This window comes from Aliidiomarina shirensis (assembly GCF_003987345.1).
Taxonomy (GTDB): Bacteria; Pseudomonadota; Gammaproteobacteria; order Enterobacterales; family Alteromonadaceae; genus Aliidiomarina; species Aliidiomarina shirensis.
Window position 1 is genome coordinate 115,343 of the sequence record NZ_PIPP01000004.1, and the last position, 81,707, is coordinate 197,049.

General features: G+C 46.6%; 73 protein-coding genes, 1 tRNA gene, 1 rRNA gene and 1 pseudogene (1 of these 76 cut by a window edge). 37 read left to right on the plus strand and 39 right to left on the minus strand.

The window, feature by feature from the left end:
• Positions 1 to 1,248, minus strand: partial view of a dipeptidyl-peptidase 3 family protein gene (locus tag CWE13_RS09735; protein ID WP_126808186.1) — the 5' portion only. The gene continues 417 nt to the left of window position 1, outside the view; 1,248 of the gene's 1,665 nt are visible here — the first part of the coding sequence; its start codon is at positions 1,246 to 1,248; the stop codon falls past the left edge of the window.
• Positions 1,249 to 1,338: 90 nt separating this feature from the next.
• On the opposite strand from CWE13_RS09735, the gene CWE13_RS09740 reads away from it, so the two are divergent.
• The 3 genes from CWE13_RS09740 to CWE13_RS09750 are packed head-to-tail and all read left to right on the plus strand — an operon-like array spanning position 1,339 to position 3,695.
• Positions 1,339 to 1,755 (plus strand): gamma-glutamylcyclotransferase family protein, encoded by a 417-nt coding sequence (locus CWE13_RS09740; RefSeq protein ID WP_126808187.1) that lies wholly within the window; start codon positions 1,339 to 1,341, stop codon positions 1,753 to 1,755.
• A gap of 37 nt (positions 1,756 to 1,792) precedes the next feature.
• Positions 1,793 to 2,815 (plus strand): amidoligase family protein, encoded by a 1,023-nt coding sequence (locus tag CWE13_RS09745; protein ID WP_126808189.1) that lies wholly within the window; start codon positions 1,793 to 1,795, stop codon positions 2,813 to 2,815.
• Positions 2,793 to 3,695, plus strand: a complete 903-nt coding sequence (locus CWE13_RS09750; protein ID WP_126808191.1) for a prenyltransferase — start codon at positions 2,793 to 2,795, stop codon at positions 3,693 to 3,695. The genes CWE13_RS09745 and CWE13_RS09750 overlap by 23 nt, the downstream gene beginning before the upstream one ends.
• A gap of 9 nt (positions 3,696 to 3,704) precedes the next feature.
• Here CWE13_RS09750 and CWE13_RS09755 read toward each other — a convergent pair whose 3' ends face one another.
• The gene (locus tag CWE13_RS09755; RefSeq protein ID WP_126808192.1) at positions 3,705 to 4,967 is read right to left on the minus strand and encodes an Nramp family divalent metal transporter; all 1,263 of its coding nucleotides are present in this window, start codon (positions 4,965 to 4,967) and stop codon (positions 3,705 to 3,707) included.
• A 33-nt stretch (positions 4,968 to 5,000) separates the two neighbouring features.
• Positions 5,001 to 6,404, minus strand: coding sequence for a M28 family metallopeptidase (locus tag CWE13_RS09760; protein ID WP_126808194.1), 1,404 nt, complete (start codon positions 6,402 to 6,404; stop codon positions 5,001 to 5,003).
• Between the two features lie 337 nt (positions 6,405 to 6,741).
• On the opposite strand from CWE13_RS09760, the gene CWE13_RS09765 reads away from it, so the two are divergent.
• Entirely contained in the window at positions 6,742 to 8,307 is a 1,566-nt protein-coding gene (locus tag CWE13_RS09765; RefSeq protein WP_198677943.1) for an amidase family protein, read from the plus strand.
• A gap of 181 nt (positions 8,308 to 8,488) precedes the next feature.
• On the plus strand, positions 8,489 to 9,436 hold the full coding sequence (locus tag CWE13_RS09770) for a tetratricopeptide repeat protein (protein ID WP_126808197.1): 948 nt from the start codon (positions 8,489 to 8,491) through the stop codon (positions 9,434 to 9,436).
• A gap of 44 nt (positions 9,437 to 9,480) precedes the next feature.
• On the opposite strand, the gene CWE13_RS09775 is transcribed toward CWE13_RS09770, so the two are convergent.
• Both CWE13_RS09775 and CWE13_RS09780 read right to left on the minus strand, forming a co-directional pair.
• Complete coding sequence (locus CWE13_RS09775) at positions 9,481 to 10,239, minus strand: ion transporter (RefSeq protein ID WP_126808198.1); 759 nt, start codon at positions 10,237 to 10,239, stop codon at positions 9,481 to 9,483.
• Between the two features lie 120 nt (positions 10,240 to 10,359).
• A tRNA-Ile gene (locus CWE13_RS09780) sits at positions 10,360 to 10,435 on the minus strand.
• A 191-nt stretch (positions 10,436 to 10,626) separates the two neighbouring features.
• Between CWE13_RS09780 and CWE13_RS09785 the strand changes: the two genes are divergently transcribed.
• The gene (locus tag CWE13_RS09785; RefSeq protein WP_126808199.1) at positions 10,627 to 11,112 is read left to right on the plus strand and encodes a hypothetical protein; all 486 of its coding nucleotides are present in this window, start codon (positions 10,627 to 10,629) and stop codon (positions 11,110 to 11,112) included.
• A gap of 14 nt (positions 11,113 to 11,126) precedes the next feature.
• Positions 11,127 to 11,345: a helix-turn-helix transcriptional regulator gene (locus CWE13_RS09790; protein ID WP_126808200.1), complete on the plus strand. Its 219-nt coding sequence runs from the start codon at positions 11,127 to 11,129 to the stop codon at positions 11,343 to 11,345.
• Positions 11,346 to 11,408: 63 nt separating this feature from the next.
• On the opposite strand, the gene rpoD is transcribed toward CWE13_RS09790, so the two are convergent.
• The 10 genes from rpoD to tkt form a co-directional block, all read right to left on the minus strand.
• Complete coding sequence (gene rpoD, locus CWE13_RS09795) at positions 11,409 to 13,241, minus strand: RNA polymerase sigma factor RpoD (RefSeq protein ID WP_126808201.1); 1,833 nt, start codon at positions 13,239 to 13,241, stop codon at positions 11,409 to 11,411.
• Positions 13,242 to 13,331: 90 nt separating this feature from the next.
• Positions 13,332 to 15,080 carry a DNA primase gene (gene dnaG / locus CWE13_RS09800; protein ID WP_126808202.1) on the minus strand — a complete coding sequence of 583 codons (1,749 nt, stop codon included), beginning with the start codon at positions 15,078 to 15,080 and terminating at the stop codon, positions 13,332 to 13,334.
• A 191-nt stretch (positions 15,081 to 15,271) separates the two neighbouring features.
• The gene (rpsU, locus tag CWE13_RS09805; protein WP_007420235.1) at positions 15,272 to 15,487 is read right to left on the minus strand and encodes a 30S ribosomal protein S21; all 216 of its coding nucleotides are present in this window, start codon (positions 15,485 to 15,487) and stop codon (positions 15,272 to 15,274) included.
• A gap of 118 nt (positions 15,488 to 15,605) precedes the next feature.
• The gene (tgt, locus tag CWE13_RS09810) at positions 15,606 to 16,721 is read right to left on the minus strand and encodes a tRNA guanosine(34) transglycosylase Tgt (protein ID WP_126808203.1); all 1,116 of its coding nucleotides are present in this window, start codon (positions 16,719 to 16,721) and stop codon (positions 15,606 to 15,608) included.
• Positions 16,722 to 16,731: 10 nt separating this feature from the next.
• Positions 16,732 to 17,769 (minus strand): tRNA preQ1(34) S-adenosylmethionine ribosyltransferase-isomerase QueA, encoded by a 1,038-nt coding sequence (queA, locus tag CWE13_RS09815; RefSeq protein ID WP_126808204.1) that lies wholly within the window; start codon positions 17,767 to 17,769, stop codon positions 16,732 to 16,734.
• Positions 17,770 to 17,942: 173 nt separating this feature from the next.
• A complete protein-coding gene (locus tag CWE13_RS09820) occupies positions 17,943 to 18,728 on the minus strand; it encodes a DUF481 domain-containing protein (RefSeq protein WP_241973673.1) in 786 nt (261 codons plus the stop codon).
• Positions 18,729 to 18,906: 178 nt separating this feature from the next.
• The gene (gene fba, locus CWE13_RS09825; RefSeq protein ID WP_126808205.1) at positions 18,907 to 19,971 is read right to left on the minus strand and encodes a class II fructose-bisphosphate aldolase; all 1,065 of its coding nucleotides are present in this window, start codon (positions 19,969 to 19,971) and stop codon (positions 18,907 to 18,909) included.
• Between the two features lie 35 nt (positions 19,972 to 20,006).
• Complete coding sequence (locus CWE13_RS09830) at positions 20,007 to 21,185, minus strand: phosphoglycerate kinase (protein WP_126808206.1); 1,179 nt, start codon at positions 21,183 to 21,185, stop codon at positions 20,007 to 20,009.
• A 28-nt stretch (positions 21,186 to 21,213) separates the two neighbouring features.
• A complete protein-coding gene (epd, locus tag CWE13_RS09835) occupies positions 21,214 to 22,275 on the minus strand; it encodes an erythrose-4-phosphate dehydrogenase (protein WP_126808207.1) in 1,062 nt (353 codons plus the stop codon).
• Between the two features lie 47 nt (positions 22,276 to 22,322).
• Positions 22,323 to 24,314 (minus strand): transketolase, encoded by a 1,992-nt coding sequence (gene tkt, locus CWE13_RS09840; RefSeq protein ID WP_126808208.1) that lies wholly within the window; start codon positions 24,312 to 24,314, stop codon positions 22,323 to 22,325.
• Between the two features lie 231 nt (positions 24,315 to 24,545).
• On the opposite strand from tkt, the gene metK reads away from it, so the two are divergent.
• Entirely contained in the window at positions 24,546 to 25,688 is a 1,143-nt protein-coding gene (gene metK, locus CWE13_RS09845) for a methionine adenosyltransferase (protein WP_126808210.1), read from the plus strand.
• Positions 25,689 to 25,746: 58 nt separating this feature from the next.
• On the opposite strand, the gene CWE13_RS09850 is transcribed toward metK, so the two are convergent.
• Together CWE13_RS09850 and CWE13_RS09855 are read right to left on the minus strand one after the other, a co-directional pair.
• Positions 25,747 to 26,787 carry an ABC transporter permease gene (locus tag CWE13_RS09850; RefSeq protein WP_241973674.1) on the minus strand — a complete coding sequence of 347 codons (1,041 nt, stop codon included), beginning with the start codon at positions 26,785 to 26,787 and terminating at the stop codon, positions 25,747 to 25,749.
• Complete coding sequence (locus CWE13_RS09855; protein WP_126808212.1) at positions 26,784 to 27,689, minus strand: ABC transporter ATP-binding protein; 906 nt, start codon at positions 27,687 to 27,689, stop codon at positions 26,784 to 26,786. Before CWE13_RS09855 ends, CWE13_RS09850 begins: the two co-directional genes overlap by 4 nt.
• 136 nt (positions 27,690 to 27,825) lie before the next feature.
• On the opposite strand from CWE13_RS09855, the gene CWE13_RS09860 reads away from it, so the two are divergent.
• The 4 genes from CWE13_RS09860 to ruvX are packed head-to-tail and all read left to right on the plus strand — an operon-like array spanning position 27,826 to position 30,592.
• Positions 27,826 to 28,554 carry a 16S rRNA (uracil(1498)-N(3))-methyltransferase gene (locus tag CWE13_RS09860; protein WP_126808213.1) on the plus strand — a complete coding sequence of 243 codons (729 nt, stop codon included), beginning with the start codon at positions 27,826 to 27,828 and terminating at the stop codon, positions 28,552 to 28,554.
• A 37-nt stretch (positions 28,555 to 28,591) separates the two neighbouring features.
• Positions 28,592 to 29,536, plus strand: a complete 945-nt coding sequence (gene gshB, locus CWE13_RS09865) for a glutathione synthase (protein WP_126808215.1) — start codon at positions 28,592 to 28,594, stop codon at positions 29,534 to 29,536.
• 9 nt (positions 29,537 to 29,545) lie between these two features.
• Complete coding sequence (locus CWE13_RS09870; protein ID WP_126808217.1) at positions 29,546 to 30,139, plus strand: YqgE/AlgH family protein; 594 nt, start codon at positions 29,546 to 29,548, stop codon at positions 30,137 to 30,139.
• 39 nt (positions 30,140 to 30,178) lie between these two features.
• Entirely contained in the window at positions 30,179 to 30,592 is a 414-nt protein-coding gene (gene ruvX / locus CWE13_RS09875; protein WP_126808219.1) for a Holliday junction resolvase RuvX, read from the plus strand.
• Between the two features lie 79 nt (positions 30,593 to 30,671).
• On the opposite strand, the gene CWE13_RS09880 is transcribed toward ruvX, so the two are convergent.
• A complete protein-coding gene (locus CWE13_RS09880; protein ID WP_126808220.1) occupies positions 30,672 to 32,057 on the minus strand; it encodes a PhoH family protein in 1,386 nt (461 codons plus the stop codon).
• A 158-nt stretch (positions 32,058 to 32,215) separates the two neighbouring features.
• On the opposite strand from CWE13_RS09880, the gene CWE13_RS09885 reads away from it, so the two are divergent.
• On the plus strand, positions 32,216 to 32,884 hold the full coding sequence (locus tag CWE13_RS09885; protein WP_126808222.1) for an RluA family pseudouridine synthase: 669 nt from the start codon (positions 32,216 to 32,218) through the stop codon (positions 32,882 to 32,884).
• Here the strand turns inward: CWE13_RS09885 and murU are convergent.
• Complete coding sequence (gene murU / locus CWE13_RS09890) at positions 32,876 to 33,544, minus strand: N-acetylmuramate alpha-1-phosphate uridylyltransferase MurU (RefSeq protein ID WP_126808224.1); 669 nt, start codon at positions 33,542 to 33,544, stop codon at positions 32,876 to 32,878. The two genes, CWE13_RS09885 and murU, sit on opposite strands and share 9 nt — an antisense overlap.
• Positions 33,541 to 34,626 (minus strand): aminoglycoside phosphotransferase family protein, encoded by a 1,086-nt coding sequence (locus CWE13_RS09895; RefSeq protein WP_126808225.1) that lies wholly within the window; start codon positions 34,624 to 34,626, stop codon positions 33,541 to 33,543. The genes murU and CWE13_RS09895 overlap by 4 nt, the downstream gene beginning before the upstream one ends.
• A 130-nt stretch (positions 34,627 to 34,756) precedes the next feature.
• Between CWE13_RS09895 and CWE13_RS09900 the strand changes: the two genes are divergently transcribed.
• From CWE13_RS09900 to CWE13_RS09925, 6 genes are all read left to right on the plus strand, one after another.
• On the plus strand, positions 34,757 to 37,126 hold the full coding sequence (locus CWE13_RS09900) for an LPS-assembly protein LptD (protein WP_198677944.1): 2,370 nt from the start codon (positions 34,757 to 34,759) through the stop codon (positions 37,124 to 37,126).
• Between the two features lie 11 nt (positions 37,127 to 37,137).
• Positions 37,138 to 38,421 (plus strand): peptidylprolyl isomerase SurA, encoded by a 1,284-nt coding sequence (surA, locus tag CWE13_RS09905; RefSeq protein ID WP_126808229.1) that lies wholly within the window; start codon positions 37,138 to 37,140, stop codon positions 38,419 to 38,421.
• A complete protein-coding gene (pdxA, locus tag CWE13_RS09910) occupies positions 38,422 to 39,420 on the plus strand; it encodes a 4-hydroxythreonine-4-phosphate dehydrogenase PdxA (protein WP_126808231.1) in 999 nt (332 codons plus the stop codon).
• A 91-nt stretch (positions 39,421 to 39,511) separates the two neighbouring features.
• Positions 39,512 to 40,324: a 16S rRNA (adenine(1518)-N(6)/adenine(1519)-N(6))-dimethyltransferase RsmA gene (gene rsmA, locus CWE13_RS09915; protein ID WP_126808233.1), complete on the plus strand. Its 813-nt coding sequence runs from the start codon at positions 39,512 to 39,514 to the stop codon at positions 40,322 to 40,324.
• Positions 40,321 to 40,695, plus strand: coding sequence for a Co2+/Mg2+ efflux protein ApaG (apaG, locus tag CWE13_RS09920; protein WP_126808235.1), 375 nt, complete (start codon positions 40,321 to 40,323; stop codon positions 40,693 to 40,695). Before rsmA ends, apaG begins: the two co-directional genes overlap by 4 nt.
• A gap of 9 nt (positions 40,696 to 40,704) precedes the next feature.
• Positions 40,705 to 41,520 (plus strand): symmetrical bis(5'-nucleosyl)-tetraphosphatase, encoded by an 816-nt coding sequence (locus CWE13_RS09925; protein WP_126808236.1) that lies wholly within the window; start codon positions 40,705 to 40,707, stop codon positions 41,518 to 41,520.
• Positions 41,521 to 41,575: 55 nt separating this feature from the next.
• Here the strand turns inward: CWE13_RS09925 and tyrS are convergent, their stop codons facing one another.
• Positions 41,576 to 42,775, minus strand: a complete 1,200-nt coding sequence (gene tyrS, locus CWE13_RS09930; protein ID WP_126808238.1) for a tyrosine--tRNA ligase — start codon at positions 42,773 to 42,775, stop codon at positions 41,576 to 41,578.
• Positions 42,776 to 42,978: 203 nt separating this feature from the next.
• Between tyrS and CWE13_RS09935 the strand changes: the two genes are divergently transcribed.
• Both CWE13_RS09935 and CWE13_RS09940 read left to right on the plus strand, forming a co-directional pair.
• Positions 42,979 to 44,283, plus strand: coding sequence for a peptidoglycan DD-metalloendopeptidase family protein (locus CWE13_RS09935; RefSeq protein WP_126808240.1), 1,305 nt, complete (start codon positions 42,979 to 42,981; stop codon positions 44,281 to 44,283).
• Positions 44,283 to 45,434: an anhydro-N-acetylmuramic acid kinase gene (locus CWE13_RS09940; RefSeq protein WP_126808242.1), complete on the plus strand. Its 1,152-nt coding sequence runs from the start codon at positions 44,283 to 44,285 to the stop codon at positions 45,432 to 45,434. The genes CWE13_RS09935 and CWE13_RS09940 overlap by 1 nt, the downstream gene beginning before the upstream one ends.
• 92 nt (positions 45,435 to 45,526) lie before the next feature.
• Here CWE13_RS09940 and pepQ read toward each other — a convergent pair whose 3' ends face one another.
• The 4 genes from pepQ to CWE13_RS09960 form a co-directional block, all read right to left on the minus strand.
• Positions 45,527 to 46,831 (minus strand): Xaa-Pro dipeptidase, encoded by a 1,305-nt coding sequence (gene pepQ / locus CWE13_RS09945; RefSeq protein WP_126808244.1) that lies wholly within the window; start codon positions 46,829 to 46,831, stop codon positions 45,527 to 45,529.
• Positions 46,832 to 47,069: 238 nt separating this feature from the next.
• A complete protein-coding gene (locus CWE13_RS09950) occupies positions 47,070 to 47,525 on the minus strand; it encodes a DUF3718 domain-containing protein (protein WP_126808246.1) in 456 nt (151 codons plus the stop codon).
• A 266-nt stretch (positions 47,526 to 47,791) separates the two neighbouring features.
• Complete coding sequence (erpA, locus tag CWE13_RS09955) at positions 47,792 to 48,139, minus strand: iron-sulfur cluster insertion protein ErpA (RefSeq protein WP_007420270.1); 348 nt, start codon at positions 48,137 to 48,139, stop codon at positions 47,792 to 47,794.
• Between the two features lie 105 nt (positions 48,140 to 48,244).
• Entirely contained in the window at positions 48,245 to 48,991 is a 747-nt protein-coding gene (locus CWE13_RS09960; protein WP_126808248.1) for a DUF6776 family protein, read from the minus strand.
• A gap of 119 nt (positions 48,992 to 49,110) precedes the next feature.
• On the opposite strand from CWE13_RS09960, the gene hemJ reads away from it, so the two are divergent.
• The 4 genes from hemJ (at position 49,111) to CWE13_RS09980 (ending at position 53,790) form a co-directional block, all read left to right on the plus strand.
• The gene (hemJ, locus tag CWE13_RS09965) at positions 49,111 to 49,548 is read left to right on the plus strand and encodes a protoporphyrinogen oxidase HemJ (RefSeq protein WP_126808250.1); all 438 of its coding nucleotides are present in this window, start codon (positions 49,111 to 49,113) and stop codon (positions 49,546 to 49,548) included.
• 86 nt (positions 49,549 to 49,634) lie between these two features.
• A complete protein-coding gene (locus tag CWE13_RS09970; protein ID WP_126808315.1) occupies positions 49,635 to 50,648 on the plus strand; it encodes an aspartate carbamoyltransferase in 1,014 nt (337 codons plus the stop codon).
• 11 nt (positions 50,649 to 50,659) lie between these two features.
• Positions 50,660 to 51,940 (plus strand): glutamate-1-semialdehyde 2,1-aminomutase, encoded by a 1,281-nt coding sequence (gene hemL, locus CWE13_RS09975; RefSeq protein ID WP_126808252.1) that lies wholly within the window; start codon positions 50,660 to 50,662, stop codon positions 51,938 to 51,940.
• A 155-nt stretch (positions 51,941 to 52,095) separates the two neighbouring features.
• Complete coding sequence (locus tag CWE13_RS09980) at positions 52,096 to 53,790, plus strand: NAD-dependent malic enzyme (RefSeq protein WP_126808253.1); 1,695 nt, start codon at positions 52,096 to 52,098, stop codon at positions 53,788 to 53,790.
• Here CWE13_RS09980 and mrcB read toward each other — a convergent pair.
• The 3 genes from mrcB to pepB form a co-directional block, all read right to left on the minus strand.
• Entirely contained in the window at positions 53,787 to 56,120 is a 2,334-nt protein-coding gene (gene mrcB, locus CWE13_RS09985; protein WP_126808255.1) for a penicillin-binding protein 1B, read from the minus strand. The genes CWE13_RS09980 and mrcB overlap by 4 nt on opposite strands.
• A gap of 38 nt (positions 56,121 to 56,158) precedes the next feature.
• Complete coding sequence (gene hrpB, locus CWE13_RS09990) at positions 56,159 to 58,768, minus strand: ATP-dependent helicase HrpB (RefSeq protein WP_126808257.1); 2,610 nt, start codon at positions 58,766 to 58,768, stop codon at positions 56,159 to 56,161.
• Positions 58,769 to 58,859: 91 nt separating this feature from the next.
• Positions 58,860 to 60,152, minus strand: a complete 1,293-nt coding sequence (pepB, locus tag CWE13_RS09995) for an aminopeptidase PepB (RefSeq protein WP_126808259.1) — start codon at positions 60,150 to 60,152, stop codon at positions 58,860 to 58,862.
• 142 nt (positions 60,153 to 60,294) lie between these two features.
• Here pepB and sfsA point away from each other — a divergent pair, with 142 nt between their 5' ends.
• From sfsA to panC, 7 genes are all read left to right on the plus strand, one after another.
• Positions 60,295 to 60,993 (plus strand): DNA/RNA nuclease SfsA, encoded by a 699-nt coding sequence (gene sfsA, locus CWE13_RS10000; RefSeq protein WP_126808260.1) that lies wholly within the window; start codon positions 60,295 to 60,297, stop codon positions 60,991 to 60,993.
• Positions 60,994 to 61,135: 142 nt separating this feature from the next.
• Positions 61,136 to 61,591, plus strand: coding sequence for an RNA polymerase-binding protein DksA (gene dksA, locus CWE13_RS10005; protein ID WP_126808262.1), 456 nt, complete (start codon positions 61,136 to 61,138; stop codon positions 61,589 to 61,591).
• 30 nt (positions 61,592 to 61,621) lie between these two features.
• Positions 61,622 to 62,572 carry a tRNA glutamyl-Q(34) synthetase GluQRS gene (gluQRS, locus tag CWE13_RS10010; protein ID WP_126808264.1) on the plus strand — a complete coding sequence of 317 codons (951 nt, stop codon included), beginning with the start codon at positions 61,622 to 61,624 and terminating at the stop codon, positions 62,570 to 62,572.
• A gap of 81 nt (positions 62,573 to 62,653) precedes the next feature.
• A complete protein-coding gene (gene pcnB / locus CWE13_RS10015) occupies positions 62,654 to 64,057 on the plus strand; it encodes a polynucleotide adenylyltransferase PcnB (protein WP_126808266.1) in 1,404 nt (467 codons plus the stop codon).
• Entirely contained in the window at positions 64,050 to 64,550 is a 501-nt protein-coding gene (folK, locus tag CWE13_RS10020) for a 2-amino-4-hydroxy-6-hydroxymethyldihydropteridine diphosphokinase (RefSeq protein WP_126808268.1), read from the plus strand. Before pcnB ends, folK begins: the two co-directional genes overlap by 8 nt.
• Before the next feature lie 9 nt (positions 64,551 to 64,559).
• Positions 64,560 to 65,357, plus strand: a complete 798-nt coding sequence (gene panB, locus CWE13_RS10025; RefSeq protein ID WP_126808269.1) for a 3-methyl-2-oxobutanoate hydroxymethyltransferase — start codon at positions 64,560 to 64,562, stop codon at positions 65,355 to 65,357.
• A gap of 35 nt (positions 65,358 to 65,392) precedes the next feature.
• Entirely contained in the window at positions 65,393 to 66,256 is an 864-nt protein-coding gene (gene panC, locus CWE13_RS10030) for a pantoate--beta-alanine ligase (RefSeq protein WP_126808271.1), read from the plus strand.
• A gap of 28 nt (positions 66,257 to 66,284) precedes the next feature.
• Here panC and panP read toward each other — a convergent pair whose 3' ends face one another.
• From panP to mpl, 6 genes and pseudogenes are all read right to left on the minus strand, one after another.
• The gene (panP, locus tag CWE13_RS10035) at positions 66,285 to 67,934 is read right to left on the minus strand and encodes a pyridoxal-dependent aspartate 1-decarboxylase PanP (RefSeq protein ID WP_126808273.1); all 1,650 of its coding nucleotides are present in this window, start codon (positions 67,932 to 67,934) and stop codon (positions 66,285 to 66,287) included.
• Positions 67,935 to 68,046: 112 nt separating this feature from the next.
• Positions 68,047 to 68,709 (minus strand): annotated as a pseudogene (gene trmB, locus CWE13_RS10040) (tRNA (guanine(46)-N(7))-methyltransferase TrmB); the annotation flags it as partial.
• Between the two features lie 6 nt (positions 68,710 to 68,715).
• On the minus strand, positions 68,716 to 69,489 hold the full coding sequence (locus CWE13_RS10045; RefSeq protein ID WP_126808277.1) for an ABC transporter permease: 774 nt from the start codon (positions 69,487 to 69,489) through the stop codon (positions 68,716 to 68,718).
• A gap of 1 nt (position 69,490) precedes the next feature.
• The gene (locus tag CWE13_RS10050) at positions 69,491 to 70,423 is read right to left on the minus strand and encodes an ABC transporter ATP-binding protein (protein WP_126808279.1); all 933 of its coding nucleotides are present in this window, start codon (positions 70,421 to 70,423) and stop codon (positions 69,491 to 69,493) included.
• A gap of 26 nt (positions 70,424 to 70,449) precedes the next feature.
• The gene (locus CWE13_RS10055; RefSeq protein ID WP_126808281.1) at positions 70,450 to 71,124 is read right to left on the minus strand and encodes a flavin prenyltransferase UbiX; all 675 of its coding nucleotides are present in this window, start codon (positions 71,122 to 71,124) and stop codon (positions 70,450 to 70,452) included.
• Positions 71,121 to 72,584 carry a UDP-N-acetylmuramate:L-alanyl-gamma-D-glutamyl-meso-diaminopimelate ligase gene (gene mpl / locus CWE13_RS10060; RefSeq protein ID WP_126808283.1) on the minus strand — a complete coding sequence of 488 codons (1,464 nt, stop codon included), beginning with the start codon at positions 72,582 to 72,584 and terminating at the stop codon, positions 71,121 to 71,123. The genes CWE13_RS10055 and mpl overlap by 4 nt, the downstream gene beginning before the upstream one ends.
• Before the next feature lie 180 nt (positions 72,585 to 72,764).
• Between mpl and CWE13_RS10065 the strand changes: the two genes are divergently transcribed.
• From CWE13_RS10065 to CWE13_RS10085, 5 genes are all read left to right on the plus strand, one after another.
• Positions 72,765 to 73,766 (plus strand): class 1 fructose-bisphosphatase, encoded by a 1,002-nt coding sequence (locus CWE13_RS10065; protein WP_126808285.1) that lies wholly within the window; start codon positions 72,765 to 72,767, stop codon positions 73,764 to 73,766.
• A gap of 113 nt (positions 73,767 to 73,879) precedes the next feature.
• On the plus strand, positions 73,880 to 74,413 hold the full coding sequence (gene ppa, locus CWE13_RS10070) for an inorganic diphosphatase (RefSeq protein WP_126808286.1): 534 nt from the start codon (positions 73,880 to 73,882) through the stop codon (positions 74,411 to 74,413).
• Between the two features lie 8 nt (positions 74,414 to 74,421).
• Entirely contained in the window at positions 74,422 to 75,138 is a 717-nt protein-coding gene (locus CWE13_RS10075) for an ABC transporter ATP-binding protein (RefSeq protein ID WP_126808287.1), read from the plus strand.
• The gene (locus CWE13_RS10080) at positions 75,138 to 76,490 is read left to right on the plus strand and encodes an ABC transporter permease (RefSeq protein ID WP_126808289.1); all 1,353 of its coding nucleotides are present in this window, start codon (positions 75,138 to 75,140) and stop codon (positions 76,488 to 76,490) included. The genes CWE13_RS10075 and CWE13_RS10080 overlap by 1 nt, the downstream gene beginning before the upstream one ends.
• Positions 76,491 to 76,982: a DUF3299 domain-containing protein gene (locus tag CWE13_RS10085; protein WP_126808291.1), complete on the plus strand. Its 492-nt coding sequence runs from the start codon at positions 76,491 to 76,493 to the stop codon at positions 76,980 to 76,982.
• A 65-nt stretch (positions 76,983 to 77,047) separates the two neighbouring features.
• Here the strand turns inward: CWE13_RS10085 and CWE13_RS10090 are convergent, their stop codons facing one another.
• The 5 genes from CWE13_RS10090 to rrf form a co-directional block, all read right to left on the minus strand.
• A complete protein-coding gene (locus tag CWE13_RS10090) occupies positions 77,048 to 77,770 on the minus strand; it encodes a TIGR04219 family outer membrane beta-barrel protein (RefSeq protein WP_157980957.1) in 723 nt (240 codons plus the stop codon).
• A gap of 135 nt (positions 77,771 to 77,905) precedes the next feature.
• Positions 77,906 to 78,364 (minus strand): copper chaperone PCu(A)C, encoded by a 459-nt coding sequence (locus CWE13_RS10095; protein WP_126808295.1) that lies wholly within the window; start codon positions 78,362 to 78,364, stop codon positions 77,906 to 77,908.
• Between the two features lie 45 nt (positions 78,365 to 78,409).
• Positions 78,410 to 78,703 carry a hypothetical protein gene (locus CWE13_RS10100; RefSeq protein WP_126808297.1) on the minus strand — a complete coding sequence of 98 codons (294 nt, stop codon included), beginning with the start codon at positions 78,701 to 78,703 and terminating at the stop codon, positions 78,410 to 78,412.
• 272 nt (positions 78,704 to 78,975) lie between these two features.
• Positions 78,976 to 81,378 carry a TonB-dependent receptor plug domain-containing protein gene (locus CWE13_RS10105; protein WP_126808299.1) on the minus strand — a complete coding sequence of 801 codons (2,403 nt, stop codon included), beginning with the start codon at positions 81,376 to 81,378 and terminating at the stop codon, positions 78,976 to 78,978.
• Positions 81,379 to 81,588: 210 nt separating this feature from the next.
• Positions 81,589 to 81,704 (minus strand): 5S ribosomal RNA (rrf, locus tag CWE13_RS10110).
• Positions 81,705 to 81,707: the final 3 nt, after the last annotated feature.

The following is an 81,707-nucleotide window of genomic DNA, read 5'->3' on the forward strand; positions in this document are numbered from 1 at the left end:
AAGAATATCCGCTTTCCCTTCCTCGATAGGCGATGCATATTCACGCAACGCTGCGCGCACCGTACCCTCACCGTTTACCAAGTTCTTAATACCCAAACCATGAGCTACTTCGTGGAACATGGTGTTCGCAAAGAAAGCATCAAACGTGATGTGTTGGCGTTGTTCTGGCACAATCAAAAGATCAGCAATCGGCACTAAAATCTTATCGAATTTAGCCTGCATTGCGTTTTTCAACTGCGAGCGCCGCGTGCCCTTCGCTAATTGCACTTCTTCATCGTTTGGCAAATTCACAGCAATCGTTTTGCTACCGGCATTTGAATGACCCGCATAGTAAACAATATCGTAAGCGTTCAATTGCGCGTCGGTACCCGGCGCTTCCGCTTTATATTCATCCGCTACTGGCAAACCACGTTGTAAACTCGGTAAATGCTGAGCATACACCTCAAGGCGTTGGCTCCATTCGGTATCTTTCACTAATACATAAGCTTCAAAACCCGCCTTGTAACCAAACAAACGATCTTCGTAGGTTTCAATAGGGCCAATAATCACATCAACATCACTTTCCGTGATATCCATCCACACGTAATCAGAAGCTTGGTATTCATTGGAAAGAAACGCATCCGCCCGCATTTCTAAATAACGTGCCATTGTTTCATCGTCAGCTACCGTTGCTGCCGCGCGTAATATCGCCGCAGCTTGGTTCAGTTCTTCCCGATACGCTTCAGAATAAGGAATAGTGTAAAGCTCACCGGCTTCGTTGCGGCGTACAAGTGTGTATAAGTCATCTTTACCTGGTAAATCGGCAGCATCAAATTCATCACGGGTCATGTCCGCCGGATAGTAATTAGCGCCTAAAGGTTTGGGCTCAACACCTTGTAAAATAGGCTGCATATTATTCAAGCGATCCCATGGGCCGTAATTTACATCTACAAATTCGCGCAACCGAGGATCCGCAATGCTGCTCAACAAGGTTTCTTTGTCACCTGCATAAGCTTGCTGCCAGAATAAATCGTCCATAATTTCGGCAGCATCAATAAGCAGCGAAATTAATTCTTTCTGGTCGTCGGATAAATGCGATAAATCAACGTTTAAACGAACCGGGACATATATATCTAAACGTTCCTCAGCACTGGCACTCGCCTGATACTCTGGCATACTGGTACTCTCGGGAGCCGGTGAACAGGCACCTAACAAAAATGCACCGGTAACCGCTGCGGCTGTAATTTTTAATTTTGTTGTGAAAGCCATGGCAAAATTCTCTATGTGATTGTGTTCAAGATGCTAGCATGATACACAAAAATATAACCTTTCGCTTGTAACAGGTGCAACGTGCGTTTTATGTATGGATTCATTTTTTTATTAATTTTGTTTGTTGGCTTTTGGTGGATTTGGTTAAACCCCTATAGCTTTACGTTTTCAGAAACCACATTGAATATAGATCAAGAGGCTGAACACCGAGTATTTGCATTCGGCACCCTCACCAATCCTGTGGTGCGCACCTTGGTGATTTTCGGATATGTGCCTACAGAGCCGGGAGCTTTGGAAGGTTATGAGCGGCATCGTTTAGATCTATTACCAAAAGAGGGCGCCGTAACCCATGGCCGAGTTTTTTATGTGAATGCTGTGCAACTTCGTCGGTTAGATCGGTACGAACGTGTAGGTGTTAAATATGAGCGCTATTTATACACCTTGAGCGATGGCCAACCTGCTTGGGTGTATCGGCGAATTAGCGAAATTAACCCGGCACACGATTAATAGAATTCTAGTCAATACAATTGAGGAATAGTTAACGATGAGTGACGTAAATTCGTTAGTGAAACCACCGGCAGCGCAAACGAGCAACAACGAAGAGCGCCGCGTTGGCATCGAGATAGAGTTTAGTGGTTTAAAGCTACAAGAAGCCACCAATGTATTGTTGAAGTACCTAGAAAAGAACTGCGATAAATGTGAGCAAAGCGAGAAAGGCCGTTATGAGCATGTTATTAGTGGTGATAGTGCCGGCGATTGGATTATCGAATTTGATTATGATTATCTGAAAAAGATTGGTCGCGAATCTGAGTACAATGATTGGCGCGATAGTGCCGAGAAAGGCCTCGCTTGGATTGCAGAGAGCGTAGTTCCTATCGAAGTTGTTAGCCCTCCATTGCCTCTGCATCGTTTGCCAGAAGTCGAATCGCTAATTGATGAGCTGCGCGAAGCTGGGGCGAAAGGCTCATCGGATAGCATTGCCTATGCCTTCGGTATGCAACTTAACCCTGAATTACCCGATCTAGAAGCGGATACCATATGTGCGCATATCAAAAGTTTTTTATGCCTTTACGATTGGCTATTGAAAAAAATCGATCCGGATATTTCACGGCGCATAAGTAATTATATCGATCCCTTTCCGAAGGCATACCTAGAACTCGTTTTAAAAAGTAATTATTGGCCATCACGTGAACAATTAATCGATGATTACCTACAGCACAACCCCACACGTAATCGCGCGCTCGATATGCTGCCCCTGTTTCGGCACATTGATGAAGAACGCGTGCTAAACACGGTGAATGATAAATTAATAAAATCAAGGCCTACCTTTCACTATCGCCTACCCGGCTCGGAAATTCATCGGCCCAATTGGGGGCTGTTTAGTGTTTGGAACGATTGGGTTCGAGTTGAACAGTTGGCCGATAACCGAGAGCTTTTGAACAAAGTTTCGGAAGAATACCTATCCGAGATCAAAAAACTATTTAGCGGTTTCAATGATGATTGGCAACACTATATCGCCAACACTATCATTCCGGGGTTAACTGATGGGGAAGAGCAAATTAACTAACTTATTGGCTATCGCGAGGGTTAACTTCTTAACCCTCACGTTGGCCTGTTTAGTGCTAGCAGCAACGTTTAGCTGGATAACAACAAAAGCATTCAGTTGGCCGCTATTTATTGGCGTTGCGATTGCCGCGATTTCTGCACATATCAGTGTGAATGCGTTTAATGAATATTTTGATTTCCGTTCCGGCCTTGATTTTCTTACTCCGAAAACGCCTTTTAGCGGCGGTAGCGGCACCTTAATTAAAGAACCGAGCGCGGCAAAGTTGGCGTTTGCGCTAGCTGTCATTAGTTTGCTCGTGGTGATCGTGTTGGGTGCATGGATTGTTAGCGATAATCGCTTACAACTGCTCTGGCTTGGTATTCCCGGAATTGTATTAATTTACACCTACACCCACTATATCAATCGCTTGCCTTTTCTATGCCTTATTGCACCCGGTATTGGCTTCGGCTTAATTATGACCATGGGAGCAATTTGGGTATTTACCGGCGGTTTAACAATTAGTGCATGGGTAATTTCCATGGCTGTAATGCTTCTTGTAAACAATCTTTTGTTACTCAACCAATTCCCTGATTGTGAGGCTGATGCTCAAGTGGGCAGGCGGCATTATCCAATATTAATTGGCCGAGAAAAAAGCGCTTGGATATTTATAGCGCAATGGCTAGCCGCCTACCTGTTGGTGGTGCTCGCCACAGTGTTCAATTGGCTGCCCGTATTTAGCTTACTGGTGTTATTACTTTTACCGTTATTGCTGAAGCTTATGGTTGGTGTGCGCCAACGCGCGAATGATATTGATAGGCTAGTACCGTTATTAGGGCTTAACGTTGCACTCATTCATGGTTTTATCTTGTTGCTTGCTATGGGTATCGGGCTCGCTAATTAGGGCGCAATTTTACGTTAGCGCCAACCAAATGCTACGAGCACCGAGGCCAAGCGCAATAATAAATACCAACGCCGCCACTACGTTTTGCCGCTTAGTATTTGCAAATGCACCCATACGTTTTTGGTTTACCACCAATAACAAAAAGTACGTAATTAATGGCAACAAAATGCCGTTTGCCACCTGTGCAAAAACAATGAGCGCAAAAGGCTGAATACCCAACGATGAAACCACAACACCAATTAAAATAATACATAGCCAAGTGGCGCGAAAGCGCCAGCCGCGCATATTTGTACTCCAACCGAGCACACCGGTGAGTGCATAAGCGGAAGCTAACGGCGCCGTGATCGCCGAAGAAAGCCCGGCCGCAAGCAAGCCAAACGCCGTGAGATAAGTAGCCGCATTGCCAAAAACAGGCTGTAATGAAACCGCCAAATCAGCAGCGCCGGTAATTTGCTCACTGCTGCCAAAATACGCGGAAGCCGCGGTAGAAATGATTGCCAGCGTAATTAAACCACCCAAAGGTATCGACGTGTAAATATCGGCCTTCGCTTCTAATAACGCGCTTTTTATTTGCTTATCGTTCACTTCATCGCTCAGTTGGCCTTCCCGGCCCCATCGTTCCCGAGCGCTAGCTGCATGCAAAAATAACGCATACGGCACAACCGTAGTTCCCACTAATGCAATAGTTGTGAGCAAGGCACCTGCAGGAATAGAAGGGAGGAAAAGGCCTTTGAGTATAGCGATTACATCGGGCCTACTGAGTGCAAATGTAAGTAGAAAAGCAATACTCATAAGCACAACCAGAACAATGAGTACTTTTTCTATACGCTTATAATGCCCCTGCCAGAGAATTAAGGTGGCAAGGGCCCCGAGTATTACCGCCCATGGGTTTATGCCAATATCTTCTCGGAAAAACTCAACCCAAGTAATATCGCCCCACAATGAACGCGCACCTAAACTTGCTCCGGTTAAGTTGCCACCTTGGTAGGCACTATTCCCAATCACCACAGCGGCAACAACTAACAATATAAAAAGCTGCTTTAGCAACGGTTGTTGCACTGCAACCCTTAAATTCTCGCCCAAGCCTTGCTGGGTAACCACGCCAATGCGTGCTGCCATCTCTTGCAATACCGTAGTTGCCGCGATTGCAAATAGTAAGGCCCACAGCAACGCATAACCGTAGTTAGCACCCGCTAACGAGGCGGTAACTACGGTTCCTGGGCCAATAAAAGCAGCCGCAACTAAGGTGGCAGGGCCAAATTTAAGTTTCATGGTGTAAATACCAAAAGCGCTTGCTCGTTAAAATTACTGGCGTAAATCAAAGGTACCGGCCGCGCCAGGGAATACTACTGGGCTTTCAAAACCATCTTTACTTACACTCGAAACACCAAAGAAATAGTTATCAATCACCACATTTTCTAGTGTGAACTCAGTTACATTGCCCACATCGCGGCTAAATTGCCAATTTGGTGCGTCGGTATAGCGCCAATAAATACGGTAGCCTGCAATAGTATCTTTCTCTTGTTCACTCGCCTCTGCCCAGCTTAACGTAGTATGTGGCTGTACCGCACCGCGGATTTCTACATCACTGGGTGGTGCAGGTGCCCACGCCATGCTGGCAAGCGTTACTGCATTGAGCGCGGTAAGTTTGGCGGCATAGTCGAAATCCATAAACTCGATAGTATCACCGAAATGGCGGCCATCTTCATTGCGCAAATCTTGATGCTGGCGATCATAATGTTCGTTGGTTTCCATAATCCGTACACCTGGATAACCTACATCATTAAATGGGCGGTGATGACCACCGCGGCCAAAGCGATCAAGGCGGTAAACCAGCATTACATCAAGGTTTTGAATATACCGATCGGCCATCCAAGAAATATAGCGGCCTAAATTTCGGCTTGGCGAATCCACTTCACCGCCCGTAAAACGACGCGCACGCGCATCGGCTGCTGTTTCGTTTTGTCGTGTACCTTCAGCAAACACCCGCGCAGTAGTGTTATCAATCACACCATTAATGCCGGCAATATTAGCGATCATATCGTTGTTCAAAACTGCGTGAAGGCGCCAATTTTCTTCCTGCGCTTGTTTAGCTAATATCTGGCCACCAAATAAACCCTGCTCTTCGCCAGCTAAAGCCGCATACACAATAGAGCCGTTGAATTCATACTGACTAAGCACACGTGCCGCTTCTATTGTTCCGGCTAAGCCCGATGCGTTATCGTTCGCGCCCGGAGAAGTAGAAGTAGAATCCATCACATCGGTTACTCGCGAATCAATATCACCTGCCATAAGCACATAACGATCTGGGTCAGTTTTCCCGCGCTGAATCGCCACCACACTCACAACTTCGGTAGCTTCAGGAATACGCGCTTCACCTTCGATCACGCCGGTGCTGTAATAAACTTCTAAACAACCTCCACAAGCCGCCGAAATACGTTCAAATTCTGCAAAAATCCAGCGCCGAGCCGCACCAATACCTTGAGTATCTGATTCGGTTTCTGAAAGTGTATGGCGGGTACCGAAATCAACTAACGTTTGCACATCCTTGCGTAAATTCTCTGCACTTGTAGCTGCGGCGATATCGTGCAGTTTAGGCTGATCTTTATAGCTTACCGATCGCTCTTGGCTAGCCGCTGGCCCTGCTATACTGGCGGCCACAAGCAACGCCGAAGCGCTTAGTGTTAGTTTCGTAATCAAGTTATTCATGCATTCATCCTATTTGTTGTTTGAGATTTTGATATCGGCGCAAGAGATTTCGTTCGTTTGCCGGTACCCACTCTATTTTTCTGTTATATTTTCCTTAGCTTACCTGAGAGCACGCCGAAGGTTAACTAAACACGCAAACAACTTCGGTAAGTTGTATGTTTTACTAGCCAAAAGGCGCCGTTCTTGGCATGCTCACCGGGGTTGGGTTTCCACAAAAACTCACCTAGCGAATATTCACAGCGCCCATTCAGCACACGGAAGGCTGCGCGCACGGAAAGAATTTTCCAATACTAATTCTCGAATGCCCATTATCGAAAAAGAAGAAGAGGAATACACCGTGAAATCAGCCATTCAGCTCCTTATTGGTGCCAGTATACTTTCGCTCACCGCGCTACTTAGCGGATGCAGCCAAGAACCCGAAGGAATCGAACCCGCCGATCCGGCCTGGACCAGCGCCGCGAATGTTCAACAGCAATTCGAAGATGGCAGCCTTACCAGCGTTGCGCTAGTAGAGCATTATCTCGAGGAAATTGAACGTAATAATCATCAAGGTCACGATATCCGCGCCATCATAGAAGTTAACCCAAAGGCTCTAGAGATTGCTGCCGAGCTGGATCGTGAGCGTGAACTCGGTGTTATTCGAGGCCCTTTACATGGCATGCCCGTGGTATTAAAAGCAAACATTGCTACTGCCGATGATATGGCCACAACCGCTGGTGCATCAGTGATGGCAGGGTTCATCACTGCAGAAGATGCATTTCATGTACAACAGTTGCGGAACGCAGGTGCGGTTATTCTCGGTAAAGCTAACTTGTCGGAATGGGCAAATTTTCGTGGCGCCAACTCTATCAGTGGCTGGTCGGGTATTGGTGGGCAAACACGTAACCCGCATGTATTAACACACAACCCATGTGGCTCAAGTGCTGGCTCTGGTGCCGCAGTTGCAGCGGATTTCAGTTTACTCGCCGTAGGTACGGAAACCGATGGTTCAATTATGTGCCCAGCATCGGTTAACGGTGTGGTGGGCGTGAAGCCAACCCGCAGCTCAGTGTCTGGCCACGGCATTATTCCTATTGCTGCAGCGCAAGATATTGCCGGCCCAATGGCACGCCACGTGTATGATACCGCGTTACTTCTCGATGCGATGGCAACGCCAGAAGCCAAAACGCGCTTTGGTACTTCGTTAGCCAGTGCTGCGCAAAGCGAATTTCAAGGCGAAACCATTGTATTAGTGCGCGCTTATGATGAGCGCTTCACCGGCGTACAAGAAATGACAGACCGCGTTGCCGACGCCATACGCGAACAAGGCATTAACGTTATTGAAGTCATGGAGTGGAACCTGCCGAATCAACTTTACGCCGATGAACTGGAAGTTTTGGTGTATGAATTTCAACGTGATCTGAATAATTGGTTAGCCGATTTTGACGCCCCCGCCGCCGATATGCAGGCTGTAATTGATTATAACCTTGCCAATGAAGATACCGAATTAGCACTTTTCGGCCAAGAATACTTCGAGCAAGCGATTGCCATTGATCTAGATACCGATAGCGAAAGCTATCAGAATGCGCTTGCCAATAGCCGCCAGTTAGCAGAACAGCATTTAAATCGCTACTTGGTAGATTTAGGTGCTTCCGCAATTGTTATGCCTTCTTATGGCCCAGCATGGCCAACGCCTCCGCTTGAAGGCCCGGGATATAGCTTTGGCACGTCAACTGCCGCAGCCGTTTCTGGCTATCCTTCAATCACCTTGCCTGCGGGTGCCGAAGGTCCGCTCCCCCTTGGTTTAAGTATCGTGGGTATGCCGTGGAGTGAAGCGCAACTGTTTAGCTTGGCAAGTTTGTTAGAAGCCGAAGTTGGTGGCTTCAAACAGCCAGCGTTTCTATCTAGCCTAGAAGAGAACTAAACGAACAGTATAGTTTTCGCAAGCCTGTAGTTTTTCTAGTTTGTTTGGAAATTACACGGCAAAGTAGCGCTAAAATGCGTGAGTTAGAAACATTTCGTTGCAATTTTGTAACACGAATTGCATTGACTCTAACTCACGCAACATTCACATTAGGCGTGTTTTTAATCGCACAGAGGTTTACATGAAACTAGCAACATTTAAAACTGCCCTTCTTACCACCAGCATTACCCTAGCACTGGTAGGATTCTCGGCAGTTAGCCACGCTCAGCCGAATATTACTACGAATGCATTTTTAGCGGCTGCCGCTACCCAAGCTAGTTCACCTGTTTGCGATAGTTCCGAATGCGAAGCTGAAATGCGCCGCCTTATTCGCCTTGCTCGCAATGGTAGTGGCGATGCTGCTGCACTAGTTGCCATGGCATTTGCCAGTGGTGATGGCCTAGAACAAGACGACAAAGAAGCAGAGCGCTTTATTCGCATCGGCGTACGATATCGCAGTGCGATTGCTACCTTCTTGATGTCCGATTGGTATCGCAATGGTTTTATCTTGGAGCAAAACGAAGAAGAAGCCGATAACCTTTTAGAACAAGCGGTAGCGCTTAATCACCCACCCGCTTTATATCAAAAAGCAACTCAGTTGTTTGCCTCCGATAACCCAGAAGATTTTGAAGAAGCAATGACATTACTTCAGCAAGCAAGTGATGAGAATTTAGTAAATGCTATGTTCTTACTTGGCCGTATGCGTCAAATTGGTGCTGGCGTTGAACAAGATCTAGTAGAAGCCGGAGAGCTTTATCGTAAGCTTATTATCGCCGGTGTTGATGATGCGCGCCCATACCTGCGTGAAGTAACCGAAGATTTGGAAGCGATTGGTGCAAACGACCAAACCATCGCTCGGTTTGCGTCAACGCAAAACATTGAACGCATTTCCGTAACCGGATCAGCATTTCGGGTAAACACCCAGCTCACCGGGATCGTGCGCCGTTTGAATGCATCCGGCCTATACGATAGCCGCTCGATTGGTAGCCGTATCCGCGGCGTAACCTGCGAACAATCCGGCAGCCAATGTACCGTTACACGCCCAAGCTCAGAAGCTTCATCGTTAAGCGATATTGTTGGCAACAACTAAGCTGAGTGCATTACTTTAAAAGCCCAGCCCTTGTGCTGGGCTTTTTATTTTTCGGCTTGTCTGCGCTTTTGAATTGCTTCAGAGAAGGCAGAAGCAAGAATACCAGCCGGCATGGCTACTAAACCCACACCAAGCATAGCTGTGATTCCCGCTACTATTTTGCCCAAAGCAGTTACCGGTACAACATCACCGTAACCTACAGTGGTGAGAGTAGCCACAGACCACCACAATGCCCGTGGAATACTTCCAAACACTTCAGGTTGATTCTCAGCTTCCAGCGCATACAGAACGCTAGCGCCCAACACCATAAGCCCAAGTGCAATACCAAAGGTGAGTGCCATTTCGAATTTACGAGCAGAAACTGCTTCAAGTATTAAATCAATGGCTCTTGAAAAACGTCCGAGCCGAGCAATCCGGACAATACGCAATAACCTAAACACTCGCACTAAGAATAATGTGCTGCCACCTAGCATTAATACGAAGGAAACTAACACTAACAAATCGAGCAGTGCCCAAAAAGAGAAAATATAGCGAATGCGCCCGCGAACATTGCCGTGCAAATCCGGATAATTGGCGGTATATACGCGGCCAATATATTCGGCAAGAAAAAGCAGAAATAACACACCTTCAAATACTACAAACAACGAGCCCCAGCGCTCACTGATAACCGGCTCGGTTTCCAGTATCGCTAAAAGTGCCCCAAACAAAATAAGCACAATCACCACGAAATTGGTTCGTGATAGTCCATTCGCCACCCGCAAATCTGGCCGTAATTCCAAAGCCAGGAGTTCTTTTAAGCGCACAATAAGTTTCCTGTAAGAACCAGTTGAGTAGCTTAGAGTTTGATAGCTCAGGGTATTATTTGCAAATAATAGAAAGTGCAGAAGAAAAAAGAGGCTTTCGAGAGAGTAAATTATTTAAAATGGTGGCCCCTCCCAGATTTGAACTGGGGACCAACCGATTATGAGTCGGGTGCTCTAACCACTGAGCTAAGGGGCCATTTTGGAAGGTTGCTTAGAAAGCGCTGCGAGTATACGGAAATGGGCGATTTCTTGCAACTATTTTGCTACTGCTTAAAAAACAAGCTTATATTTATCAGTAACTTATAATTAACGTGATACCTTAAGGTTGCAATAAGACACCTTAAGGTTACATACTGAAACCCTAAGGTATCAACTGAAGGGTATAATATGAGTAACTGGAATCCTGATTCACAAATCACATCATTACGTTTCAATGCCATTCTCGTTGGCGCGGCAGCAATTTATTTTTGTGTGCACATTGTGCATAAAATGCTCGCTACGATGTCGCCCGAGCACTGGTTTATTACGAGTAATTGGCTTCACATTTTCAGTTTTATCTGGGCGGTTATGTATTTAGGTATCGCCGTTCGATGGAGCTGGATCAACAAGAAAACGAATGGTTGTTGGCGTGAAATGTTGGGGCTGTATAAAGATGAATTTACGCTTCAAGCCTACCGTAAAGCTTGTGTGTTTTCATTATCCGTTGTGATCGCGGCACAAATGTTTGGTTTAATTCTAGGGGCTTACAGCCGAGGAAGTTTGCTAGATGAAGCACTAAGCCTAGGTATCGTATCGATGATATTCTTAACGCTTACCGGGTTTGCCTTTTCATTGAGTATTTGGTGGCAACTGCGTGAGAGCGATAACGAATAGAAAGGATGGAACACATGCGTTTAGCGGAAATAGAAACAGTTACGAACAACCTTTCTTTGCTACGTGGTGGCGCTGGTTTATCGCAACAAGAATTGGCCGATGCTATTGGTGTTTCGCGAAAGACCATTAGTACCATTGAAACGGCTCGCTTCATGCCTTCAGTAGTGATTGCACTCAAGCTTGCTACCCATTTTTCAGTACCTGTTGAGCAAATATTTCAACTTTCAGAATAGTGGATACAAAAACGCCCAGCAAATGCTGGGCGTTTTAATTTCACAATTAACAGAAGCTTGTGCTTACTCGTCGAGGAAGCTTTTCAGCTGTTCGCTGCGGCTTGGATGACGTAACTTACGTAATGCTTTGGCTTCGATTTGACGAATCCGCTCACGGGTAACATCAAACTGCTTGCCTACTTCTTCTAGCGTGTGGTCGGTATTCATATCGATACCGAAGCGCATGCGCAATACTTTCGCTTCTCGGGCCGTAAGGCCGCCTAGAACATCGCGTACCGCGTTTTGTAAGCTTTCTGATGTGGCAGCATCCACTGGCAAATCAAGCGTGGTATCTTCAATGAAATCGCCTAAGTGCGAATCTTCATCATCACCAATCGGCGTTTCCATAGAAATCGGCTCTTTGGCAATTTTTAATACCTTGCGAATCTTATCTTCAGGCATTGCCATGCGCTCTGCCAATTCTTCTGGCTGCGGCTCACGGCCCATTTCTTGCAGCATCTGCCGCGAGATACGGTTTAGCTTGTTAATGGTTTCAATCATGTGCACCGGAATACGAATAGTGCGTGCTTGGTCGGCGATTGAACGAGTGATAGCCTGGCGAATCCACCAAGTAGCATAAGTTGAAAACTTATAACCACGGCGATATTCGAACTTATCTACCGCTTTCATCAAGCCAATATTACCTTCTTGAATCAAATCCAAGAACTGCAGACCACGGTTGGTATATTTTTTCGCGATTGAAATTACCAAACGTAAGTTCGCTTCAACCATTTCTTTCTTCGCGCGGCGAGCTTTCGCTTCACCAATCGACATCCGGCGGTTGATATCTTTTACTTTCGCAATTGATAAGCCGGTTTCTTCAGCGATAGCACGCAACTTACCTGAGCAGCGCGTTACTTCATCACGGTGCTCTTCAAGTGCTTCTGCATATTTCTTTTCTTTTGCAATAACGGCATCGAACCAGCTCATTGAGGTTTCGTTGCCAGCAAACGCTTGCACAAAGGTACGCTTCGGCAGTTTCGCTTGCTCTAAGCAAAGTTTCATAATCAAACGTTCTTGTACACGCACACGGTCCATCATCTCGCGCATGTCTTTTACAAGGCGATCGAACTGCTTCGGTACTAAACGGAAATGCTTGAATAATTCACTGAGCTTTTCAATTTCTGCGGTAGTTTTATCATCGCCACGGCCATAGGTTTTAATGGCATCGCGCGTAGCTTCATACTGCGCACGCAATTCGGTGAATTTTTCCCGCGCTTCTTCAGGATCAACACCGGTATCGGTTGATTCTTCTTCGTCGTCATCATCGTCATCGTCGTCGGCATCTTCGAGCTGATCTTCACTCAATTCAGAACCGATGTGGGTAGCACTTACAGGCGCTTCTTCCACTTCGTTCGGATCGATAAAGCCAGAGATGATTTCAGTTAAACGAATTTGTTCTGCTTCGTATGCATCCCATTGCTCCAACAAGAAGTTGATGGCTTCAGGATATTCAGCAACAGAACATTGAACTTGATTGATACCTTCTTCGATACGCTTGGCGATTACAATTTCGCCCTCACGCGTTAGAAGCTCAACCGTACCCATTTCACGCATATACATGCGAACTGGATCGGTTGTACGGCCAATTTCACTTTCAACAGTGGCAAGGGCAGCCGCAGCTTCTTCAGCTGCATCTTCATCGGCGGCATCTTCGCTCATCATCAGATCATCGGCATCAGGCGCGGTTTCAAACACCTTAATACCCATATCGTTGATCATTCGAATGATGTCTTCGATCTGATCAGAATCAACGATATCCTGTGGTAAGTGGTCGTTAACTTCAGCGAAGGTTAAGTAACCTTGCTCCTTACCTTTTGCGATAAGCAATTTAAGTAGCGACTGACGAGTCTGCATACGGGCGTTCACCTCAGTAAAAACGATTTTAAATTCGTGCGGAATAGCCGCTCAGTATAACAAAAAGAGCATGATTCAACCAGTTTAGTTTTAACTACGCTTCATCATACGCACAAGTTCATTCAACTCGTGTAAACGTTCTTTTGTCATCTCGGCTGCGGGTAGTGCTTTTAATTCTTCATAGCGTTGCTCAAGATAGCGATCAATCAAGAACATATAGGTTTCAGAAAACTCACGTTCTAAATTTTCCTCTGTTACCTGATGCTGCCATCGGGCTAACTCGCGCAAGCTTTCTTCAAATCGAGTGCCACGCCATGCTTCCAGCACTTGCGCACTAGAAAGCGGTTGTTCACATGTTTGGCGGTGTAACCCCATAAATACTTTAATGCCTGGCATGTTCAAACTATCAAGTTCGTTGTGCACAGGAATACTGCGGCCTAACTCTGGATGTTGCACCAGTAACCCAATGGCCCGGGTTACCGGTGTTACTTTTGGCCCTTTGGGCGCGCTTTTTCTCTCACTACCTGTGTTATTGGGGTTCGGCACCAATTTTTCAAGCTCTTGCACCGTTCTACTTAAGCGCTTGGCGAGTTCTTCCATTAACATGCCGCGATAAAAATCACTGGCTACGCGGCCAATGAGTTCGCGAGCCTGTGCGATTAACTCAGATTTCCCGGCATCGGTGCGCAAATCGATCGTGCTTGTGAGGTGATCGAAGAAGTAATCTCGGAACGACATTGCCCCTTCTACACGTTTATTGAAACCTTCAGCACCTTCGGCGCGCACAATCGTATCTGGGTCTTCACCATCCGGTAAAAACAAGAAACGTAAATCGGTGCCATCGCGCAGGAGCGATAACGCATTTTCAAGTGCTCGCCAAGCAGCATCACGGCCGGCTCTATCGCCATCAAAACAACATACAATTTGTTTCGATTGGCGAAATAATAACTGCAAGTGATCTGTGGTAGCTGCTGTGCCAAGGGCTGCAACGGCGTTGGTAACACCGTGTTGCGCTAGGGCTACCACATCCATGTACCCTTCAACAATAATCACCCGATCGAGATCTTTATGTTGCCGGCGCATTTCAAAGAAACCGTAGAGTTCGCGGCCTTTGTGAAACAAGCGTGTTTCTGGCGAGTTCAAATACTTCGGTTCGCTTTTTTCAATCACGCGGCCACCGAAACCAACTACTCGGCCTCGACGATCACGAATGGGGAACATAATTCTATCGCGGAAGAAATCAAAGCGTTTACCACGATCATTTTCAGTGATCATCTTTAACGCCAATAATTGATCTTGCTGATTGCGATTCGCGCCGAATTTACGTAATACCGAATCCCATTCTTTCGGGGCATAACCAATACCGAAATCGCGCACCACTTCACCGCTCAAACCACGGCCTTTTAAGTATTCGATTACTTTATCTTTTTCCGGATTTTCTTTTAGTTGCCGAGCGAAAAATTTTGCGCAGGCTTCCATCAGTGCGAAATCATCTTCCACTTCGGCTTTATCACGAGCAGGCTTGCTACCGGGCCGTGTTTCGCGCGGCACATCAAGGCCGAGCATTGAGGCCAGTTCTTCTACAGCGTCGGGAAACTCCAAGCCATCATATTCCATAATGAAATCAAGCGCATTGCCGTGCACACCACAGCCAAAGCAGTGGTAAAACTGCTTATCGGGCGCTACGGAAAACGAAGGTGTTTTTTCATTATGGAATGGGCAGCAGGCTTGGTAATTACGGCCCGCCTTTTTCAAGCGCACACGGCTTTCAACCACGCTAACAATGTCGGCGCGGGCCACGAGATCTTGGATGAAGTCTTTTGGAATTAATCCTGCCATGGCTATTAATGTACTCCGCTGCGAAGCTTAAGAAAACCGGAAATATGCCTTTGCTTGGAAATTCTTTTAGCCATAAAAAAACCGTGCTGGGCACGGTTTCTTTATATAGATTCTGGCGCTCACTGTGAAATTAATTCAACGTATGGATTAACTACAAGAGCTGCTCTAAATCTGAATGCTTTATCTATTTCTTAATAAAGGCGAGTGCGGCGAGCGTTTTCACGAGACAATTTCTTGGCGTGACGCTTCACTGCAGCTGCTTTCTTGCGCTTACGCTCAGCAGTTGGTTTTTCATAAAATTCGCGGCTACGAACTTCAGATAAAACACCTGCTTTTTCGCAAGAACGCTTGAAACGGCGCAAAGCGACGTCAAATGGCTCGTTTTCTTTAAGTTTAACTATTGGCATTAACCGATCACCTCAAAAAATTCATTAGTACGCAGGTCACTCAATGACCATGCCGGATAAAATTGGTGCTGAATTTTAAACAACCTTGAGCCTCGTGTAAAGCCCAAGATCAATTTAATCATGCAGATTCCGGCACATTCTCGCCACGCTTGGCATAAAAATCGCTAACAAATTGATCAAATTGATCGTTTTCGATCGCATCACGCATGCCCTGCATCAATGCTTGGTAGTAGTGCAAATTATGAATTGTGTTCAAACGTGCGCCTAAAATTTCGTTACAACGATCGAGGTGATGCAAATATGCTCGCGAATAATGCTTACAGGTATAGCAATCACAACTCGTATCCAATGGCGCGGTATCAGTACGATGGCGCGCATTACGAATTTTCACCACACCCTCTGAAGTGAACAAATGGCCATTGCGCGCATTTCGAGTTGGCATTACGCAATCGAACATATCAACACCGCGGCGTACGGCTTCCACTAAATCTTCCGGCTTGCCCACGCCCATTAAGTAACGAGGCTTATCTTCTGGCATTTTCGGCGCAACGTGATCCAAAATGCGCATCATATCTTCTTTCGGTTCACCAACTGATAACCCACCGATAGCGTAACCATCGAAGCCGATATTAGTTAGGCCAGTTAACGATACATCACGAAGATCTTCGTACATGCCACCTTGAATAATGCCAAACAATGCCGCTTTGCTATCGCCATGAGCTTCTTTTGAGCGCTGTGCCCAGCGTAACGAAAGCTGCATGGAATCTTCAGCCTGCTTCACAGTAGCCGGATGCGGTGTACACTCATCAAAAATCATCACAACATCGGAGCCGAGCTCTCGCTGCACTTCCATGGATTTTTCTGGTGTTAATAAAATTTTCTCGCCATTAATCGGTGAGCGGAATACCACGCCCTCTTCCGAAATTTTACGCAAATCGCCCAAGCTAAATACTTGGAAGCCGCCTGAATCGGTGAGAATTGGTTTATCCCAGTTCATGAAATCATGAAGATCGCCGTGCTGCTGAATAATTTGTGTGCCGGGGCGAAGCATTAAATGGAACGTATTGCCCAAACAGATTTCTGCGCCCGTAGCTTTTAGTTCTTCAGGGCTCATCCCTTTCACCGTGCCAAGTGTTCCCACAGGCATAAATGCCGGCGTTTCCACAGTGCCACGATCAAACGTCATACGCCCGCGGCGCACTTTGCCAATGCTTTTAATTAATTCAAACTTCATGTTCTGCCTGTTAACCTTGTTTCGCGGTGATAAACATTGCATCACCGTAACTAAAGAAACGATATTCCTGCTCGATAGCAGCTTGATAAGCCGCCATTACTTCGGCCTGCCCTGCGAATGCAGAAATCAACATAATGAGCGTTGATTCCGGCAAGTGAAAATTTGTCAGCATGGCATCAACTACATTGAACCGATAACCCGGATAAATAAAGATATCGGTTTCGGCCGCAAATTCAGCTAATTCACCACCGTTCGCTTTTGCTGCTGATTCAAGTGAGCGCACTGAGGTGGTGCCTACTGCAATAACTCGGCCTCCACGTGCACGGGTTGCCGCCACAGCCGCCACTACCGATTCTGGCACAACCGCATATTCACTATGCATCTTATGTTCACGAATATCATCGGTACGCACAGGCTGAAAGGTTCCTGCACCCACGTGAAGCGTTACATACGCCGTTTCAATGCCCTTTGCCGCCAACGCGTCCATCACCGCACTATCAAAATGCAGCCCGGCTGTTGGCGCCGCTACAGCGCCTGGCTTTACACCATAAACCGTTTGATAACGCTCGCGGTCACTGGCCTCATCTGGGCGATCAATATAAGGCGGTAATGGCATATGGCCGAATTCTTCCAGCCATTCTAATACCGTGCGGCCTTTATCAAAATGCACCTCAAACAACGCATCAGCGCGTTCTCCGATCACACAAGGCACAGCATCTTCTAATAATAGCTCAGTACCCGGCTTTGGTGCGCGATTTGCCCGCACATGTGCGAGTACTCGATGATCATCAACGATACGCTCTACCAATACTTCAATTTTGCCGCCAGACACTTTGTTTCCTAACAACCGCGCGGGAATTACCCGGGTATCGTTAAACACCAATAAATCACCAGGATTAAGCAAATCGGGGAGTTCACGGAATTGGCGATGCGCTAAATCACCACTCGGACCATCTAACGTGAGTAAACGACTACTACTCCGATCAGGCTGCGGGTAGTGAGCGATAAGATTCTCTGGTAGTTCAAAATAAAAATCTGAGCGTTTCATGGGGAGCAAAAGATACCTATATGTAACGAAAACTTAATGGTGAAAATACAGCCTTTAAACAGGCCTCAGGCGGGTATCACTTGCATAATCTTCAGTAGAGAAATACAAAACACCCTTATTTCTGCCACTACATGTTGCCCGCGTAGTTGAAGAAACAGGGTGTTTAAGCTGTATTAAAAGGTATAAACGAGAGTAACGGCTGTTTCTGTATCAAGTTTCTCTGGAATACGGCCATCTGCCTGTTCATACACTGTTGAGTTATGCGTTAATGTAAGTGTTAACCGTAACGCCAAGCGCGAATTCAAGTTTGCAGTAAGCGCACTTACCGCACGAGAACGCGTATTATCATTACCTACTTCTGTAGAAACTAACTGCGTAAAACGTGCTGTTTCGCTCAGTTCCCAATCGAAGTTAGCGGCGGCACGAACAATGAAGCTGCCTTCCGTTTCACCGGTATCTCGACGTTTATCATAAGCATAACCCGGACCAATCTCGAAATCAGTGAACATGCTTTCGTTAAACTCAACACGAGCACCATAACCCGCCGCTATGGTTGATTGGTAATCATAGCTGTTCAGCGCATCATCTTCATACGAGCCATAAATAAACACCGAGGAATGGCTACCAAGTTCAAACTTACGGTTACCTTGGCCGGAAATAAAGAGCCTATCGGCGTCTCTAATTGTTTCGCCCTCAATATCTTTACGTTCTTGCAGGTAGTAATCAACAACCGCGCGATTCCGCCAAAATTCGGTATCCCGTTGTAAATCGAGTTTCCCTTTCCACGAGCGTGAATCGGTGTTGCCTGAGCGTAAAAGCACGCCTAGCTCAGCTGTTGCGCGCCATTTGCCATCTTGTTTCGCTGGATCTACATCTTGGATATCATCAAACATAAATGTTGACGACGATGCCATTCCTGAATATCCCAACAAGGCGAGTCCTATAATTTTTAGGCGCACAAGCCCCCCTTAACTCTTTTACTATTTATAGTTTTTAGTGCGAAAAAAACGCCGCAAGAACACCTTCACACTATCGATATTATCTATTTTAACGGAATAAGGGTAAATTTCGTACCCCAAAAAGCAAAAACCATCGCCGTTTTTACAGTCGATGGTTTGCTCTTTGTAAACGAGCTGCTTATTTAATAGTTGCTGCTAGCTCGCCACGTTCGTAACGCATGAACATTTCTTCCAGTGATACCGGCTTAATTTTGCTTGCATTACCAGCAGTACCAAAGGCTTCATAGCGTGCTTTACAAATCTCATACATCGCTTTTGTAGATGCTTGTAAATATTTCCGTGGATCAAACTCAGCTTTATTCTCAGCCAAGAATTTACGAACCGCGCCGGTTGAAGCTAAACGTAAATCAGTGTCGATATTTACTTTCCGCACACCGTAACGAATGCCTTCTTGAATCTGTTCTACCGGAACCCCGTAGGTTTCTGGAATTTCGCCACCAAACTCGTTGATAACCGCTAACCATTCTTGCGGCACCGAAGAGCTACCGTGCATTACCAAATGAGTATCTGGAATACGGGCATGGATATCTTTAATACGGTCAATCGCCAAAATATCGCCGGTTGGTGGGCGAGTAAATTTATAAGCACCGTGTGAAGTACCACACGCGATCGCTAATGCATCAACTTGCGTTCTTTTTACAAAATCGGCTGCTTCTTCTGGGTCTGTTAGTAGTTGATCGTGACTTAACGTACCTTCCGCACCAACGCCATCTTCTTCACCCGCCTGCCCGGTTTCTAACGAACCTAAACAACCCAACTCACCTTCAACCGAAACACCACATGCATGTGCCATTTCAACTACGCGGCGGGTTACATCAAGGTTATAATCATAATCAGCTGGTGTTTTACCATCTTCACGCAACGAACCGTCCATCATTACTGAGCTGAAACCCAGTTGAATCGAACGTTGGCAAATCGCCGGCGATGTACCGTGATCCTGGTGCATAACCACTGGAATATGCGGAAACTCTTCAACTGCGGCTAAAATCAAATGGCGCAAAAATGGAGCACCTGCGTATTTACGCGCGCCAGCAGAAGCCTGAACAATCACTGGGCTATCGGTATCATCAGCGGCCATCATGATGGCACGCATTTGTTCTAAGTTGTTTACATTAAACGCCGGCACGCCGTAGCCGAACTCTGCTGCATGATCCAGCATTTGCCGCATTGAAATTAAAGCCATTTAATTTACTCCTAACCTTTATCCGTTAATTTTATTTATTCGCTTCCACGAGCTTCTAAAATAGCTACTGCTGGCAATTTCTTACCTTCTAGGAACTCTAAAAATGCACCGCCACCTGTAGAAATATAGGAGATTTTATCGGCAATGCCATATTTATCAATAGCAGCAAGGGTATCACCGCCACCCGCGATTGAAAATGCTTTGCTGTTGGCGATAGCCTCTGCAAGAACTTTTGTGCCGCTGCTAAATTGTTCAAACTCGAACACCCCAACCGGGCCATTCCACAAAATAGTACCCGCGTTTTCTAACATGCTTGCAAGTTTCTGCGCGGTTTCTGGGCCAATATCAAAAATTTGATCATCGCCCGATACTGCATTTACCGCTTTAGTAACTGCATTAGCATCGGCACTGAATCGATCACCCACCACTACGTCTGTTGGAATTGGAATTTCAGCACCACGTGTTTTTCCAGATTCAGCTAAACGCGAGGCTTCTTTCAGCAAATCTTCTTCGTACAATGATTTCGCGACATCGTGGCCTGCCGCAGCAATAAATGTATTCGCAATACCGCCACCTACGATCAACTGATCAACTTTACGCACTAATGAATCAAGCACCATTAGCTTAGTTGACACCTTTGAGCCACCCACAATTGCCACTAACGGGCGTTTTGGATTATGCAAAGCTTTGCCAAGCGCATCGAGTTCAGCGGCGAGTAGCGGGCCCGCGCACGCGATTGGCGCATACTGAGCAACGCCATAGGTTGAAGCTTGGGCACGGTGCGCGGTACCGAATGCATCCATCACGAAAACATCACAAAGCGCCGCAAGTTGTTTCGCTAGGGCCGGGTCGTTTTTCTTTTCGCCCTTGTTGAAGCGCACATTTTCAAACACCACAAGTTCGCCACCAGCCACTTCAACACCGTTCAAATAATTGGTTTCAAGGCGCACCGGGAAATTAAGAGTAGCGGCTAAGTATTTCACTACCGGCGCCATAGAATATTCTTCGTTAAACTCACCTTCTTCCGGGCGACCAAGGTGCGACATGACCATTACTTTCGCACCTTGTTGTAAGGCTTTTTCTAGCGTTGGCAATGCTGCCCGCAAACGCGCATCGGAAGAAACTTTACCGTTTTTAATCGGCACATTTAAATCTTCACGAATAAGCACGCGCTTCCCGCGTAAATCAATATCGTTCATGTATTTTACGGTCATGAAATAATCCTTTTCTGCAGTTGCTAAATTAATCTAGCAAGGCCAAATCTTTTGCTGATTCTAACATGCGGTTGGCAAAGCCCCACTCGTTATCGCACCAGCTGAGTATCTTAACTAACTGTTTATGGCTCACACGTGTTTGCGTGCCATCAACAATGCTTGATCGTGGATCGTGATTAAAATCTGAAGAAACTAACGGTAATTCGGTATAACCCAAAATACCTGGCAACAACTTATCAGCCGCTACACGCAATGCTTCATTTACCATGTTGATATCAACATTACTTTGCAGGGTAACGCTCAAATCCATCGCTGTAACGTTGGTAGTAGGTACGCGCACCGCAATGGCTTCAAAGCGCCCAGCAAACTTTGGCAAAATTCGTTCAATACCACGCGCTAAACGCGTATCAACCGGAATAATCGATTGCGAGCTGGCCCGCGCTAACCGCAAATTATCATGATAAGCATCAATCACCTGCTGATCATTCATCGCCGAATGAATCGTGGTTATGGTGCCACTATCAACACCAAAAGCGTCGTCCAATACTTTAATTACCGGCACAATACAGTTTGTTGTGCACGAACCGTTCGAAACAATTCGATGGGTAGATGTAAGTTCGGTTTCGTTAATGCCTTGAATAATCGTGAAATCAACATCCGGTGATGCCGGATGCGAGAACAACACACGTTTCGCGCCGGCATCAAGATGAGCTTGGCCATCTTCGCGGCTACCAAACACACCGGTACACTCCAGCACCACATCAATATCAAGCTCACGCCATGGTAACTCAGCGATTTCAGCACAATGTAGCACTCGAATATTACGATCTGCCACGCGCAAAGTATCGCCCTCGGCACTTACCTTAGCGGAAAATTTACCATGGGTAGAATCGTATTGAAGCAGGTGAGCCATGCCTGAACTGGCGGCTAGTTCGTTAATTGCCACCAATTCAATATGCTGATGCCAACCTGATTCAAACCAAGCCCGCACCACACTGCGGCCAATACGGCCAAAGCCATTGATAGCCAGCCGGATTTTGCGCTCTGGCGCTCCGGCAGGCTGTTGATACATGTCACTACTGGCCGTCATGATGCCCTCAATGTGAAAACAATGCTGTTAAACCAAGTTCAACAGGATTAAAGCCCTTGCGCTACCGCTACAACGTTCTCAACGGTAAAACCAAAGTGCTCAAACAATTGATCGGCGGGAGCTGATTCACCAAAGGTGGTCATGCCCACTACCGCACCATCAAAGCCAGTGTATTTGTGCCAGAAATCTGCGATACCCGCCTCGATAGCCACACGGCGGCGCACGCTCGGTGGCAACACTGAATCGCGGTATCCTTTCGGCTGCTTATCAAATACGCAAGTTGATGGCATGGAAACTACACGTACTTTCTCGCCTGCGCTCGTGAGTTCTTCAGCCGCTTGCATCGCCAGCTCTACTTCTGAACCGGTAGCGATCAAAATAAGCTCTGGGTTTTCAGCAAAATCTTTTAGTACGTAACCGCCTTTGCGAACATCAGCTAATTGCTGCGCATCGCGCGCCATTTGTGCCACGCCTTGGCGGGTGAAAATCAAACAGGTTGGGCCATCGGTGCGTTCAATAGCTGCTTGCCATGCGATTGCCGATTCAACCTGATCACATGGGCGCCAGCTTTCACAATTCGGCGTTAACCGTAAGTTTGCCAACTGCTCAACCGGCTGGTGAGTTGGCCCATCTTCGCCCAAACCAATAGAATCATGGGTATACACGTGAATTACTGGCTGCTTCATCAGTGAAGCCATACGAATCGCGTTGCGAGCATATTCCATGAACATCAAGAAGGTAGCGCCATACGGGCGGAAACCACCGTGCAATTGAATGCCGTTCATAATCGCCGACATACCAAATTCACGTACACCATAATAAATATAGTTGCCCGAAGAATCAGCCGTAGTTAAAGGCTTAGATTCGTTCCAAATTGTCAGGTTTGAGCCTGCTAAATCGGCAGAACCACCCAAAAATTCCGGCAAACTTGGGCCAAATGCATTCAGCGCATTTTGCGAAGCTTTCCGCGTAGCAATTTTTTCTGGGTTGGCTTGTAATTCTTCAATGTAGGCCTGTGAAGTTTTAGCCCAATCAGCAGGCAACTCGCCATTCATGCGGCGGGTAAATTCAGCAGCCAATTCAGGGTTGGCTTTGCTGTAAGCGGCAAAAAGTTCATTCCAGTCAGCTTCTGCTTGTTCACCGCTGGCTATCGCCGACCAAGCCGCATAAACGTCTTCTGGAATTTCAAACTTACCGTGCTCCCAACCGAGTGCTTTGCGCGTTGCCGCAATTTCATCATCACCTAAAGGAGCGCCATGGCAGCTTTCCGTGCCTTGCTTATTCGGAGCACCAAACCCAATCACCGTTTTGCAGCAAATAAGGGTGGGTTTATCGCTTTCCGCACGTGCTGCTTCAATGGCTTTGGTTACTGCCGCACTATCATGGCCATCAACATCGGCAATTACCTGCCAGCCATAGCTTTCAAAACGTTTCACCGTATCATCGGTAAACCAGCCATCAACTTCACCATCAATAGAAATACCGTTGTCATCATAAAAAGCAATTAATTTGCCAAGGCCAAGGGTACCCGCCAGTGAGCACGCTTCGTGCGAAATACCTTCCATCAAACAGCCATCACCTAAAAAGGTATAGGTGTAATGGTCAACGATTGGGAAATTTTCTTGGTTAAATTGAGCCGCTAGCACCTTCTCAGCAATGGCCATACCCACCGCGTTGGTAACACCTTGGCCAAGTGGGCCGGTGGTGGTTTCTACGCCCGGCGTATAACCATACTCTGGGTGCCCTGGGGTTTTCGAATGCAATTGCCGAAAGTTCTTCAAATCATCAATTGATAAATCATAACCGGTTAAATGCAACAACGAATAAATCAGCATCGAGCCGTGGCCATTCGAAAGCACGAAGCGATCGCGGTTCGCCCAATTTGGGTTGTTTGGGTTATGTGATAGATAATCACGCCATAATACTTCGGCAATATCGGCCATGCCCATTGGGGCTCCCGGGTGACCTGATTTAGCTTGTTGAACGGCATCCATACTGAGGGCACGAATAGCATTAGCGAAATAACGGCGATCTGACATCAGAAACTCCTGGCATTTTTATGATCATTTGACGGGCTTGAGGCGTAACCTTGTGCGCGGTATTGTCTATCATTCCGGCAGCTCACGCAAATTGAAAGCAGTATTTAGGAGCATTCACGGGCTGAGCTCAGATGAAGCGCTCAACGCATATAGACAGATAGACGTCTAAATATAGATTTAGCGAGGATTATGCGCTAACATACGCGCAAATTATTGGAGCATTGAGAACTTATGGCACGTCATTTATTTACTTCTGAATCAGTTTCCGAAGGGCATCCTGATAAAATTGCAGATCAAATTTCTGATGCAGTTTTAGATGCGATTTTAACCCAAGATCCAAAAGCCCGTGTGGCCTGCGAAACCTATGTGAAAACCGGTATGGTTTTAGTGGGTGGCGAAATTAATACCAATGCTTGGGTAGATATTGAAGAACTCACCCGCGCTGCTGTTCGTAAAATTGGTTATACCCATTCTGATATGGGCTTCGATGCCGATAGCTGCGCCATATTAAACGCAATTGGAAAGCAATCACCGGATATCAACCAAGGTGTTGATCGTGCCCGGCCTGAAGATCAAGGCGCTGGCGATCAAGGTTTAATGTTTGGTTATGCATCGAACGAAACCGCAGAATTAATGCCTGCTCCCATCATGTATGCGCACAAGCTCGTGCAGCGCCAAGCTGATATGCGCCGTAGTGATTTGCCTTGGCTGCGCCCTGATGCGAAAAGCCAACTTACTTTCATTTACGAAGATGGAAAACCAGTAGGTATTGATGCCATTGTGCTTTCAACCCAGCATGCGCCAGAAATTGATTTAAGTACGCTTCGTGAAGCGGTGATGGAAAACATTATCAAGCCTGTATTGCCTGCAGAATGGTTAACTAAAAGCACGCAAATTCACATTAACCCAACCGGCCGTTTCGTTATTGGTGGGCCAATGGGTGATTGTGGCTTAACTGGCCGTAAAATTATTGTCGATACCTACGGCGGAATGGCACGCCACGGTGGTGGTGCATTCTCCGGTAAAGATCCTTCAAAGGTTGACCGCAGTGCCGCTTATGCAGCTCGTTATGTTGCCAAAAACTTGGTAGCCGCAGGATTAGCTGAACGCCTTGAGTTGCAAGTCTCTTATGCCATTGGTGTAGCTGAGCCTACATCGATCAGCGTGGAAACCTTTGGCACCAGTACGTACGATGAAGATACCTTAATTCGCATCATTCGTGAAAACTTCGATTTGCGCCCTTATGGCATTATTAAAATGCTCGATTTAGAGCGTCCAATTTATCAAGCCACTGCGGCATATGGCCATTTCGGCCGTGATGAATTCCCGTGGGAACGCACTGATAAAGTAGATGCCATTCGCGCATCGCTATAAGTTTTCAACCGCTTCTGCGATCAAGCCCGTGCTTCTAACACGGGCTTTTTTTGTTGCATCAGCGCCCATCGCCAACCCAGCGGAAGAGCCGAGCGCCAACAACTAGAAACACGAATGTCATGGCAATTAGGACGATGATTTGCGGTAGAATTTCTGCAAACCCAGCGCCATCAAACATCACCGCACGGGCGGCATCGAGCAAATGAGTAAGAGGGAATATTTGCGCAAATTGCTGCACCCAATCTGGCGAACCATCGAGTGAGAACCATACCCCGGAAAGCAACAACATAGGCCAAGCGATAAAATCGAGTAAACCACGAGAAAGCTCTTCACTACGAGTGCGCGCTGCAATTAACAGGCCAAGCGCCGCCATACAAAGTGCGCCCAGAAATGCGAGTAAAATTAGCAATAAGTAACTACCTTCCATAACAAAGCTAAATATCGCATTACAGATTAAATAAACAACGATCAACGTGGCTAATACCAACCAAACCCGCGATACCACTTGCGCCAGCAGGAATTCGAATGCCGATAGTGGCGTGGCTTGTAGGCGTTTTAATACCGAGTTCTTGCGATAACGCACAATCACATAACCCACGCCGTATAAACAACTGAACATCAGATTCATTGCTAAAATGCCCGGCAACACCCAATCGACATAACGCAGCGCTTGCCCAGTTAATACTTCTTGGGCATAAGCATCGCTTCGAGCACTCAACAATTCAGCTGCCAACGCACTACCTGGCGAGCTTTCATTTAGCCAATAGCGCTGCTCATCGGGTGCAATTACTAAATCTAATTGGTGTTGCTGCAAGCGCCGTAGCGCCTGATCGCGATTTTCGTAAGGCACCTGTTCAACAAAGGCTAAACTGGCTAGTTCTGGAACTAGAGCATTATTGCTCTCAAGCTGACCTTCATCTTGTATTTCTTGCACAACACCAACAGTAACAATAGTGCGATCATCGCTATCAAATAAAAACGCAAAGGCCGCTACTAATACCAACGGGAAGATTAAGTTCCAGCTCAACGATTCTTTATCGCGCCAGAATTCAAGGTTACGGGCGGTTAAAACACCTAAAAAACGCTTCCAAAACATCATTCACCCCGCAACTCATGGCCAGTTAACTTCAAAAACAAATCATCAAGTGTTGCCGATTCAACTTGTAAACCATTCAACGATACGCCACTGGCAATTAACGTACTCAATGTGGCATCTACTTGGGTAGCTTGCAGTTGCATAAAATCGCCTTGTTGTTCAGCATTCTTAAATTCAGGAGGAATGGTAGCGCCAGCGAAATTTGCCACCGGTAAGCGAATCAATGCACCATTGAAGTGCTGATTCAGCAATGTTCGCGGTGCGCCTTGGGTTAACACTTTGCCTTTATCCAATACAGCAATTTCATCGCATAGCTGTTCGGCTTCATCCATGTAGTGCGTGGTCAGCAATACCGTTTTGCCGCGGCTTCGCACCGAGCGAACTAATTCCCAAAAATTACGCCGTGCCTGCGGGTCTAGCCCTGTGGTGGGTTCATCGAGAAAGAGTAAATCTGGGTCGTTCATTAACGCTAACGCCAACAACAGGCGTTGTTTCTGACCGCCGGATAATTTGCGATGATCACGATCAAGAATATCTTCCAGGTTACACCAAGCAATCAGCTCATCACGATTCATGGGGCTATCGTAAAAACGGCTGAATAGATTCAGCACATCATTTACCTTCAAAAAATCAGGCAACGCAGTGTGCTGAAATTGTATGCCCACGTGCTGAAAAAAATGTTTATCAACTGGCTTGCCGCGATAAAGAATTTCACCTGCGTTCGGCGGCAAAATACCTTCAAGCATTTCAATCGTGGTGGTTTTGCCAGCGCCATTCGGCCCCAGCAAACCAAAACAAATGCCCTCTCGGATATCTAAATCAAGTTTATCAACTACATTAATATCATCGTATGTTTTCGTTAAGCCGCGGGTACTTAATATCGGTGTTGCGATAGTTTTATTCACAGTTTTCTCTCGTTCGCTATCTTCACTGGAGCATTATTTTATTTCGGTAACCGATCGCGCGTTACTTAGTTGCCGCCAAAGGCGCTGGCAGGTAACATGCTTGCTACGTTTAATCAGCAATATAAACAGGTATATTATGCGCATTCCTCGCATTTATCATCCCGAGGTTTTAAAAGTAAACGAAACCAGTGTGCTTTCAGAAGAAGCAAGTAACCACACTGGCCGTGTATTGCGTTTACAACCTGGCGCCTTGCTTGAACTATTCAACGGTGATGATCACCGCTATCAAGCTGAAATTACAGAAGTAACCAAGAAACGCGTTACCGTAAAAATACTCGAAAAAGTACTCGCATCTACCGAATCACCGTTAAATATCCATCTTGCTCAAGGCATTTCCAAAGGTGATCGTATGGATTTCGTGTTACAAAAATCAGTTGAGCTTGGGGTTACTTCGATTACGCCACTATTTACCGAACGATGCAACGTAAAACTAAGCGGTGAGCGGTTGGCAAAAAAACAAGAACAGTGGCAGAAAATTGTGATTAGCGCCTGTGAGCAATCGGGCCGCAATTCGGTGCCAGAAGTGAAGCCTGCTATGAACCTGCAAACATGGTTGCAGCAAGAACGTGAAGGTTTAGCGGTAACGCTTGATCCATTGGCAACAGATGGTTTTGGCAAGCTACCAAAGAATGGCGCTTATCACCTACTTATTGGCCCCGAGGGCGGTTTTTCTGAGAGTGAAATTGAACAAACCAAATACTATAAATGCCATGCGGTGCAATTAGGGCCGCGTATTTTGAGAACAGAAACTGCAGCATTGGCGGCAATTACTGCGTTACAATCTCATTTTGGCGATCTTGCGTAAGCGTGATACATGCTATGAAATTTTTAGGGAGTAGAAAATGACCCGCGTTGCAATTGTGATGGACCCAATTGAATCGGTAAAAACATACAAAGACACTAGTTTTCGTTTAGCGCTTGAAGCGCAAGCGCGGGGCTATGAGGTTTTGTATTTACAATTAGCTGATATGTTTATAGAGCAAGGCACGGCGATGGCCCGTGTGCGCTCTTTGCAGGTAACCGACCAAGCCCAAGATTTTTACCAATTAGGTGAAGCAACTATTGTGCCGATGGGCGAGCTCGATATTATTTTGATGCGCAAAGATCCGCCGTTTGATATCGAATTTGTGTATGCCACGCATATTTTAGAACTGGCCGAACGTGATGGGGCGCTCGTTGCCAACCGCCCACAAAGCCTGCGCGATTGTGGTGAAAAGCTATACACTGCATGGTTCCCTGAGCTGATCCCAGCCACCTTAGTTACTCGCAGTACCGAACAAATCAGAGCGTTTCATAAAGAGCACAAAGATGTAATTTTGAAGCCTCTTGATGGCATGGGTGGTGCTTCTATTTTCCGTGTCGATGAATCCGGCAGCAACTTAGGCGTGATTATTGAAACGCTAACAAATCACGGCACCCGCTTTGCGATGGCACAAGAATACTTGCCAGCCATTAAAGATGGCGATAAGCGAATTTTGATTATTAATGGTGAGCCGGTTCCTTATTCACTGGCACGTGTTCCTTCGGCTGGCGAAACCCGTGGAAACTTGGCCGCAGGTGGCACCGGGCGGCCGCAACCGCTGAGTGAAAGCGATTTCGCGCTGGCCAACGCAGTAGGGCCTATATTGAAAGAAAAAGGTTTGTATTTGGTAGGCTTGGACGTTATTGGTGATCGCATTACCGAGATAAACGTGACCAGCCCTACCTGTATGCGTGAGATTGAAAACGCTTATGATATTAATATCGCAGGCCAATTTTTCGATGCACTCATCGCTGATTTGCAGTAAGGAGCGAGTATGTCTGATTCTAAATCAGAGCAAGAAAATACCGAATTTAATAGCTTAGCGAACCACTTTTTAATCGCTATGCCTGGGCTCGACGACCCGTTTTTCCATCACACGGTAACCTATGTGTGTGAGCACAACGAAGAAGGTGCAATGGGGCTGATTATTAACCAACCTATCGGCATGACGGTAGCAAGTTTACTTGAGCAAATTGATGTAGAGATTACCCATGAGCGTAATTTCGAAGATCTCCAAGTGCTTACCGGTGGTCCAGTGGCTACGGATCGGGGTTTCGTGCTGCACCCGCCGCAAGATGGCTGGCGTAGCAGCTTAGAGCTCAGTAACGATATTATGATTACTACCTCACGGGATATTCTCGAAGCACTAGGCTCTGATCGCGCACCGCAAAAATTCTTACTGACACTTGGCTATGCCGGTTGGGAAGCAGGCCAATTAGAGCAAGAAATTGCCGAAAATAGCTGGTTAACCATTCCTGCTGATCCGAACCTTATGTTCGCCACGCCAACAGCAGAACGCTGGGGCAAAGCGGCAGAAAGTTTAGGGTTTGAGATTAGCCAACTTTCTAGCGAAGCTGGCCACGCATAATCACAAACGTTCGGTTTAACCATCTAGGAACCCAAAAGAATGAGTATTCTTGCCTTTGATTTTGGCACTAAAAGTATTGGTGTTGCGGTGGGTAGCCGCATTACCAATACGGCTTCGCCATTAGCGGCATTATCCGCCAAAGAAGGCATTCCCAATTGGCAACTTTTGGAAAAGCTCATCAAAGAATGGCAGCCGGATTTTTGCGTGGTGGGCCTGCCCTTAAATATGGATGGCACCGAACAACCGCTTACCGATTTGGCGCGTAAATTTGGCAATCGCTTACATGGCCGTTTTGGCGTGCAAGTAAAATACCAAGATGAGCGTTTAACTACGGCCAGTGTGCGAGAAGAGCTCTTTGCTCGTGGTGGCTTTCGTGAGCTTAGCAAAGGCCGTGTAGATAGTGCTGCTGCGTGTACAATTTTGGAAGATTTCTTGCAAACACATGCCGAATGATCAGCTTAAGCGCGAACAAAACAGCCGCAATTTGAGTTGCGGCTGTTTTGTTTTACGCTTCTATTTCGCCTACATAGCCTTACAAATTTTCTTCCGCATATTGCGCCAAACTTGAACGCACCACGCCATTTAAGTTCATAGTTGAGCTACCATAATAATTTTTAAAGCGCTCAACGATGTACGTTAACCCTGAAGTAACTGCGGTTAAGTAATAACTATCGATCTGGGCCAAGTTCCCCGAACAGATAATTTTTGTGCCCGCCCCACAACGCGTAATAATAGTTTTCAATTGCCCCGCGGTTAGGTTCTGCGCCTCATCCAAAATCACCACAGCGTTTTGAATACTGCGGCCGCGCATAAAGTTCAGTGATTTAAATTGAATATTAGCCTTATTCATAATGAAGTTTAGGCTCGATTCCATATTTTCATCTTGCTTGTGCAGCACTTCTAACGAATCGGTAATGGCCGCCAACCAAGGCGCCATTTTTTCCTCTTCGGTGCCTGGCAAATAGCCTATCGATTCGGCAATTTCTGGAGTGTTACGGGTAACAATTATTTTCTCATACATGCCCTTTTCAACCACCTGCTCAAGTGCTGTAGCCAGCGCTAGCAAAGTTTTACCGCAGCCCGCAGGCCCAGTTAAAATAACTAAATCTTGAGTAGGATCGAGCAACGAGTGCATGCCCATCGCTTGGTAAATGTTCTTTGGTGTTATTCCCCACGCACGCTGGCTCATAAGCCGCTCGCGGCCGATATCCAGAATCTTCACATGGCTATCGGTAAAGCTATCCACACGAGCTGCAAAGTTATCGGTGTCATCAATCAAATATTCATTTGGGTACAACGCAGGGAACAAATCTCGGGCAATAAAATGGTAGATATCTCGACCATCCTGCTCGGTTTTCACATCACCAACGGTATCCCAAAAATTTCCTTCAAATTTATGGAAGCCTTTCGCAAGTAACCGAATATCATCAATAAGTTGATCGGTGCGGTAATCCTCAACGAAGTTCACACCAGCACCTTTGGCTTTCAAGCGCATGTTGATATCTTTGGTAACCAATACAACTTTATGGGGCGATTTCGTTGCCTGCAATTGCAAGGCCGTTTGAATAATACGGTGATCGTTTTCGTTGAGTGACAAGGCAGATTCCGTTTGCCGAAGTTGAAAATCAGGGAAAATCGATAAATGCCCATTGGCTTGATGCTCACCGGCAATTCGAGTTAACGGCACGCCTGCCGATATTTGCTCGGGGGTAGCATCGTGTAATGCCTCTTCTAGTGAGCGTATGGCCACTCGGGCATCTCGGCTCACATCTTTTTGCCTATCTTTTATGTGATCAAGTTCCTCCAAAACAACCATTGGAATAACTACGTTATGCTCTTGAAAGTTAAGGAAAGCTAGGGGTTCGTGCAATAGAATGTTGGTATCGAGGACGTAATACTTGGGCTCGCTCGCTGGCATAGGTAGAACCTCATCTTTGTTGTTATTCTTAATTTAATATTAGACCAAACAGATGAAGCTGCTATGACAAAACGAAAATAAATTCTGCTACAATGCGCCGCCTCTTAGCTCCTGTAGCTTTTGTAGCTCAACGCGCACAACTAAAAGTGATAAATGCCATGTTTGTTTACAATCCGCCAACCACACCTTGGCTAGAAATCCTCTATCGGGACGATGATTTGTTGGTGATTAACAAACCTGCAGGCTTACTTACGGTTCCAGGCAAAGCACCTGAACATAAAGATAGTTTAGAATTGCGCGTGCGCCGCGCGCTGCCTGAGGCACGTATTGTGCACCGGTTGGATATGGCTACGTCGGGTATTATTCTGATGGCGTTGAATAAATACACCCAAGGTGAACTCGGTAAACAATTTGAGCATCGGAAAACAACCAAGCGCTATCGTGCGCGAATTCATGGCGAGCTCGAAAGTTCTGCTGGCTCAGTTGATTTGCCGCTGCGTTGTGATTGGCCCAATAGGCCAAAGCAAATGGTGTGCCATGATGAAGGCCGCGCGTCGTTAACCCATTATGAAAAAGTTACTGGCACCCTTGCGTGGACAGACGTAATTTTGCACCCAATCACTGGGCGCTCTCATCAGTTACGGGTGCACATGAACAGCTTAGGCCATCCAATTCTCGGTGATCGCTTGTATGGCACGGATGCATCGAGAGAAGGTGCAACGCGCTTACTATTGCATGCAGAGTATTTAGCCTTTACCCATCCAAGAACCGGGGCGGCAATGAAATTTGAATTACCTATCGATTTTTCAGCGGCGTGCTTACTCTGAATGCTTGCCCGATAAAAAATCGGATAACTGCGTTAAGCGTTTTGGTGTGCCTACGTCGGTCCAGAACCCGGTGTAATGTTCGCCTGTTAAACTATGTTTGTTCATCGCTTTTTCAAAAAACGGCCTCAGCTTTAAAAACCCTACTTCCGCACCATCAAAAAGCTTTGGGCTTAATACACTAATACCACTAAATGTCAGCCCGGGGGTATTTTCGACACGACCATGATGGATCGAAAAATCACCTGAAGGATGATGCTCTGGATTATCCACCATAACCAGATGCCCGAGCCCGGAAATATGTTGCGGCAAATATCGAAAGTCAAAATCGCACCAAATATCGCCATTCACCAGAATAAAAGGCTCTTCACCTAAATGTGGCAATGCATTAATAATTCCACCCGCCGTTTCTAAGCCACCTTCTGGTTCTTTAGACCAGGTAATTTCCACACCGTAATCGCTACCATCACCAAGGGCTTGTTCAAATTTTTCGGGCAACCATGCGGTGTTGATAACAACTTGCTCAATACCTGCGCGCTTTAAATTCTCTAAGTGCCAAACAATCAATGCTTTACCCGCAACTTGTAGTAATGGCTTTGGCGTATGGTCGGTAAGTGGCCGCATTCGCTCGCCGCGGCCGGCGGCTAGAATCATTGCTCTCATGAATTACGCTCGAGGCCAGTTAAGCTGTTTTCCGCTTTCGCAGCAAGCGCAGGAATAACGCGCTGTTGCAGCCAATCATTGTAATCGGCGAGTTCGGGGTATTTACTGGCCACGCGCTGAATGTAATTTACCGTTGCGGGAATATCATTTAGGTAACCTGATTTACCATCACGATGGTACAGCCGGGCAAAAATACCACTGGCTTTGGTATGTCGCTGCAAACCCATCCAATCAAACCAATGCTGCCATTCACTTTCAGTAACATTAGCTGGCAAAATATCAGCAGCCTGTAAAGTTTTATAACCATGCAGGCTGAGCTCCTGCACCATTTCATCCGGCCACACGACATAGCAATCGCGCAATAACGATACCAAATCATAAGTAATCGGCCCGCGCACCGCATCTTGAAAATCGATCACACCGAGCTTCGTTTCCGGTTCACTGAGCAACATTAAATTTCGCGAATGGTAATCACGATGCACGCCTACTTGCGGTTGTTGGAGCGCATTATCCACCAACCGATCGGAGAATTGTTGCCAAAGCTCTTGTTCTGCTGATGAAAGATTAAGCTGTAAGTGAGTACCTACCAACCAATCAGAAAATAGAGCATTCTCTCGCCGCAACAACGCCTCGTCATACATGGGCAACGCCCCATTCCTATGTTCGAGAACACGCATAATCGCGGGCAGCTCATCAATTGCTTGCTGGTAGTATTGCTTGGGTTCATCCGCTGTAGTGGCACGTTGATAAAACAATTCATCGCCGAAATCTTCCAGTAACATCACACCAAGTTCAGCATCACTTGCTAATACTTGCGGTACGCGCACGTTTGCTTCGGCATAAGCCAAGGCGATTGATACAAAAGGCTCTAGCGATTCAGGCGGGGGCGCATCTACCAATACATAGTTTTTCTGAGGCACGCCATTGCCAAGGTCTAAGGTGACGCGAAAATAACGGCGAAAACTCGCATCGCCGGCAAGAATGCGGATATCTAGATCGCGAGTATTTATATTCTTTTTTAAAAGCCGCGAAAGTGCCTCGGCTACCCATTCGCCTAGAACTTGTATTCTATCCTTCGCCACGAAATTGCTCCCAAGTTTATTCATTTATATAGAATTACCTATTTCCGACGCTACGCAAATAGCCCGCACAGGAAAATTGCTTTATTATACCTTCCTTTGTGAACCAAATCGGATACTTTACTCAGCCTTCATGATGTTATTGCCTTCTGTACACGCATGTAAGCCGCTTCGGCTTTCGCTCTGTGTTACTGCATTATTTGCAGCGTTCAGCTTGCCCGCCAATGCGGATACTGAGCAGCCCGCAAGTGATGCCGCGGCACCGGTAGTTACTGGTGCGCAAATGGCGAATAATGCTTGTCACGTAACACCGAGCTGGTTAGTTGACGATAATGGCCAAGAACGGCTGCGCCTTATTCATACTGAACAAGACAGCGATAACGTCAACGATATCATTGTTCGTGCTGATGATACGCAAGTAGTAGCCAATCGTTTTGCTGAATTTAACGGTAACGTTTTATTTGTTCAGGGTAACCAACGAATTGCTACCAGCAGCGCTTCATTTAACCAAGTAAACAATCAGTTTCGTGCTGATGGCAGCCTTACCTACACCGATGGTTATATTGCAGTAAAAGCGGAACAAATTGAAGCCGATGCAAATGGCGAAACGGCATTAATCTTGGATAGTGAATATTTCCTTATTCCGCGAGCGGCGCTCGGTACCGCCGGCCGTATCGAAATTCAGGCCGCTGAAGATAACCGGTTGATAACCTTACACGATGGTACGTTTACAACCTGCCCAGGAGAACGCCCGGCGTGGCAAATTCGGGCATCTGAAATCGAAGTGAATGAAAATGAAAGCTGGGGAACTGCACGCAATGCGCAATTTCGTTTATTCAATGTGCCCGTGCTCTATATTCCGCGTTTCACCTTCCCTTTAAACGATGAGCGTAAATCCGGCTTTTTATACCCCACGATTCGCAGCTCGGCGCGCAACGGCGTAGAACTTGAAGTTCCTTATTACTTTAATTTAGCAGCCAATTACGATCTTACCTTTACGCCGCGCTATATGAGTAAACGCGGGTTAATGACCAATACCGAGTTGCGCTTCATGAACGAGCAACACGAAAGTGAAATTCAATTCGAGTTCTTGCCCGATGATAACTCTTTGGATACCACGAATAGTCGTTCGTTTGTGCGCCTAGAGCATCAAGCTCATTTCAATGATGCCTGGAGTGGTTATTTAGATTTTACCCAAGTTAGTGATAGCGCTTATATCAACGATTTTGGCAATCCATATATTAATCGCGCCGATCCGCATTTATATCGCCGTGGGCAATTGGATTATCACGGCAGCAACACCCACGCACAGATACAGATTGAAGATTTTCAAATGCTCGGGCCATATCGCGCGCCATACAGAACGTTGCCGAAAATAAGCGTATGGCACGATGAAACGATGCCGGGTAATTTTAATCTACAGTTCTTCTCGGAGCTTAGCCACTTTCAAAATCCGAACGACAACACGGATAAAGCGACTCGCTTCCATCTAGAACCAACACTTAGTTATGCCATGGTAAAAACAGCATGGGATTGGCGTGCTGATTTAAGTTATCTGTATACCCAGTATGATCAAACTGCGGATAGCACTCGCGATTCTTCAGTTACCCGTTATTTACCCCAGTTTCGGTGGCATGGCCGTGTGCATCTTGAGCGGCCATTTGAAAATGGGGGTGGATTGCAAACGCTAACACCACAAATTCAGTATTTATATGTTCCGCACCAAGATCAAACTCGGATCGGTATTTACGATACGATTTTAATGCAAGATGATTACCACAGTTTATTTCGGCCACGGCGATTTACCGGCCTTGATCGCATTGCAGATGCCCACCAAATTACCCTCGGTGCTACCACCAGTTTTTTTGATAGTAATGCCGTGGAACTTATGCGCCTGAGCTTGGGTCAGATAATTTACCTTGATGAAAGCCAAACTCAACTGTTTGATGAAACCAGCCGAGTAACCGCAAGTAACTCGGAATTGGCCGCTGAACTCGATTTCCAAGTTGGCCGCCGCTGGTATGTGAGTTCCGCGGTGCAATACGATACCGATTTAAACCTTGCTCGAAAGGGAAGAATGGCTGTTGAGTATCGTAAAGACGACGCGAACTTGTTACAGTTGAACTATCGCCGGGTGCAAGGTTTAGTGGGCACGAATGAAGAAGTAGAACAAGTTGGTTTTACTACTTCATGGAAGTTAGCCAATGATTGGTCGATAGCCGGACATTGGTACAACGATTTACGCACAAATCGAACGATGGACGCTTTACTCGGTGTTCAATACGATCGCTGTTGCTGGTCGATTCGCATTAGTGCATATCGCCGCGTAAATAGAAATTATGATTTAAGCTTTGCTGATGGTCCGCTACCACCTGCAGGGTTCGATAATGGCGTTAGCGTGCAGTTTATTCTCACCGGCCTGAGCAATAGCACGGGCGCAATGATGAATATGCTACAACAGGGTATCTTTGGATACCGTAGACCGTTTTATTTAAGTAATTAATTGGAAGCTTTATGAGAAAAATTACAGCCTTGGCTTTTGGTGTGGTTGCCATGCTGGCCAGCACGATGGCACACGCAGAAACACTGATGGACCGCGTTGCAATTGTGGTGAATGAAGAAGTTATTTTAGAAAGCGAGCTAAACGATTTAATCGAAAATGTTCGTTCAGAAATGGATACAAGTGGAGCGAATGCGCCTTCGGAAACAGCGATTCGTACCCAAGCTACCGAGCGTTTAATTACGCAGAAGCTACAAATGCAGATGGCTGATCGTATGGGTATTCGCATCGATGATGCTTACCTTGATCAAGCGCTCGCCAGCATTGCCAGCGAAAATAATTTATCGGTTGAAGGCTTACGCTTAGAGATCACAGCGACTGGCGCGAGCTGGGCTGAATATCGCGAAGAGATTCGCAAGCAAATCGCGATGTCTGAAGTACAGCGTTCAAGCCTGCAACGTCGTATTTATATGAGCCCGCAAGAAATCGATATGCTCATGAAGCTAATTTCAGAGCAAGGCGCTGATAGTGCCGAATATCGTGTATCGCATATTCTAATTAGCTTACAAAACGAAGAAGGCGAGCCTGATGAGCCAGCGGCCCGCGCTCGTGCAGAACAAGTGCTTGAGCTCGCGCGCCGAGGTGATGATTTCGCGCAACTCGCCGTTACCGCTTCAAGTGCACAAAACGCACTCGAAGGTGGTGATATGGGCTGGATGTCGATTAACGCCATGCCAACATTGTTCGCCAATGCCTTAGAGAATCAAGAAAAAGGCCATGTTGCCGGTTTGCTTCGAAGCGGTTTAGGCTTTCACATTTTGAAAATTCAAGATGTTCGCGGCGCTCAGCAAGCGGTAAATGAGGAAGTTCGCTCTCGACACATTCTTATTCGACCTTCGGTAATTCTTTCCGATAATCGCGCTCAGCAAATGTTGAATGAATTTCGGGAACAGATTCAATCAGGTGAAAAAACCTTTGCGGAACTAGCAACCGAAAATTCTGCCGATACAGCTTCCGCAGCTCAAGGTGGCGACCTCGGCTGGTCAACGGCTGATGTGTATGTTCCTGAGTTTCGCGACCGGGTAGCACGCATGGAGCCGAACGTTATTTCCGAGCCATTCAAAACAACTCACGGTTGGCATATTGTTGAAGTTCTTGAACGCCGCGAACAAGATGTTACTGAGCAGCGCATGCGTGAACAGGCACAACAGATTCTATATAGCCGCAAATACCAAGAAGAAATGGAAGTGTGGTTACAAGAATTACGTGATAACGCTTTTGTGGATATTCGGATTTAAATGATTCAACGCATTGCCGTTACCCCCGGCGAGCCGGCGGGTATCGGACCCGATCTTATTCTTACTCTAGCTCAGCAGGATTGGCCTGCTGAGCTAGTTGTTTGTGCCGATCAAGAAATGCTCGCGGCACGCGCCGAACAATTAAAGTTACCGATTTCTTTTATTGAGTATGATTCAGAAAAAGAACCTCGGCCGCAACAAGCCGGTACCCTCACAATTTGCCACATTCCGGTAAAAGCGCCGGTTGTTCCCGGCACGTTAAATGAAGCCAACGGCCATTATGTAATTGATACCCTATATCGGGCTAGCCAAGGCAACATTAGTGGTGAATTTGCAGCCATTGTTACTGGGCCGGTGCACAAAGGCATCATCAACCAAGCGGGTATCGCCTTTAGTGGTCACACGGAGTACTTTGCCCATCAGGCAAACTGCAAAGATGTAGTGATGCTGCTTGCTACCGAAGGGCTACGAGTAGCTCTGGTGACAACTCATATTCCATTGGCTTATGTTGCCAAGGCAATTACAGCAGAACGTTTAGCGCAAGTAATACATATCTTACACCATGACCTCGTAACAAAGTTTGGTATTGCTGAGCCTCGAATTCTTGTTTGCGGGTTAAATCCACACGCCGGCGAAGGCGGCCACTTAGGTCACGAAGAAATCGATGTTATCAGCCCCACGTTAAATTCATTGCGGCATGAGCATGGATATCAGCTTTCTGAGCCACTCCCCGCCGATACTATCTTTCAGCCTAAGTATCTGGAAAATGCCGATGTTGTATTGGCTATGTACCACGATCAAGGCTTACCCGTGTTAAAATATAAAGGCTTTGGTGCCGCCGTGAACATTACACTGGGCTTGCCCTTTGTGCGTACCTCAGTAGACCACGGCACCGCTTTAGATTTGGCTGGGTTAGGTACCGCCGATACAGGCAGCTTTAAGATTGCTTTAGAGCAGGCAATGGATATGGCCACGAAACAAGTGCAAAACAGCTTTTAACAAATCAGCCAAAAGCGTTCATAATCAATACATCGACGCCCATTAGGCGACACCTCTTTGCAATATAGAATTCTAGGAAAACTGATTAACCATGAGTAAAGCTCTTGATGGCCACCGCGCCCGTAAACGTTTTGGCCAAAACTTTTTACAAGATGAAATGGTTATTGATGCCATTGTAGAGGCTATCGCGCCGCAACCGGGTGAGCCTATGGTCGAAATTGGGCCAGGCCTAGCAGCGCTTACGCGACCTGTAGCGCAACGCGCCGGGCACTTGCATGTGGTTGAACTCGACCGTGATCTTGCGGATCGATTAGAAAATTCGGCGGAATTTGAGGGTAAACTTACCGTACACCGCGCCGATGCTTTGCGTTATGATTTTGGTGCGTTATCACGCGAGTTAGGCAAAGAGCTTCGGGTTTTTGGCAACTTGCCATACAACATATCAACGCCGTTGATATTTCATTTGCTAAGCCAGTTAGATACTATTTCTGATATGCACTTTATGCTGCAAAAAGAAGTAGTTGCACGTATGGCTGCGGCCCCAGGCAGCAAAGCTTTCGGCCGCTTAACCGTGATGATTCAGCAAGCTTGCAAGGTAATACCGGTTATTGAAGTACCGCCAGAAGCGTTCGATCCAACACCAAAAGTAGATTCCGCAGTAGTAAGATTGGAACCGTACAGCGAATCGCCTTGGCCGGTACTTGATCGCGCAACGTTAAATCACGTTTGCCACATGGCATTTCATCAGCGTAGAAAAACGATGCGCAACAATATGAAGAAATTAATGTCGGCTGAAGAACTCGAAAGCATTAATATCGATCCAACAGTACGCCCAGAAACTCTGGCCGTTGAAGATTTTGTGCGCATGGCGAATTGGATTACGGAGAATGATCGAACGATATGAGTACTTATGAAGTTAGCATTCAAGTTGAAACCGAGTACCTTGAAGAGCAATCAATTCCTGAAAAAGAGCAATTTGTTTTTTCCTATACGGTAACGATCGCCAACATCGGTGATGCTGCTGTAAAACTGTTAAATCGGAAGTGGACAATCACCGATGCCAATGGCAACACCACCGAGGTGGTGGGTGAAGGTGTTGTTGGTAAGAAGCCACATATCCAGCCTGGCAAATCGTTTACCTACACCAGTGGAACGGTATTGAAAACCCCGCTAGGCCACATGGAAGGCAGCTACGGCATGGTTGATGATAATGGTCAGTTTTGGGATCTCCCGATTCCGGTGTTCACCCTCGCTCAACCCAACATTCTGCACTAGGCGATAGCCATGGCACGTTACGTAGTTGGTGATATTCACGGTTGTTTAAAGCCATTACAAAATTTACTGAATAAAGTAGATTTTAACAGCAAGCGTGATGAGCTCTGGGCGGTTGGTGATCTCATCGGCCGTGGCCCAGAAGCACAAGCTACCCTCGAGTTTCTCGCCGAAATGGGCACTTCGTTTCGCTGTGTGCTCGGTAACCATGATTTACACGCCCTCGCTGTTCTTTGCCAGTTGCGCAGAGCAAATCCGAAAGATCGTACCGCTGATATCGCAAAATCTGCCGACCGTGATTTATGGATAGATTGGCTGCGGAAGCAACCGCTGTTGTTGGCTGATGCCTCACAATCATTGGTGATGACCCACGCCGGCATTCACCCCGATTGGAGTGTTGATGAGGCCTCCGAATACGCCGACGAAGTAGCCTTATGTCTGAAAAGCCGAAATTTTGTGCAATTTTTGAGTGAGATGTATGGTAACGAGCCGGCGTTATGGCACCCCGATTTAAGTGGCAATGAGCGGATACGATTTATCGTGAACGTGTTTACCCGTATGCGCTACGTTACCACTGAACACGCCCTCGAATTGAACGAGAAACAGCATCCCGATAATGTTCCAGCAGAACTACAATTACGGCCGTGGTTTAGTGCGCGAAAAACCTCGCCATGGCAGATCGTGTTTGGCCACTGGGCAAGCCTCATGGGTGATACCCATCGGAGTGATATTATCGGCCTTGATACCGGTTGTGTGTGGGGTGAAACGCTCACCGCTTGGGAACCGGAAACCAATAAAAAAATCAGCGTTCCTGGCTGGCAACGCTGATTTTCGTATCGTTTAAACACTTCGCCGCACTCTTGGCTACATTAACGGCTTAACTTTACGCTAGGGTTATTCTTGCAAATTTGCGCTTACCCACTTGATAAACGGCGGTTCCAAGCGCACAAACCGTACGAGCATCATCTACCTTTTCGCCGTCAATACGCACAGCATTTTGCTTCACCATGCGCATCGCTTCAGACGTAGAAGCCACAAGCCCAGCTTCCTTCAATACATTTCCTAGCCCACGTTGCTCTTCACTTAAGCTTAATGTAATTTCCGGCATATCGTCAGGAATTGCATTCTTTTGAAAGCGCTGAATAAAATCTTGCTCCGCGGCGTCTGCATCGGCAGCACTATGGAAGCGCGCAATCAGCTCTTTCGCCAATGCCACTTTTGCATCGCGCGGGTTGCCACCACCGGCAACTTGTTGTTTGAGTTCCGCCAATTCACTATCACTGCGGAAACTCAATAGGTCGAAGTATTTCCACATTAATTCATCGGAAACCGACATGATTTTGCCGAACATCTCATTTGGCGTATCGGTAATACCCACGTAATTCCCGAGCGATTTTGACATTTTCTGAACGCCATCGAGACCTTCAAGTAAAGGCACCGTAATTACCGTTTGCGGGCGCTGCCCTTCTTCTTTCTGTAATTCCCGACCCATGAGCAAATTAAAACGTTGGTCCGTTCCACCCATCTCAATATCAGCTTTCAGTGCAACCGAATCCCAACCTTGCACCAGCGGGTAAATAAACTCATGAATCGCAATCGGCTGGCCACCTTGATAACGCTTTTTAAAATCATCGCGTTCCAGCATTCTCGCCACCGTTTGCCGCGATGCGAGCTTAATCATGCCCGCCGCACCGAGTTCATTCATCCACTCACTGTTGAAGCGAACTTCTGTTTTTTCAGGGTCGAGAATTTTAAACACTTGCTCCTTATACGTTTCAGCATTCGCCAAAACTTCTTCTCGGCTCAACGGCTTGCGGGTAACATTTTTTCCGGAAGGATCACCAATCATGCCGGTGAAATCACCAATCAAGAATACAATTTTATGGCCAAGATCTTGGAATACTCGTAATTTATTGATGAGAACCGTGTGTCCCAGATGTAAATCAGGTGCTGTTGGGTCAAAACCAGCCTTTACTGTAAGCTGCCGATTCTCCGCCAACTTATCTTTAAGCTCTTGTTCTACCAACACTTCATCAACGCCTCGAGTGATTAACGCGAGGCCTTCCGTTACCGATTTAGTCATCTTTACTCCAATTCACTACCTGGCTACTGAACTTTTTCCGAATTTGGCATTCTACTTGATTCAACGCCACCTTTTAAGCACGTTGTTTCTGCTTGTGCAAAGAAAATGATATGATAGCCTGAACGGTGAAGAAAAAGAGTAGAATATTTGCTGTTTTTTACCCAGCAAAATGAAGTATGCGTGAAGTACAGAGGATCCAATCTATGGTTAAACCAATCCAGCAGTTTCTGCAGCACATGCCCAAACGCCATCAGGTGATTATCGCCAGCGTTAGCATTTTATTGCTGCTACTTTTGGTATGGCCATCGGAAAAAGCCAGCGCTTCACGTGATATGGCCCAATTTGAACAGCTTGAACCCGGTGTACGCTACGAACTAGCCCTGCAACTCGGTACTTCTTTTGCACCCATTGATAGCGATATGGAATACACATGGGTGGATTATGAGATTCGTTCGGGTGACAACATGGCACGTATATTCCAACGGTTAGGTTTTAGCGCCCGTCAACTCCATGATTTAACCCAAGCCGAAGATGCCAGCATTCTACGCCGCATTCACCCAGGCGATACATTGCGTTTTGCAAAAGACGCCAACAACGATTTAATGGCATTACATTATCGGTTAAGCGAAACCGATACATTGATAATCGAAAAAACCGAAAACGGCACCTACCAAAGTAACCGTGAAGCAAAGCCAACAGACATTCGCATTGCCTTCGCACACGCAGAAATTACAAGTAATTTCTGGAATGCTGGCGTACAAGCTGGGCTCTCTCAAGGGCAAATTATGAGCTTAGCTGAGCTATTCGGTTGGGATGTGGATTTCGCGCTGGATATTCGTCGAGGCGACCAGTTCAGTGTTCTTTATGAAGAGCGTTACATTGACGGCCAGTATGTAGGCACAGGACAAATTGTAGCTGCGGAGTTCGTTAACCAAGGCGAAGTGTTCCGCGCTATTCTCCACGAAAATGGCAGCTACTATACCGATACAGGCCGCAGCATGCGAAAAACATTCTTGCGTGCCCCAGTAGCATTTAACCGAGTTTCTTCTGAATTTAATCCACGCCGCTTACACCCAGTTACTGGTCGTGTAGCGCCGCATCGCGGTATTGATTACGCCGCACCAACTGGCACACCGGTCATGTCTTCGGGTGATGGCCGTGTTATCGCCAGCGCTTACGATAACCTCAATGGCCACTATATTTTTGTTCAGCATGGCGAACGCTACGTTACTAAATACCTACACCTGAGCCGCCGGCAAGCCAATGTTGGCGATCGTGTGCGCCAAGGGCAAGTAATTGGCCGTGTAGGCGCTACCGGCCGCGTAACCGGTGCGCATTTGCACTATGAATTTTTGGTTGATGGTGTCCACCGCAACCCGCGTACCGTGAATTTACCAAAAGCGGAATCACTTCCGGTAGCAGAAATGCCGGTGTTTGAGGCTATTGCGGCCGAACAACTAGCGATGATAGAAGGCCGTAAACGCTTTTACTTGGCGATGGTTGATTAATGAGCGCCGAGCGCTTTATCGGTGTTCTTTCGGGAACCAGCTTAGATGCGCTCGATTTGGCGCTAGTAAGTATTAGCAGTAGCGGCACAATAACCCAACTTGATGCCCTTAATTGGCCTCTCAGCGAATCATTACAACAACAATGCCATGCACTATGTACCCCAGGTACAAATGAGCTGGTACGCTACGGCACCGCAGATCGCCTATTTGCACAAACGGTTGCAGAAGGTATTGCGGCATTACTTGCCAAAAACGATCTAAACACAAGCGATATTCGCGCTATCGGCAGCCATGGGCAAACCGTTCGCCATCATCCAGATACTACCCCAGCGTTTACTTTACAACTCGGTTGTCCACATACCATTGCTGCGCTTACCGGTATCGCCGTAGTTGGTCAGTTTCGGCAAAAAGATATTGCGCTTGGCGGTGAGGGTGCGCCTCTTGCCCCTGCTCTTCATCAGAAAATATTCCAGGTTACGGACGAACAACGCTTTATTGCCAACATTGGTGGCATCGCCAATATTACCTATCTTCCTGCCGCTACAGAGAATACGGATCAGGTTGTGGGTTTCGATACTGGCCCCGGCAATACGTTGATGGATTATTGGGTGCAAACGCACTTGCAGAAAGAATACGATAGCAATGGTGCATGGGCCGCAAGCGGCCAAGTAAACCAGCCCTTGCTGGAATTACTGCAACGAGATCCCTATTTTCGCAAGGCTGCGCCAAAAAGCACCGGCCGGGAGTATTTTACGCCAGTGTGGTTAGATAATGCGCTGCGGCAACTTTGCGAAACTTCGAATAGCAAACTTACAGCCGTTGATATACAAGCAACATTGCTTGAGCTAACCGCAACTACGTTAACCGATGCGATTCGTACAATTCCTAGCCTGCATAATGCCCCAGAAACGTGCGTATACGTATGTGGCGGCGGTGCGCAAAATCAAGCACTCATGCAACGATGCCAAGCACTTCTCCCGGCCGTAGGCTGGCGCACAACAGAATCTATCGGTGTGCATCCTGATTGGGTAGAGGCAGTTTTATTTGCTTGGTTGGCTTGGGCTCACGTGCAAGGCGTGGCACCCGATTTACGCAGCGTAACTGGCGCAAAGCGGCCAGCGGTTCTCGGCGCTTATATTCCAGCAAGCTAATGGACAACGAAAGAGATTAAAAAAGCGGCTGAATCGACTATCGATTCGCCGCTTTTTTATTACAACCCAGGTAAAGATTAACCGTGAATCGCTTATTTTAACTTATCAAATGCATCACGGGTAATATTCTCAGTACCATCAGCCGTTACCCGCACACTATCTTCAATACGTACACCACCGAACGGACGCAGCTCTGAAACCCGATTCCAATTAAAATCTTCGTTGCCATCATGTGCTTCTAATAATTGATCAACAACGTAGATCCCAGGTTCAATGGTAAACACTTGATCTACCTCTACATCGCGCAGCAATCGCAAGAACGGATGTTCCGCATTACGTTCGAAGGCATCACCCTTGGTGTTCTTCAAGAAGCCACCCACATCATGCACTTGCAACCCAATAAAGTGGCCCAAACCGTGCGGAAAGAATGCTCGCGTGTAGCCCCGCTCGTAAATGGTATCGGCATCCACTTTGAAAAAGCCAAACTCAGAAAGGATTTTCGCTATTTTTTTATGCATGCTTACATGCAGATCAAGATACGAAATGCCTGGTTTTATCTCCGCAATGATAGCTTGTTCAGCGGCATCTACCGCTTCTACTAACTCGGCATAAAAACCATCTTTGGCTGCATACGTTCGCGTAATATCAGCACAATGTCCGTTATAGTATGCGCCAGCGTCAATCAGGAAAGAGCGGTGTTCCGTTGGAACTTCGGTTTCATAAACATCGTAATGCAACACTGCCGCGTGCTCATTCAGCGCCACGATACTGTTATAAGGAACTTCAGTTTCCCGGAACTTCATAGCCGCTAAATACGCTTGGTTAATCTCAAGTTCAGATTTACCTGCAAAAAAAGCATCGCGCGCAGCGTTGTGTCCACGCGCAGCAACTACGTTTGCTTTGCGCATATTAATTAATTCACATTCAGTTTTTATTGCCCGCTGGTAGTGTAAATGGTCGATAAGCTTTTGTGGATTGTGCGCTGCCACAGGCCATTCGTTCATTGGCGCAAATTCTTCCCCAATGAATGCTGCCGTTGCTAATTCATCGGCCAGCTTTGCTCGTACGGTAGCAATATTATCCACCAACACTACATCGCATGCTTCTTTCCATTCGCCCGGCGGCAACTGTGGCTGAGCATGCCAAAAATCACGAGCTTGGAATAGAAAAACAACAGGTTTCTCGCCCTTGCGGTAAAAAATAAAACTCTTTGGATTCTCGGTGACCGGTATCCAATACTTGAAAAATGGATTTACGCGAAACGGATATGCATTATCATCGAGGAATGCCACTCGCGGCTGGCCAGCATATATTAATACGCTCTCAAACCCATTTGCTTCTAGTGCTTCATCAAACCGCTGCTTCACTTGTTCTAAGTGTTTTAAATAATGGCTCATAGAATCCTCATCAGTGGTGGCTTACGCTAATATAACGAAAGCCGCTGGCTCTGCTTTTACCTAGGTACATTGGAAATGTTATTGGTGCCATTCACTAAAGCTAAAACATAATATTTAGCTCAATAGCGTTACATATAAAAACCGGATATCAAAAACGGTGATTCATTGTAGCAAAACTCGGCTACTTTCAAAAATCTAGAAGAAAAATCAGAATGGAAGTTCGTAACAGGTGGGGATATTAACTTTGCGGTAAACGCTCACGAACAGCATGAATGATTGGCGAGTTGTGGTAACCCGTAGTTTCAGCCCAATCGAGAATAGAATCGCCATTCTCATATTTTTCAAAAATCATCCGCGCAGGAAGGCTACGTGTAAGCAACAAGCCCGTATCGGTAGCTTCAGCAATCACGGCAAATTGTAGCAATGTGTATCCATTACACTTCACCGCCGTATACATGTTTCGGATCCGCAAGCTGTTGCGCTCTAAAATATTTTGAAATTCACGGCGATTATCGGCACTAATGCTGTAACAAATATCTTTCGCAACATTTTCGCCGGTAAAGCCTTGAGCGGGCCTTGCTGCTTGTTCCGGTGTTGTACCATAAAAATCCGGATAAAAGTGGCCTACACTCCCCTGAGCATGGCTTGGTATGCTAACGAAATAAGCCGCGATGAATAGTAACCATCGAGTCATAGTACTTCCTTTGCTCTTTAGCAACACTGGTTATGGCGAATGAATCGAAGTCATTTTTTCGTTTCGGTAGGGAAAACGCAAGCAGTTTAATGTAGTAACTTTGTTAAAATTTACCGCTCAGTAACGCATGAATTATGAGAGATGGTTTAGTTCTGAGCCCTTACCTATGGCGCAATACCGCTTAATCGCGGCACTGCCGCAATGTACAAAATTTCAACAGGGCTATACACAGAGCTATGCAAAAATCACTCAGGTGATAATGAAATCTACACAGAAAACGAAGACCCACACCCACATGTTGTAGTTGCGTTTGGATTATTCACAAAAAAACGTGCCCCTTGTAAGCCTTCTTCGTAATCTACAACACCACCTACCAAATATTGCAGGCTCATTGGATCAACCACTAAGGTTACGCCTTCTTTTTGAATTTCCATATCACCGGGGTTCACTTTTTCATCGAAAGTAAAGCCATACTGAAAGCCAGAACAACCACCGCCAGTAACGAATACCCGCAGTTTAAGCGCTGGGTTCTCTTCTTCGGAGATTAACGTTCGCACACGAATCGCCGCTGATTCAGAAAATTCAATCGGCATCGCTTGTTCTACTGCACTCATCAACCGTACTCCACAGAAGGTTTCATAAATTAACACTGCTATTGTCGCTTATGGCGCTTATACGATCAACGTTACTCACGCTTCTATTCCAAATTAGGCTGATTTTTAGCCTTCATCACCAGCATTCGCTTCCTCTACTGCCGTTTCCGCTTCAAATAATTGCCGCCATTGATAATTCCGCTCTGTTTGTCGGCCTTGGCGCGAACGTACTCGCACATGCAACGTATCGGGTGAAAAACCCGCGGGCAAATTAAAACTCCCCTCAGTAAGGGAAAAGTAGCTCATTACAAATTGCGTGGCACCTTCATCAATGCCCGCTAACGCGAGTAAATTGTATTCTTTTCGTTCATCTTGCTCGAAACCGCGCAGTGTAAGCGTTATCGAGCCCTGTGCGAGTTGCTCAATACGTTCCATCTGCAATAATATTAGGCGAAAATAATAGCTATTTTCGCCCGGTAGCGAAGTAACGGTCATCGAATCAATCGTTATACCATCCGCTTCAAGCTCCGGCGCCATTACACGCTGATAAAAAGCCAGTTCGCGACGAATCTTTGCATTATCATCTTGAGTATCCCGAAGCTCATCTTGAAGTGATTGTGTAGCTGCACGCTCAACATCTAACTCAACTTGCAAAATATTAATGCGGTATTCCAAACGATCAACACGCTGATGTAAGCTCGCGCGTTGATTTTCCAACAGTAGTGTTTGTTGCTCTAAATGAATTAGCCGCATGTTCCCAACAAGATAACCAGCAACCACAAAAAGCGCGGCCAATGCAACGTATAGCAAAAGCCGTTTCTTTTCATAGCTATGATATGTACGAAGGCTACTATTACTGCCTTTTGCCATCATCTACTTCCTACTGTTTACACAATGCTTGTGTTAAATTATTAGCTATCTTACGTTACTCGAAATCAATCACCCAGCCATTTTGCAAGTGCGTGGCAATAGACAAAGGCGATAGCACCCCTATGAACGAATTTCTTGTTTTCCAGTGGTTTAAAGCGCTCCACCTAGTTTTCATGGTTGCTTGGTTCGCTGGTATTTTCTATTTACCACGGTTATTTGTATATCACGCTGAATCCGTGGAGCCGAAAGTACACGCACAACTTAAAATTATGGAGCGTAGATTACTCTATTTTGTTACGCCATTCATGGTGCTTACCATTATTTTCGGTTTTGGCATGCTATATATCTATGGCTTAGATTGGCTGCGGATGAACAGCTGGATGCATATAAAGCTCTTGTTGGTATTTATCTTAGTAATTTATCATATTTACTGTTTCTTCTTAGTGCGCGATTTTCGCAATGATAACGTAAAGCGCTCTGGCCGTTGGTTTCGTTGGTTCAACGAAATGCCAGTAATTATGTTGTTCGCAATTATCATTCTGGCCGTATTAAAGCCTTAAACAAAGCCAAGCCAACGTTCCGCTAGCGTTGGCTTTCTGCTATGCTACAGCCCCAACAACCTATCACGTTGGAACCGCAAAAAATGATGAAATTTACCGGTGCAAACATACTTTCTGTTGACCAGTTTAACCGCGATGCGATTGAACATATTTTTCGCATTGCCGATCTTATGGAACCCTACGCACACCGGCGCAAACGCACACGTGTGCTTGATGGCGCAATTCTCGGTAATTTGTTTTTTGAACCTTCAACTCGTACCCGCGTGAGCTTTGGCACTGCCTTTAATCTGCTGGGTGGCGAAGTACGGGAAACCACCGGAATGGAAAGCTCAGCTTTAGCCAAAGGCGAATCACTGTATGATACGGCCCGAGTGCTCTCAAGTTACAGTGATGTTATCGCCATGCGGCATCCAAAATCAGGTGCTGTGGCTGAGTTTGCCGAAGGTAGCCGGGTTCCGGTAATCAATGGCGGTGATGGTGCCAACGAGCATCCTACCCAAGCGTTACTTGATTTATATACCATTGAAAAAGAACTCGCACATCATGGTAGCACCATTGATGGTATGCATCTTTGCATCGTTGGTGATCTCAAATACGGGCGTACCGTACATTCATTATCCAAATTACTCTGCATGTTTAAACAAGTGAACATTACCCTAGTATCACCACCCGAATTAGGAATGCCCACTAGCATCGTAGATTTACTGGAAAGCGCTGGGCACAAAGTTACCCAAGTAAGCGAGCTTTCCGGTTCCATGGATGCTGATATTGTTTACCAAACCCGTATTCAACAAGAGCGTTTTACTAACCTTGATGAAGCCGAGCAGTATCGGGGAAGATTTCGCCTAAACAGTGAAATCTACACGAAACACTACAAACCCAACACGGTAATTATGCATCCGCTACCTCGCGATTCGCGAGCGGAAGCAAATGAGCTCGATAACGATTTGAATCAAAACCCGAACCTTGCAATTTTCCGCCAGGCCGATAATGGGGTTTTAATTCGTATGGCACTTTTTGCCGCAACATTAGGTGTTGAACACCTAGTGAGCCGCTATGATACCGATGTAATTTGGTACAGCGATAAAGCTAATAGTTAAGAGGTTTTCCCATGTCCCGTTCGCAAGATTTGTTTGCCCAAGCTCAACTTTCTATCCCTGGCGGAGTAAACTCTCCGGTTCGTGCTTTTAATGGTGTAGGTGGCACACCTATTTTCATTGAACGCGCGCAAGGTGCTTACTTATTTGATGTTGATGGCAATCGTTACATCGATTATATCGGCTCGTGGGGGCCAATGATTCTGGGTCATAATCACCCTGAAATTCGTGATGCTGCGATTGAAGCTGCTGAACGTGGTTTAAGCTTTGGTACGCCAACCGCAAGTGAAATCACCATGGCAGAAAAAGTAATCTCCATGGTGCCATCAATTGAGAAAGTTCGCATGGTGAACTCCGGTACCGAAGCGACTATGAGCGCGATTCGGTTGGCTCGGGGTTACACTGGGCGCGATAAAATCCTCAAGTTTGAAGGCTGTTATCATGGCCATGCCGATTCGCTGTTGGTTAAAGCAGGTTCCGGCGCGCTTACTTTAGGTGTTCCAAACTCTCCAGGTATCCCAGAAGATTTTGCCAAACACACGCTCACCGTAAGCTTTAATAACTTGGACGAAGTGCGCCAAGTTTTCGCCGATTTAGGCGAGCAAATTGCTTGTATTATCGTAGAGCCAGTTGCTGGGAATATGAATTTAATTTTGCCAGAGCCAGGATTTTTGGAAGGGCTTCGGGAAGTGTGCGATGAATACGGTGCGGTGCTGATTTTCGATGAAGTGATGACTGGTTTCCGGGTTTCTCGTGGCGGCGCTCAAGAGTTTTTCAATGTGAAACCCGATCTTACCTGTTTAGGGAAAGTGATTGGTGGTGGTATGCCGGTTGGCGCATTTGGCGGAAAACGCGAAATTATGGATTACATTGCACCCGTGGGCCCAGTTTACCAAGCGGGCACACTTTCAGGTAATCCTGTAGCTATGGCGGCTGGTTTAGCGTCGTTGAGCTTGTTAAATTCAAGCTCATTGTACACCCAACTTGAAGGTCGCGTATCCGAGCTAACATCAGGTTTACAAGAACTTGCCGATGCCAAAGGTATTCCCTTTACTACCGCTCAGGCTGGCGGCATGTTCGGCTTCTTCTTTACGGAAGCCAAGAAAGTAACTACTTACGAACAAGCCACGCAGTGCAATATGGAACACTTCCGCACGTTCTACCATGAAATGCTAAAACGCGGTGTGTATTTAGCACCAAGTGCCTATGAGGCGGGCTTTATGAGCTTAGCGCATACCGAAACCGATATTGAAGAAACACTGCAAGTTGCAGAGCACGCTTTCAACGTGCTGTAGCATTGCACGATAAGTTAAAGATATACATCACGCTCCAGGCCCAGCATCATGGTTCAGCATCATAACTGAACCGCTATATGCATTATTGCGCTAACGGAGCGTGTTCATTTTTACTCTGCTAGTAAGCATGAGTTCAGGCTGTATTTGGAGTATCTATGCAAAATAAACGTTCGCAAGAGCCACTGTATATCCCGCACGCAGGTCCGTCTCTGCTAGAGACACCGCTATTGAACAAAGGGAGTGCCTTTAGCCGCGAAGAACGTGTTGCATTTAACCTTACCGGGTTGCTTCCTCCGCGCTATGAAACCATTGAGGAGCAAGTAAGCCGAGCCTACATGCAGTATCAAAGCTTCGATACGGCTCTGAACAAACACATCTATTTGCGTGCTATCCAAGATAACAATGAAACCATGTTTCATCGATTGGTTGCTTCGCATCTGGAAGAAATGATGCCGATAATTTACACCCCAACCGTGGGTGATGCATGCGAGAAGTTTTCTGATATCTACCGCAGTTCCCGCGGGCTCTTCATCTCCTATGCCGAACGCGAACAAATGAATGATATTCTTCGGAATGCTACCAAACGCAATGTAAAAGTGATTGTGGTTACCGATGGCGAGCGAATTTTAGGCTTGGGCGATCAAGGCATCGGCGGGATGGGTATTCCTATCGGTAAACTATCATTGTACACCGCCTGTGGCGGCATTAGCCCAGCCTACACCCTGCCCGTAATGCTTGATGTGGGTACCAATAATGAAAAATTATTGAATGATCCAATGTATATGGGCGCTCGCCATAAGCGTATTACGGGTAAAGAATACGATGATTTTGTTGATACCTTTATTCAAGCCGTGAAGCGCCGTTGGCCAAATGCCATGATTCAGTTTGAAGATTTTGCTCAACAAACTGCCATGCCAATATTAAAGCGTTATCAAGATGAAGTGTGCTGCTTCAACGATGACATTCAGGGCACTGCCGCAGTTACTGCCGGAACCTTACTCGCGGCATGTAAAACCAAAGGCCAGAAGCTTTCGCAACAGAAAATTGTATTTGTGGGGTCTGGTTCAGCCGGCTGTGGTATTGCCGAGCATATTATTTCGCACATGCAAGCTGAAGGGATTAGCCGCGAAGAAGCCAAGGCGCGCATCTATATGGTAGATCGTTTCGGCTTACTTACTGAAGGCATGGGTGATTTACGTGATTTCCAAGAAGAGCTTGCGCAAAGCCGCAGCGCGCTGGCTGATTGGACCTACAGCGGCGAATACGCCACGTTGCTTGATGTCATGCATTGTGCGCAGCCTACAGTATTAATTGGTGTTTCCGGCCAGCCCGGATTATTCACTGAGCAAGTAGTGCTTACCATGCAGCAATACACGCCAGAGCCAATTATTTTCCCGCTTTCGAACCCATCAAGCAGAGTAGAAGCGAATCCGGCCGATGTGATTCAATGGACCAAAGGAAAAGCTATTGTAGCAACAGGTAGCCCATTTGCCCCTGTGCAATACGACGGTATTACCTATCCCATTGCGCAGTGCAACAATAGCTATATCTTCCCGGGTATTGGCTTAGGTGTTTTGGCTGTGAAGGCAAACCGTATTACAGAAGAAATGTTAATGGCCGCATGCCGCACATTAGCGGATGCATCACCGCTAGCAAACGGCGCTTCCGGTCATTTATTGCCCGCGATCACTGAGATATCAACGTTGAGCAAACGAATTGCTTTTGCCGTTGGTAAAGTGGCACAAGAGCAAGGCCATGCATTAGAGATTACTGATGAGATGCTCGAGCAACGAATTGCCGCTAATTACTGGAAAGCCGATTATCGCGATTACAAACGGGTGAGCATTTAATCACTACTTGAGAATATCCGCCGCCACCAACTTTGTGGCGGCTCCTCTTCTTCGTCATTATCTTGCTCTGGCTGACAATCGGCCACATTCGTATCATTCAAAATGCCGGGCATTTGCACCGCATTCTCACAGTTAACGCCTACTGGAATACCTGTTTCGCTATCCCATGAGCGCATGCCTATGTTTTCCGGAAAGGCTAAATTTAAAGGCGCAATTTGTGTATTCTGCCAAAAGTTCGTAGCCAGCGGTAATGCGCCTCGGCTGCCGGTTAAGCCAATGGGTTGATTATCATCACGCCCCAGCCAAACGGTTAAAATATGGCGCTCATCAAAGGAAACAAACCAGCTATCACGCAACTCATTGGTAGAGCCGGTTTTTCCGCCCAATGCGGCATCAATGCTTTGACCTAACGCCCGCCCGGTGCCATGCTCCACTACCCCGTAAGAAGCATACCGCGCTAAATACGCCGCCTCAGGGCGGAAGCCTGAACGAGCCTTACGCTCATCTAAATAAACTAAATCGCCTCGATGGGTAGTAACACCGGCGATTGAACTCAAGCTATAGCCACTCCCATTGTTTGCTAAATAGCCATACAGTTCATTTACCTGCACAGGGCTCAGATTAATGGTGCCCAACGCCAACGACGGGTAAGCATGAATAGCTCCGGTAGCACCCATTGCATACAACCGATCACGTATTTTTGCGGGTGTAATGGCTAAAGCCGTTTGAATCGCGGGAATATTTCGTGAATCTATCCAACTTTGATACAACGAAATTGGCCCTTTGAACTCATCATCAAAATTATTGGGTTGCCATTCCCGGCCACGTTCGTCACGAACAGTAAGCGCTTCATCATGAATAATCGACGCCAAGGAAAATTGGCTTTCATCTTCTAAAGCTAAAGAATACACAAAGGGTTTTATCAATGAACCAATCGGCCTACGTGCTTGAAACGCCCGATTAAATCCACCTTGCACTGGCGCTCGCCCACCCACTAGTGCCCGAATAGTGCCCGCGCGATAATCCGTAACAATGGCTGCCGCTTCTATTTCTAAATCGGGTAACAACTCCATGCGATCCAGTACTGCTTTCTCAGTAGCGCTTTGCAGCCAGGGATCAAAATAAGTAAACACGCGCAAGCCTGTTTCTTGCCAAGCATCTCCAGGGACCAGTTCGCGCAATTCGCGTTGTACGTAATCAACATAATCAGGGCGCATGCGTGCCACTAACCGGTTACTAGCTCGGGTTACTACGGGCGCTTCTAGTGCCGCCAAATATTGCGGTTGATTAATTAAATCATCGCTATACATTAAGCGAAGTACCAAATCACGGCGATCTGCTGCCGTTTCCGGATTCCGGTACGGGTTATATAGTGAAGGGCCTTTTACCATGCCAACTAACATTGCAATTTCGGCTGGCGTTAAATCTTCTGGTGCCTTGCCGTAAAAATAACGGCTTGCCAGGCCCACTCCGTGTATTGCATGGCCACCATCTTGGCCATAGAACACCTCATTGAAGTAGGCTTCCAAAATTTCATCTTTACTAAAACGAAAATCGAGCACTAACGCCATTAACGCTTCATTCGCCTTCCGGGAAATGGTTTGTGCTCGGCTGAGATACATATTTTTAATAAGCTGCTGAGTAATGGTACTGCCACCTTGCACCGTTCGTCCGGCCGCCAAATTAGCCATTGCGGCTCGGGCAATCGATGATGGCTTCACACCATGATGGTGATAAAAATCTTGGTCTTCTACTAGCAAAAGGGTTTGTTGCATTAACACGGGGATTTGTTCAAGCCCTACCAGCAGCCGATCTTCGTTATTATCGGAAGCAAATCGGCCAATAAGTTGCGGCTCCAAACGAAGTTGCTGCAGTGCCGTTTGCTCAGGCCAACTTTCAATAGCCACTAAGCGGTGGCTTTGATCAAAACGCAAACGCGCCCGAATACCTGGTTCGAATTGGTCAGGAAAATTAAAAGCCCGGCGAAACAATAAAATATCATTGCCCTGTTGTTGAAATTCACCAGGGTTGCGCGCATAGCGACTTTCACGATAATCCAGCGCACGAAATTCGCGAACAATTTGTTCTCGTGTGATTAGGTCATTGGTATCTAACAAAAGCGCTCGGCTATATAGCAACGCCGGTGCTTGGTAGCGAGCCTCTGAGAAGCGTTTTGTGAGTACCGAATCGAGATAAATTAAGTAAAAAGCGGTGGCCACCATGCCGAGAACCGCCAGCCGCCAGCTTAAACCAAAAAGCCGGCGTAACCACGATTTTCTCGGTTGCTGCTTATGTGCTTGCTTCGTTTGTTTTTGCTGCTTTTTTGCCATTTGTTTCTCGTTTGGTGATCACTTTTTTAATCAATGCTTTAATCTTCTGTGCGCCCTAAAGCTCGTTTCGTCAAATGAGTTGCTTTAGCATTCACCGGATCATCCGGCCAGGGATGCTTCGGGTAACGTCCTCGCATTTCTTTGCGAACGTGTACATAACCATTTTGCCAAAACGAGGCTAAATCACTCGTTTTATGTAACGGCCTGCCAGCTGGTGATAGCAAATCAAAACTGAGTGTAATTTGCCCTTGCGCTATTTTCGGTGACGTAGGCGTGCCAAACACTTCTTGTAATTTCAGGGCTACACTTGCTCTACCATCTGCACGATAATGAATAGCGTGCGCTCTCCCGCTTGGTGCTTGCCAATGTAACGGTAGTAGCTGGTTAAGCTGCGCCTCGCCACGATACTCTGTTTGTGCCGCAAAATGCTGCTTTAACGCCGCTAACGGATTCCATTGTAACGCTTGTTGCCGCGTTTGTAGTTGCTGCAATTCGTGCTCCGCCCACTCCTGAATATTGGCGAGCAACGGTTCGGGCTGCCAATCATTCGGCTGCAAACCGAGCAATTCTGCGCCTAATTGCACTCGGATCAACCATTGTTCCAGCGTTCCTTTTTCTGAGTTATCCGCAAACAACGATACGCCGCGAGCACGCACCTCGGTTAATATTGCTGCTAGCCGCTGCTGCTCAGAAACCACTTTTGCAGATACTCGTTCAGAGAATATCAATGCACCTAAACGGCGCTGCTCAATCAATTGCAGTCGTCCTTGCGCACCAACCCATTGCCACCCTTCACGTAGATCGATTCGCCTATCTACCCAAAATTCTAAAACATTATTCGATAGCTCAAGTGCTTGCCAAATAATCCCTTCAGAACGCTCTTCCTGCAAACTCACTTGATTAACTAACAGCCAACGTTCTTGTTTGAAAGCGTGCTCTTCATCGCCAGCGTGTTGCATTGCCACACCAGTTGCCATTTGGTAGCGTCCACTCGCCGAGCCTTTCGCTAGGCGCATAGGCATCGCTAATAAGAGCAGCAACCCAAGAATATCAGCATCCGGAACCTCTACAGGTAAAGGGATTTCTAATCGCTGACACCAGTGTTGTAAGCGACGATGGCTTTGTCGATACTCGGCTGGTTGCAGCAGCCAATGTCGAATCACTTCGGTTAGCTCACCCGCGGCACGATATTCGTGTGCCTCTTGATGAGCCGCGATCAACGCTGCTGCTGTTTTTACTGCTCTTTGTAAATCCTTTCCGTGAACATCATTTCGCAACTGCAACTCAGTAAACAACGGCAACGTAGTTGAATCATTCGCTAGCGTAAGCAACATCGCAATCTCAACATCGGTACCGAGCTGCTGCACTGTATTTCCCAGCGGCGTTAATCTAACAATGTTTTGATTGGACGCTAAATCACCAGAGCTAGGGTGCAGTAATTTTGCTTCGGTTAACCATTCACTTGCCGCCATTAAAGCGGTAGCAGGTGGTTGTGTGAACCACGCTAATGCCGAGGGATGGCTACCCCACGCTGCCGCCTCCAGCACCACGCTGCGTAAATCTTCGGTTTCTAATGCTGGCTTGCTATAAGCCGCAAATCCTTGATTCATGCTTTCTGGCCATAACCGAAAACACTGGCCAGGCCCTGTTCGCCCCGCACGCCCTGCTCGTTGAGTGGCCGATGCGCTGGCAATATAGCGGGTTTGCAGCTGGGTAAATTGATATTTTGGTATGTATTTAGCTTGCCGCTCTCGGCCACTATCAACCACCACATCAATATCCGGAATCGTTAAACTAGTTTCTGCCACATTGGTGGCCAGCACTAACTTAATAGCACTACCCGATAAAGGCTTGAGTGCCTGTTGTTGTTCCTTCAGCGATAAGCCACCATAGAGTTCAAAACACTGCACAGATGGCGGCAAGCGCAGTGCTGCTTTTAGCCGCCGTATCTCACGCTGGCCCGGCAAAAACACCAATACCCCTTGCTGTGCACAGCTCAATGCTTCCATAACCACGGCAGGCAATGCCTGTTGCCAATCTGTGTTCTGCCTTGGCGGCCGATAATGCAGTTGAATCGGATACTGCCGCCCTTCACTCGTTAATACCGCCACCGGTAACTCACGGCTGCGCAGCCACTTCGCCAAGGCTTCTGCAGGCAAGGTAGCCGACATCACTAAAATTTGCAGTGATTCATTCAGTTCACGCGCTTCCAGCGCCAGCGCTAACCCCAAATCACATTGCAAATTACGTTCATGGAATTCATCAAAAATAATAAGCGCAATGTTTTTGAGTTCAGGATCCTGCTGAATAATGCGCGTGAGCATACCATCGGTAACTACCAGCAAGCCGGTTTTTGCGGAATTCTTACGCTCACCACGCACCCAATAACCTACCCGATTACCCACCGGTTCATGCAACTGCTGTGCAAGAAAGTGAGCAATACTTATCGCCGCTACTCGGCGCGGCTGCACTAGAATAATTAGTTTGTGCGGGTTGGCGGAAACATAAGGCTCGCTAGTGAGCAGCGTAAGTGGGATAACCGTTGATTTACCAGCACCGGGCGGAGCCTCGAGAACAACAATTTGTTCAGCCAGATGTTGCTGAAGCTCGGGCAGTAATGCGGTTACCGGTAAAGTTTCAGTTGTCATGTACCGCTACTTTCAATGTCATGAAATGAATAACAGCAACTAGCAAGCGCTTTGCTCACTAGTTGCTTAGGTACGGAACCTATATACACAGTTACTTGGCTGTCGTTAAAATACGCGCAATGTTGCGTACACCAATTCCCGTAGCGCCAGCTGCCCACAGGCCATTTGCATTACCGTGATAAGCGGCGGCTAAATCAAAGTGCAGCCAACCCTCGCCTTTGTTCGGTGCGAAGCGCAGCAAGAAGCCCGCTGCGTTACTTGCACCGCCAGCGCCGCCACCTTTAATAGGTTTGCTGTTTGCCGTATCGGCAAATGCTGACGGGCAATTCTCTTGATGCCAAGGCGTTAGTGGTAAGCGCCATAATGGCTCAGCTTCTGCTTTTGCGGCCTGTAGAGCAAATTCAGCGAAAGGTTCATCGACACTAAATAACGCATTGTATTCGGTGCCTACTGCCACTTGCGCTGCGCCCGTTAACGTTGCTGCATCAATAATTTTCTTTGCGCCCAGTTCACCCGCCCGCAATAAACCGTCGGCTAATACTAAACGGCCTTCGGCATCGGTATTCACAACCTCAACCGAAACGCCATTTTTGTAGGTAATAATATCGCCGTTCTTATATGCCGTGCCATCAATCATGTTTTCCGCACAACATAGCAATAATTGCACGCGCTTATTCAAACCATTCTTAATAGCCAGTAGCAACGCTGCAGAAACAGTAGCCGCGCCACCCATATCGCATTTCATCGCAACCATGCCTTCGTTACTTTTAATGCTATAACCACCGGTATCGAAGGTAATACCTTTACCAATGAGCGCAAAATCTACTGGCGCTTCGGCATCGCCCGTTGGGTTGTAGTCAAGCTCCAGTAAAACCGGCTTACGCGCACTTGCGCGACCAACCGTATGAATACCAAATCGCCCTTCTTGCAACAGATCATCACCCACGATCATGCGATATTGAATGTGCTTTCCGCCTGCTTGCACAAGCTTTTCAACTACACGCTCGCTTAATTCTTCCGGATATATTTCCGAAGATGGTAAGTTAATTAATTCACGGCTCCAACGCACCGCATCGGTAATGGCTTGAAGCTGAGGTTTATCGGCTTCTAAAAACTCAATATGGTTAGTGTTTCGAGTATCGGTGAACCCCTGTGATAAAGCCCATTGCCGATCAAGGCTCCAACCATCACCGCTCGGCGCTATTGCGGTGATGCCTAGTTGATCGAGCTTGCGGCCCGCCTGTTGAATACTACGAAGTAATAATTCTTCTTCACCTTGTAATACAATATGCATACCGGCATCGGTAAGATAGCAGCGGCTATTGCCCCGGTAGTTTTCTGGGGCTGGGGTTTTCGTTAAATGAACTTGTACAGCACTAGACATAATAATGTTCTCCGCGTATGTTGCCATCTTTTGGAAACTGAGGGCTTGAAATATCGGTATATAGTAACTGATATTCAAAACCCGACTTTCAAAATGAAAGGAATGAATTTCAAGGGATACTGTAACGGGAAACCTACCACTGATGCAATTTGATCCACCGCTACAACGCGCTATTCTACACCGTCGGTACAAACGTTTCTTGGCCGATGTAGAAATTAAAAATGGTGACATCATTACCATTCACTGTCCGAACACTGGGGCAATGACCGGATGTGCCGAACCCGGCAGCGAAGTTTGGTACAGCACCAGCGCAAACCCCAAACGCAAGTACCCCTATACATGGGAACTAACCCACAGCAAAGATGATCACTGGATTTGCGTAAACACCGGACAAGCGAACAGCCTAGTAGCCGAAGCTATCCACAATGGCATCATTCCTCACTTAGCCGGTTATGAGAAACTACAGCGCGAAGTTAAGTATGCGGAGAATAGCCGGGTAGACATAAAGCTTTCTGGCGCTGGCAAGGCAGATACCTATATTGAAATTAAATCCGTTACCTTGCTTAGCAATAACCAAGGTTATTTCCCCGATGCGGTATCTGCGCGAGGAAAGAAGCATTTGCACGCGCTCATGCAAATGAAAGCAGAAGGCCATCGGGCCATCTTGGCATACGCAATATTACATTCAGGGATCCATTCTGTACTTCCGGCAGTACACATTGATCCCGAATATGCTGACCTAGTGGAGCAAGCCAAGAAAGCCGGGGTAGAAGTATTGGAAATAGTTTTCCAATTGAATAATGAGAAAATAACTTGTGTGAGCAGTTATTTGCAGAATTAACCTTGAAAAGCGATTACCGAGCCCCAATAAATTGGCTCGGTGATTAAATTGCGCGCTTTATTTTTTTCTGATATACATGCCCATCGATTTTATGAAGTGGGCTCAATTTTAGGAAGGTATCGCCTCCTGGAGGATATAAAACATGTCTGATGCGGCTAAGGAAAAGAAAGCGCATGGGGTGCTTGCACAGGCGGAATTAGCGCCTTACCAAGCAAAAGACGGCGAAGAATATATGAGCGATGCTCAACGTAATCATTTTCGTCGAATTCTTGAAACTTGGAGAGCGCAACTACGTGCTGAAGTTGACCGTACCGTAGGTCACTTAAAGGAAGAAGCATCAAACTATGCCGATCCAGTAGATCGTGCAGCCCAAGAAGAAGAGTTTGCAATTGAATTGCGAACCCGAGATCGTGAACGTAAGTTAATTAAGAAAATCGAAAAAACACTAGAATTAATCGAACGCAATGATTTTGGTTACTGCGAATCATGTGGCGTCGAGATTGGTATTCGTCGTCTTGAAGCACGGCCAACTGCTGATTTATGTATCGATTGTAAGAGTTTGGCTGAGATCCGCGAAAAGCAAATGCGTGGTTCCTAATGCTACCTGTGTTATTAAAAGTCATGCCAAATGGCAACAACGGCTAATAACGCTCAGCAATACCCTATTGGTTCAAGCGGCCAAGATAACTCGCAGCAGCGAGTATATCGCGGCCGTTTTGCGCCAAGCCCTTCCGGCCCGCTACACGCAGGCTCTTTAGTTGCCGCCTTAGGTAGTTATCTTGATGCCCGAGCCCATCAAGGCTCATGGCTTGTTCGCATTGAAGATATTGATCCACCTCGTGAAATTCCTGGCGCCGCCGATATCATTTTAAGGCAGCTCGAAGCCCATGGTTTGGTATGGGATGAAAGCGTCAGCTGGCAAAGTGAAAACAGTGAGCGATACCTCGATTGGTTAGGGCAATTAAGCGCTGAAGGCCTTTGTTATTACTGCACCTGCTCTCGTGCGCAAATCAAAGCGCGGGGCGAAAGCTATGATGGTCATTGCCGTGAATTAAATAGAAGTGCAAGTAATGCTTCTGTTCGCCTTATTAACAAAAATCCGGTACTTCAACTCCAAGATCGCTGGCATGGTGTCGTTGATCTTGCGAAAGAGCAGGCCACAGAAGATTTTATTTTGCGCCGTCGTGATGGCCTTTGGGCCTATCAACTCGCTGTAGTAAGTGATGATTATGCCAGCGGAATAACCGATATTGTGCGAGGTGAAGATCTTTTGCACGCTTCCGGTTGGCAACTCACGTTATGGCAACAGTTTAATCAGTTAAATCAACTCAACGGGCAAGCGAAGCCGTTACCTCGCCTTGGTCATTTGCCGCTGGTTATCGGTCATGATGGCCGCAAGCTCAGTAAACAAAATCATGCGCCTGCTATAGCAAATCGAGAAGCGAAAGCAAATTTAATGGCCGCTGCACGAGCCTTAGGTTTGGTATTGCCCCATATCGATAATTTCGATTCAATTTCCGGATATTTGTCTGCTGCCACCGAAACTTGGCAGCAAAACAAGCTAAATACAGTAAACTAGCCAAAGAAGCATGGTTGAATACGTAGCCCCTCTGGGAAAATTAGGTTAAAATTGTTGGCAAATTGTACATAGCCTAAGTCTATGAGGAGCACGGCAATTATTAAGCAACTCGCAACATTTGCTAAGAAAGTTTTCCCGGGGAAAACCGCGGTAAAACCTGGCAAAACATTACCACAGCCCATTAAAATTCCACGATCGGAACATCCTATTTCACGTCAGGATATCTCTGAAAATGCGTTGAAGGTTCTTTATCGATTAAACAAGGGTGGCTTCGATGCCTATCTTGTAGGCGGCTGTGTTCGCGATTTATTGCTGGGTGTAACACCAAAAGATTTTGATGTTGCCACCAATGCCAGCCCAGAACAGATAAAATCGCTTTTTCGCAATTGCCGTTTAATTGGCCGCCGCTTCCGTTTAGCCCACATTGTTTATGGCCGCGATGTAATCGAAGTAGCAACCTTTCGGGGCCATCATGCAGATGATAGTAACGCTAAGCATGGGGCTGACGAGAAAAAGCATATTTCCAAGCAAGACGATGAAGGTATGCTCCTACGCGACAACGTTTATGGCACGATCGATGAAGACGCCCAACGACGCGATTTCACGGTTAATGCGCTGTATTACTCAATTGCTGATTTCGCTATCTATGATTTTGCTAACGGTATTGCCGATCTCGAGCAAGGCTTGTTGCGTTTAATCGGCGACCCTGAACAGCGTTATCGTGAAGATCCGGTGCGTATGCTGCGTGCAGTTCGTTTCGCAACAAAGCTAGGCCTACGCCTAGAAAAAGAAACCGAAGCGCCGATCCGTGGGTTAGCCAACCTACTCGATAACATTCCGCCAGCACGCTTATTCGAAGAGTTTTTAAAGCTATTCCTCAATCAGAAAGCACAGGCCAACTTCGAACGCCTTACTGAACTTAATTTATTCCAATATCTGTTCCCAGTTTTGAAATCAGTGTTGAAGCAACACGATAGCTTAGAGTATCGGATGGCAAGCCAAGTATTCGCCGATACCGACAAGCGTTTGGGCCAAGAAAAAGGCGTAAATCCTGCGTATTTATTTGCGGCTTTATTGTGGTACCCAATGTCGGCTCGCTCGGAAGAAATCGTGCAAGAAAGTGGCTTACCCCCTTATGATGCGATGCAGATCGCGGCCGCCGATACGCTAACCCGGCAAGTACGCAGTATCGCCATTCCGAAGCGCTTTAGTATTCCTATGCGCGATATTTGGTTGCTCCAACTTCGCTTGCAACAAACAAGCCCGCGCCGCGCCATTCGGTTGCTTACGCACCCTAAATTCCGTGCCGGTTATGATTTCTTATTGCTACGCGCACGCGTAGAAAACGATAAGACGCTGGAAGAGCTCGGGGCATTCTGGACTAATCTACAGAAGCAAAACCCGAGTGAAGTTGCCAACGTAGCTGCAAAGCCAGCTCGCCGCCCACGCCGCCGCAGAGCACCACGCAAAAATACCAATGGTTAAATTTTATATCGGGCTGGGAGCGAACTTGCAGCAGCCCGCTGAAGCCATCGCTTCAGCACTACAAAACCTATATGTGCATCCTGATGTGCATAACTTGCAATGTTCGTCGCTTTACCATAGCAAACCCATGGGCCCGCAAGATCAGCCTGATTATGTAAATGCGGTTGCCACGTTCGAAACCGAACTAGAGCCGCTGCGCGTGCTCGATCTATTACAGCAGATAGAGCACCAGCATGGCCGCACGCGCAAACGGCATTGGGGCCCACGTACGTTAGATTTGGATGTCCTGTTAGCCGATCATTTAGTTATCAATCATGAACGTTTAACAGTACCGCACCCGGGCATAGAGCTACGTGAATTTGTATTAATACCTTTAGCTGAAATAGCGCCCGAGCTTGATTTACCCAATGGAAAATCGGTAAAGTCGTTGGCACTATCTATTCCGGACAACGAATTACGAATTCTTGCGCCGGCCCCAAGCTTTAAGCAATAGGACACTACAATGAGCCGTATTCGCACCGCTGGATTATTGAAAATGAAGCAAGAGGGTAAAAAAATTACCGCCCTCACCGCTTATGATTCGAGTTTCGCTAAATTATTTGCCACTTGTGGTATTGATGTCATGCTCGTAGGTGATTCTTTAGGCATGGTGTTGCAGGGCCTAGATTCAACGGTGCCGGTAACTACTGCCGAAGTTGCGTACCATACGCGATGTGTACGCGCCGGGGCTCCTGATGCCTTTGTGATAGCTGATATGGCCTTTATGACCTACCCCGACCCTAGCACGGCTTGTTTCGAAGCCGCTGAGCTGATGCGCGCCGGTGCTAATATGGTGAAGCTTGAGGGTGGTGAATGGTTAGTAGAAACCGTGCAAGCACTCACTCGCCAAGGTATTCCTGTATGCGCTCACTTAGGCTTGCTACCGCAATCTGTGAACGTTGTGGGCGGATATAAAGTACAAGGACGCGACGAGGATAGCGCGGCGGCGTTAGTGAACCAAGCTCGCGCCCTACAAGCGGCAGGCGCACAGTTACTGGTTGTTGAGTGTATTCCAAGTTCACTCGGTGAAGCGGTTGCTAAAGCGATTGATATTCCAGTAATTGGGATTGGTGCAGGGAATAAAACCGATGGCCAAATTTTGGTGATGCACGATATGCTTGGCATGAACGCTGATTACTTACCTAAATTCACTAAGAATTTTTTGGCCGGCCGCGATAGCTTAACCGCGGCAGTTGAAGCATACGTTGATGAAGTAAGAAGCGGTGCGTTTCCCGGCCCAGAACATAGCTTTAACTCTTAAAGTACAAGCGCAAAGGCGCAAAAAAGGAGAGGCCCATGTTGCATTTAGAGAGCTTAGAAACACTACGCACCACACGCAAAGCATGGGTTAAATCTGGCGCCAGTATTGCCTTCGTTCCAACCATGGGCAACTTGCACCAAGGCCACTTGCGCCTTGTTGAGCACGCACGCACGCTAGCTGACAAAGTAATTGTGAGTATTTATGTAAATCCTATGCAGTTTGGTGCCAACGAGGATTTAGATAGCTATCCTCGAACGCTTTCAGCGGACATGGAGAAGCTCAAGGCTGCCGGTGCTGATGCCGTATTTACGCCAACTACAGAAATGGTGTATCCCAGAGGTTTAAGTGAGCAGACCTTCGTTGAGGTGCCACGCATCAGTAACGAGCTTTGTGGTGCATCGCGGCCGGGACATTTTCGCGGTGTCGCTACCATTGTTTGTAAGCTATTCAATATGGTGCAGCCGGATCATGCCGTATTTGGCAAAAAGGACTACCAGCAGCTTCTCGTGATCCGCCTAATGGCCGAAGATCTATCACTTCCCATCAATATTCATGGCGTGAACACGGAACGCGCCAGCGATGGTTTAGCGTTAAGTTCGCGCAACGGTTATCTCAACGACTCACAACGACAACAAGCGGCGCAAATATATGCGGTGCTGCAAAGTGCGCAACAGGCTATGCTGAAGCACGGTGTTGCAAGCACTGAAGATGTTAGGAGATTGGAACAAGAAAGCCAACAACAACTAAAAGCGGCAGGTTTTACACCGGATTACGTAAGTATCCGCCGGCAACAAGATCTCGCGCCAGCGGCAGCTAATGATACCGCCTTGGTTATTCTCGTTGCGGCTTATTTAGGGAAAACTCGACTGATTGATAACCTAGAAGTAACGTTAGGCTAGCTTTTAGGTAGCTAGCCTTCCTCACCGCCTACTTTGTTTTTAAGCCGGCCCGCTCAGCGGCATCAATGATATGTTTGCGTAACGATGGCGCAGTAGCCGCGATTTCTCGCTGCTCTACAATGATATCAGCCAACATCTCGTTTGTTGTTAAAGGATTCGCAAGCACGGTACGGAATACCAACGTACCCTCACGATAATACTGCGGTGGCGTTAGCTTAGTTCGTGATACGAAAGAGCGGCCGTTTTCACGCTGCGTTTTCTGAATGTAACGGGTGAGAATATTTAAATGTGGTGTTATTACCGCAATTTGCTCTGCACTTGCTTCCGCAAGTAGAGGTTTAATCTCGGCTGGCACATATCGGTAGGTAAGCAAACACAGTTCTGGGTGTGTAATCACTTCAAAATCATCTTGCTGTTCAATTAATGCCGCAAAATCTTTTGCCCGCTCAATGCTGGTATCGATCAACAACTCATACCCTTTACGCCCCATTACATGCAGCGCTGAATATACCAACATTGCCATTCCTGGCCGAGAACCTTCCATTGTGTGGCTACCTAAATCCTTCGAACCACGGCGAATCACATATTCAGCGTGGTGTTCAATAGCACTTACTAACGAAGGATCTTTAAATAACACCATACCGGCCCCCATTGGCACGTACATCTGTTTGTGCGCATCAATGGTTAAACTATCAGCAAGTTCAATACCCGCCAATAAGTTCCGATGGGTGTTCGACATCAAGGTAGCGCCACCCCACGCGGCATCAACATGGAAGTGGGCATTGTATTCAGCGGCAATCGCTGCAATTTCTTCGAGCGGATCTACGTGCCCTGTTTCAGTGGTGCCAGCAATACCAACAATGGCCATCACACGCCCGCCTTCACGGGTTACTTTGGCAGCAGCGGCACGTAATTCTTTAATTTGAATTCGATTATTATCATCAGCTGGCACACTCACAATATTCTTTCGGCCAATACCAAGAACATCAGCGGCCTTGCTGAGTGAATAGTGGCCACGCTCGGAAACCAGAACCACTAAGCGGTTGTAGCCGTAGTGTTGTAAACCCGCAGCGAGGCCTTCAGCAGAAACTCCCGTGAAATCACCATCAGGTGCCAATAAGTTGTTTCGTGCTACCCACAAGGCGGAGATATTGGCAATCGTTCCGCCTGAGCAAAACGCACCTAAAGAATGATCGGCACTGTGCATCCAGCGGTCATAAAACGGTTTCTTTTCACCATAAACTAAGTGGTGCATCATGCCGAGAACTTGGCGTTCCATAGGTGTGAAAGCTTTCGATGTTTCGATTTTCACTAAGTTCTGGTTCAGGCCCACCATGAGTTTTGCCAGCGGCAATAAAAAATAAGGTAGTGCCGATGTCATGTGGCCAATAAAGCGGGGAGATGCCGTGTGTACTGATTGTGCAACCAGCTTTTTCAGTAACACATCGGTATGATCCGATACGAATTCAGGCTGTTCAGGAATATCACTGTAGGCAAAATCGTGCTCGATCTCGTGTAAGGGCCGTTCTTGCGTCACGATATGCGAAGCGAGAAACCCTTCGAGATTTTCCGATAAATGCTGTTCAATTTTACCAAGTGTGGAATCAGGCGCTTCTGGAACCGTGAAGATTCGATAGAGCGCATCCATACTCACTTCCGCTGTGGTTTTAGGTGCCACACGCATCTCCTGACCAAGTTTTTCGAGCCGCAGACTTTAGCACATCTGCATTCGTTTCCGCTAGCGCCGTTAAACGCGCTATCTCTGCGGGCGATACAAGCGCAGCGCCTTGCAAGTTAGCCGTGAGTTGCCAAAGTGCCTGTTCGCTCGCTTGATACTTACGTTCAAAAGGCGTTATGGGCTGCACGTTCTCAGCGAGTTTTTGCAAATCGCTATGAATACCACAGCATTCAAGTGCCAACGCGAACTCTTGCAGGTAAATAGGCCAATTGCTGCGAAGTTCTATTTCGCCGCCTAACCGCACCAGTTCCGGAAATACGGGTGCACCGTGCCAACGGCGGCCTAAATGCTTCTTCTTCGGCCACGGATTCGGGTACAGAATAAAATGCTTTACCGGCTGCCATCCTGCCTCTCGCGCTAAACGCCAAAAGTCATTTAGATCAGCGCGCACCAGCAAGTATTCGCCCCCGCCCGATTTACTGTGAAACACGTGCTTGCCCAAACGGTGAGCCGATTTATCAACGCCCACCACTAATGCTTCAGGGTATCGCCGTGCAATTTCCGCGGTACTCTCGCCCACACCGCAGCAAGAATCAAGAATCAGCGGGCCACTAAATGTAGCTAGTTTTCTTTCAACCTCAGCAAAGGCCTCAGCGCTATGTGCAGCTACTGGCTTAAGAAAGGTACTCTGCCAATACTTCGCAACTAAGCGTGGAATATCCATATGCACGCCCAACTGATTGCTGGTTATAGCGCGGGAGTTCGCTGTTTCCATAATAATTTACGTACGCGTTCCTGTGCCGCGGCGTAACAACCACCAGGCAAGGACAAAGAACGCTAGGTTAAAGATTACCAACACGCCAATCGCCACTGTTGGCGCAATATCAGAAACGCCGATAAAACCATAACGGAAACCGTTGACCATATAGATGATAGGGTTAACTTGCGAAACCGCTTGCCAGAAATCAGGCAACAACGTGATGGAATAAAACACCCCACCTAGATAGGTGAGCGGCGTTAGCACGAAGGTTGGAATGATTGAAATATCATCGAAGGTTTTGGCAAACATTGCATTTAATAAACCACCCAGTGCAAACAACGTTGCTGTTAGCAGCACGGTAATAATAATCATGCCGTAACTTTGTATGTTCAACTCAACAAAGAAACCGGAAACAATGGTTACAATCACCGCAACGATCAATGAACGCGCAACACCGCCCCCCACATAACCGAGAATTATGGTGATATTCGATACTGGCGCTACCAACATTTCTTCAAGGTTGCGCTGAAATTTGGCACTAAAGAATGAAGCGGCTACGTTGGAATAAGCATTGGTAATCACCGACATCATGATCAAGCCCGGCACGATGAACTCCATATAGCTCACACCACCCATCTCACCAATACGGCTACCAATCAAACTACCGAAAATAATGAAATATAAGGTCATGGTAATTGCTGGCGGTACCAGCGTTTGCACCCAAATCCGTAAAAAACGGGTGCATTCTTTTATCCAAATCGTTTTTAATGCGGTGAAATGAATCGGGTTTTTCATGTTACGCCTGCTCCTTCGTTTCACGGCCTTGTTCAACTAAATTCACGAACAATTCTTCTAAACGGTTTGCTTTATTCCGCATGGAAAGCACTTTGATGCCCTGCTCTGAAAGCTCATTAAATACTGAGTTCAAACCTGCTGATTTCGCCACATCAACTTCGATCGTGTGATCATCAATAATCCGTGCCGTGGCGCTTTTTATATCCGGCGCTTTTTCACTTGATTCCAGATCGAGCACAAAGGTTTCGATATTCAGCTTACCTAAAAGCGATTTCATCGTTGTATTTTCGATGATCTGGCCTTTATCAATAATACCGATATTGCGGCAAAGCATTTCCGCTTCTTCCAAGTAATGAGTAGTAAGAATGATAGTTACGCCCTGCTTGTTAATGCGCGTTAAAAACTCCCACATTGAACGGCGTAGCTCAATATCCACACCCGCTGTTGGCTCATCTAAAATTAACAGCTTTGGCTCGTGCAACAAGGCACGAGCAATCATTAAACGGCGCTTCATACCACCCGAAAGGGTTCGCGCCCGATCATCACGCTTTTCCCACAACCCAAGTTGAGTAAGGTACTTTTCCGCGCGTTCGCGCGCTAACTTGCGAGAAACGCCGTAATAACCCGCCTGATTCACCACTATCTGCTCTACGGTTTCAAACTGGTTAAAATTAAATTCTTGCGGCACTAAGCCAATATGTTGTTTTACTTCATTAATGTGGGTATCGAGATCGTAACCAAAAACTTTTACCGAACCTTCGGTTTTATTCACTAACGAGGAAATGATGCCGATGGTGGTTGATTTACCCGCACCATTGGGGCCTAACAAGGCGTAGAAATCACCCTCTCGAACAATTAAATCTACGCCTTTGAGGGCAACAAGGCCGCCGCGATAAATTTTCCGCAGCCCTTTAATTTCTAGTGCATTGGTCATGCGCTACTCCGGTTAAAAATTCGAAATTATGAATTGCGTTGATCGTAGCCCCAGCGGCTTACAAGCTGCTGGTTAAGGCCTAGGTGATCGAGAATCCGCGCCACAACAAAATCTACTAAATCGGCAATTGATTGTGGCTGGTGATAAAAGCCTGGTGCCGCAGGCATAATGGTAACACCCATACGTGAAAGCGTAAGCATGTGTTCAAGATGAATGCTGTGCAAGGGCATTTCTCGTGGCACCATAATGAGTTGCCCGCGCTCTTTCAACACCACATCCGCAGCGCGTTCAATAAGGTTATCGCTAGCGCCGGTAGCAATAGAAGCTAAGGTGCCTGTTGAACAAGGGCAAACTACCATGCGTTTTGGTGCGGCTGAGCCTGAGGCTACAGGTGAAAACCATTCCTCTTTTCCGTATACCTTGAGCTGCTCTTCAGAAACCTTAAAGTGCTCACAGAAAAATTGTTGTGCCGCATCTGGCGCGCCGGGAACCTTAAGATTTTCTTCCGTAGCAAAAACAACTCGTGCAGCACTCGAGATCAGCAGCAACACTTGCTGATCTTGCGCGAGCAAACATTCGAGTAAACGTAACGCATAAGGTGCTCCCGAAGCGCCGGTTATCGCTAATGTTATCCGATTATCTTGGTTTTGCTGTGTGCTCGCAGCTTGTTCAGCCGAACGAGACGAGAACTGTGATGTCACGTTGCTACTCCGTTTGATTCTTCTGTAGCGGTTATTTGCGTAAGGCTATTTAGCAATATTTGGTGAATGCCACCAAAAGCGCCATTGCTCATCACAACCCAATATTCTTCAACAGCTTGCCCTGCGTTACCCATATTCTCATTTCTTTCTTGAAAACCCTGAACAATCGCTTTGGCAAGATCGTTCACATTCTCACGAATACATACGGGTATGTTCTTTTGCTGGGCTTCTGTTTTCCTTGGCTCGATAAGCGGCTTCAGTTGTTCTGCGAGTTGCCATTTAGCGCCTTCAGGCTGTAAACCATAAACTTCATCGGCGTCACTGAACGCAGCTGCTAATGTATCTTTATGCACCCCAGCCTTCATCGTATTTGAGCGTGGCTCAAAAATAGCTAGAATTCGAGCATCAGGCCCAACATGCGCTCGCATTGCCTGTAAGGTAGTAGCGATAGCCGTAGGGTGATGTGCAAAATCATCATAAATACGCACGCCAGCAATTTTACCGCGCAATTGTAGCCTGCGTGCCGGGGAGGTGAAACGATTTAATGCTTCTGCCGCCTGCTTGGGTGTCACGCCAACTTGTGCCGCCGCCACTATGGCCATAAGGCCGTTCTCAACATTGTGAGTGCCAATAAGATCCCATTCTACGCGGGCCACTTCAACACCTTTATGAAGCACCACAAAGGCGCTGCCAGCCGAATTCAATAATTCAGTGTCCCAAGCTTGGTTGTTGCCCGTGCACACTTGTTCCGACCAGCAACCCTTCGCAACTACCTCTGATAACGCGGTTACCGCAGCGGGATAAATAACCTGACCATTTTTAGGTACCGTGCGTAAAACGTAAGCAAACTGTTGTTGGATTGCTGCTAAATCAGAAAAAATATCGGCATGATCAAATTCCAAATTATTCATCACCAGCGTATTGCTAAAGTAGTGTAGAAACTTTGAACGTTTATCAAAGAAAGCTGTGTCGTATTCATCGGCTTCAATAACAAAATAGGGGCTATCCGTTAGCCGCGCCGTTTCGTTGTAGGGCTGCACAACACCGCCGACCAAGAAGCTTGGGTTCAAACCCGCCTGCTCTAAAACCCACACTAACATAGAGGCCGTTGTGGTTTTTCCATGGGTTCCTGATACGGCCAAAACATGGCGCTCGCGCAGAAGTTCTTCACCTAACCATTGCGGCCCTGATTGATACCGGAGCTTTTGTTCTAAAACGTCTTCAACAATTGGGTGGCCTCGGCTTAATGCGTTACCAATAATAACTAAATCAGGGCGAGGCTCTAGTTGCGCCATATCATCGCCTTGGAACAAGCTAATACCCAGCTTCTCAAGCTGCGTGCTCATTGGCGGATAAACATTACTATCGCTGCCGGTTACCTTGTAACCAAGCGCCTTCGCCAGAGCAGCAATACCGCCCATAAATGTGCCACAAATTCCAAGAATATGAATATGCTTCATTTGTTGCCTTTGCTGAATCATAAGAACCTCTAATCATACCACTTCATTTATTTCTAAGCATCTGTGCTTACGTGTAAGGAGCCTGCGCAATGAATGCGCAAAAAGGAGGCATCGAACGATGTTTTAAGGTAAACTTGCGGGCGTTTCCGGCAACATCTAAACGACAACCAGAGGCTAATCATGCAACGCTTGATTCCCGTTCTGAACAATGACCATGTTCCTTTGCACTTAATTTCCGTGATCAATACGTTGCTCACTGCAACGAAAGAAATATCTCACCTGCTCCATCAAGGCAGCTTAGCTGGCACCCTTGGCTCAACACTTGAGGAAAACATTCAAGGTGAAACCCAGAAAAAACTGGATGTTGTCTCCAATCAGCTGATTAAAAACATGCTGCTGGAAACTAACCTTGTGCACGCGGTTGCTTCAGAAGAAGAAGATTTTGTAGTCATGGGTAACCCAGATGCAAAATACCTAGTTGCTTTCGATCCGCTTGATGGCAGTTCAAATATTGACATCAATGGCTCCGTTGGCACTATTTTTTCAATTCTTGAAAAACCCGATCACCCAGCTGAAGGCACCGAGTTATTTCTACAAACCGGTGATGAACAAATAGCAGCGGGCTACATTTTGTATGGTCCATCAACGATGTTAGTACTCACTACCGGCAAAGGTGTTCGCATGTTCACCTTAGACCATACCGTGGGCGAGTTTCTTCTTACCGTTGAACAGGTAAAAATTCCAGAAGATACCAAAGAGTTCGCCATTAATATGTCGAATCGCCGTTTCTGGACAGATCCAATGGAACGCTACATCGCTGATTTACTGAGCGGCGCAGAAGGCGTTCGGAAAAAGAATTTCAATATGCGTTGGAACGCAGCGATGGTTTCCGACGTGCATCGTGTTTTATCGCGCGGAGGCATATTTGCTTATCCTGCGGATTGCCGAAATCCAGATAAACCATGTAAGTTACGCCTAATGTATGAAGCAAACCCAATGAGCTTTTTGGTAGAGCAAGCGGGTGGGCGTTCAAGTACCGGATATGAGCGCATTATGTCGTTACAGCCTACGGACATTCATGAGCGTGTTTCAGTGGTTATGGGCTCTCGCAACGAAGTAGATATATGCTTAGATTATTTTAAAAAATTCAAGTGCGAGCGGCCAGATGCGCCCTGTAACTAAAAATAATGGTTAGATTGCTTTGAGTTGAATCACAAAGGTTCGCTATAATCGAGCGATATAGCCGGATAGCTTTAATTAAAACGAATTTAATTTAGATACCAAAGGAACAAAACATGAGCTTGAACGATGTACCAGCAGGCAAAAACTTGCCAGATGAAATCAATGTAATTATTGAAATCCCTGCGAACGCAGACCCAATAAAATATGAAGTGGACAAGGATTCTGGCGCCCTATTTGTCGATCGCTTTATGACAGCTCCAATGTTTTATCCATGTAACTATGGTTATGTAAACGATACTTTGTCACTTGATGGCGATCCGGTAGATGTTTTAGTTCCTACGCCACATCCTTTACAACCTGGTAGCGTAATTCGTTGCCGCCCAGTTGGCGTTCTGAAAATGAGCGATGAATCGGGTGAAGATGCGAAAATCGTTGCGGTTCCAGTGAGCAAACTTAGCAAAGAATACGATCACATCGAAGATGTGAATGACTTACCTGAGCTACTTCGTGCCCAAATCACGCATTTCTTCGAGCGCTATAAAGAGCTAGAGAAAGGCAAATGGGTAAAAGTTGAAGGTTGGGGCGATATTAAAGAAGCGAAAGAGGAAATTGAATCCTCTTATGCTCGCGCCCAAGAGAAGAAATAAGTAGCGGTATGGCTACCTTGTGTATACGTGGCCAACAGATTAAATTCTGCTGGCCGCGTCAATCACAGCCTACTATTGATATTGCCGAACTTGCTATCAAAAGCGGCGAACGCATTTTATTGCGCGGCCCAAGTGGCAGTGGTAAATCAACATTACTCTCGCTTCTAGCTGGGGTACATGCAGTTCAATCGGGCACATTAACGGTACTCGATAAAGATCTAAGCCAATTATCACAACGTAAGCGCGATAAGTTTCGCGCCGATCATATCGGCTATATTTTCCAACAGTTTAATCTTCTTCCCTATTTGAGCGTTATTCAAAACGTACTGCTTGCTATCGATTTCTCCAAATCCCGAGGGCAACGGCTTAACGAGCGGAACACATCCGCTCGTGCTGAAAGTGAGCGTTTGCTAACACGGTTAGGTATCGCTTCTGAGCTGTGGGAAAAGCCAGCAGGTAATTTAAGTGTGGGCCAACAGCAGCGTGTGGCAGCAGCACGAGCGCTTATCGGCGCGCCCGAACTTATCATTGCTGATGAGCCTACTTCTGCGCTAGATACCGATGCACGCGATACCTTTTTGAATTTGCTGAATGAAGAATGTGAGCAACAAAACATAACCTTAGTTTTTGTTACGCACGATACAACGCTTAGCCATCACTTCGATCGTATTGTTGAACTTGCTCAGATTAATCAAGGAACCAGTATTGAAGGTGGGGAGGCATAATGCGGATAGCGAAACTTGCGGCTGCTAGCCTTCTGAGCCGAAAATCAAATGCAGTATTAACCCTTATGGCCATTGCCATCAGCGTAATGTTGCTGCTTGGTGTTGAGCGCGTAAGTCAAGAAACACGTTCGGGCTTTGCCAACACGATATCTGGCACCGATTTAATTGTCGGGGCGCGGAGCGGCTCGGTTAATTTGTTACTTTATTCTGTATTTCATATTGGCAACCCGACTAATAATATCACTTGGGAAACCTACCAACATTGGGCCAACAACAGCCAAGTAGCATGGAGCGTTCCGATCGCCCTTGGCGACAGTGTACGTGGTTATCCAGTTGTGGCGACAGAGCCTACATTCTTTGAACATTTTCGGTACGCTCAGCAACAATCTTTAACATTCGCTTCAGGCCAAGCTTTTCAACGCGGTGAAGCGGTTGTTGGTGCTGAAGTTGCGCGCCAACTCAATTTACAAGTGGGTAGCGATCTCGTTATTGCTCACGGCACCGGTAGTGTAAGCTTCCATGAGCATGATGATCACCCGATGCATATTGCTGGTGTATTAGAGCGCACGGGAACGCCTGTAGATCAGGCGATTTACGTAGGCCTTCGGGATCTCGATATTATGCATGGCGGTACTGATGATCACGCTCATGATGACCATGATAGCGACAGCCATGATGCCCATGAACACGGTGAGCATGCAGGCCACGAGCATGATGCGCATGAGCATGGTGCCCACGAACACGATGAACACGAAAGCCACGAGCATACTGCGTATGAGCATGATGCACAGCCACCAATTCCCGGCATTAGTGCCTTTTTCGTAGGCTTGCAAAGTAAACCGCGAGCTATATTCATGCAGCGTGAAATCAATACGTATCGGGAAGAGCCGCTTACAGCAATCATGCCCGGCTCAACCCTGCACGAACTTTGGCGAACACTAAGCGGTTTCGAACGGGCTCTCTCAGTAGTATCTGGCTTTGTATTATTAGCAGGCCTACTGGGTATGCTCGCAACTATATTGGCAAGTTTACGCGAACGCCGCCGAGAAATGGCCGTGTTACGCTCAATCGGCGCTGGGCCAGGCACTATATTCACATTGTTAGTCAGTGAAACCATGGTGCTCACCCTTGCAGGTATGGCTGTTGGCGTTGGTTTACTTTACGGTTTCATCTTCACGTTAGCGCCATGGATTCAATCCAGCTTTGGCATAGTAGTGGAACTAAGCGGCATTTCAAATGCCGAATGGTTACGCCTTGCTATCGTGTTTGTTGCCGGCTTCTTCATTAGCTTAATTCCAGCTTGGCGAGCTTATCGAAACTCGCTAAGTGATGGTTTATCCATGAGGGTTTAAATGAGATTTTTAAAGCAAATAGGTTTACTCAGCGCGGCTACGTTATGCCTCACGGCATTCGCCGCACAAGCCGATGTACGTGAACTGAAATGGAATGAATTAAAGCCTTCTGATTGGGAAGCGCCTGCCGTGCGCGATCCTATTTTCTATGAGCAAAACCCTGATCTTCAGGTACAAACCGAACTTGACGCACCGGTAGTTCCTGAACTTGACGGGCAAAAAATAAAAATTCCTGGTTATGTGGTTCAGCTCGAGGGTGATGATCGGAAAATCACTGAATTTTTACTTGTGCCATACTTTGGCGCCTGTATCCATGTGCCGCCACCACCGCCAAACCAAATCATTCATGTTACTTTTCCAGAAGGCGTGCCTTACCCGGTAACTTATGATGCTGTTTGGGTAACTGGAACCCTAACCGTAGAACATAAAGACTCTGAATTAGCATTAGTTGGTTACCAGATGGAAGCCGATGCCGTAGTGTCTTACTTCTAAGCGTTAAATGCCGCACAACAAAAAAGGGCACTTCAAAATTGAAGTGCCCTTTTTTCTTTTAGTCATTAAAAGCGTAATGATACGCTGGCAAACGGCCCAGTAAATTCATAATTGGTAGTAAAATCATTGCCGTTCTCAAAGTCCATTTTAACGGAACGATAACCAATGCTTGCATATCCATCAAATACTAAACTATCCAAGAAGCGATAACGAACGGCACCTTGAATATCGTGTAAATCATGGTCACCAAAAGAGCCAATATGCCCTTCCGCCACCACAGAAAGGCCGCTAAACGGCAAGCCTGCAGCTAATTTCAGATAAGCCGACACAACATCTTCATCTATGCGCCAAAGAGGCTGGTCGCTCATACCGTAGTTTTCACCTACGTAGCCATCAATTTGTTTTAAGCTTGCACCAAAATGTATAGCCACTAAATCATTATCGAACGGCGCATAAAACAACGTGTAGGTTTCATGACCTAAATCGATATTTACGGTATCGACACCATTACTATGCTCGCCACCAAATTCAAGTTCTTGGGTTTCAAATTTAACGTTCGGAAGTAACGGGATAAAATGGGTAAAGGTAGCACCAAACCCTAATTGTCCTGATTTTTTCCAATCATAAATATCACCGCTACTTACCGTTTGCGCATAAGTATGATAACCGCTGGCATCTGCTTGCCAATATTGTGCTTCTGCTTCTAAACTAAATAGCACATCAGCTGACGCTGGTGCCGATAATGCAACTAAGCAAGTTGCCGCAGTAATACTTAACATCTTTTTCATCGGTTTAACTTTCTCCATTTCCCGAGCGTTTTTCGTTGGCTTTAATACTTTAAACTCTACAAGTTTACCAAGTAATTTCAGAACGTTTACCAGTATTTTACCAATCAAAGCGAACCTAAGGTGTACGCCTAATTCCTAATGGCCACCATGATGATTCGTTACCAATGCCTTTACCGGCGCGGTAACAGTAATCTCATTTCCATTGCTAAATATCAGTATAATTTCGTGCTGTTCATCAATAACAAGCGGCCCTATTAGCTCCATTAGCATTAGATGGTAGCCTCCGGGCCGCAATGAAACCGATTCACCCGCGGGAACTACGAGTGCATCCATTTGTTCCATTCGCATCTGCTCACCTTCGCGCACATGCTGATGGATCTGGATATCACCTGCAATAGAGCTGCTAGCAGCCACCAACAGAACATCTTCCTCACCACTATTCCGCAAAGTACCGAAACCGGCTCCGTTTGGCTGCCCCGGAATACTCTCGCGTAACCACAGGCTTTCTACTTCAACCTCGGCGAAGGCAGGTGATACTACCGCCAGAAGCGCAATGCAAAGGCTTATGATGGTAATGTGCAATATTCTACGCATAGTGATTTCCCATTTATTATAATTAGGAAATCACTTTAACCAATTTTAAGCAGTTTGGGTACGATTTCGGCTAAATATCCATATAACCAAAGCGATAAGCAATACTGGCCAGAATAAGCTGAAGCCAACCAACACTAACACGGCTGAAGCTATGGCTACTGCCAGTACGGTGCTACCGAATAGCGCGATACCCACCACAAAAGCAATACCAGCAAGCAACGCAACTACGAATAACGGTACAACAACAACCGCCAGCAAGCTCATAATAAAGCCAACTAAGGTTGGGCCGAATAGAGCCAGTAGTGCCACCATCAATAAAATCAGTAAAAAGGTTCTCATGCCGTTCTCCTAGGTAAATACTATCATTTCATTTGATAGCTTTTTCATTTCTAGGATAAATACTGCAGTTTTCGTGCCAAAGTTGAATATTTCAAAACGGGAGCGGATATATAAGGCTTTCAGCCCTACTGAAGGTCTTTGAATCAAACGAAAAAGCTGAAATGTGCGGCGCTATTAGCGGTTTTTACTAAAATTTAGCGTATTTTGCATATGAAAAAGCAGCCTAAGCATTGAAACTTAGGCTGCTTTTCTATTGTGGAGCAACAATGTTTTTAGAAGCGGTAGCTTACTTCAGCATAGTAATACCCACCATTGAACCCAAACGGAGCGTTGGTATTCGGGTATAAGAAAATACCGTTAAATTGGTTTTCCGGTAGTTGCTTATCTGGGTAGGTATCAAACAAGTTTTGGGCACCCACTCTAACTGCAACTGCCTCTGTAGCTTGGTATCGGAGCGAAAGATCCGCGATCCATTTACCGCTAAAGGTTGTTTGCGTACCCGCATTGTTTTCTAAAATATAATCACCGAAGTAACTAAATGCTAAGTGTGTTTGTAATTTATCGTAGTCATGGGTGAACGATAATGTACCACTGTTCCGTGGAACTGAGCGCGTCATGCGGGTTTGCTCAACCCCATTAAACAGCTTATCTTCTAGGCCATCTAGAATCTGTGGAAGATTCACGGCATCAATGTCGGTTTCGTTGTAACCGTATGCAGCTTGTGCTTTCAAGCTACCGTACTCGCCTAAATCGTATTGCTTCGCCAACACGATATCGAGCCCGCGAGTTGTGGTATCCACAGCATTAATAAAGAAACGCGCGTTATCAGCACCAGCCGCCTCTAACGCATCGGCTACAGCAGGCGAATCGCTTGGAATCAACGAGCTTGAAAGGATGATGCGATCATCAATCTCAATCTGATACGCATCAACGGTTAATGATAAACCGTTGTAACCATTCCATACTACCCCGGCACTAAAGCTTTGTGATTCTTCAGGCTGTAACGTACCCACTTGCAGTTCACGTGCTACATCGCTCAGGTTATTGAATGTTCCCGATTGTTCAGGCACTAGCTCACCATCACGATTCACAAACAAAGTTGAGATATTAGTGAAGTAGAGCTGCTGTACGCCCGGCGCTCGGAAACCAGTGTTTGCCGTTGCACGCAGCGCTAATTGATCAGTAATGGCGTAGCGGCCTGATACTTTCCAACTCGTGTTGTTACCGAAATCAGAGTAATCTTCATATCGTAAAGCAGCTGCCCACTGGAATTTTTCAGTTAATTGGTTTTCAAGCTCTACGTATAAACCTGTGTTATCACGCGATTCGTTGATTTCTGAATCAGGCCGGAAACCAGTAAAACCTTGGCTACCTGCGGCACGGCCATCAAAACCGCCATCCTCGTATGAGGCAGGCTCACCCGCTTCGATCTTATAGCCGTTTTCGCGATAACTTACACCGAACGCAACCGATAAATCGGAGTAGTTGTAGAATTCATACAAACGCGAAAGCTCAAAGCTAATATTAAGCTCATCATGCACTAAGGTACCGGCATCAAACTCGGTTTGCGAAGCCGCTCCAAAAGAGGCATTCAAGGAATTTTCCAAGCGATAGTTAAATTCGCTTTCACCGTATACTACTGAAGCATCGGCGTACCAGTTACCAAGATCAAAGCGATATCCTGAAGCAATTGAGATATCGTTAGTATCCGGGGCTAATAGCGGCAGGAAACCATCTGGGTAAACATCAATTACGTTGCGAGCATCAAGTGCTCTGCGATAGAACGCGCCTGATTTTGTAGTGCGTTCGCTAAAGCCACCAAATGCATATAGTTCACCGGTTCCAACTTGATAGTCCGCATTAAAGAACAAACCAATGTTTTCGAACTCGGCATCACCAACATGATGACTTTCACGATCAAAGGTTTCTTCCCGAGGATCCGGCTCACCGTCAACGAGAGGGTATTGCTGTCTAGGGTCTAAACCCGCGCGATTCGTTCTGCCTTTATCATGATATTCACCAGAGAATACAATGGCACCGCGGTCGTTAAGGTTTACACCAAAGCTACCGTGTAATTTAACCTGCTCACCGTCACCTTCATAGGTTTGCCCAACGCTTAGGTTAAGATCTCCGCCTTGTGCATTGTCTTTCAGTACAATATTAATAACACCGGCAATAGCGTCAGAACCATATTGGGCAGATGCGCCATCACGCAATACTTCAATACGTTTAATCGCAGAAATTGGAATTGCGTTTAAATCTGCATTTGAGCTACCGCGTCCGGTAGTACCGTTCAAATGTACAAGTGAACTGCTGTGGCGGCGCTTACCATTTACCAGTACTAGCGTGTGGTCAGGCGAAAGACCACGCAGAGAAGCGGGCCTTACCGCATCAGACCCGTCAGTAATAGATGACGAAGGAAAGTTAAAGCTTGGTACTGCGTACTGTAAGGCTTTTGCAGTTTCAGTGAAGCCTGCTGCCACGAGATCTTCAGCCGAGATAATATCAACAGGAGCAGAACCTTCCGTTGCGGTGCGCACACTTAAACGTGAACCAATAACTTGAATACGCTCAGGTTCAGCGATTTGCGTTGTGGTTTCAGTGTCTTGAGCTTGAGAGATTGCAGGAATTGAAACAATAGAGGCTATTGCAATACTAATCGTTGTTCTTTTCATAATGTTTTCCCTTACTTACTACTAATGTATAGGCCAATCTAACAGGGAAAACGCAGGTACAACAAGACTAGATCAGACCAAAGTATAACGGAAAGATATAACCAGTCTGTAATTCATAGCAATTCTAAAAGAATAAACGATTGAATTATAAGCAATCATGAATACGAAAAAACCCCAGCCTTTTGGGCTGGGGTTTCTGTCGTAATAGGAGCCTGGCGGTGTCCTACTCTCGCATGGGGAGGCCCCACACTACCATCGGCGCTGACATGTTTCACTTCTGAGTTCGGAATGGATTCAGGTGGTTCCACGTCGCTATGGCCGCCAGACAA

Excerpts from the sequence above, each read along its gene's own strand:
- hemL (WP_126808252.1), top strand. The coding sequence starts at position 50,660 with ATGTCCCGTTCGCAAGATTTGTTTGCCCAAGCTCAACTTTCTATCCCT.
- tgt (WP_126808203.1), bottom strand. The coding sequence starts at position 16,721 with ATGAAGTTTGAATTAATTAAAAGCATTGGCAAAGTGCGCCGCGGGCGT.
- hrpB (WP_126808257.1), bottom strand. The coding sequence starts at position 58,768 with ATGACAACTGAAACTTTACCGGTAACCGCATTACTGCCCGAGCTTCAG.
- panC (WP_126808271.1), top strand. The coding sequence starts at position 65,393 with ATGTTGCATTTAGAGAGCTTAGAAACACTACGCACCACACGCAAAGCA.
- CWE13_RS09830 (WP_126808206.1), bottom strand. The coding sequence starts at position 21,185 with ATGACCGTAAAATACATGAACGATATTGATTTACGCGGGAAGCGCGTG.
- gluQRS (WP_126808264.1), top strand. The coding sequence starts at position 61,622 with ATGGCAACAACGGCTAATAACGCTCAGCAATACCCTATTGGTTCAAGC.
- CWE13_RS10100 (WP_126808297.1), bottom strand. The coding sequence starts at position 78,703 with ATGAGAACCTTTTTACTGATTTTATTGATGGTGGCACTACTGGCTCTA.
- CWE13_RS09935 (WP_126808240.1), top strand. The coding sequence starts at position 42,979 with ATGGTTAAACCAATCCAGCAGTTTCTGCAGCACATGCCCAAACGCCAT.
- CWE13_RS10050 (WP_126808279.1), bottom strand. The coding sequence starts at position 70,423 with ATGACCAATGCACTAGAAATTAAAGGGCTGCGGAAAATTTATCGCGGC.
- gshB (WP_126808215.1), top strand. The coding sequence starts at position 28,592 with ATGACCCGCGTTGCAATTGTGATGGACCCAATTGAATCGGTAAAAACA.
- dnaG (WP_126808202.1), bottom strand. The coding sequence starts at position 15,080 with ATGGCAGGATTAATTCCAAAAGACTTCATCCAAGATCTCGTGGCCCGC.
- CWE13_RS09785 (WP_126808199.1), top strand. The coding sequence starts at position 10,627 with ATGAGTAACTGGAATCCTGATTCACAAATCACATCATTACGTTTCAAT.
- CWE13_RS10105 (WP_126808299.1), bottom strand. The coding sequence starts at position 81,378 with ATGAAAAGAACAACGATTAGTATTGCAATAGCCTCTATTGTTTCAATT.
- ruvX (WP_126808219.1), top strand. The coding sequence starts at position 30,179 with ATGAGTATTCTTGCCTTTGATTTTGGCACTAAAAGTATTGGTGTTGCG.
- CWE13_RS09900 (WP_198677944.1), top strand. The coding sequence starts at position 34,757 with ATGATGTTATTGCCTTCTGTACACGCATGTAAGCCGCTTCGGCTTTCG.
- CWE13_RS09960 (WP_126808248.1), bottom strand. The coding sequence starts at position 48,991 with ATGATGGCAAAAGGCAGTAATAGTAGCCTTCGTACATATCATAGCTAT.
- CWE13_RS10085 (WP_126808291.1), top strand. The coding sequence starts at position 76,491 with ATGAGATTTTTAAAGCAAATAGGTTTACTCAGCGCGGCTACGTTATGC.
- CWE13_RS09885 (WP_126808222.1), top strand. The coding sequence starts at position 32,216 with ATGTTTGTTTACAATCCGCCAACCACACCTTGGCTAGAAATCCTCTAT.
- CWE13_RS09860 (WP_126808213.1), top strand. The coding sequence starts at position 27,826 with ATGCGCATTCCTCGCATTTATCATCCCGAGGTTTTAAAAGTAAACGAA.
- CWE13_RS09740 (WP_126808187.1), top strand. The coding sequence starts at position 1,339 with ATGTATGGATTCATTTTTTTATTAATTTTGTTTGTTGGCTTTTGGTGG.
- CWE13_RS10080 (WP_126808289.1), top strand. The coding sequence starts at position 75,138 with ATGCGGATAGCGAAACTTGCGGCTGCTAGCCTTCTGAGCCGAAAATCA.
- surA (WP_126808229.1), top strand. The coding sequence starts at position 37,138 with ATGAGAAAAATTACAGCCTTGGCTTTTGGTGTGGTTGCCATGCTGGCC.
- CWE13_RS10045 (WP_126808277.1), bottom strand. The coding sequence starts at position 69,489 with ATGAAAAACCCGATTCATTTCACCGCATTAAAAACGATTTGGATAAAA.
- erpA (WP_007420270.1), bottom strand. The coding sequence starts at position 48,139 with ATGAGTGCAGTAGAACAAGCGATGCCGATTGAATTTTCTGAATCAGCG.
- fba (WP_126808205.1), bottom strand. The coding sequence starts at position 19,971 with ATGGCTTTAATTTCAATGCGGCAAATGCTGGATCATGCAGCAGAGTTC.
- mpl (WP_126808283.1), bottom strand. The coding sequence starts at position 72,584 with ATGAAGCATATTCATATTCTTGGAATTTGTGGCACATTTATGGGCGGT.
- CWE13_RS10075 (WP_126808287.1), top strand. The coding sequence starts at position 74,422 with ATGGCTACCTTGTGTATACGTGGCCAACAGATTAAATTCTGCTGGCCG.
- rpoD (WP_126808201.1), bottom strand. The coding sequence starts at position 13,241 with ATGCAGACTCGTCAGTCGCTACTTAAATTGCTTATCGCAAAAGGTAAG.
- hemJ (WP_126808250.1), top strand. The coding sequence starts at position 49,111 with ATGAACGAATTTCTTGTTTTCCAGTGGTTTAAAGCGCTCCACCTAGTT.
- CWE13_RS09940 (WP_126808242.1), top strand. The coding sequence starts at position 44,283 with ATGAGCGCCGAGCGCTTTATCGGTGTTCTTTCGGGAACCAGCTTAGAT.
- queA (WP_126808204.1), bottom strand. The coding sequence starts at position 17,769 with ATGAAACGCTCAGATTTTTATTTTGAACTACCAGAGAATCTTATCGCT.
- folK (WP_126808268.1), top strand. The coding sequence starts at position 64,050 with ATGGTTAAATTTTATATCGGGCTGGGAGCGAACTTGCAGCAGCCCGCT.
- pepB (WP_126808259.1), bottom strand. The coding sequence starts at position 60,152 with ATGTCTAGTGCTGTACAAGTTCATTTAACGAAAACCCCAGCCCCAGAA.
- epd (WP_126808207.1), bottom strand. The coding sequence starts at position 22,275 with ATGACGGCCAGTAGTGACATGTATCAACAGCCTGCCGGAGCGCCAGAG.
- CWE13_RS09850 (WP_241973674.1), bottom strand. The coding sequence starts at position 26,787 with ATGATGTTTTGGAAGCGTTTTTTAGGTGTTTTAACCGCCCGTAACCTT.
- mrcB (WP_126808255.1), bottom strand. The coding sequence starts at position 56,120 with ATGGCAAAAAAGCAGCAAAAACAAACGAAGCAAGCACATAAGCAGCAA.
- ppa (WP_126808286.1), top strand. The coding sequence starts at position 73,880 with ATGAGCTTGAACGATGTACCAGCAGGCAAAAACTTGCCAGATGAAATC.
- metK (WP_126808210.1), top strand. The coding sequence starts at position 24,546 with ATGGCACGTCATTTATTTACTTCTGAATCAGTTTCCGAAGGGCATCCT.
- CWE13_RS09880 (WP_126808220.1), bottom strand. The coding sequence starts at position 32,057 with ATGCCAGCGAGCGAGCCCAAGTATTACGTCCTCGATACCAACATTCTA.
- CWE13_RS09970 (WP_126808315.1), top strand. The coding sequence starts at position 49,635 with ATGAAATTTACCGGTGCAAACATACTTTCTGTTGACCAGTTTAACCGC.
- panB (WP_126808269.1), top strand. The coding sequence starts at position 64,560 with ATGAGCCGTATTCGCACCGCTGGATTATTGAAAATGAAGCAAGAGGGT.
- apaG (WP_126808235.1), top strand. The coding sequence starts at position 40,321 with ATGAGTACTTATGAAGTTAGCATTCAAGTTGAAACCGAGTACCTTGAA.
- CWE13_RS09745 (WP_126808189.1), top strand. The coding sequence starts at position 1,793 with ATGAGTGACGTAAATTCGTTAGTGAAACCACCGGCAGCGCAAACGAGC.
- dksA (WP_126808262.1), top strand. The coding sequence starts at position 61,136 with ATGTCTGATGCGGCTAAGGAAAAGAAAGCGCATGGGGTGCTTGCACAG.
- CWE13_RS10095 (WP_126808295.1), bottom strand. The coding sequence starts at position 78,364 with ATGCGTAGAATATTGCACATTACCATCATAAGCCTTTGCATTGCGCTT.
- murU (WP_126808224.1), bottom strand. The coding sequence starts at position 33,544 with ATGAGAGCAATGATTCTAGCCGCCGGCCGCGGCGAGCGAATGCGGCCA.
- CWE13_RS09790 (WP_126808200.1), top strand. The coding sequence starts at position 11,127 with ATGCGTTTAGCGGAAATAGAAACAGTTACGAACAACCTTTCTTTGCTA.
- tyrS (WP_126808238.1), bottom strand. The coding sequence starts at position 42,775 with ATGACTAAATCGGTAACGGAAGGCCTCGCGTTAATCACTCGAGGCGTT.
- pdxA (WP_126808231.1), top strand. The coding sequence starts at position 38,422 with ATGATTCAACGCATTGCCGTTACCCCCGGCGAGCCGGCGGGTATCGGA.
- CWE13_RS09770 (WP_126808197.1), top strand. The coding sequence starts at position 8,489 with ATGAAACTAGCAACATTTAAAACTGCCCTTCTTACCACCAGCATTACC.
- sfsA (WP_126808260.1), top strand. The coding sequence starts at position 60,295 with ATGCAATTTGATCCACCGCTACAACGCGCTATTCTACACCGTCGGTAC.
- CWE13_RS09760 (WP_126808194.1), bottom strand. The coding sequence starts at position 6,404 with ATGAATAACTTGATTACGAAACTAACACTAAGCGCTTCGGCGTTGCTT.
- CWE13_RS09870 (WP_126808217.1), top strand. The coding sequence starts at position 29,546 with ATGTCTGATTCTAAATCAGAGCAAGAAAATACCGAATTTAATAGCTTA.
- CWE13_RS09925 (WP_126808236.1), top strand. The coding sequence starts at position 40,705 with ATGGCACGTTACGTAGTTGGTGATATTCACGGTTGTTTAAAGCCATTA.
- CWE13_RS10065 (WP_126808285.1), top strand. The coding sequence starts at position 72,765 with ATGCAACGCTTGATTCCCGTTCTGAACAATGACCATGTTCCTTTGCAC.
- pepQ (WP_126808244.1), bottom strand. The coding sequence starts at position 46,831 with ATGAGCCATTATTTAAAACACTTAGAACAAGTGAAGCAGCGGTTTGAT.
- CWE13_RS09950 (WP_126808246.1), bottom strand. The coding sequence starts at position 47,525 with ATGACTCGATGGTTACTATTCATCGCGGCTTATTTCGTTAGCATACCA.
- CWE13_RS10090 (WP_157980957.1), bottom strand. The coding sequence starts at position 77,770 with ATGAAAAAGATGTTAAGTATTACTGCGGCAACTTGCTTAGTTGCATTA.
- rpsU (WP_007420235.1), bottom strand. The coding sequence starts at position 15,487 with ATGCCAATAGTTAAACTTAAAGAAAACGAGCCATTTGACGTCGCTTTG.
- tkt (WP_126808208.1), bottom strand. The coding sequence starts at position 24,314 with ATGTCAGATCGCCGTTATTTCGCTAATGCTATTCGTGCCCTCAGTATG.
- CWE13_RS09750 (WP_126808191.1), top strand. The coding sequence starts at position 2,793 with ATGGGGAAGAGCAAATTAACTAACTTATTGGCTATCGCGAGGGTTAAC.
- rsmA (WP_126808233.1), top strand. The coding sequence starts at position 39,512 with ATGAGTAAAGCTCTTGATGGCCACCGCGCCCGTAAACGTTTTGGCCAA.
- CWE13_RS09755 (WP_126808192.1), bottom strand. The coding sequence starts at position 4,967 with ATGAAACTTAAATTTGGCCCTGCCACCTTAGTTGCGGCTGCTTTTATT.
- pcnB (WP_126808266.1), top strand. The coding sequence starts at position 62,654 with ATGAGGAGCACGGCAATTATTAAGCAACTCGCAACATTTGCTAAGAAA.
- CWE13_RS09980 (WP_126808253.1), top strand. The coding sequence starts at position 52,096 with ATGCAAAATAAACGTTCGCAAGAGCCACTGTATATCCCGCACGCAGGT.